The organism is Bifidobacterium reuteri DSM 23975 (assembly GCF_000741695.1).
GTDB classification, from domain to species: Bacteria; Actinomycetota; Actinomycetes; order Actinomycetales; family Bifidobacteriaceae; genus Bifidobacterium; species Bifidobacterium reuteri.
Map to the genome: position 1 here is coordinate 230687 of NZ_JGZK01000001.1, position 115343 is coordinate 346029.

Annotated in this window: 85 protein-coding genes, 7 tRNA genes and 4 pseudogenes; 70 read left to right on the plus strand and 26 right to left on the minus strand. The window is 60.7% G+C overall.

Features of this window, described 5'->3' with window-relative positions:
• Positions 1–26 precede the first annotated feature (26 nt).
• The 4 genes from BREU_RS00860 to BREU_RS00875 all read left to right on the plus strand — a co-directional run bounded on the left by BREU_RS00860 (position 27) and on the right by BREU_RS00875 (position 4486).
• A complete protein-coding gene (locus BREU_RS00860; RefSeq protein ID WP_044089402.1) occupies positions 27–959 on the plus strand; it encodes an ABC transporter permease in 933 nt (310 codons plus the stop codon).
• Positions 960–1003: 44 nt separating this feature from the next.
• Positions 1004–1858, plus strand: coding sequence for an ABC transporter permease (locus tag BREU_RS00865; RefSeq protein ID WP_044089427.1), 855 nt, complete (start codon positions 1004–1006; stop codon positions 1856–1858).
• Between the two features lie 6 nt (positions 1859–1864).
• Positions 1865–3106, plus strand: coding sequence for an ABC transporter ATP-binding protein (locus tag BREU_RS00870; protein WP_044089403.1), 1242 nt, complete (start codon positions 1865–1867; stop codon positions 3104–3106).
• A gap of 306 nt (positions 3107–3412) precedes the next feature.
• Positions 3413–4486: a CPBP family intramembrane glutamic endopeptidase gene (locus tag BREU_RS00875; RefSeq protein WP_081886478.1), complete on the plus strand. Its 1074-nt coding sequence runs from the start codon at positions 3413–3415 to the stop codon at positions 4484–4486.
• Between the two features lie 91 nt (positions 4487–4577).
• On the opposite strand, the gene BREU_RS00880 is transcribed toward BREU_RS00875, so the two are convergent.
• The 7 genes from BREU_RS00880 to BREU_RS00910 form a co-directional block, all read right to left on the minus strand.
• Positions 4578–5369, minus strand: a complete 792-nt coding sequence (locus BREU_RS00880; protein WP_044089430.1) for a mechanosensitive ion channel family protein — start codon at positions 5367–5369, stop codon at positions 4578–4580.
• Positions 5370–5604: 235 nt separating this feature from the next.
• Positions 5605–7059 carry an aspartate ammonia-lyase gene (locus BREU_RS00885; RefSeq protein WP_044095748.1) on the minus strand — a complete coding sequence of 485 codons (1455 nt, stop codon included), beginning with the start codon at positions 7057–7059 and terminating at the stop codon, positions 5605–5607.
• Between the two features lie 196 nt (positions 7060–7255).
• Positions 7256–7885 carry a TetR/AcrR family transcriptional regulator gene (locus BREU_RS00890; protein WP_044089405.1) on the minus strand — a complete coding sequence of 210 codons (630 nt, stop codon included), beginning with the start codon at positions 7883–7885 and terminating at the stop codon, positions 7256–7258.
• Between the two features lie 164 nt (positions 7886–8049).
• Positions 8050–9417 carry a DUF2974 domain-containing protein gene (locus BREU_RS00895; protein WP_044089406.1) on the minus strand — a complete coding sequence of 456 codons (1368 nt, stop codon included), beginning with the start codon at positions 9415–9417 and terminating at the stop codon, positions 8050–8052.
• Between the two features lie 170 nt (positions 9418–9587).
• Entirely contained in the window at positions 9588–11258 is a 1671-nt protein-coding gene (locus BREU_RS00900; protein ID WP_044095746.1) for an ABC transporter substrate-binding protein, read from the minus strand.
• Positions 11259–11390: 132 nt separating this feature from the next.
• Entirely contained in the window at positions 11391–12005 is a 615-nt protein-coding gene (locus BREU_RS00905) for a methylated-DNA--[protein]-cysteine S-methyltransferase (protein WP_375137534.1), read from the minus strand.
• A 195-nt stretch (positions 12006–12200) separates the two neighbouring features.
• Positions 12201–12761, minus strand: coding sequence for an NADPH-dependent FMN reductase (locus BREU_RS00910; protein ID WP_044090691.1), 561 nt, complete (start codon positions 12759–12761; stop codon positions 12201–12203).
• A 313-nt stretch (positions 12762–13074) separates the two neighbouring features.
• Here BREU_RS00910 and BREU_RS00915 point away from each other — a divergent pair.
• From BREU_RS00915 to BREU_RS00925, 3 genes are all read left to right on the plus strand, one after another.
• Positions 13075–13147: transfer RNA gene (locus BREU_RS00915), tRNA-Gly, on the plus strand.
• Between the two features lie 34 nt (positions 13148–13181).
• A tRNA-Val gene (locus BREU_RS00920) sits at positions 13182–13253 on the plus strand.
• Between the two features lie 45 nt (positions 13254–13298).
• Positions 13299–13371 (plus strand) — tRNA-Val (locus BREU_RS00925).
• A gap of 46 nt (positions 13372–13417) precedes the next feature.
• Here the strand turns inward: BREU_RS00925 and BREU_RS00930 are convergent.
• Positions 13418–14737: an esterase/lipase family protein gene (locus BREU_RS00930; RefSeq protein WP_044089197.1), complete on the minus strand. Its 1320-nt coding sequence runs from the start codon at positions 14735–14737 to the stop codon at positions 13418–13420.
• Positions 14738–14886: 149 nt separating this feature from the next.
• Between BREU_RS00930 and BREU_RS00935 the strand changes: the two genes are divergently transcribed.
• Positions 14887–15591, plus strand: a complete 705-nt coding sequence (locus BREU_RS00935; RefSeq protein WP_044089196.1) for an HAD-IA family hydrolase — start codon at positions 14887–14889, stop codon at positions 15589–15591.
• A 139-nt stretch (positions 15592–15730) separates the two neighbouring features.
• On the opposite strand, the gene BREU_RS00940 is transcribed toward BREU_RS00935, so the two are convergent.
• The 5 genes from BREU_RS00940 to BREU_RS00960 form a co-directional block, all read right to left on the minus strand.
• The gene (locus BREU_RS00940; protein ID WP_081886461.1) at positions 15731–17257 is read right to left on the minus strand and encodes an amino acid permease; all 1527 of its coding nucleotides are present in this window, start codon (positions 17255–17257) and stop codon (positions 15731–15733) included.
• Between the two features lie 134 nt (positions 17258–17391).
• Positions 17392–18699 (minus strand): glycosyltransferase family 4 protein, encoded by a 1308-nt coding sequence (locus BREU_RS00945; protein WP_052381967.1) that lies wholly within the window; start codon positions 18697–18699, stop codon positions 17392–17394.
• 56 nt (positions 18700–18755) lie between these two features.
• The gene (locus tag BREU_RS00950; RefSeq protein WP_044089194.1) at positions 18756–20051 is read right to left on the minus strand and encodes an MFS transporter; all 1296 of its coding nucleotides are present in this window, start codon (positions 20049–20051) and stop codon (positions 18756–18758) included.
• Between the two features lie 194 nt (positions 20052–20245).
• Positions 20246–21262 (minus strand): PfkB family carbohydrate kinase, encoded by a 1017-nt coding sequence (locus BREU_RS00955; RefSeq protein WP_044089193.1) that lies wholly within the window; start codon positions 21260–21262, stop codon positions 20246–20248.
• Positions 21263–21459: 197 nt separating this feature from the next.
• Entirely contained in the window at positions 21460–22155 is a 696-nt protein-coding gene (locus BREU_RS00960) for a LysE/ArgO family amino acid transporter (RefSeq protein WP_044089192.1), read from the minus strand.
• 371 nt (positions 22156–22526) lie between these two features.
• Between BREU_RS00960 and BREU_RS00965 the strand changes: the two genes are divergently transcribed.
• The 15 genes from BREU_RS00965 to BREU_RS01035 all read left to right on the plus strand — a co-directional run bounded on the left by BREU_RS00965 (position 22527) and on the right by BREU_RS01035 (position 41164).
• Positions 22527–24020, plus strand: coding sequence for an aminotransferase-like domain-containing protein (locus tag BREU_RS00965; RefSeq protein ID WP_044089190.1), 1494 nt, complete (start codon positions 22527–22529; stop codon positions 24018–24020).
• 161 nt (positions 24021–24181) lie between these two features.
• The gene (gene rpmB / locus BREU_RS00970) at positions 24182–24376 is read left to right on the plus strand and encodes a 50S ribosomal protein L28 (protein ID WP_044089189.1); all 195 of its coding nucleotides are present in this window, start codon (positions 24182–24184) and stop codon (positions 24374–24376) included.
• Positions 24377–24449: 73 nt separating this feature from the next.
• A complete protein-coding gene (locus BREU_RS00975; RefSeq protein WP_044089188.1) occupies positions 24450–27185 on the plus strand; it encodes an ATP-dependent DNA helicase RecG in 2736 nt (911 codons plus the stop codon).
• 80 nt (positions 27186–27265) lie between these two features.
• Positions 27266–27988 (plus strand): sulfite exporter TauE/SafE family protein, encoded by a 723-nt coding sequence (locus BREU_RS00980; RefSeq protein WP_081886462.1) that lies wholly within the window; start codon positions 27266–27268, stop codon positions 27986–27988.
• 37 nt (positions 27989–28025) lie between these two features.
• Entirely contained in the window at positions 28026–29300 is a 1275-nt protein-coding gene (locus BREU_RS00985) for a PucR family transcriptional regulator (RefSeq protein WP_044089186.1), read from the plus strand.
• 253 nt (positions 29301–29553) lie between these two features.
• A complete protein-coding gene (locus BREU_RS00990) occupies positions 29554–30915 on the plus strand; it encodes an aminotransferase class III-fold pyridoxal phosphate-dependent enzyme (protein ID WP_044089185.1) in 1362 nt (453 codons plus the stop codon).
• 86 nt (positions 30916–31001) lie between these two features.
• On the plus strand, positions 31002–32132 hold the full coding sequence (locus tag BREU_RS00995) for an iron-containing alcohol dehydrogenase family protein (protein ID WP_044089184.1): 1131 nt from the start codon (positions 31002–31004) through the stop codon (positions 32130–32132).
• A gap of 225 nt (positions 32133–32357) precedes the next feature.
• Positions 32358–33296 (plus strand): ABC transporter permease, encoded by a 939-nt coding sequence (locus tag BREU_RS01000; RefSeq protein WP_081886463.1) that lies wholly within the window; start codon positions 32358–32360, stop codon positions 33294–33296.
• A 45-nt stretch (positions 33297–33341) separates the two neighbouring features.
• Complete coding sequence (locus BREU_RS01005; RefSeq protein ID WP_052381968.1) at positions 33342–34502, plus strand: taurine ABC transporter substrate-binding protein; 1161 nt, start codon at positions 33342–33344, stop codon at positions 34500–34502.
• 56 nt (positions 34503–34558) lie between these two features.
• The gene (locus tag BREU_RS01010) at positions 34559–35407 is read left to right on the plus strand and encodes an ABC transporter ATP-binding protein (RefSeq protein ID WP_202962209.1); all 849 of its coding nucleotides are present in this window, start codon (positions 34559–34561) and stop codon (positions 35405–35407) included.
• Positions 35408–35769: 362 nt separating this feature from the next.
• Positions 35770–36420, plus strand: coding sequence for a 16S rRNA (guanine(966)-N(2))-methyltransferase RsmD (gene rsmD, locus BREU_RS01015; protein WP_044089201.1), 651 nt, complete (start codon positions 35770–35772; stop codon positions 36418–36420).
• A gap of 3 nt (positions 36421–36423) precedes the next feature.
• On the plus strand, positions 36424–37395 hold the full coding sequence (locus BREU_RS01020; RefSeq protein WP_238566965.1) for an AraC family transcriptional regulator: 972 nt from the start codon (positions 36424–36426) through the stop codon (positions 37393–37395).
• Between the two features lie 109 nt (positions 37396–37504).
• A complete protein-coding gene (locus BREU_RS01025) occupies positions 37505–38779 on the plus strand; it encodes an MFS transporter (RefSeq protein ID WP_052381969.1) in 1275 nt (424 codons plus the stop codon).
• A gap of 234 nt (positions 38780–39013) precedes the next feature.
• A complete protein-coding gene (locus BREU_RS01030; RefSeq protein WP_052381970.1) occupies positions 39014–40039 on the plus strand; it encodes an alpha/beta hydrolase in 1026 nt (341 codons plus the stop codon).
• A 117-nt stretch (positions 40040–40156) separates the two neighbouring features.
• On the plus strand, positions 40157–41164 hold the full coding sequence (locus BREU_RS01035; protein WP_044089183.1) for an alpha/beta hydrolase: 1008 nt from the start codon (positions 40157–40159) through the stop codon (positions 41162–41164).
• A 20-nt stretch (positions 41165–41184) separates the two neighbouring features.
• Here BREU_RS01035 and BREU_RS01040 read toward each other — a convergent pair whose 3' ends face one another.
• Positions 41185–42189 carry a tRNA (guanine(37)-N(1))-methyltransferase gene (locus BREU_RS01040; protein ID WP_044089182.1) on the minus strand — a complete coding sequence of 335 codons (1005 nt, stop codon included), beginning with the start codon at positions 42187–42189 and terminating at the stop codon, positions 41185–41187.
• Between the two features lie 84 nt (positions 42190–42273).
• Between BREU_RS01040 and BREU_RS01045 the strand changes: the two genes are divergently transcribed.
• The 16 genes and pseudogenes from BREU_RS01045 (at position 42274) to pstB (ending at position 63048) form a co-directional block, all read left to right on the plus strand.
• On the plus strand, positions 42274–43905 hold the full coding sequence (locus BREU_RS01045; RefSeq protein WP_238566966.1) for a peptidase U32 family protein: 1632 nt from the start codon (positions 42274–42276) through the stop codon (positions 43903–43905).
• Positions 43906–43907: 2 nt separating this feature from the next.
• Complete coding sequence (locus BREU_RS01050; protein ID WP_081886480.1) at positions 43908–44945, plus strand: purine nucleoside phosphorylase YfiH/LACC1 family protein; 1038 nt, start codon at positions 43908–43910, stop codon at positions 44943–44945.
• Positions 44946–45070: 125 nt separating this feature from the next.
• Entirely contained in the window at positions 45071–45976 is a 906-nt protein-coding gene (locus BREU_RS01055) for an IspD/TarI family cytidylyltransferase (RefSeq protein WP_414133007.1), read from the plus strand.
• A gap of 24 nt (positions 45977–46000) precedes the next feature.
• Positions 46001–46678 (plus strand): pyroglutamyl-peptidase I, encoded by a 678-nt coding sequence (locus BREU_RS01060; protein WP_044089177.1) that lies wholly within the window; start codon positions 46001–46003, stop codon positions 46676–46678.
• 179 nt (positions 46679–46857) lie between these two features.
• Positions 46858–48330 carry an SPFH domain-containing protein gene (locus BREU_RS01065; RefSeq protein ID WP_044089176.1) on the plus strand — a complete coding sequence of 491 codons (1473 nt, stop codon included), beginning with the start codon at positions 46858–46860 and terminating at the stop codon, positions 48328–48330.
• Between the two features lie 546 nt (positions 48331–48876).
• Positions 48877–50226 carry a C1 family peptidase gene (locus BREU_RS01070; protein WP_044089175.1) on the plus strand — a complete coding sequence of 450 codons (1350 nt, stop codon included), beginning with the start codon at positions 48877–48879 and terminating at the stop codon, positions 50224–50226.
• 721 nt (positions 50227–50947) lie between these two features.
• Entirely contained in the window at positions 50948–52084 is a 1137-nt protein-coding gene (locus tag BREU_RS01075; protein ID WP_330935783.1) for a 3-deoxy-7-phosphoheptulonate synthase, read from the plus strand.
• Between the two features lie 162 nt (positions 52085–52246).
• On the plus strand, positions 52247–53479 hold the full coding sequence (locus tag BREU_RS01080; RefSeq protein WP_044089155.1) for a 3-deoxy-7-phosphoheptulonate synthase: 1233 nt from the start codon (positions 52247–52249) through the stop codon (positions 53477–53479).
• A 101-nt stretch (positions 53480–53580) separates the two neighbouring features.
• Entirely contained in the window at positions 53581–54294 is a 714-nt protein-coding gene (mtnN, locus tag BREU_RS01085; RefSeq protein WP_081886464.1) for a 5'-methylthioadenosine/S-adenosylhomocysteine nucleosidase, read from the plus strand.
• Positions 54295–54667: 373 nt separating this feature from the next.
• Complete coding sequence (locus BREU_RS01090) at positions 54668–55981, plus strand: MFS transporter (protein WP_044089154.1); 1314 nt, start codon at positions 54668–54670, stop codon at positions 55979–55981.
• A 317-nt stretch (positions 55982–56298) separates the two neighbouring features.
• Positions 56299–57594: pseudogene (locus tag BREU_RS01095) on the plus strand (sensor histidine kinase); the annotation flags it as partial.
• Positions 57595–58087: 493 nt separating this feature from the next.
• Positions 58088–58792 carry a response regulator transcription factor gene (locus tag BREU_RS01100; RefSeq protein WP_044089153.1) on the plus strand — a complete coding sequence of 235 codons (705 nt, stop codon included), beginning with the start codon at positions 58088–58090 and terminating at the stop codon, positions 58790–58792.
• Between the two features lie 178 nt (positions 58793–58970).
• The gene (gene pstS / locus BREU_RS01105; RefSeq protein WP_044089152.1) at positions 58971–60104 is read left to right on the plus strand and encodes a phosphate ABC transporter substrate-binding protein PstS; all 1134 of its coding nucleotides are present in this window, start codon (positions 58971–58973) and stop codon (positions 60102–60104) included.
• 187 nt (positions 60105–60291) lie between these two features.
• Positions 60292–61245, plus strand: a complete 954-nt coding sequence (gene pstC, locus BREU_RS01110) for a phosphate ABC transporter permease subunit PstC (protein ID WP_044089151.1) — start codon at positions 60292–60294, stop codon at positions 61243–61245.
• Positions 61245–62237 carry a phosphate ABC transporter permease PstA gene (gene pstA / locus BREU_RS01115; RefSeq protein WP_044089149.1) on the plus strand — a complete coding sequence of 331 codons (993 nt, stop codon included), beginning with the start codon at positions 61245–61247 and terminating at the stop codon, positions 62235–62237. Before pstC ends, pstA begins: the two co-directional genes overlap by 1 nt.
• Positions 62238–62268: 31 nt before the next feature.
• Positions 62269–63048, plus strand: a complete 780-nt coding sequence (gene pstB, locus BREU_RS01120; protein WP_044089148.1) for a phosphate ABC transporter ATP-binding protein PstB — start codon at positions 62269–62271, stop codon at positions 63046–63048.
• Between the two features lie 307 nt (positions 63049–63355).
• Here pstB and BREU_RS01125 read toward each other — a convergent pair whose 3' ends face one another.
• Complete coding sequence (locus BREU_RS01125) at positions 63356–64111, minus strand: hypothetical protein (protein WP_044089147.1); 756 nt, start codon at positions 64109–64111, stop codon at positions 63356–63358.
• Between the two features lie 339 nt (positions 64112–64450).
• On the opposite strand from BREU_RS01125, the gene BREU_RS01130 reads away from it, so the two are divergent.
• From BREU_RS01130 to BREU_RS12560, 6 genes and pseudogenes are all read left to right on the plus strand, one after another.
• Entirely contained in the window at positions 64451–65845 is a 1395-nt protein-coding gene (locus BREU_RS01130; RefSeq protein WP_044089146.1) for an NCS2 family permease, read from the plus strand.
• Positions 65846–66365: 520 nt separating this feature from the next.
• Complete coding sequence (rplJ, locus tag BREU_RS01135; RefSeq protein WP_044089145.1) at positions 66366–66887, plus strand: 50S ribosomal protein L10; 522 nt, start codon at positions 66366–66368, stop codon at positions 66885–66887.
• 105 nt (positions 66888–66992) lie between these two features.
• Positions 66993–67376 (plus strand): 50S ribosomal protein L7/L12, encoded by a 384-nt coding sequence (gene rplL / locus BREU_RS01140; protein ID WP_044089143.1) that lies wholly within the window; start codon positions 66993–66995, stop codon positions 67374–67376.
• A 433-nt stretch (positions 67377–67809) separates the two neighbouring features.
• On the plus strand, positions 67810–69426 hold the full coding sequence (locus BREU_RS01145; RefSeq protein ID WP_044089170.1) for a variant leucine-rich repeat-containing protein: 1617 nt from the start codon (positions 67810–67812) through the stop codon (positions 69424–69426).
• A gap of 107 nt (positions 69427–69533) precedes the next feature.
• A pseudogene (locus tag BREU_RS01150) lies at positions 69534–73125 on the plus strand (helicase).
• Positions 73126–73127: 2 nt separating this feature from the next.
• Positions 73128–73328, plus strand: coding sequence for a hypothetical protein (locus BREU_RS12560; protein ID WP_044089142.1), 201 nt, complete (start codon positions 73128–73130; stop codon positions 73326–73328).
• Between the two features lie 52 nt (positions 73329–73380).
• On the opposite strand, the gene BREU_RS01155 is transcribed toward BREU_RS12560, so the two are convergent.
• The 3 genes from BREU_RS01155 to BREU_RS01165 form a co-directional block, all read right to left on the minus strand.
• The gene (locus BREU_RS01155; protein WP_462138064.1) at positions 73381–73986 is read right to left on the minus strand and encodes an SAF domain-containing protein; all 606 of its coding nucleotides are present in this window, start codon (positions 73984–73986) and stop codon (positions 73381–73383) included.
• A 209-nt stretch (positions 73987–74195) separates the two neighbouring features.
• Positions 74196–74381 (minus strand): FmdB family zinc ribbon protein, encoded by a 186-nt coding sequence (locus tag BREU_RS01160; protein WP_044089141.1) that lies wholly within the window; start codon positions 74379–74381, stop codon positions 74196–74198.
• Positions 74382–74571: 190 nt separating this feature from the next.
• Positions 74572–75213: a 5-formyltetrahydrofolate cyclo-ligase gene (locus BREU_RS01165; RefSeq protein WP_044089167.1), complete on the minus strand. Its 642-nt coding sequence runs from the start codon at positions 75211–75213 to the stop codon at positions 74572–74574.
• Between the two features lie 69 nt (positions 75214–75282).
• On the opposite strand from BREU_RS01165, the gene BREU_RS01170 reads away from it, so the two are divergent.
• The 5 genes and pseudogenes from BREU_RS01170 to BREU_RS01190 all read left to right on the plus strand — a co-directional run bounded on the left by BREU_RS01170 (position 75283) and on the right by BREU_RS01190 (position 83471).
• Positions 75283–75960 (plus strand): GNAT family N-acetyltransferase, encoded by a 678-nt coding sequence (locus tag BREU_RS01170; RefSeq protein ID WP_238566967.1) that lies wholly within the window; start codon positions 75283–75285, stop codon positions 75958–75960.
• A 691-nt stretch (positions 75961–76651) separates the two neighbouring features.
• Positions 76652–77416 (plus strand): annotated as a pseudogene (locus BREU_RS12630) (hypothetical protein); the annotation flags it as partial.
• Positions 77417–77584: 168 nt separating this feature from the next.
• Positions 77585–77878, plus strand: coding sequence for a co-chaperone GroES (gene groES, locus BREU_RS01180; protein ID WP_044089138.1), 294 nt, complete (start codon positions 77585–77587; stop codon positions 77876–77878).
• Between the two features lie 284 nt (positions 77879–78162).
• A complete protein-coding gene (locus BREU_RS01185; RefSeq protein ID WP_044089166.1) occupies positions 78163–79119 on the plus strand; it encodes an AAA family ATPase in 957 nt (318 codons plus the stop codon).
• Positions 79120–79139: 20 nt separating this feature from the next.
• Positions 79140–83471 (plus strand): transglutaminase domain-containing protein, encoded by a 4332-nt coding sequence (locus BREU_RS01190; protein ID WP_044089136.1) that lies wholly within the window; start codon positions 79140–79142, stop codon positions 83469–83471.
• A gap of 136 nt (positions 83472–83607) precedes the next feature.
• On the opposite strand, the gene BREU_RS01195 is transcribed toward BREU_RS01190, so the two are convergent.
• On the minus strand, positions 83608–84855 hold the full coding sequence (locus BREU_RS01195; RefSeq protein ID WP_044089135.1) for a trans-sulfuration enzyme family protein: 1248 nt from the start codon (positions 84853–84855) through the stop codon (positions 83608–83610).
• A 112-nt stretch (positions 84856–84967) separates the two neighbouring features.
• Between BREU_RS01195 and BREU_RS01200 the strand changes: the two genes are divergently transcribed.
• The 9 genes from BREU_RS01200 to dapC all read left to right on the plus strand — a co-directional run bounded on the left by BREU_RS01200 (position 84968) and on the right by dapC (position 91616).
• Positions 84968–86047 (plus strand): histidinol-phosphate transaminase, encoded by a 1080-nt coding sequence (locus tag BREU_RS01200; RefSeq protein ID WP_044089134.1) that lies wholly within the window; start codon positions 84968–84970, stop codon positions 86045–86047.
• A gap of 275 nt (positions 86048–86322) precedes the next feature.
• Positions 86323–86404: transfer RNA gene (locus tag BREU_RS01205), tRNA-Tyr, on the plus strand.
• Between the two features lies 1 nt (position 86405).
• A tRNA-Thr gene (locus BREU_RS01210) sits at positions 86406–86477 on the plus strand.
• Positions 86478–86481: 4 nt separating this feature from the next.
• Positions 86482–86555: transfer RNA gene (locus tag BREU_RS01215), tRNA-Met, on the plus strand.
• Between the two features lie 61 nt (positions 86556–86616).
• Positions 86617–86784 (plus strand): 50S ribosomal protein L33, encoded by a 168-nt coding sequence (gene rpmG / locus BREU_RS01220; RefSeq protein ID WP_007053013.1) that lies wholly within the window; start codon positions 86617–86619, stop codon positions 86782–86784.
• A gap of 142 nt (positions 86785–86926) precedes the next feature.
• On the plus strand, positions 86927–88153 hold the full coding sequence (locus BREU_RS01225; RefSeq protein ID WP_044089133.1) for a UDP-N-acetylmuramate dehydrogenase: 1227 nt from the start codon (positions 86927–86929) through the stop codon (positions 88151–88153).
• Positions 88154–88331: 178 nt separating this feature from the next.
• The gene (locus tag BREU_RS01230) at positions 88332–89858 is read left to right on the plus strand and encodes an amino acid permease (RefSeq protein WP_044089132.1); all 1527 of its coding nucleotides are present in this window, start codon (positions 88332–88334) and stop codon (positions 89856–89858) included.
• A 93-nt stretch (positions 89859–89951) separates the two neighbouring features.
• On the plus strand, positions 89952–90272 hold the full coding sequence (gene fdxA / locus BREU_RS01235; RefSeq protein WP_044089131.1) for a ferredoxin: 321 nt from the start codon (positions 89952–89954) through the stop codon (positions 90270–90272).
• Positions 90273–90413: 141 nt separating this feature from the next.
• Positions 90414–91616: a succinyldiaminopimelate transaminase gene (dapC, locus tag BREU_RS01240; RefSeq protein WP_044089130.1), complete on the plus strand. Its 1203-nt coding sequence runs from the start codon at positions 90414–90416 to the stop codon at positions 91614–91616.
• Positions 91617–91859: 243 nt separating this feature from the next.
• On the opposite strand, the gene dinB is transcribed toward dapC, so the two are convergent.
• Entirely contained in the window at positions 91860–93134 is a 1275-nt protein-coding gene (gene dinB, locus BREU_RS01245; protein WP_044089129.1) for a DNA polymerase IV, read from the minus strand.
• A gap of 143 nt (positions 93135–93277) precedes the next feature.
• Here dinB and BREU_RS01250 point away from each other — a divergent pair, with 143 nt between their 5' ends.
• The 9 genes and pseudogenes from BREU_RS01250 to rpsI all read left to right on the plus strand — a co-directional run bounded on the left by BREU_RS01250 (position 93278) and on the right by rpsI (position 102431).
• On the plus strand, positions 93278–94225 hold the full coding sequence (locus tag BREU_RS01250; protein ID WP_044089128.1) for an EamA family transporter: 948 nt from the start codon (positions 93278–93280) through the stop codon (positions 94223–94225).
• 84 nt (positions 94226–94309) lie between these two features.
• Positions 94310–94399 (plus strand) — tRNA-Ser (locus tag BREU_RS01255).
• Positions 94400–94997: 598 nt separating this feature from the next.
• Positions 94998–96193, plus strand: a pseudogene (locus tag BREU_RS01260) (CapA family protein); the annotation flags it as partial.
• 54 nt (positions 96194–96247) lie between these two features.
• The gene (locus BREU_RS01265; RefSeq protein ID WP_044089126.1) at positions 96248–97264 is read left to right on the plus strand and encodes an NAD(P)-dependent oxidoreductase; all 1017 of its coding nucleotides are present in this window, start codon (positions 96248–96250) and stop codon (positions 97262–97264) included.
• 134 nt (positions 97265–97398) lie between these two features.
• The gene (locus tag BREU_RS01270) at positions 97399–98043 is read left to right on the plus strand and encodes an IMPACT family protein (protein WP_044089125.1); all 645 of its coding nucleotides are present in this window, start codon (positions 97399–97401) and stop codon (positions 98041–98043) included.
• 34 nt (positions 98044–98077) lie between these two features.
• A complete protein-coding gene (locus BREU_RS01275; protein WP_044089165.1) occupies positions 98078–98719 on the plus strand; it encodes an AbrB family transcriptional regulator in 642 nt (213 codons plus the stop codon).
• A gap of 307 nt (positions 98720–99026) precedes the next feature.
• Positions 99027–101192: a 4-alpha-glucanotransferase gene (gene malQ / locus BREU_RS01280; protein WP_044089124.1), complete on the plus strand. Its 2166-nt coding sequence runs from the start codon at positions 99027–99029 to the stop codon at positions 101190–101192.
• A gap of 275 nt (positions 101193–101467) precedes the next feature.
• Positions 101468–101917: a 50S ribosomal protein L13 gene (rplM, locus tag BREU_RS01285; RefSeq protein ID WP_044089123.1), complete on the plus strand. Its 450-nt coding sequence runs from the start codon at positions 101468–101470 to the stop codon at positions 101915–101917.
• Positions 101918–101939: 22 nt separating this feature from the next.
• A complete protein-coding gene (gene rpsI / locus BREU_RS01290) occupies positions 101940–102431 on the plus strand; it encodes a 30S ribosomal protein S9 (RefSeq protein WP_044089122.1) in 492 nt (163 codons plus the stop codon).
• A 300-nt stretch (positions 102432–102731) separates the two neighbouring features.
• Here the strand turns inward: rpsI and glgX are convergent, their stop codons facing one another.
• From glgX to BREU_RS01310, 4 genes are all read right to left on the minus strand, one after another.
• Positions 102732–105344 carry a glycogen debranching protein GlgX gene (gene glgX / locus BREU_RS01295; RefSeq protein ID WP_044089121.1) on the minus strand — a complete coding sequence of 871 codons (2613 nt, stop codon included), beginning with the start codon at positions 105342–105344 and terminating at the stop codon, positions 102732–102734.
• 206 nt (positions 105345–105550) lie between these two features.
• Positions 105551–105865, minus strand: a complete 315-nt coding sequence (locus tag BREU_RS01300; RefSeq protein WP_044089164.1) for a hypothetical protein — start codon at positions 105863–105865, stop codon at positions 105551–105553.
• On the minus strand, positions 105855–106160 hold the full coding sequence (locus BREU_RS01305; protein WP_181161723.1) for a hypothetical protein: 306 nt from the start codon (positions 106158–106160) through the stop codon (positions 105855–105857). Before BREU_RS01305 ends, BREU_RS01300 begins: the two co-directional genes overlap by 11 nt.
• 314 nt (positions 106161–106474) lie before the next feature.
• Entirely contained in the window at positions 106475–107605 is a 1131-nt protein-coding gene (locus tag BREU_RS01310; RefSeq protein ID WP_152598582.1) for an ROK family transcriptional regulator, read from the minus strand.
• Positions 107606–108131: 526 nt separating this feature from the next.
• On the opposite strand from BREU_RS01310, the gene adhE reads away from it, so the two are divergent.
• On the plus strand, positions 108132–110861 hold the full coding sequence (gene adhE, locus BREU_RS01315; protein WP_044089118.1) for a bifunctional acetaldehyde-CoA/alcohol dehydrogenase: 2730 nt from the start codon (positions 108132–108134) through the stop codon (positions 110859–110861).
• Between the two features lie 253 nt (positions 110862–111114).
• Here the strand turns inward: adhE and BREU_RS01320 are convergent, their stop codons facing one another.
• Together BREU_RS01320 and budA are read right to left on the minus strand one after the other, a co-directional pair.
• Positions 111115–112089: a YwiC-like family protein gene (locus BREU_RS01320; protein ID WP_330935784.1), complete on the minus strand. Its 975-nt coding sequence runs from the start codon at positions 112087–112089 to the stop codon at positions 111115–111117.
• A gap of 275 nt (positions 112090–112364) precedes the next feature.
• Complete coding sequence (budA, locus tag BREU_RS01325; protein WP_140462802.1) at positions 112365–113141, minus strand: acetolactate decarboxylase; 777 nt, start codon at positions 113139–113141, stop codon at positions 112365–112367.
• Positions 113142–113751: 610 nt separating this feature from the next.
• On the opposite strand from budA, the gene BREU_RS01330 reads away from it, so the two are divergent.
• Positions 113752–114459, plus strand: coding sequence for a hypothetical protein (locus BREU_RS01330; protein ID WP_044089117.1), 708 nt, complete (start codon positions 113752–113754; stop codon positions 114457–114459).
• Positions 114460–115343: the final 884 nt, after the last annotated feature.

Genomic DNA, 115343 nt, shown 5'->3' on the forward strand with positions numbered 1-115343 from the left:
TCAAAGGTAATTCAAGGTAATCACCTATGACTGCTGCAATCGCACAGAACGGACCTGCCGCCGCCAAGGTGGCGGGTCCGTCCGCTAACTCCAGCTCTTCCACGCTGGCGCGCCATCGTCAGGAACTCGGCACTTTCGCCGTCACCCTGCCGTTCTTCGCCTACACCGCGTGCTTCCTGCTCGCGCCGACCGTGATCGTGGTGATCGGTGCGTTCCAGACCCGTGACGGTGGATTCACGCTCGCCAACTTCAACAAGCTGTTCGAGCCCAACACGCTGTCCGCGTTCGTCACCTCCATCCTCGTGTCCATCGCGTCCTCGGTGATTGGCACCGTGGTCGGTGGCCTCGCCTCATACGCGCTGGTCATCGGAGCCAAGCCGAACGGTTTGATGCGTCGACTGGTTTCCGCCATCTCCTCCGTGCTCGCCCAGTTCGGTGGCGTGATGCTCGCCTTCGCGTTCATCGCCACCATCGGCATCAACGGTATCGGCACCATGCTCATCAAGACCCTGACCGGTTTCACCGTGAACCCGAACTGGCTGAGCTCGCTGCCCGGCCTCGTGACCGTGTACTGCTACTTCCAGATCCCGCTGATGATCATCATCTTCCTGCCGGCAGTCGATTCGATCCGCCCGCAGTGGCGTGAGGCGTGCGAATCCCTGGGCGGCAACACATTCCAGTACTGGACGCGTGTGGCGCTGCCGATTCTGGCGCCTCGCTTCATCTCCGCGTTCCTGCTGCTGTTCGCGTCCGCGTTCTCCGCATACGCTACCGCAGCCGCACTGTTCTCCCAGCGTTCGATTCTGGTTCCGCTGATGATCCAGGGCGCCATGCGCAATGAGATGGATCCGAATCAGCAGGGCTTCGCCCAGGTGCTGGCGTTTGCAATGATCATCGTCGTGGCCATCGTCATGCTGTTGAGCCACGCTGTGGAAAAGAGGGCCGGACGTTGGCAGTGAATGAAACCTCCGCTACCGTGGCTACCGTGGCAGCCAAGTCCGCCATGGCCGGCGAAACCGGTACCAAGCCGCCGCAGCTGCGCGCAGCTCGCATCCGCAAGCAGAGCATCATCAAATTCGTGATTCTGTTCATCACGCTGGCGTTCCTGTTCGTGCCGCTGATAGCCATGCTGGTCTTCACGTTGCGCCACCCGTTGTCCGGTCGCTGGTCCGCCGCCCCGTGGATTGCGATTTTCACCGGCAACGGCGAATCGCTTGGAGCCGATCTGACGGTTCTGTGGCAAGGCATCGGCACCTCGCTCGCCCTGTGCGCGGTCACCGTGGTGATTATGCTGCTGCTGATGGTGCCGACCATGGTCATTGTGCATATTCGCTCCAAGGCTCTGGAACGCGCGATTGAATGGGTGGCGACGCTGCCGCTGACCATTCCGGCCATTGTGCTCGTGGTGGGCCTGGGCCCGATTTATCGTTGGCTGTCCGCCGACGTGTTGAGCACCAACCCTATCTGGCTGTGCTTCGCCTACGTGATTCTGGTCATGCCGTTCGCCTTCCGCGCCATCGCCGTGGGACTCAACTCCATCGACGTCAAGACGCTGGTTGAGGCTTCGCGTTCGCTGGGCGCATCCTGGCCGAAGGTGTTCTTCCGCGTGATCATCCCGAACCTGTGGCAGTCGATTCTGTCCGCATCGTTCATCTCCATCGCTGTGGTTCTGGGCGAATACACCGTCGCCTCGCTGCTCGGCCGCATGAACCTGCAGGTCGCGCTGTACCAGCTCGGCCAGTCCAATTCTCAGATCTCCACCGCCATGTCGCTGCTTGCTTTGCTGTTCGGCGTGGTGCTGCTTGTTGCGCTCGACCTGATCTCCGATGCGATGCGCAAGACAAGGGAAGGTAAGTAATCCATCATGACTCTCGACAGCACAACCGCCACTTCCGCGCCGGTCTCCCCGGCAGCCGAGGAGGAGGCGTTCAAGAACGATCCCACCGCCACCCTCGAAGGCGTGCGCGGCAAGGATGTGACCAAGGCCGCCAAGGCCCTGCTCAAGGATTCCGCCAAGCGAGGCGGTGGCTCCATCCAGATGCAGGATGTCGTCAAGATCTATCCGGGCTCCACCAAGCGTGCCCTCGACGATTTCAACCTGGACATCAAGCCCGGCGAAATGGTCGTACTGCTCGGCGGCTCCGGCTGCGGCAAGTCCACGGCACTGCGTTCCCTGGCTGGCCTCGAAGACATTCAGGGCGGCCGCATCATGGTCGGCGGTCAGGACGTGACCGGTGTGCCGGTCAACAAGCGTGAGATGGCCATGGTGTTCCAGGCCTACTCCCTCTTCCCGCATATGACCGCGCTCGAGAACGTGGAATTCGGTCTTGAAGTGCGTGGCGTCAGCAAGGAAGAACGTCGCAAGATCGCGATGGAGCAGCTTGACCTGGTGGGTCTTGCCGATCAGGCCAAGAAGTACACCCAGCAGATGTCCGGTGGCCAGCAGCAGCGTGTGGCCTTGGCGCGTGCGTTGGCCGTCAAGCCACGTGTGCTTCTGCTCGACGAGCCGCTTTCCGCGTTGGACGCCAAGGTCCGTGTGCAGCTTCGCGACCAGATTCGCCGCATCCAGCTGAGCACCGGCACCACCACCGTGTTCGTGACCCACGATCAGGAGGAGGCGCTCGCCGTTGCCGACCGCATCGGTGTGATGAACAATGGCAAGATCGAGCAGATCGCCGCCCCGCAGGACCTGTACCAGCGTCCGGCCACCGAATATGTGGCCACCTTCATCGGTCTGACGAACCGTCTGCCCGGTGCCTCCAATGGCGAGGAGGCCGTGGTGTTCGGCCAGCGTATGCCGCTGCTGGCCGGTTCCGCCGCCGGTGATGCGGTCGCCGTGCTGGTGCGCCCGGAAAACCTTGCGTTGAGCCTGCCCGGGCAGCATGATTCCAACATCGGCGAGCATGCCCGTGTCGAAGTGATCCACTTCCTCGGCTCGCTGGTGCGTGTGGACACGGTGATCACCTCCGGTGAATTCCAGCGCTGGAACAAGGGCGAACAGCTCAAGGTCACCGTGCAGTTGCCCGCCAACGAGTTGCCCGCTGGTCTGGCCGCCGGCGACGAAGTCATCGTGACGCCTCGCCCTGTGGCGGCACTGGCCTGCTGAGCGTTCGTCTGACGTCTGTATTGTCTATCGGGGGATCGTGCGATTATGCGCGATCCCCCGTTTGCTTCTGTTCCGACTCGTTGCAGAATCACCCTCAGGGATGAGTATGCATCTGGCATCGGTACCGTATTCTGGAACATGACAGGCATACACAATCGGTGCTGTCAGACCAATGATGATGGGGGAATGCACATGAACGAGACAACGCCGTCCGCTCCGGAAGCTCCGCAGCAGCAGGACAACGCTCAGCCATCGCAACCTGTGATACAGCCCGATATGGCACAGCCCAATATGACACAGTCCAATATGACACAGTCCAATCCGTCGCCGTCCAATGATGCGCCGCAGCCTGATGCGTCATCGAGCGCACAGCAACCTCAGCCGATGCCCGCACTCCAGCAGCCCTCGAGGGATTGGTGGTTCGTCGCCTATCGACGATTCACGCTGATCGGCGCCGCGCTTGCCGTCATGATCGCGTTGTGGATCGGAGGCAATATTCTGGCGAGCGGGGCTGCGCATCAATTCTTCGGAGGCAATCAGCCGACATGGATGTCATTGCTGACCTCTTCCGGCCCCATGTATCTGATCGCCATACCGTTGAGCATGCTGATCTTCACGTTGGTGCCCGCCGTCAAGACGCGTCAATACACGTTGAAGGGCGGCGAGTTCGCTCAGCTGCTGATCATGTGCGTGCCGGTGATGGTAGCCGGCAATCTCATCGGACAGCTGATGGCTGCGGTCGTTTCCCAAGGGCAGGCAAGCGACCGTGTCCAGCAACTGCTGGTTGGAGGCGATGTATGGGCTGTCGCGTTGTTCGCTGGTGTGTTCGCACCGATATTCGAGGAGTGGATCTTCCGCAAGGAGATCATCTCCCGTCTGCGCCGATACGGTGAGAAAACCGCCATCGTGTTCTCCGCCTTGGCATTCGCCCTGTTCCACCTGAACATATACCAATTCTTCTATGCCTTCGGTCTGGGACTCATCCTCGGATATGTCTACACGCGCACCTCACGCCTGTGGTATGTCATCGTCATGCACATGTCCATCAATCTCCTCGGTGGAGTAGTCGGGCCTGCGGTGATACGCCTGATTGATCCGAGGATCCTGAACGGTACGTTGAGTGAAAGCGAAATAGCGCGCATGGCAGCCAGCGGGCAGCTCAATGGCCTCGCTGTTGTGTCTCTGTATTACTTGGCGATGCTCGCCTTGTGCGTCGCGGGAATCGTGCTGCTGGTGCGCTGGCGCAACCGTTGGGAGTTCTATACCGCGCCCGAGGAATTGCCGGCCGGTCTCAAGATTCGTACTGCCTACGCGAACCCCGGCGTCATCGTCTATGTGCTGCTGACGCTGGCGCTGACCTTCTGGATGCTATTGCAATGACTGAGATCGCGGTGATGCCGTAATGACGATTGTGGGCGATGCCGGACTTCGGCATCGCCCACAATCGTTTTCGGATCTCTGCTGAACGCTGTCATTCCTGCGCGTTGTAGGATGAACCGCCGTTCTCCACCAAATAGTGAGGGTCTCCCTCCGCAATAGCGCGCGCAGCCTTGTCGCGGATGGTGGACAACAGCACGCCCGGGCGTGCGAACAGCAGTACCTGACCTGTTCTGCCGTATGGCGAGAATCCGGTAAACTTCACGAGCGGCGATTGTGATTCCAACTCAAGGTCGGCGGTTGCGGCGGTGACGCGGGCGAGGATGTCGCGGCTCACCTCATCCGGGTCGCAGGATGCCTTGGCGGTGAACTCCAGCGTGATCATGCTTTCGCTCACAGGGCTGAGCTTGGTCAGAGCCGCTGTATTCAATACCGAATTAGGGATGATCATGAAGTCGCCGCCACGTGTGCGCACCGTAGTGTGACGCCATGTGATGTCATGCACGGTGCCGGTCACGCCTTGCACGGTGACCAGGTCGCCCGGTTGGATGACGCGGCCGAGCATCAGCCCGAATCCACCGATCACATTGGCAATCGTATCCTTCAGACCAAGAGAGAGGGCGACGCCGCCGACGCCAAGAGCGGTGACCAGCGTGGTCGGATTGATGCCGAACACCGGTTGCAGCACCATGGCGATGGCGGCCACCCATATCAGCACACGTGCGAGATTGATGAAGATCGATGCGCTGGGAATCTGGGATTTGTCAAGAGCTTTCCTCAGAAGCCGGCTCAATATACGGTCGGCGACCAACGCCAGCACCGTCATCAATACCAGCCAGATCAGTCGGCCCATATTCATCTGGAACCATTGTTCAATGCCGCTCATAGTCACGTTGTTTGTCATACTGCCACTGTATCGGGCTTATTGGGGGAAGCTGTGGAGACTGCGGGAAACGCGCTGGAAGTTGCCGGTGCGTTGGTCAGATGCGGTGGTCCGGTTCGTTGGCCCGGTAATGGAGCGGCTCAGGTGAACGCACCGGAAACCCGATGATCGGCGGTGTGACGCCGTCTGCATGATTGTCGACACAACCGCCGGCGCGACTGTCGTGTCGACAATCATGTCATTGCTGATGCTCGCGGCAGGTCTGTCCCAGACCTCGGGACAGGCGGATCGGATCGAGGATCTCGTCGAGCTGCTCCGCAGGCAGATCGGTGCGCTCGCCGGCCACCTCGCGGACCGTGCGGCCGGTGCGTACGGCTTCGGCCGCTATGTCCGCGGCCTTCTCGTATCCGATGTAATGGTTGAGCGCGGCGGCGATGGATGGCGAGGATTGCGCATAGTCGCGGCCGATTTCCGTATGGATTTCGATGCCCTCCACGCAGTTGGTGCGGAAGATGGTCATGGCGTTGGTGAGCAGCTTCATACCGGTGAGCAGCTCATGCACCATCAGCGGGTCGAAGGCGTTGAGCTGCAGCTGGCCTTCAGCCACGGCCCAGTTCACGGTCACATCCATGCCGAAGATGGAGAAGCAGCACTGGTTCACGCATTCGGGAATCACCGGGTTCACCTTGGCCGGCATGATTGACGAGCCGGCCTGACGGGCCGGTACGTTGAGGTCGTTGAATCCGCAGCGGGGGCCGGAGTTCAGCAGTCGCAGGTCGTCGGCGGCCTTCTTCAGGTGCACGGCAAGGCTCTTCACGGGCGCTGATGTGGCCACATAGGCGCCCATATCGGTCATGGCGGCCACCGGATCGGGTGCCGCGGTAATGGGAAGGCCGGTGATGTTGGCCAGATGCGTGGTGGCGGATTGACGGAACCGCAGGTCGGCGCAGATACCGGTGCCGATGGCGGTGGCGCCGAGGTTCAACTGCGCGAGCAGGGGCACTACGCGGTCGAAGGCCGCCAGATCGGACTTCAGCAGGGTGGCGAAGGCATGGAATTCCTGGCCGTAGGTCATCGGCACGGCATCCTGAAGCTGCGTACGGCCGATGGTCACGTCGTTGATGTGCTTGTCCGCCAGATCATGGAAGGCCTTGGCCAGTTTCTTCGTGGCTTCGGCCAGCGGCCCTATCGCGTCGATGAGCGCGAGCTTGCATGCCGCCGGATAGGTGTCGTTGGTGGATTGGGATTCGTTGACGTCGTCATTGGGGTGGATATAGGCGTAATCGCCGCGTTGGTGGCCGGCGATCTCCAGCGCCCGGTTGGCGATGACCTCGTTCATGTTCATGTTGGCGGACGTGCCGGCACCGCCCTGCATCACATCCACCGGGAACTGGTCGGCCAGTTTGCCGAGTTCGATCTCATGGCATGCCTGGCGGATGGCTTCGGCCTTATCGTGGTCGATGAGGCCGAGCTCCTCGTTCGCGATGGCGCATGCGCGCTTGACGGTAGCATAGGCGCGAATCAGCTCCGGGTGCTGGCCATCCGTGATGCCGGAGACCGGAAAATTGCTGATGGCGCGCTGGGTGTGGATGCCCCAGTAGACATCGCTGGGGACCTCCAATGTGCCGATGCAGTCATGCTCCACACGTGTGGTCGTTTGGGTGCCATGCGGGAATGCGGTCTGTTCGCTCATAATCACCATCTTTCCGTGTCGGACGTTGAAACGCCAGCATTGTCGGCGATTGCGCCTTGTGAGAAACCTCTCATGCCCATGCCGGCTGCGGCCTGTTTGTTGTGCGGCGCGCACTGTGGCGGTATTCCGTGGGCGGGTTCTGCGGGGCTGTTCGCACGTCTGTCTCCTCGTGCTGATCGAGGAGACAACGGACAAGTCACATGTGGGATGTAAAGATGCGTCGCCAGTATGTGAGCATGTCCTCGCGGCTCATAGCCAGATAGATGCCCATGGCCAGGACTGCCACATCTTCCTTGAGCAGGTCCTTGAGCTCGATGGTGTCGCTGAGCTCAGGCCAGCGATGCAGCACGGACAGCAGCCCTCCCACCGAGAAGTCGACCATGAGGTCGGTTTTCAGATCAAGGTCGGTGGGGTCCTTCTGCAGCATGTTGACAATCTGCAGACGGGTGAAATCACGCAGGGATTCGGCGAGCTCGACTGTGCTATGCGGGCCTGCGATCAGCGCCAGCCGGTCGAGGCGACGGCGCTGCTCGGGGTGGGAGAGGATCCAGGTGATGCGTTCCCTCCATTGGTCTGTGGGATCGCCGTCCGGGTCGGGGCGCTGATTGATTGGTATGGATTCCACCTGATGCATGATGGCGGCATCGGCCAGCTCATGCAGGCTGGCGAAATGGTAGTAGAAGGAATTGCGGTTCACGCCGGCCTCGCGCACGATGTCGGTGACGGTGATCTTGCGGTAGTCGCGATTGGCGAGCAGCTCCCAGAACGCGTTTTCAAGACGGTCGCGGGCGGGAAGCACTTCGGAACTCAGGCGTGGACGTGGCATGATGCCCCTCTTTCGCGTACGTGATCGGCGGAACCGGTCCGGTCATGCTGATCACCCTGTTCGTACTATCTTATTGGTGAGTTTATTATACAGAGTAACCAATTTGAACTGGCGATTTGATGCCGAGCGGATAGTGGTTTTTGGCGTTTGCCGTTCCTGACCGGTTACTGGCTGCTGGACGACGCCGATGGCGGCTCGTCAGCGGCCGTTCCTCCGTCGGCATGGGCCTCCGATACGGATTCTGGGGCCGTGCCACTTTCGTCGGCGGTACGGGAGGTCGCCGCCTTCCCCTTGGCTTTCGTGGTGGACGCTCTGAGCAGAATGGCCACGGCTTCCGTCAGATGCCGCCGGTCCTCGGGAGTGAGTCCCACATATGCGCCCAGCATGGAGGGGATGGACGCAGGAAGGTGGCTCATCAGGTCCCCTAGCCGTGTGGCGCCATTGGCATGCAGGACTCGGAACAAGGCGTCCACGGCACGTTCGCGCTGTTCGGGCGTCAGGTCGGTCACCCATTGATTGAGCTGCTCGTTGAACCACTGCGAACCGGTGCTGATATCGGGCTCGGTGACGAACCGGTCGCCGTCGACCCGCCAGGTATACGCGGAATGTTGCATGATGCCGTCCGAATCCGAAGACACCACACGGCATGGTTCCGGAGTCTCGAAGATCATGCCCACAATAGAGGAGCTGGGCACGATCTTCGTCACCTTTGGCTGCACGGCGAGATACGCGGGACTGCTCACAATCTCGCGGGGGAACCCCGGGCCGTCCAGGGAATAGATGTGCCGTATGCGGCGCTGTACCTTCTGTGTGGCGTTCATCGCCGCATAGATCGCCAGATTGCCGCCCTTGGAGTGTCCGGTCAGCACGATGGGCCCCTGCCAGAGTCGGGCCACCGTGTCCAGATAGGCGCTCGCCGCGCGTTGCGCAGGCACGGGGTATTGGAAGGACATGTTGAAATCCTCCTTCCATCCGATGAATGAATCATCGGTGCCTCGGAAGGAGATGACCAGCGTGCCTTTATGTGTGCGGTGCCGTCTGCTTGGGCCATCCGGCAATTGGAATGTCGCGGCCGCGAACTGCGTCTGTTCGCCGCGGTTGACGTGTTCGGCCACAGCGCCCAGACGAATGTTGCGGAATCGCGGAGAGCCTGCGCACACCTGGAATAGCGTATGCGTCAGGCTGGGGTCGATGACCGCCACCACCTGCGGTTCGTGGGGCTTGTCGTCATCGCCGGATGATAGCGAATGATGCAGTTCCTTGTTCGCTTCCGCGAGGCTTACCGATTCCAGCGGTGGGTGCCAAAGATTGCGGAACCAAATCAGCGGATGCTCAGGCTCGAATGCCCGCAGTCGGCCGGCGAACGAACTGCCTGAGGCGTGTGGCTGGTTTTCGTCCAGCATCAGGGCGGGGCCGATGTTGGCCACGTCCTCATAGACCAGCGTGGCCAGGATGAGCGCGTCCACCTCGTTGAACGGCAGCTCGTCGAACGGGCGCACTTCATCGCGCGCATAGTCAATGATGTTCGCCATAGCCGCGTCCCTCCCTGCGCACAGCCGGGCTCGGAAGGCCCGGCTCTTGGCATGATTGTACGAGACTATGGCGGACGGCTTTCCGGCGGTGCTCCCACGGCGAACACATGGGCGCCGTTGTTCATCACTTCGGCCGGAAATGATGGATTACGACCTGTGCGACGGGGCGGTCAATCAATCCAAGTGCCATAGAGCGAGATGAATGATTCCGCAGTGAAGCGCACATCGTGCACGTTCGCGCCGAGCGCCAGATCGCCCACGCGTTCATAGATGGGGATCTGGAGGTATTCGTCGGCGAGATACTGCTGGAGTTCCTTGTAGATGCTTTCGCGCTTGGCGGAGTCGAGCTCATTGATGCCCGCGCTGAACAGTGCATCCAGTTTGGCGCGCTGTTCGGCGTTGGCGATGTTCCAGCGGGCGTATTTGTTGCCGGTCCCGTCCTTCACGTTGAGCAGGTTGTCGATTGCGGACGGGTCGCTGCGCGTATAGCTCCAGAGCATTGACAGGTCGTATTCGCCGGTCTTTTCCTTGTTCACCGAATCCGACCATGTGCTGATCTCGATCTGCAGGTCGGCTCCCACCTGACGCAGCTGATCGACCAGAAGATCCTGTCCGGGGTTCTTGACGAAATCCAGCATGATAAGCGTCAGTTTCCTGCCGTCCTTGTACCGATATCCGTCCTCGCCCAGCTTCCAGCCTGCCTTGTCAAGCAGGTCGTTCGCCCTGTCCACGTCATACTTGATCGCATCGGGCGTGGCTTGGAACATCGGGGTGGACGAGCCCAGGATGCCTTTGACCACCGGATAATCCTGACGGTACACCGTGTGTGCATAGGCGGCGCGGTCGAGTGCCAGGGAGACGGCTTCGCGGACGTCCTTGTCGGACAATGGACGGCTTTCGTCTCGCACATTCGGATAGATGTCGTACGAGGTGCCGGGGATTGCTCGAGATTGGATAGTGCCTCCGGCGGCCTTGATCTGTGCGGCCTCGTTTTCGTAGATCTCCCCTTCCGCCGCCTGCCAGATGGCGTCGATCTGGCCGCCGGCAAGGCTGCCGGTGCGCACGGACTGCTCGGGGATGTAGGAGACCTCGATGCCCTCCAGATAGGCGTCGCCCTTACTGCGCGTCTCGAACGGCGAAGGCGAGTTATATCCCTCACGGCGGGCCAGGGTGGTCTTGCTGCTGATATCCCATTGGGTGAGCGTGAACGGTCCGGTGCCATACAGGTTCTTGCCGTGGCAGCGTTCCTGAGGGGTCTGCTTGAGCGATTCCGGAGCCAGCAGACCGAGCGTGGTGGTGGATGTGGCTTGCAGGAAGGCGGCGTTGGGCTGGCTGAAGGTGAACGTCACCGTGTCATCATCCACCTTGGTGACTGATTCCAGGCCGGTGATGTAGGTGATGGGGCCTATGCCGCTGTTCGCCTCATCGAGGAACGCGTTGAAGTTCGCGACCACCGCATCGGCGTTGAACGGCTCGCCATTGGAGAACGTGATGCCATGCTTGAGATTGAACGTGTAGGTCTTGCCGTCGTTGCCCACCGTCCAGTCGGATGCGAGCCACGGCTTGATTTCGCCGGTCTCGGGATCCTGGTCGGTCAACGACTCGGCGAATTGGCGCACCAGCGATCGGGTGGGCGTCCATGCCGCTTGGGACGGGTCGATGCAGTTGAGGATTTCGGTCGGCTCTGCGATGCGCAATATGCCGCCCGAGTGCGGCGCGCCGTTGCTGCTCGTCGTGCCGTTGTCTCCTGCGCTGCCGGCCGCGCCGCAACCCGAAAGCGCCAAAGTGCCTGCGAGCGCCAGCGCGGCCAACCTGCGTGTCGATGAGATGCGTGATCCCATGATTTCCCCTTCTCTATTTCCCCTGTGTTATGCAACGGTTGACATTCCCCCAAACGTGAACCGTTGTGTGCCACAGTACAGGACGGAAGGGTGGTACACACGCCTTTGCCTATAGGTGTTGGTTATGGGTGATTATCCGGCGGTGTCCAGGTCGAATCGGCTGAGATCCACGCCTTCGTGTTCCAGCAGTTCCGCCTTGATATCGAGTCTGCCGCCATAGCCGCCGAAGTGCCGCCTGGCTCCCACTACACGGTGGCATGGCACGATGATGGTGATGGGATTGCGTTTCACTGCACCGCCCACGGCCTGCGCGGCCATCCGGCCGCCGCCTCTCCGCTCCGCAAGTTCCGCGGCGAGCTCGCCGTAGCTCACGGTTTCCCCATAGGGGATTTCCGCCACCAGATCCCATACTTCATGCTGGAATGGCGTGCCATGAGGGTTGAGCAGGGGTGCGGCGCCGATTTTCGGGTGTTCGCCTGCGAAATAGGCTTCGAGCCATTCCCGAGTTTGGCGGAACACTTCAGCGGTGCCGGAATCGGCGTCGCTGGTGTCGGCATTACCGACGTCGGTGTCGTCGTCATTGTCGGTGTCGTCGGCATCGAGTCCTTGGGACGCTCCGGAAGCGGCCCACCACCAATCTTCGAGGCATAGCTCGGTCAGGGTCTCGCCGTCCGAGGCCATCCTCATGCGGCCAATCGGTGTTTCGACCGTGGCTCGCACTATCGGGCGTCGTGCGTGTTCATTCATGGACATCATTATCCGTCCGCTCGCCGAATGCTGCCATTAGCTTGAAGATTTGGGACTATCTGCCTTCAATGTAGTAGCTTTCCGCAGGCGGCTTAATGTACCTCATTGAAGACAGATGCCCGTACCGAATGCGTGAATGATTCGGCACGGGCATCCAAAAGGAAGAAAGACGCATTGCTGAATGCGCCGATCGGCTTACTCTTCGACGAACTTCAGGAAGGCGTCGGCTTCGGCGGCGAGCTTGGCCTTGTCTTCGTCGGTCAGACCCAGCTTGCCGGTGCCCCAGGCCTCGGGAGCCAGAGCGAATCCGGCCTGCTCGTCCACAGGCAGCAGCTCGGCCTTGTTGAAGCCCAGCACCTCATTGAGCTTGGCGCGGGTGCCGGCGCCGGCGGACTGGCCTGCTACAGAGGAGATGGCGACCTTCTTGCCGGCCAGCACGGAAGCGGATTCCGCCGGGAACGGCTCCAGCGGGCGGGACAGCCAGTCGAGCAGGTTCTTCAGCACGCCCGGGTAGCTGTAGTTGTACTCGGGGGAGAAGATCCACACGCCATCGGCTTCGACGACGGCCTTGCGGGCGGCGTCGACGGCGGCCGGCGGGTTCGGGAACTCGACGTCCTGGTCGAAGAACGGGACGTCGGTGTAATCGAGGAACTCGACTTCGGCGCGGTCGCCGATCAGGGTCTTGGCCTCATCGGCGAGCTGGTGGTTGAAGCCGTTCTTGTGCAGGCTGCCGACCACGAACAGAAGCTTGGTCATGATGTACTCCTTGGCTGTAGGGCTGCATGGATGCTCGCGGCTGGGCGGTCGGAGCCATGCAGTTTCGATACTTTTTATTGCCATGCCCCATTGTGCGCCCGCGTGCCTGACAATCCCTTCGCGCTGGGCGAAGGCGCGGGAAGGGCATGTGCGGGATGCGTGTGCGAGCGTGGTGTGCGGGAGGCGCAGAAGTGGACTGATGCCATATGTGAGCAACGGCGAAAAGCGCGGAATCATGCGGAGACACGCGGGAATGTGCATTTTTCCGATAAATGGCGTATCTTATTCACCTGTTGCTTCATACAGCAGCATTGCGGACATAGCTTAGTTGGTAAAGCGCAACCTTGCCAAGGTTGAGACCGCGGGTTCGAGTCCCGTTGTCCGCTCTCTGAAGGCTGGTTCAGCCTGATGAACTGACCCGGGCGGTTGGCGCAGAGGTAGCGCACTTCCCTGACACGGAAGGGGTCACAAGTTCGAATCTTGTATCGCCCACTCGCATGAGACCGGCAGACGGCTGCCGGTTTTCTTATGCCAATCGGGCGATTGGCGCAGCGGCTAGCGCACTTCGTTCACACCGAAGGGGTCGTAGGTTCGATTCCTACATCGCCCACCCGATGCATCCCGCCAGTTTGGCGGGATTTTTTTGTTTTCCGGTTTTACAGGCCGCGCTGCTTGAGCCCTGCCACGATCTGTACATAGAATTCGCGCACATCGAACCCGGGGATGTTCTCCCTGTCGAGGTCGATCATGTCGGCGTGCGAGATGCCGCGCGTGCCGTTCGGCTCCAGCCATATGAACCGTTCGCCCCATGGGAATGAGGGCTGGGACACCAGGCCGTCATTCGGGCCGTCGAACCACTTGACCAGTGGATAGGTGAAGTTCAGCGGGAACTTGCCGGTGGTGGCGTGGGCCAGTTTGGAGCCGACGCTCTGGCATACGATGCCCGCGAACGGGTCAGCGGCGGCGACCCCAGCAGTGTTGCCTGATGTGCCATTCGATGTGCCGTTGGCTGTGCCGGTTGCCATGCCTCCCACAGCAACGCCCACAGCGCCGTTCGCAGCGCAGTTGAGTTCGTTCCAATCGCCGATTTCGGCATTGAGACTGGTGCAGCCGGCCTGGGTGAGATCATGCACAGCGGCCATGAAATCCGGCTGGGAATCGCCGAGCCGGGCCGCCGCGGCGTTGTAGGCCGACTCGACCTGTTTCTGGGCGGCGAGAGGAATCTTCTCCAACAGGTAATCCGCGAACCCGCATCCGCGGTGCGGGGTGTTGATGGTGGTCAGCGATGCCACGTATGGCGCGGCACCGCACCGGGCGATGGCGTAACGCATGTCCAATCCGCCCTTGGAATGGGCGATGACGTTCACCTTGCCGCATCCGGTGGTCTCGACGATGCTGCGGATGCGTTCGGTCAGCTCACGTGCCGAATCCGGCACCGAAGCGGCCGACTGGTGCTCTCCGTAATAGATGACGACCCCGTTGCGCTGCAGTTCGGCGGGCACGCGGCCCCAATAATTCAGCACTTTGGTGTCGCGGAAGAACACGCCATGCACCAGCAGTACGGGGTATCGCGTGGCGCAGATGCGCTGGGCGGCGCGTGAACGGTCGAGTCGGTCCTTGGCGGATTCGAACCGCACTTCGTCGCCGACCGTGCGGATGATCAGATGCAGCGCGATGAGATTCGCCACGGGAATCCATCCGCAGAGGATGCCGATCACACGGATTTTGAGCCCCAATTGTACGGATGTGACGTACACGGTGATGATGCCGATCCAGAACACCAGAGATTCGATGATGACCGTCACGGCCACCGAGGCTGCCCACGTGGGCCATGCGTCGGCCCAGGGCGCCGGCCAGCCTGCGGCGAGTATCGTGAACAGTGATGCGCCCAGCAGAAGGGTTGCGGCCAGGCACGTCCACCAGAATATCGTAAGCATGATCACGCCGAATCGGCATGCGGCAATGCGAGGATTCATATGCCCTATCATATGTCCGCGTCGCCGCCGGATAGGGTGGTTGCTAGCTACAAATCTGGGCGACGGTTGTTGTGATTCCGATGCTTGATATGGGCGTTGATATGGGCGATGGATGTCGCTCTGGGCTGTGTCAGGCTAAGGTGATGGCTATGGCTGCGTTTTCCGATGTGATTTTCGACTTCTGCGACGTATTGGTTGACTGGAAGCCGCGCGTGACGCTGACCGGACGGGTGCCAGAAGCGGTGATCGATCGATTGTTCGACCGTGGTGACCCTTATGGATTCTGGCATTACGATGAGCTGTCCGATTTGGGGTGGAGCGAGGAGCGGGTACTCGCGGATTATGCCGCCCACCATGAGGTGGCCGGGTTCGTCGACACTTCGATGGCTGATATGGCTGATACTGCCGATACTGCCGATGCGGTGGCTACTGGGGAAGCTGCGCCCTTTGTGGCGAATCAGACTGCATATGAGGCATTCCGGCTGTATTTCGCCCGGCAGCGACTGGCATTGGTCGGCATGCTGCCCGGCATGCCCGAACTGTTGCGCGACCTGCACGCCGCAGGAGTGCGTTGCTGGGGACTGACCAACTTCACGGTGAAATACGTGGACGCGGCGCGCGAGCTGTTCCCTGAACTCACCCTGCTGAAGGATGTGGTGGTCTCCAGTGCGGAACGCATCCACAAACCCGACCCGGAGATCTTCCGGCGTGCCATCGCCCGTTTTGGCGTGGATCCCGCACATACGGCATTCGTGGACGACAAGCCGTGGAACGCCGAGGCTGGCACCGCAGCCGGACTGCACGGCATCCGTTTCACCGATGCCGTCTCCTTGCGCGCCAGACTGCTTCCTTGACGCGGAGCGCTCACTTGGCGGAGAGAGGCAGATGGATATTAGCCGGTTGCTTCCTGGCAATCGCGACCACCCTGCGGATGATGCGTGATGTGGCCGCGTAATGTTGCGGCCTGGGCCGGTGCCGGGCCGCAACGTCAGCTTATGGCAGTTGCGCCGGCGTATCCTCCTCACGAGGATGGGTCTTCCTCCACCAACGCTGCACGAAGTAGGCGCCATAGCACAGCACGATGAACACCAGTTCCGCGCCCAGCGCGAACCGCTGCTCCTTGTCGAAGAACACCAGCAGGAACGAAGCGGTGCACAGGATGAACGCGCCCCACGAGGTATAGGGGTAGCCGGGCGTGCGGTATTTCAGCTCATCGACCTGATGTCCGGATGCGACCCAACGCTTGCGGAACACGATCTGGCAGTAGGCGATGGCGATCCAGACCACTACGGCGGACAGGCCGGAGAGCGCCACCAGCACCAGATACACGGTGGACGCTGCCACCACCGAAGACAGCAACGCCAACAACCCGCCGGCCATGGCCGCGCACAGGGCCAGCAACGGCACGCCATGACGGGTGGTCTTGGCGAACCAGCGCGGGATCATGCCTTCATGCCCCATCGACCACACCATGCGCGTGGAGGCGTACAGTCCGGAATTCGAGGCGGACAGCACGGCCGTGAGCACCACGAAGTTCATGATATCGGCCGCATATGGGATGCCGATAGAGCTGAATACGAGCACGAATGGGCTTTCGCCCACGCCGGCCTGACGCCATGGAATCAGCGCGCACATCACCACGATAGAGCCGATGAAGAACAGCACCAGACGCCACAGGGTGGTGTGGATGGCCTTCGGCACGGCGGTTTCCGGGTCACGTGTTTCGCCGGCCGTCACGCCGATGAGCTCGGTGCCGGAGAAGGCGAAGTTGACGGTCAGGATCGTGGCGAACACCGGCATGAAGCCGTTCGGGAAGATGCCGTCCTTGATGAGGTTGCCGAACAGCGGGGCGTGCGTGTATCCCTTCATCGGGATTACGCCGAAAATCGCCAGCAGACCGATTACGATGAACGCGCAGATGGCGAATACCTTGATGGACGCGAACCAGAACTCGGCCTCGGCGAAGAACCGCACCGACAACGCATTCAAGGTGAAGATGAGCACGATGCATGCTGCCGACCACATCCATGTGGGCGTATCGGGGAACCAACGCTGCATCAGCAGACCGGCGGCCGTGAATTCGGAACCCAGCGCCACCGTCCACGTCATCCAATACTGGATGGCGATGACGAATCCGGTGCCTGGTCCGATGAACCGCTCCGCATACACATGGAAGGAACCGGTCACCGGCATCGCCACCGAAAGCTCGCCGAGCGTGAGCATGACCAGATACACGATGACCGCGCCGATGGCATACGCCAGGATGGTGCCGATGGGACCCGCCTGCTGGATGGTGTAGCCGGAACTCAGGAACAGACCGGTTCCGATGACGCCGCCGAGCGAGATCATCTGCAGATGGCGTGATTCCATGCCCCGCTTGAGATTCGTGTGCAACGCATGCTTGGTATGGTCTGTGCCGCCGCTGGTCTCGTCCGATGATGCATGTGCCGTCGCCTCGGCTGACGTATCGGAAACGGGCGGCTGCGACTGTACGGCTGTATCGGATTCGGTCTGACTCATACTGCTCTCTTTGACGTGTGTTCCTGCCATGGCTGGCGCGCAGGGATGAATCGGCAAAGAAGACGCCCCGCCGCGCCCAGAACAGTATACGCGTGCGCAGGGCAGCCACAGGCTGTGAGTCGGTATGTGGCGCACTAGGCGCGGTGGGCGAGATTCAGTTCGATGGCCAGACGATAGTAGTCGATAAGCCGGTCGACCATGTTCGGCCAGGTGCGCCCCTGCACAGCGGCGAGTCCGTTGGTGCCCATGAGCCGACGCAACGGCTCGTCCTCGACGAGTCGCGTTACGCATTCGCGCAGATCGTCCTCATCATTGGGACGGTACAGCAATCCGGTCACATTGGTGTCGACCAGGTCAATCGGTCCGCCGCTGGCCGGGGCGATGACCGGCAGCCCGGACGCCATGGCCTCCTGAATGGTCTGCCCGAACGTCTCCTCATTGCCGGTGTGCACGAAGATGTCCAATGCGGCATAGGCGTCGGCGAGGTCGTCGCCATGAAGCATGCCGGTGAATACCGCATGAGGCAGTTGCTCATGCAGTATTTCCTCCATCGGGCCGCCGCCGACCACGACCAGTTGGATATTGAGGTCGGCCAGTGCCGCGAGCTGTTCCACCTGCTTTTCAGGGGCGAGACGCCCCACGTAGCCAACCACCGGCATGGTGCCGTCATGGCTCCATGCGCTGTGCAGTTCAGCGGCATGACCACCCGCAGCGCGCGTGGGGGTGAACAAATCGGAATCCACGCCACGGCCCCATAGGCGGATCAGTGAGGGGTCCACGCCGAACGATTCCAGCCTCTGCCGCGCTTGGTCGGTGGGCGCGAGGGTGAGCGTAGCCATGTTGTGCATCTGCGCGATGCGCTTGGCCACGATATCCTCTGCCTTCTCGCCGGCGGCCTTGCTCACTTTGCGCAGCCATCCGGTGTGGTGCGGCGCTATGCCGTCCGTCACACCGTCCACCGCCTGACGGGCGAATCGGCGCGCGTACTGCGCCACATCGGTCTGGTAGATGGCCACGGTGGGCACGCCGAGCTCCTCGCCGGCGATGAGCGCCGCATGGCCCAGCTTGGAGATCGGTGCCGCCACGTGGATGATGTCCGGCTTGGGGGCGTCCTCGATGGATTGGATGATCGGGGTTTTCGGCGAAATGGCCACATTGAACTTCTGAATCGGCACGGTCGGCACCGCGTCCACAGGGTAGCCGGCGTATTCTCCGCTTTCTGGTGCGGGCTGAGGCGCGATCACGCGGGCGGAGAACCCGTGTTCGGCAAACCGGTCGAGAATATGCTTGACGCTGCCGGAAACGCCGTTGGTCTGCTCCAATGACGATTCGCTGACGATCAGCACATTGAGCTTGCGCCGTTGGAAGCCCGATGTGCTGCCGTCGCTCTGATTGTCCGGGATGGATGAGTCATCCGATTGTTGCTTCGTTGCATCGTTCACGATGATATTCGCCTGTCGATTCTGAAGTATGTGCTGTGGATGGTTGATGATGACGGTCAGGCCGTCGCTGCCGACGATGCCGTGACCTTGGTCGGATCCTTCTGCAGGGTCAGGAACACGAGGGCCACGACCAGCAGGATGGCGATGGACAGCACGCCGATCGAGGCGTTGCCGGTCAGCGACGTGGTGGTGGCCACGAGGAAGGTGCCCAGGATCGAGGCGGTCTTGCCGAAGATATCGTAGAAGCCGTAGTACTCGTTGGCGTGGTCCTTCGGAATGATCTTGCCGTAGTACGAACGGGACAGCGCCTGGATGCCGCCTTGGAACATGCCCACCAGAATCGCGAGAATCCAGAATTCAAGCGCGGCTTTCAGGAAGAACGTGGCGAAGAACACGATGCCCATATAGGCGATGACGGCCACGGTGATCATCGGCTTGCAGCCGAAACGGCCGGCCAGACGGCCATACAGGATCGCGCAGGGGAAGGCCACGAACTGCGTGACCAGCAGGGCCACCACCAGCTGGGTCGAGTCGATGCCCAGCTGCGTGCCGTACGAGGTGCTCATCGAAATCACCGTGTTCACGGCATCGATGTAGAAGAAGAAGGCGACCATGAACATCCAGAGCGGCTTGTTCTTCACGATTTTGCCGAACGTCGATCCCAGTTCGGTGAAGGTGCCGCGGATCGCTTCGGCGGTGTGTTCGCGGGTGGCGCGGAAGTGCTCCTGACGGTAGCTCGTGATCAGCGGGATCGTGAACGCCACCCACCATATGGCCGTGATGATAAACGAGGCGCGCGTGCAGGCCACGGTCGACCAATCGAACACGGCGGGTCCGCCGAAGATCAGCGCGATGCACACGATGAACGGGATGGTGGAGCCGACATACCCCCAGCCATAGCCGTGCGAGGACACTTTGTCCATGCGGTCGTTGGTGGTGGTGTCGATGAGCATCGAATCATAGAAGGTCAACGAGCCGTTCAGACCTATGGTGGCCAGTACATAGACGATGAGGAACGGCAGCCATGTCAGCGGCAGTGCCATCGCGCAGCACATCACCACGCCGGTGCCGAAGAATCCGAGGAAGAACTTGATCTTCATGCCCTGCACGTCGGCGATGGAGCCGAGCAGTGGCATCAGGAGCGCTATGACCAGCGAGGCGATGGTCTGCGCGTATCCCCAGGCGGACACGATGTTGCCGTCCGCAGGCATCAGCGATTTCGCGTAGATCGGAATCACGGCGGTGGACAGCAGCACGAATGCGGAATTGCCGACATCGTAGACGATCCACTTCTTCTCACGGGCGGACAGTTTGCCGGTTGCCGGCGATGACGTGGTGCTGGCTGCGCTCATGCTTACGCTCCTTGGGATTTACACAACTGAATCAATCGTAGAAGCGATGCATATACGCCGAGTGCCGTTTAAGTTGAACGGAATGTGAACAAACATGCCGGAGTCCGCGTCAGACTTCACCGCTGGGGTGTGTCCGACGCGGACTCCATGTCCGGCATTCGCTGAAGGGCGTTGGGGAGGTGAGGCGGGCGTTGCTACTTCTTGAGCAGCGTCATGGCCTCATCGTATTCGGGGCACTGCGGGATGCCGTTTACGCTGCGGGAGATGGCGATGGACGTTGCGGCGTTGGCGATGTTCACCGCTTCGGGGAGACCGTGCCCTCTGGCCAGCATCGCGCACATCACGCCCGTGTGGCATCCGCCTGCCGAACGGGTATGTACTGCTTTGGTCGGGAATCCGGGAATATGCGTGGTGTCGCCGCCGGGCATGCGCACCCATGCCCCCAGCGAACCGACGCGTACCACCAGCGGCGCACGCAGTGTCGCGCCGAGTCCATCGCAGAGCTGATGCATGAAGTCGTCCAGTCCGCCGCCGATGGTGACTTTGCTGTCGTCGATCGGGGCGCCCAGGCGTTCGGCCAATGTCATGGCCTCCTGGCGGTTGCAGGACCAGATGGGTCGCGCGAGCACCAGATCCTCGAGCATATGGTCGTTGACCAGACGCAACGTGTTGGTCGGGTTGATGACCAGCGCATAGTCACGTGTGGACGGGTCGGTGCCCGCCTTGAGCAGGAAACCGTCCACTCCGGTCGCCGTGTGGTCCATCAGCGTATTGCCGCTGATGTGGACGACGTCATGCTCCTGGGGCTCAAGCATCGAGAAGGTGTCGGTGCCGCCGTGGGCCTCGGCGCCATAGGAGGCGATGAAGGTCTTCTGGGGCGCTCCCGAGTTGAGCACCACGCGGAATCCGGAATCTTCGTCCAGCCGATCCTGGCCGATGTGGGTGATGCCGTTGTCCTGGAACGACTGCCGGATGAAGTTGGCCCACAGACCGTTGCCAAGGATGCCGGCATGCTCGGCCTGCACTCCCATGCGGCTGACTGCTTCGAGCACACGGTAGCTGCCGCCAATAGACGGCTTGGGGTGGTCGGCCACGGCGAAGCCGCCCTGTGCCGGCACTTCGTCCACATTCATCATGATGTCCACCCAGATCTGCCCCAGGGAGATCACACTCGGCCGGTGCGTGCCGATTCCTCGTCTCAAATCCAACATGACAGCCTCCTTTGTCGCGCATGGAAACACTCAGAGCTTCTTCGCTCCCGACGTCTCCTAAGGAAATTATATGGGAGCACATCGGAATCGGAATGGACAAACCGCCGTTCGTTATTGGATAAGACGTGTGAAACAGCGGTGCATCAGGGGGATTTCAGTGGCACATCGGGGTCATGGGTCGAGGTGACAGACAAGGTTCACAGCACGGCGAGCGTGAAATCGATGAGCAGTTTGACCCCGTACAGCGTGATGACCCAGCCGCATGCACGGTTGAGCAGGGTGAGGATCTTTGGGCTGAACTTGTGCGCGAACGTATTGACGAGGAGCGTCACGCCGAAGAACCACAGCACGGAGGCGGTTTCGACGCCGGTGATGAATGGTGTGGTCTGCTGCGCGTTGAGGGTGGCCGCGAACGCTCCGAGCATCAAGGTGCCGTCGATGATGGCCTGCGGATTGAACCAGGTGACGGCGCATGCGGTGCCGATGGTGCGGAGCAGTCTGCGGACACCGAGATGCCGATTGGGAATCCGTGCGGTGGCGGCGCTGGATTGAGTTTCGCTGCCGCCGGCTGCAGTATGCGGCGCCGGCTCGGATTGATTGGCGGGGGACTGTCCCTTGCGGGGTAGTGCCAATCCCAGTCCTATCCGGATTACCGCCAGTCCGCCCAGCCCGAGCACGGTATGTTCCAGCCAAGGGTGCGATTGCATCAGCGCACCGATGCCGAAGAAACAGGACAACGACAGTGCCACATCGAAGAAGACCACGATGAGCGCGGTGATGAGGGCGTTGCGTCGGGTGCGGGTCAGTGCTGAGTTGATGACGAACAGATTCTGCATGCCGATCGGTGCGATGTAGGCGAATCCCATCGTCAATCCCTGAAGGTACAGACCCATTGTGGGCTTCCTTTCTGCTGTCGCTTGTGTTGTGCGCGCGTTGCGCATTCCCCTGTGTGCGTTTCGGTCCCTGTGCTCCCTGTGTATTGCCAACAATTTGGCTGGGTGGTATATGATTATCTGTACCAGCCAAACTGCGTTGGATTCACCGTAGGTACCAAAGGTGACGCACTATCGTTTCCCAGAATTGCAGTGCTATCGTCCTATGCTAGATAATCGTGTACTGTTGGCAACCAGCCAAGAACGGATGCTATTGCCCAACCAAATGTGCGCTGTTGGCCAGAGTATTGCATCGGCCGGCGCGATGGCGGGATAAATGTGTGGGCGGGAGCCATTGCCGCCGAGATGGACTGAGATAGAGGAGGTGCCGTATGGCGCGCATCGCACCACTGCACATCGATTGGAAGCCGGATCGGTCTGCCGATCGCCCGGTCACCGGGCAGATCGTCGATTTCATGTGCGGTCGCATCGCCTCTGGTGCTTGGCCCATCGGCGCCCGTTTGCCCAGCCAGCGTGCACTGTCGGAGGCCTTCGGCGTGAACCGGTCCACCGTCATCGCGGCTATCGAGGAGCTCGCCGACTATGGCGTCGTCGAGGGACGGCATGGCGCAGGCACGCGCATCGTCAGCAACACCTGGTCGCTGATGCTCTCCGGCGCGCCTGACTGGGCGGATTATGTCTCTTCCGGCTTCTTCAAGGCGAACAACGATACGATTCAGGCCATCAATCGCTTTGAATTCGATCCCACGAAGACGAGATTGGGCACGGGTGAACTCGACCCGCGACTGTTCCCGCGGGATATGTGGCGGCGTGTGGCGCATGAGGCCGCCGAGGAGATCGATGCGCTCGGCTATCCGCCGCCCGAGGGGCTGGACGTATTGCGCGAAGCTATAGCCGGGCGCATGCACGAGTGGGGCATCGACTGCCGCCCTGAACAGGTGCTCATCTCGTCCGGGGCGTTGCAGGGGTTGCAGATGATTTCGGTGAGCCTGTTGTCGTCCGGCTCAACGGTGCTGGCCGAGGCGCCGAGCTACATCAAATCCCTGCAGGTGTTCCAGTCGGCGGGCATGAGGCTCGCCGGGGTGCCGATGGACGAACAGGGGCTGGACGTGTCGTCGCTGCCCGAGGTGCTGCGTTCGGTGGGCGCGTCCGGCCTTGCGGCACCTGCCAGGTCTTCCGCCTCCGGTGGCGGCGCGGTGCTGTACACCATCCCCACCAATCACAATCCCACGGGCGTCACCATGCCGCTGGAGAGGCGGCGGGCGCTGGTGGACGCATGTGTGGCGGACCGGCTGCCGGTCATCGAGGACTGCGCGTATCAGGATCTGGTGTTCGACGGCAATGTGCCCCCATCGCTGAAGGCATGCGATGAGACGGGCATGGTGATCACCGTGGGCAGCGCCTCGAAGGCGCTGGCGCCGGGACTGCGCATCGGGTGGATCGTGGCTGACGAGCGCATCGTGCACCGGCTCGCCGACGTCAAGATGCAGATGGATTACGGTGCCGGCACCCTGAACCAGTGGGTGTTCGCGCGATTCCTCACATCGGGGATGTACGCCGAGTATCTGGAGACGCTGCGCGTGGCGCTGCGCCGGCGTCGCGATGCAGCCCTGGAAACGCTGGACCGGCTCTTCGCCGGCCGCGCCCATTGGAATGTGCCGGTCGGGGGCTTCTACATCTGGCTGTCCTTCGACGAGCCGGTTCGCATGGCGAGGCTGTTCCAACGGGCGCTCGATCATGGCGTGCTGCTCAATCCCGGAGACATCTATGATTTTGCGGGCAACAACGCGCTGCGCCTGAGCTATGCATACACCACGCCCGAGGAGTTCTCCCATGCCGCCGGTGTGGTGGCATCATTGCTGTGACGGCGTCTGGGGGAGTGCCAAGCGCGGCATGATACGCGCATAAGTTGCGATTGTCGGTATTGAGCTGTATATTTGTGAAGTTGTGTGTTCGGCATGTCGGGTAACACCGCCGGTTGGACACGGAAAAGACTTGAAACATCAAGGTTTAAAGGGAGTCCATCATGGCAGCTCGTTGCGCAGTGTGCGGTAAGGGTCCGCAGACCGGTTACACCGTATCTCATTCGCATCGTCGTACCAAGCGTACCTTCCGTCCGAACCTCCAGTCTGTGCGCACCACCATCGACGGCGAGAACACTCGCCTGCGCGTGTGCGGCAAGTGCCTCAAGGCCGGCAAGGTTCAGCGCGTGGTCGCGTGAATCAGGTATTGACGTCTGCAAAACCCGCTTGAGCTTCGGCTCGGCGGGTTTTGTTTTTATAGAATAAGCAGCTATGGGCATTACTTTGGACACTGCATTGGCATCGCTGGTCGCCAACAAGCGCCGTGTGTCCGCGCTCAAGTCACTGGGCGTCGTCACTGTGGGCGACGCGCTCACCTATTACCCCTTCCGCGTCACCGATCCGGTACGCCTGAGCACCATCCGCGAAGCGCAGATCGGCCAGCAGATGGCGTTCGTCGCCTCGGTACGCGATGTCCGCGTGGTGCCGGGCCGCACGTTCCGCGTCATCGCCACGGTTGATGACGCGGATTTCGCCAGAGCCCGCAACATGCCTGGCGGCACCGCGCAGCTCACGTTCTTCGGCGGGAGGAAGAACTACATCGATTGGGTGAGCATGCGGTTGAAATCCAGCCCGACACTGGTGGTTTCCGGCGTGCCCAGCGAGTACATGGGCCAGCTCCAGTTCACGCATCCGGATGTCATGACGGTCGCCCCGTCTTCGCCGGCCGCCAATGGGACCGGCGTATCGGGAGGCGCGGCTGCAGGGTCGCCGGTGCCATCGTCGCTGAAGTACGATGCCGATTCCCTGGACGACGCCATACTGCGCGTCACCCGTCCGCGCCCGGTCTACCATGCCAATTCGCGTATCTCGTCCGAACGCATCCATGAGACGATACTGAACCTCCTGTGGATGATGGGTGCGCGCACTTCCACCCAACCCGGTGGGGCGGCTGGCGCCTCTGTTGCGGAGGCGACTGCATTGGTGCCGCCCAGTACGGAAAGCATCGCCGTCCAGTCAGGTGAGGGGGAAGTCTCCCCGGTCGATTCGTCTGCCGGGAATCCGTCTGCCGGGAATCTACCAGTGGATGACAGATTGTCTTGCGCCATTCCCGACATCCTGCCCGAGCAGGTGCGCGCGGCTCGGGGGCTGTTGCACCGGGCCGAGGCGTTTCTTGCCATTCATGATCCCGATTCCCGCTCGCGGTTCAACAGCGCCATTGAGACCCTGCGTTACGAAGAGGCCTTCGTCTCGCAGATCTCGTTGCTCAAGGCGCGCCAGCATGCGCACAGGTCGAGCGCGCATGCCTGCAAGCTTGATGCCGGTTCGACTGATGCCGCACCGGCCGATGCCAGTTCGACCGGTGCCACCGTACAAAAAGAACAGAAAGACATGTCCCGGAACTCGTCGCATGACGGGTCTCACGGCAATCTGCGCGACCGGTTCATCGCATCATTGCCGTTCTCGCTCACGGCCGGTCAGCGCCAGGTCATCGATGACATCGCCAACGATCTCTCCCGCGACTGTCCGATGCAGCGACTGCTGCAGGGCGAGGTGGGGTCCGGCAAAACCGTGGTGGCGCTCGCGGCCATGCTGCAAGCAGTCGGCGCCGGCTATCAGACGGTGCTTGTGGCTCCCACCCAGGTGCTAGCCGAACAGCATTATGAGACGATCGTCACGATGCTGGCGCGATTGGACGAAACCAATGTGCGCAGTGATTCGAGCGGCGAGTCGGATACTACGGCGCTCACGGCGTCCGTTTCCTCCGCGAGCCCAGCAATCCCTGTCACACTGCTGACCGGAGGCATGAAACTGGCCGCCCGCCGTAAGGCGCTGGCCGCGTCGGCGAGCGGTGTGCCCGGTATCATCGTGGCCACGCATGCAGCCTTTTCCAAGACGTTCCAGGCCCCGCGTCTGGCGTTGGTGGTGATCGACGAGCAGCATCGCTTCGGCGTGGAGCAGCGCGAAAGCCTCAATGCCAAAACCGATGACGGCACCACGCCGCATCTGCTGGTCATGACCGCGACGCCGATTCCGCGCACCGCCGCCATGACATGGTTTGGTGATTTGGACATCTCATGGCTTACCGAGCTGCCGGGCGGTCGCAAGCCGATTCGCACGGTGGTGGTCAACGAAGCGGACGTCCCCACGATGGTCCGTATGTTCCAGCACATCCGCCAGCGCATCGACGCGGGGGAGCGCGCGTATATCGTCTGTCCCCGCATCGACGCGGACGACGAGTCCGGTGAAGCGTCCGCCGAACGCAACAGGGCGGCCGAAGACAACGGTCGCCGCTCAGCCTCCCACGTACGCGGCGGGTCCCGGAAGGCCGAATCGGTCGGCATCGACGACCCGTACGAGACCTACGACGAGAACGGGGAGACCGTCGCCCGCCCGCCGTTGCATTCGGTGGAGGAGATATCAGGACGGCTGCAGAAGCTGCCGCAATTCGACGGCGTCAGGTTCGCCACGCTGACCGGACGGGACAAGGATGACGTCAAGACCCAGGTCATGGCTGATTTCGCGGCCGGGGAAACGCCGGTGCTGGTGTCCACCACGGTGATCGAAGTCGGAGTGGATGTGAAGCAGGCCAGCTGCATCGTGATCTTCGACGCCGACCGATATGGCCTGTCCCAGCTGCATCAGTTGCGCGGACGCGTGGGCCGAGGCGGCACGAATTCGTGGGCGTTCCTGATTTCGCGAGCCGAACCGGGGTCGATTGCCGAGCAACGGCTGGAAGTCATCCATCATTCTCTGGATGGCGCCGAAATCGCGCAGGCCGATCTCGAGTTCCGCGGTGCCGGCGATGTGCTGGGCGACGCGCAGTCCGGCGGCAAGTCGAGCCTCAAACTGCTGCGCGTGGTCAAGGACGCCGACATGATCGCCGACGCCCGCTCGCGCGCGGAACAGATCCTCGCCGACGACCCGGAGCTGACGGACGACGTGCAGCTCGCCGGTGCCGTACTCGACTTCACCCGCGGCAACGAAACCTTCCTGACCTCCAGCTGAGACCGTAACGCGCCAGTTTACGCAGGCTCGCTACGGTGTGTCCATTGTCGGTCCGGCAAGGCTTACTGCTGCAAGGAGAGATGATGGGCGAGAACATGCGCGATGTGCTGTTTCTGGTCGTGCTGTTCGCGGCGAACGTGATTCAGGCGATCACTGGATTCGCGGGCACTGTGCTCGCGATGCCGTTCTCGATGCTGCTGCTTGGAACCGATACCGCCAAAGTGGTGTTGAATCTGACCACGCTGCTGGCATGCCTGTGGCTGGGCGTGCAGCATCGTGCGCATATTCGGTGGCGCATTCTTGGCGAGATGGTGGGACTGATGGCCATCGGCATGGCTGCTGGCGTGGGGTTGTATGCGGTGCTGCCTCTGACGCCCCTGCAGAAGGCCTACGGCGTGTTCATCATCGTAATCGCGTTGAAGAATCTGATATGGCCGTCGCATGGCGAGCCGCCGCACTGGCTGCTCGTCATCATCGTACTGCTGGCAGGTGTAATCCATGGCATGTTCATCTCCGGTGGTGCGTTGCTGGTCATCTACGCTGCGGTGAGGCTCAAGGACAAAGACGAATTCCGTGCCACCATGGCTTGCGTCTGGGTGGCGCTCAATTCGGTGCTGGCCGTGCAGCAGGGGGTTGCCGGCGTACTGACTCCGCATGCACTGGTGCTTACGGCGGTGTCGATTCCGCCGTTGGTCGTGGCGATCGTCTTCGGCAACCGCCTCCAGAAGCATGTGAGCCAACAGGCGTTCCTGAAACTCACTTATGTGCTGCTGGTGGTTTCCGGCGCATCGATCGTGCTGTAGGTCGATTGCACCATAGGCAAGGACAAGGAGCAGGCGAATGACCGTTCGTTTGAAGGAATTGGTGGAGCAGACCGCCGACCAGAACATGGTGCTGGTGGCGGGCCGAGGTGGGCTTGACCGGCCGGTGCGATGGGTGCATATGGTCGAAAACGAGGAGATCGCCGGCTTCCTCGAAGGTCAGGAGATTGCGTTTACCACCGGTATCGGTCTGGAGACACAGGAGGACCTGTATCCGTTGGTCAAAAGCGCCTACGCCTCTGGAGCCACAGGTGTGGTGGTGAACATCGGCCCGTTCATCCATCAGATCAGCCCGGAAACCATACGGTTCTGCGACGAGCATGACTTTCCGCTATTCAAAGTGCCATGGAGCGTGCACATGGCACAGATCATGCACAGCTTCAGTTTAGCCATCACGATGAGCGAGAAGCACAGCATGGAGTTGGCCGCGGCGCTGGAGAACGCCATCTTCCATCCCGATCGCGAGGAGATGTATCTCGAATATCTGGAACAATCCGGTTTTGCCAAGGACTGGAACTATTGCGTGACCGTGTTCAGCGCGTGCGCCGATACTGCAATGATGATGCCGGCTGAGCCGATGGATGACGGCACCTCGGCGGTGGGGGCGGCGACTGCATCCGTCGCCGGGAATGAACCGGGAATCCACCTCGTCCACGGACATCACGACGCCGAGCGTGTAGCCTTGTACAGTCGTGACATTGAATCGTTGATTACGCGCAATCAATGGCGTGTGGCTGTGGTGCACATCGAAGGACGGCTGGTGTTGGTGTTCGCCAGATATACTGCCGAACAGGTCGAGATGATGGTGCGCGAGATGATTGCCGCGATTCGTAGTCAGGGCACGACACTCGAACGTACATACATCGGCGTGGGCAAGGTGACCAAGTCAGCCCGATGCATCGGCAAAAGCTACAATCAGGCATTGAAACTCGAGCGGTTGCAGCATCTGCGTGGTCGTGCGGGCGAGGTTGCCCTCTACGATAATTCCGGCATCGACAAGCTGCTGCTTGCCGTCTCGGACCATGCGATCCTGGAGGACTATTATCACGACAGCATCGGCCCGCTCGTGGAATACGACCGTGTGAACGGCACTGATCTGACCGAGACGCTGCGTGTGTATTTCCAGTTCTCCGGTTCGGTCAAGGAGACCGCCGCCAGCATGTTCGTGCATCGCAACACCGTAAGCTACAAACTCAACAAAATCGAAGACATTCTGGGCGTGAGCCTGTCCGACTTCCGCACGCGCGAATTCCTCTCGGTGGGGCTGCAGGTACGCGAGGTCCTCGACTGCTAGTCAACTGTGCAGGATGCAATCGCAGATGATTGTGCTGGAGCACAATCATCTTTAGGTTCTGCGATATGGAACCATGAATCATTCGCTCGTAGACTGCAAAGCAATCAAGGAATCCACAAGGATTCCAAGCAGTCGTCAAGCAGCAAATAGCAATCATGTGATGCGGCACATCGCGAAACCGTTGTTTCGATTGTGTATCGTGCACATCTCTGTTTCGTCTGTTTGGCGTAAGCCCGCATGAAAGGACGAGACGATGAGCGAATCACTGGCAACCAAGGAACTGACCGGCGAAGAAGTGGCCGAGCTGCACCGCGAATACGTGATGCAGTCCTGGCACAAGCAGGGCGAGCCGGTGATACCGGTCAAGTCCGCCAAGGGCATCTACGTCTACGACTACGACGGCAACAAGTACGCCGACATGTCGTCGCTGCTGGTGTGTTCCAACCTCGGCCATGAACTGCCCGAGATCGTGGATGCCATCAAGGCCCAGGCCGACAAGATGTGTTTCATGGCCCCTGCCTACGCCTCCGAGCCGAAGTCCAAGCTCGCCAAGATGATTGTCGACCTTGCCGGCAGCGACTTCTACCAGCGTGTGTTCTTCACCAACGGCGGCGCCGACTCCAACGAGAACGCCATCAAGATGGCCCGCATGGTCACCGGCCGCCAGAAGATCTTCAGCTGCTACCGCTCCTACCATGGTTCGACGTTGGGCGCGTCCTTCGCCTCCGGCGATTGGCGTCGCTTCGCCACCGAGGCCGGCGGCGCGGCCCCGAGCTTCGTGCACTTCATGAACCCGAACATGTACGAGGACGGCTTCGAACGCGGCAAGGATGACGCCAAGGTCACCGCTGTGTACCTCAAGCGCCTCGAAGACCAGATCATCTACGAGAACCCGGACGATATCGCCGCCATCATCATGGAATCCATCGTCGGCGCCAACGGTGTGATCCTGCCGCCGGACGGCTACATGGAGGGTGTGCGCGCCCTGTGCGACAAGTACGGCATCCTGATGATCTGCGACGAGGTCATGGCCGGATGGTGCCGCACCGGCAAGATGTTCGCCTGGCAGAACTTCGACATCAAGCCCGACATCTTCACCTTCGCCAAGGGCGTCACCTGTGGTTATGTGCCGCTGGGCGGCGTGGTGGTCTCCAAGACCATCTCCGACTACTTCACCGACCATGTGCTGCAGTGCGGTCTGACCTATTCCGGCCACACGCTGGCTTGCGCCGCCGGCGTGGCCGCCGTCAACTACTACGTCGAGCATGACGTAGCCGGTCACGTCAAGGAGATGGAAGGCATCCTGAAGCCGTTCCTCGAGGAAATGGCAGCCAAGCACAAGTGCGTGGGCGAATCGCGCACCATCGGCCTGTTCTCCGCGATGACCATCGTCAAGAACAAGGAGACTCGCGAACTGATGAGCCCGTACCACACCGCCAATCCGGTGATGGGCAAGATCATGGGCGCCTTGAAGGACAAGGGCTTCCTGACCTTCGGCCGTGAGACCAACGTGAACATCTGCCCGCCGCTGACCATCACCGCCGAAGAGCTCAAGGCCGAACTGCCCAAGGTGGATGAGGTCCTGACCTGGGTCGACGAGAACTTCTGCGACTGAGTCCTTGCTGCGGCTCCCCTCGTTGAGGAGAGCCGTCGGCATAAGCCGACGGCGGGGAGCCGTACGGACAGAAAGGAACGACAACAATGCTTTGGGATTATCAACAGCCGGTCGCCATACGCTTCGGCAACGGCCGCGTCCGTGAGATCAAGGACGTGGCGGCGGAAATGGGTCTAACGGAAGGGGGCCTGCTCGTTTCCGAGCGTCTCTTCGCCAAGAACGGCACCGCTGAGAGGATTGTCAAGGACTCCGAAGGCGCGATCAGCGAGATCTTCTCCGAATTCTCGCCCAACCCGGACGTTACCGAAGTGGATAAGGCCGCGGCCCTGATCCGCGAGAAGAACCTCAAATTCGTGGTGGCGATGGGCGGCGGCAGCGCGATGGACCTCGCCAAATCGGCGGCCAGCATCGCCCTGACGAACGATTCCATTGCTGACTACCACGGCACTGGCAAGGCCATGCCTCAGGAGCATTTGCCGATCATCGCAGTGCCCACCACAGCCGGCACCGGCTCCGAAGTCACCTGCGTATCCGTTCTCACCAACCGCGCGCTGGGCAAGAAGGCGCCGATTGTCTCGGACGGCTTCTTCCCCTCAGTGGCCATCATCGACCCAGAACTGACCTATTCGGTGCCGCCGCACGTCACCGCCTCCACCGGCATGGACGTGCTGAGCCAAGCAATCGAAGGCTATTGGAGCAAGGGGCATCAGCCGATCTGCGACGCCTGCGCCATTCACGCTGCGCCGCTCGTGTTCAAGTACCTGCCCATCGCCGTGGCCGAACCGGACAACGCGGAGGCCCGTCAGAAGATGTGCGAGGCGTCAGTGATCGCCGGGCTGGCGTTCACGCTGCCGAAGACCACGTCCTCGCACGCCTGCTCCTTCCCGCTGACCAATATCCATGGCATTGCGCACGGCGAGGCCTGCGGTCTGACGCTCGACTGGTTTGCCAGAATCAACGCGGACGCCCAGCACGGCCGTGTGCAGGAGTTCGCCCGGGCCATCGGCTTCGAGGATGTGGGTGCGATGGCCGACGCCATTCACGAGCTCAAGGCCAAGGTGGGGCTGCGCACCGGGCTCAAGGACCTCGGCCTGAGCGCCGAGCAGATCGACGATCTGGTGCGCATCAGCCGCCATCCGAACCTGTACAACAATCCGGTCGAGATCACCGACGAGATGCTCCGGGACATGTACGAGCATCTGGCCGCCACCGACTGACCGGAGCGAGCCGAGACAGGGAATGGTTATGCCGGGCGCTTGGCATCATACCGGGCGCCTTCCTCGGTCTCGCTATCGTATTCCATATTCAAGTCCACTATTCGAGCAATCGGTAATAATGTGGAAACAGAACGTTTGCAAGTCGTAAGAACTACGTAATCGATCACGCGATTGCCGCCGGTACAACAAGGGAAACATCGGGAAAGACCAGCAGAGGAGACGATTATGAGCGATGCAACAACACCGACTCCGAGCCGAAACCAGAATGAGCCGGGCACGTCGGTAGTGGCGGGAACCGCCATCAGCGGAGTGTCCATTGTAGAGGGTGCCGCCACCGCCAAGCGCAAGCCCCTGCCTACATGGATGAAGTCGAAGAAGATTCAGCCGCTGATTTCGCTGGTGCTGCTGATCGCCGTATGGTGGGCGGTCACTTCCGCCGGCCTCATCAACTCGCTGTACCTGCCGGGGCCGAAAGCCGTATGGGACGCCTTCATCGAGGCGAACAGCTGCCGACCGGCCTCCGCCGGATCCTCGCGCATCGTCTGCGGTGAACAGCAGTACTTCCTGTGGCAGCATCTTGTGGTCTCGCTGGAGCGCATCGGCATCGGCATGGCCCTGGGTATCGTGGTCGGCGTACTGGTCGGTTTCGTCTTGGCGGAAATCGGCTGGCTCAACCGCATCATCCTGCCATACATCAACTTCATTCGTGCGCTGCCGCCGCTGGGCTACATCGGTCTGCTCATCGTCTGGTTCGGCATCGGCGACACCACCAAGATCTGGCTGTTGTTCCTCGCTGCATTCCCGCCAATCGTGCTCGCCACCGTCGACGGTATCAACGGGGTGAACCGTGACCGCGTGAACTCCGCGCTCTCCCTCGGCGCATCGCGACCCAAAGCATTCCTGTTCGTGGTCTTCCCGAGCGCGTTGCCGTCCATCATGAACGGCATCCGGCTGGCGGTCGGCTTCGCGTGGACCACCGTGGTGGCCGCTGAGCTGAACAACGGTATCCCCGGCATCGGCGCGCTCGCCTATCTCTCCGGCACCGAGCTCAACACGCCATTGACCATCGCCTGCATCTTCGTGATCGGCATCGCGGCGCTGCTGCTCGATTGGCTGATTCTCGGCATCACCCATCTGGTGACACCGTGGGTGGGCAAGGAATAACGGCGAAGAGACAGTATGGCAAATCAATCGAGGAGAGGAATCACGATGCTGAAGAACAATGTCGCCAAGTTGATGGCGTCGGACGGTGGCGAGCGGCAGAACGGTTGTGAAACATATCGTGAAACAAAACGCCGCAGGATGGTTCGCCGAGTCGGAGCGCTGGCGGTGAGCGCTTCAATGCTCGCCGGTCTCGCCGGCTGCGGTAAGATGCCGACCGCCGACGAACTGGTCGGCAACACCTCGGGTGCGGCGGTAAGCGAATGTCCGGTGCCCTCGGCCAAGAACGAGGACTTCACCGGCACCATCCGCATCGCATGGCAGGCCATTCCGAACGCGGATCTGATTGTCAAAGACAAGGGGCTGCTTGAAGCCTGCCTGCCGAACGCCACCATCCAGTGGAGCCAGTTCAACTCCGGTGGAGATGTAATCCAGGCGTTCGGCTCGAACTCGCTGGACATCGGGCTGGCCGGTTCTTCCCCGGCAGTGCGCGCGGCATCCGCCCCGCTGAACCTTCCGGTGAAGGTGGTTTGGATCCATGACATCATCGGCGACGCGGAATCGTTGGTGGCACGCGGCGGCGACTACAAGTCCATCAAGGACCTCGCCGGCAAGAACATCGCCGTGCCGTTCGGCTCCACATCGCACTTCTCGCTGCTCTCCGCACTGCACAACGCGGGTATGAATGAGACCAGCGTGAACCTCATCAACCTTGACCCGGATAAGATGTCCGCCGCATGGACCCGCGGCGAGATTGACGCGGCTTGGGTGTGGGATCCGGTCCTGAGCACCTTGAAGGCGGATGGTGGCACCATCGTGACCTCCAGCGCCGCCACCGCCGTAACCGGTTCTGCAACCTACGATATGGAGCTCGCCACGGACGCGTTCATCAAATCCAACCCGGAGGTCATGGAGACCTGGACCGCAGTGGAGAACTACGCGGTCGGACTCATCTCCAGCAAAGAGGCGGATTCTGCGGAATCCATCTCCACAATTCTCGGCAACTCGGTGGCCGACGTGAAGAAGCAGTTCAAGGGCTACACCTACCCGCAGGCCAAGGACCAAAGCGACATCTTCCACGGACAGCTGCCGGGCATCTTCAAGGACACCGCGGAATTCCTGAAAACCCAAGGCAGTCTGGACAAGGTGAGCGACGACTATTCCAACGTGCTCTACACCGACGCCATCGATCAGGTGGCCAAGCAGTAATCAGCCGCACCCGTGCAGTATTCAGCCGAGGTTCGCGCAGCGAGAAAGGACTTATCATGGCGAAGGACGACGCGCTCACTTGGGGTGAGCTTACCGAAAAGAAGACGATGGACGATCAGGGCGTGGCGGTGGACATCCGTGGCGTCAACAAACGGTTCATCACCCAGCAGGGCGATCAGGTGACCGCTTTGCATGACATCAACCTGACAATCAACAAGCATGACTTCATCTGCGTGGTCGGTCGTTCGGGCTGCGGCAAAACCACGCTGCTCAATATGTTGGCCGGCTTCGAGAAGCCGTCGGACGGTGAACTGGTCTCCGGCGGCGTGGCGATTGACGGACCGAGTCCAAAACGCGGCGTGGTGTTCCAGAAGCCTCCGCTCTATCCGTGGCTCACCGTGCGCAAGAACGTGGAGTTCGGCATGAAGATGCAGGGCGTACCGGTGGGGGAGCGTAAGGAACGCGCCGACCATTTCCTCGATTTGGTGGGACTGTCCTCCGCCGCCGACCGTCGTCCATACGAGCTCTCCGGCGGCATGCAGCAGCGTGCGCAGATCGCGCGCGTGCTCGCCACCGAGCCAGACGTGATCCTGATGGACGAGCCTTATGGTGCGTTGGACGCCCTGACCCGTGAGAAGCTGCAGAACGAACTACTTCGCATATGGCGCGAGCGCCACAGCACGGTGTTCTTCATCACTCACAGCGTGGACGAGGCCATTTTCCTCGCTACTCGTGTGATCGTGATGAGCGCGCACCCCGGCACGGTGAAGATGGACATTCCAATCACGCTGCCGCGCGACCCCGATGATCCGGACAATATGGAGAAGGTGCGTGCCATGCCCGAATTCGTCAAGCTGCGCGAGGAGATCACCCAAGCTATCTATGTGCAGGACGATCAGGAGTAGCCGGTAGTTCAGGAGATAGTCCGAGAGTAGTCAGTGGCAAATGGAGAGGAAGTCAAAAGCCGAGGAAGCCGCGGAATCTGAGGAAGCCGGGGAAGCCGGGGAAGCCGGGTGCAGGTAAAACAACACTAATTATTTGGGCGTGCAGGTAAAAAGTGTACATGTAGAGGCCTTTTTGATGCTGGTCGCGTACCTGTTTTACCTGCAGCTGTGCTTCACGACACTGTTTCACCTGCAACTATGACTTATATCTGTACCTGTTTTGCCTGCAGATGACGGCTGGCCTTGTCGTTACGCCGGTATTGCCAGTCTTCATGGCATTGTTTCACCTGCAGCTTGTTGTTGACTGGGCTAAGCTGGTGAACATGCGCGTAATTTCAGGACGATTCAAAGGCGTGGCGCTGGCCACCCCGAAAACCGGCACCCGCCCCACCACCGATCGGACCAAGGAGGCCATCTTCTCCCATCTCGACTCGTGGGGAGTTCTGGATGACGCCCGCGTGCTCGACCTGTTCGCCGGCACGGGCGCGCTCGGCATCGAGGCGCTGAGCCGCGGCGCTCGCGAACTGGTGGCGGTGGAAAGCTCGCGCCCGGCTGCCGCGCTGATTACCAAAACCCTCGCCGACCTGAAGCGCAACCGTTCGTGGAACGCCAATCTGAGCGCCCGTGTGCTGGCGAAGAAAGCCGAAACGGTGGCAGGCGGCTTCGGCGAGTCGTTCGACGTGATTTTTATCGACCCGCCCTACGCTTATGGGACCGACGATTGCAACCAGCTGCTCGCCGATCTGGCAGCCGGAGATGCCACCAACGAGCGTACGGTCATCATGCTGGAACGTTCGATCCGCTCCGACGACCCCGCAGCGCCTGAAGGCTGGGCGATCACCGAGCGCCGCAACTACGGCGAAACCGCCGTATTCTACATCGAGACGATTGCAGAATCCGCCGAAACCGCCGACGCCGCCGAGTCCGCCGGGCCCGACGCCGACACCGCGGTGTTCACTGAGCAAAACGAGTGATCCATGTTCACGGCTGAAGCCTCGCAACGGATGTTCCACGTCGACCGGAATCTCGACTATGAATCGGTCATCGACGGTGATCACCACGAATCATGGGGCTGCTCGCCGGTCTGCCCTGCTATTGTGCGTGTCCACACGGAAATGCCGGCGCAGGATGTGCCGTTGCATTGGCATCTGGGTAGTGAACTGATTTATCCCCGGCATGGAAGGGTGATGCTGTTCATCGATGGCCAAGAGGTCACCCTCAATGACGGGCAACTCTGTCTGATCAGTCCGAAGAGCCTACATTCCATCCATCCTGAGCCGTATGAAGACGGTCAGTGCTGCCTCTCCATCACCTTTGATGGGGAATATCTCTCACGCCTGGATCCCGGTCTGTCCAATCGGCATCTGCTTCAAGGGGTGCCTCTGGGGAGCGGTTGCGAATATACCGCTGACGAGCTGGTGGAACTGTGCGAGCGCATCGTCGAATGCACATATGACGAATCGGAGATGCAACTCATCCGCATGAACGCGCTGCTGTTCGCGCTCCTGTGCCATATCGATGAACGGTGGGTAGTGGACGATGAAACGACTTCGGGGGGTATCGCGTTCGGTGATATTCAGAACATCACCGAATACATGAGCACCCATTTCGCAAGCGGAATATCGATTGCGCAGATTGCACAGCGTTTCGGATATTCACGCGAGTATTTCTCCCGCATGTTCAAACGGTGTGCTGGCGTGACCCCCGACCAATACTTGACTGAGATTCGGCTGCAATCATCGGTGGATGATTTGCTGAACGGCGACTTCACCATCGCGCAGATCGCACAGCGCAACGGATTCTCCCATCCGCGCTCACTGGCCCGTGCATTCTCCGCTCGATTCGGTATGACGCCAGTCGCTTTCCGCCGCTTGTACCGAGGTGACCGGGTGGTTTCGGTGAATGGGTCACGCGCTGAGGAGCCAATATCCGAACATGTCACAAAGTGACGGATAAGGGTCAATTTTTAGCTCAGTCGCCTCGTGACGCGCTCCGTATGCTGAAAACACGTTTGCAAGGACAAGCAAATGAGTCAGGTAAAGCAAAGGAGCCTTCCCAATGAGCAACGAACCTGTAACTTCCGGCACCCATGATGCCGTTGCCGCATTGCCGCAAAGTGGCGGTGCACGCGCCATGCTGAAAAGCGCGATCCTGTCGCTGTCGCTGCTGCTGTGCAGTGTTTCGGTGACGATGGCCGTGGTCTCCAGCCTGAAGCAGGACTTCCCGAATGCCTCCACCATGGAACTGCAGTCGTTCGTGAACGTGCCGGTGATTGGCGGCATCATCGCCACGCTGATCGGCGGTGCGTTCGCCAGCAAGATCGGCAAAAAGAACCTGTGCCTGCTCGGCACTCTGCTGTGCTTCGCCGGCGGCTTCCTGCCGATGTTCGTACCGTCTCTTGCCTTCAAGATCGTACTGCGCGTGATCTGCGGTTTCGGCGTCGGCCTGATCCAGCCGCTTTCCGCATCCCTGATCGTCGACTGCTTCAAGGGGCGCGAAGCTGACACGATGATGGGCATCCAGTCCGCCATGGTAGGTTTGGGCGCCACCATCTTCTCCTCCGCCATCGCCGGCATCATGACCATCGACTGGCACTACTTCTACTTCGTCTACTTCTTCGCCCTGCTGGTGTTCTTCTTCGTGTTGGCTTTCGTGCCGAACAGCGTGAACGAGATCGGCAGGGTGCACAAGAGCGCGCAGGCCGACTCCGCAACCAAGGCGAAGCGCACCAAGATGCCGCTCGGTGCATACTTCGGCATGGTCCTGCAGATCGTGTTCGCCACCGGCTACGGTTTCTACACCGTGAACCTGTCCCTTGCAGCTGAGGAGACCGGTGTGATCACCGCGGTCCAAGCCGCGACAGTGATGACTGTCGTATCCATCTCCTCCTTCATCGGCGGCTTCCTGTTCGGCTTCGCCAAGCGCTTCGTCGGCATGTTCATCGGCATCATCGCCATCGCCATGGAGGCGGCCGGCCTGTTCCTGTGGGCCAACACCGCCTCGCTGGGCGCTTGGTATGCGGCGGCCGTGCTCTTCGGCGTCGGCTTCTGCTGGTTCATGCCGTACGTGAATTTCCTGGTCAATGAGCACACTGATCCGACGATCTCCGCACAGGCCACCTCCTACGCCTTCTTCGGCAACTCGGTCGGCTCCTTCCTGCCCACCTACGCATTCGCTGCGCTGGGCGCGCTCACCGGTCTGACCAGCACGTGGAAATCCCTGAACGAAGCCGGCATCATGATGCTCATCTGCATCGTGATGGTGCTCGTCTTCAACGCCTTCGACAAGAAGAAGCCCGCCGCAGTAGAGGCTTCCGCCGAGGCTGCCGAGTAAGGCTATCTACCGGAGCCGAAAACCAACAAGATTTGTGGCAGTGATGCCTCAAAACCAGTGAATTCTTTTCCAGTGGCGGTCAACAGTGGCCGCCACTGCCGTAACAAATCACAATCATCCATTCATATCCTTCATCCGCGCACCGCAAGCGTACTGGTCAACGAATCGGTAAGCGCATTGCTCAGCTCATCAATCAGCGCGTGCGCGGACAATCCAAGCCCAAGGAAGTACACCATGACCAATCCAACCAATGATTCCGCCGTTCCTGATGTCTCCTCGATGATCGCGCCGCCCTCACCGCAGCCGCTCGAACCCATCGAAACCCCGATCCCGGAAACCAAGAACTTCCCTCATACCGACGAAGTACCGGAAGGCTGCATCGTGCTTTCCGAACCTTCCGAAGACACCTTCGGATACCCGGTTGATATGGAGCAGATCACCTATGTGACCCGTCAGCTGGCCGACGGCACTTCCGTCGACATGCCGCTGTGGGTGTTCACGCCGGGCGTAGACAACATGCCGGAAGGCAGAATCCCGGAAGACGGATGGCCTGTGATCGTGTTCGTTCGCGGCTCCGCCTTCCATGAGCAGAACGTGCTCGACTACCTCAACTATTATGTGCGTATCGCCGAACGCGGCTATGTGGTGGCGGCGGTCAAATACCGGCCCAGCGACGACGCTCCGTTCCCCGCTCAGATGCAGGATTGCAAGACCGCGGTGCGTTTCATGCGCGCCAATGCCGAACGATTCCACGCCAACAAGGACCGTGTGGCGCTCTGGGGCGACTCCTCCGGTGGCCACACGGTGCTGATGGCTGGTTTCACCGGTGATACAGCTCCGGATACGCCCGATTATCAGCCGGTGAGTGCGGAAGTGAAGTGCATCGTGGACTGGTATGGTCCGACCGACTTCGCCATGATGAACTACTATCCGAGCTCGCAGAACCATCACGTGCCCGAGTGCCCGGAAGGCGTGGAGCTCGGTGGCGTGGACGTGTTGGAGCATCCCGAACTGAACCGTGCCGCTTCGCCGATGACGTACCTTGACTCCGATCGACCGACTCCGCCGACGCTGATCATGCACGGTGGCCGCGATCAGTTGGTGCCGTTCAATCAGAGCTGCCGTCTGTACGCCACGATGAGGGCGCTCGGCAAGGACGTGACCTTCTACAAGCTTGATAATTCCTGCCATGCCTGCTATGGATTCCGCAGCGATGCGGCGTTTGATGTCGTCTTCGACTGGCTCAAGGATCGACTGTGACTCCGCTGTGACGCGGCAGCCGATTATGTGATCGAATAATCTGTGTGACCTCTGAGTTTGCGCAGACCTTATAGTTTGCGCAAACCTCGAACTTGAATAGAAAGAACTCTCACTGCCATGACAGCAATTGACATTGAATCCTTGGTGGAGCCGCCGGCCGCCATGCCTTTGCCGCCCATCCCCACACCGCCGAGCCAGGTGGCGCAGTTTCCCCGCACCGAGGAGACGCCGGAAGGCTGCATCGTCATCGACGACCTTGATACCGACGACTTCCTCTACTCCACCTACATCACCCATGAAACATATGTGACCCGCGCGCTCGCAGACGGCACTGAACTGCCACTCGGTGTGGATATCTACACGCCGTTCCACGACGATGGCAATATGCCGAACGGCGAGCCCGAAGCTGGCTGGCCGGTGATTGTCTACATGCGTGGCGCCGCATTCCACAAGCCGAATCCTTCCACCTTCAACAGCCTCTACATCCGCCTCGCCGAAAAGGGATATGTGGTAGTGGTCCCCGAATACCGTCCGAGCGATGTCGCGCCATTCCCGGCTCAGATGCAGGATTGCAAAACCGCAGTACGCTATATCCGCGCCAATGCCGAACGGCTAGGTATCGACTCGGAGCGCATCGGACTTTTCGGGGATTCCGCCGGCGGCCACACAGTGTTGATGGCCGGTTTCACCGGTGATACCGCTCCGGATACACCGGACTATCAGCCGGTGAGTGCGGAAGTGAAGTGCATCGTGGACTGGTATGGTCCGACCGACTTCGCCATGATGAACTACTATCCAAGCTCGCAGAACCACGCGCCGGCCGAGTGCCCGGAAGGCATGGAAATCGGTGGCGTAAATGTGCTGGAGCATCCGGAACTAAGCCGCAACGCTTCGCCGATGACGTACCTTGACGCAGACCGTGTGACGCCGCCGACGCTGATCATGCATGGCGGGCGTGATCTGCTGGTGCCGTTCAATCAGAGCTGTCGTCTGTACGCCACGATGAGGGCGCTCGGCAAGGACGTGACCTTCTACAAGCTGGGCAACGCCAGTCATGCCGCCTACGGTTTCCGCAGTAATCGCGCGGTCGGATTGGTGCTGGACTGGCTTGCCGAGCGCCTCTGAGCGGCGGACTCGCCAGACAATCAGCCCAGACGCCGCGGGTGGGCGGCGGAAACCTCCCAGCCCAGCGACATCAGTGTTTTACGGTCGGCCTTGTCCAGCGCCTTGCAATCCAGGGCTTCGATAAGGTCCGGCCGTATGTCGTTGGTGCGGGCCAGCGCCTCATCGCGACGGAACCGGTCGACTTTGCCGTGGTCGCCGGACAGTAGGATCTCCGGTACGGATATGCCTCGCCACACCGCGGGCTTCGTGTACTGATGGTGCTCCAGCAGTGCGCCTTCGCCGGTATAGGATTCCTCCACAATCGATTCGGGGTTGCCCATGAACCCCGGCATCAGGCGGGTGATCGCCTCCAGCATCACGGAGACGGCCACCTCGCCGCCGTTCAGCACATAGTCGCCGATCGAATACTCGCGCACATCGATGCCCTGCGCGCGGTAGTACTCGGGGATGCGGGCATCATAGCCTTCATAGCGTCCGCAGCCGAACAGCAGATGGCCGGCATGGCTGAGCTCGGTGGCATCACGCTGGGTAAACAGCGGAGCGGACGGATTCGGGAAGATCAGCACTGGGGCGGATTCCTGAGTCGGTGCCATGTCGGTGCCGTTCGTTGCGCCATTGTCACTGCCTCCGTCGGGCTCGACGGTGGCATCACGATCCATCACATCCGCAGCGTCCTCATCCAGAAGCGCATCGTCGCGAATTTCCGAGAAGTCAAGTATCGCTTCATCAGGTGAATCCTCGGCTTCCGAGGAGGGGAATGCGAGTTCCTCCGCCGGGCCGTTTTCCGAGGGAGGCTCCAGTTCCAGCAGGTCGTCCAGGCATTCCGCCCATACCTCGGGCTTCATCACCATGCCGGCACCGCCGCCCACCGGGGTGTCGTCCACCGAATGATGCACGTCATGCGTCCAGTCGCGCAGGTTATGGGCGGTGATCTCCAGAAGGCCCTTGCTTTGCGCCTTGCCCATCAGGCTCAAGTTCAGTACCTCGAAGTACTCGGGGAATACGCTCACGATATCAATCTTCATGTCACACAGCCTATCGGTACCCGTCCATAAGAAGCTCGCGCATTACAGACCCGTCGTTACACTATTGCGATGATGAACACGACGATGACCATTCCCACACGCAAGAAGCCCGAAGTGCTGGCGCCAGCCGGCAATCTGAGGGGGCTCAAGACCGCGGTCGATTACGGTGCCGACGCCGTCTACTGCGGCGGCAAGGCGTTCGGCATGCGCTCCGCCCCCAAGAACCTGAGCCTCGAGGACTTTGAGGAGGGCTCGCGCTACGCCCATGCGCGCGGCGCCCGCGTGTACGTGACCTGCAACGTACTGCCGCGCAACAACGAGATCGAGGCGATGCGCGAGTACGTGGGCCAGCTCAAGGACACCGGTGTGGACGCGTTGATCGTCTCCGACATCGGCGTGATGATGATGGCCCGTCAGGTGGCGCCGAACCTGGAGCTGCACGTCTCCACGCAGGCTGGCGTGACCAATTATCAGGCTGCGAACGCCTTCTATGAGCTGGGTGCCCGCCGTGTGGTGCTGGCCCGCGAGATGGATCTGCAGGCCGTGCGCGACATCCGCGCCAACATCCCCGACGACCTCGACATCGAGTGCTTCGTCCATGGCGCGATGTGCATGGCCTTCTCCGGCCGCTGCCTGTTCTCCAACTATCTGACCGGGCGCGACGGCAATCATGCGAATGCGCGCAGCCATGCCGTTGGAAGTATTCGATCGTGGAGGAGAAGCGCCCCCGGCAAGTACTATCCGATCGAGCAGACCAAGGACGGCGCCTACCTGTTCAATTCGCAGGACATGAACATGCTCGATCACCTGGATGACCTGATCGACTCCGGCGCCACCAGCCTCAAGATCGAAGGCCGCGCCAAAAGCGCGTATTACATCGCCGCGATGACCAACGCCTATAAGACCGCGGTCAACGAATACATGGTGCAGCGCGGGTTCGAATCGGCGGACGGCACGGTTTTGCAGCCGTTCCACGACCGCGTGGTCCGCCCGTCCGATCCCGATTATGCCGAGGTGATGGCCGCGTTCGGCTCGGATGATGCCGGCGATCAGGTGATGCGCAACGCCGACAAGGCGTTCGCCGGTGTGGCGGACGACGGCTACGAGCGTCCGGGCATCACCGTGATAGGACAGTCCGGTGCCGGTGCCGGTGCCGGTGCCGGTGCCGGTGCAGATGTCGTCGCCGTCGCCGAGCCCGACGGCATGAGCGCGCACGCCCGCTCCACCCGGCGCAAATCCAACACGGCGGTGGAAGTCATCGAGAGCGATTGGAAGCATGCCGCGGTCCGTCCCGCCCCGCACGTGACGTTGCCCGGATGGCTGCTTGAGGAGACCGACAAAGTCGCCCATCGCGACTACTCCACTGGGTTCTACTATCCCGAACACAAGGTGACGCAGAACATCGACCGCTCCGCCTACTTCCGCTCGTGGATGGTGGTGGGGGAGGTGCTGAGCTGGAGCGCCGATGAAGGCGGCCGCGTGACGCTGATGAGCCGCAACAAGATCGAGCCGGGCCAGGAAGTCGAATTCCTGCTGCCCGGTGAACAGCCGCTGGTGTTCACCGTGCCGGACGCAGGTCTGCGGGATGCCGATGGCCAGCCCGTCCCCGCCATCAACAATCCCGCGCATGTGTTCTCGATGCCCTGCCCGCACCAGGTGCCGATCAACGCCGCCATCCGCTCCCGCACCAAGAAACCCACGTTGAAAGCCGAATGACCATGACCGAATACAGCGACGAAATCCTTGACTCCAACGCCATCAGCTCCACCGACCGTGAAGGTCGCCCGATTCCGGTGACCATCCCGATCGCATTGGCTCCCGGTGTCAAGGTGGTCTACACCACCAGACTCGGCGGCCTCAGCGCAGGCGACTGGGGCAACCTCAACCTCGGCGGCAAATCCGGCGACGAGCCAGAGGCCGTGCTGTCCAACCGCATCGCGCTCGCCGAAGCGATCGGCGCGCCGCTGTCCCTGGTGTCCCAGATGCATTCCGGCGTCGCAGTGGACGTCGATACCGACGAATACGCCGTGAACACCGATTTCGGTTTCGACGGTTCCGGTACGCATCATGCGCTGTCTGCCGCGGGACTCGTTGCCGATGAGGCGACCGGAAACACCGATGCCGAACACGGCGGTGCCGTGGTCATTGACGCCGACGGCCAGGTCTCCGCCCGGCGAGGCATCGCGTTGGGCATGTTCGCCGCTGACTGCCTGCCGGTATTGATGGCCGACCCGGTGGCCGGCATCATCGGCGCCGCGCATTGCGGACGCCGCGGTCTGGAACGCGGCATCATCGGCGCCACGGTGGAATTGATGAAGCTCAAAGGTGCCGAGCCGAGCCGCATCGTGGCCACATTGGGCCCGCGCATCTGCGGCGACTGCTATGAGGTGGGCGATGACATCGCCGATCAGTTCGTCAAGAGATTCCCCCTGACCAAGACCCAAACCCGCTTCGGTGGAGCGGGCATCGACATAGCCGAGGCCGCGATGATCGATCTGGCGTTCGCGGGCGTTCATCAGGTCGTCGATTCGATGCCGCGCGTGCACGCCGCCACCGAATATCTGGAAGAAGACACCGAACTGGCCGAACTGTGCCGTACTGATGGCGAGGGACCGGCGGCGCTCGCCGAACGCATCGCCCATATCAACCGCAGCATGTGCACGCTCGAAAACCCGCTCTGGTATTCGCATCGCCGCGCCTCGCTGGCGGGCAAGTCCCACGAAGGCCGCATGCTTGCTCTCGTCGTGCGCGAATAGTGCACGGACGATGCACGAATAGCACATGCGCAATGTGTGGATAGTGCACGAATCACGAGCACATTCGGTAAAGAATGTAAAGAATAGAGTGACGCAGGTCACGAACGGGTATCCCTCACCCTACGGTGGTGCCTATGACTGAGAGAGAAATCGATACTTCCACCATGCGCGCGTCTGCGCACGCGACTGTGCAGACGTCTGCGCAATCGTCGTCTGCCGGCCAAGCTGCGACCACGCAATCCACACCGGTGGTGGCCGTGGTGCTCGCCGCGGGATTCGGCACGCGATTCGACCCCGACAACCCCAAGCAACTGGTGTCTGTGGGCGGCAAGCCTATCGTGTGCTGGAGCATCGAGGCGTTCGAGCGATGCGCACGCGTGAGCGATATCGTCGTGGTGGTCAACAGCAGAGTGCGCTCCCAGGTCGAATCGCTGATCGACCAGCGGGGATACGCCAAGGTGCGTGTGGTGATCGACGGCGGTGCCGAACGTGTGGATTCCACTGCCGCGGCCCTGGACATGTTGGCTCAGGCCGGAATCCCGGATGACGCCAAGATTCTCATCCATGACGCCGTGCGTCCGTTCGTCCAGCAGTCGGCGATCGATGGATCCATCGACGCGCTCGACCAGTTCAAAGCCGCCACCGTGGCCTATGCGTCAACGGACACCGTGCTGCTCACCGAGGATCTGGGCGACCTCAAAGTGGTCAGGTCTGTGCCGGACCGTCCGAACACGTTCCGCGCGCAGACGCCGCAGTCCTTCCGGTTCTCCACAATCCGCAAGGCCTATGAGCTCGCCGCCGCCGACCCGGACTTCCATCCCACCGACGATACGCGCGTGGTGGTGGACTACCTGCCGAACGAACCGGTGGCCATCGTCTCCGGCGCGGAGACCAACCTCAAGATCACCACGCTGGAGGACATCCCCACCGCCGAGCGCATCGCCGAGGAGATCGAGGGCCGCGACCCGAAGGAGGAGGCCCGCGCGCGCATGCATGCGCTGCTTGCCCAGGCCGCGGGCCAGATGCGGTAGTCGCAGGCGGCTACACTGTGTGATATGCGTGAACTCAATGTGGTGATATCCGGATTCGACCATTATGCTGACGTGGACATCAACCCTGCATACGAGGTGCCCAAGGCGATCGCCGAACGAGGCCTTGGAGAGCCGTCCGGACCGGACGACGTGCTCAACGAAGTTCAAGTCAAGGTTCACGCGGTCAGCCTTCCGGTGAGTTTCGCCAAGGCCTGGCCCATGCTGAAGGAAGGCATCGAAGCCGTACAGCCGGATATCGTCATCGCCACAGGGCTCAAGCATTCCGCCCGCAGCGTGATGCTTGAGCGTTGCGCCACAAATCTGATGGATACAGAGCGCCCGGATGCCGACAATGTGATTCCGCGCCGCAAGCCCATTGACCCGAACGGTCCTGCGGCCTATTGGACCCGACTGCCGTTGCGCTCGATTCTGCAGGATTTCACCGATGACTCCATCGCTGCATCTCTGAGCTCCGATGCCGGCACATTCGTATGCAATTCGCTGTTCTACAACCTGCTCAATTGGATGGATACGCAAGACCGCGTGCTTGGCGGATTCGTCAGCTTCCCGCCGGTACGTCCCGAGCAGTCGTCGCAGCATGGTCTGCCGCTTGAGCAGCAGATCGAGGCCGGGCGTGACGTGGTGCGCGAAACCGTGCGCTACTATCTCAACCCCTCCAGTTCGGACATTCTCATCGCCTGAACGCGCAGGACCCGCCGCGGTGTAGCCATGGTCACCATGACCTTGTTGCCGCGGCAAACTAGAACATCGTTCGCACGCATTGTAACGATTGCATATCGATGGCTGTATCCATCATCCGTATGCGGTACAGTGCATCAAGGACAAGCCAAAGGCTATTGGATGTGAAAGGATAATCAGCCATGGTGGATCGTTTCCCGGTGGTGCTGCGAGGATATGACAAAGAGAAGGTCGACTTGGCGTTCGACGCCGCCCAGAACAGCCTGAACCAGGCTCAGAAGACGTTGGCCAGCATGCGTGAGCAGATTGCCGCGGACGATGATCGCATCTTGCAGTTGCAGGCGCAGTTGCAGGAGGAGCGCAACAAGAAGCCACAGAAGAACAGCTTCGCATCGCTCGGCGCCAACGCGCAGCAGATGCTCGCCTCCGCCGAACAGACCAGCACCGAGCTGCTGAACCGCGCCAAGCAGGACGCCTCCGCCACTCGTATGGCCGCCCAGGCCCAGGCGGAAACGCTGCTCAACAATGCCAAACTGGATGCACAGCACATCCTCGACGACGCCAACGCCAAGGCATCCTCCATCCTGCAGAACGCCACCACCCAGGCCGGCTCCCTGACCTCTTCGGCCAAGCAGGAGACCAATCAGCTGCGTTCCGAGACCACCAAGAACATCACCGAGCAGCGTCAGGCCGTGGAACTTGAGCTGAGCAACGCACGCGAGGAGCACAACAAGAAGCTGTCCTCCGAGCGCGCCTCCCAGGAACGCGAGCTGGCGGACATGAAGGCCGAGGCCACCGCCAAGATCGCCGCGCAGCGCAAGGCCGCGAACGAGGAGATCTCCAAGCTCAAGTCCGATTCCAACGATCAGATCGAGGCCGCGCTTGCGGAGGCGAACAAGAAGCTCGCCGATGTGCGTGAACAGGTCTCCAAGATGATGACCGAGGCGCAGCGCAAGGCCGGTGAGATCATTGATGCCGCCAAGTCCAAGGCCCAGGAGATCACCGACGAGGCCGAGGTCAGCCGTACGAATACCATCAGCCAAGTCAGCGCCGAAGTCGAGCAGATCCGCAACGATATCGCCGCCCAGCAGGACGAGGCCACCAAGAAGGTCAATGAACTGTTGCAGCACTTGGAGGAGCGTCGCGAGGCAGCCAAGAAGGAGGCCGACGAGCTGGTGGGGCAGGCCAAGACCACCCGCGAAGAAGCCGATTCCTATGCAGCGAACAAGCGTCAGGAAGCGGATGCCCAGGCTGCCGCCATCGTGCATAAGGCCGGTGCGGACGCTGACGCCCAGGTGGCGGAGCGTCGCGCTGCCGCCCAGAGCGAGCTGGACAGCCTGACCAAGCACATCGCCGATCTTCAGGAGCGTGAGGCCACGATCACCCAGCGCGTTTCCGAACTGCGCTCTATGTTCGCCCAGGCCTTCTCCGGATTCGCGTTCGAGGCCACCAAGAACGCGGCCGAAACGTCGCTGCCGGTGGTCAATCCGGTGCCGGCACCGGTGGAAGGCGAAACCGTGACCGAGCCGGCCAAGGCCGTCGCCGAGGAGTCAGATGCTGCGCCTGCCGAGCAGTCGAACGAGGCCGAGGCTGCGAACGAGGCCGCTGTGTCCGCCGACGAACAGCCCACCGTGGCCATCGCGGAACAGCAGTGAGCGTGGTTACGGTCCTCGAAGAGTGCCTCACCGAGGCTCTTACCGAGTGCTGCATAGCCGTTGACAGCCATTGATGACTACTGATATGGTTCGTTGACCATTGCCAAGCCCGGCCAGGTGCCGGGCTTTCGCATATCTGTACACAAAATACCTGCAAACCTCCATCGTGGATCGTGTTGCAGGTCGTGCTGCAGGTCTTTTGTGTCTATTTATGGCCTATTACGGGGACATGATATGCGCTGTTCCGCTGAATGCAGGTAAAACAGAGACATTTCAGCAGAACGCTGCAGGTAATACAGGTACATGAAAAGGGGGTGCAGGTAATTTGTGTCTCAATAGAGCCGGTTGTTGAGCGTACGGAAGCACAAAATACCTGCAGCCGGTTACACAGGTATACAAAATACCTGCAGCTGATGTGCGGAAGCCTTTTACGGTCGGCCGGCTACACTGCTAGAGACAAGAACTTGCGGCACCTGTGCGTTGAGCCGGGTGCCGCAATCGTTGTAACACGCGCCACAAGCGCACCAATCCGAAGAAGGAGTAGACATGAGTGAACTCTCGCCTCTGACCGGCGAAGCGTTGCACGCCCTGCGTGACGAATTCGACGCCGACGGCACCAACCGTCTGGCCATGAACGCGGTGACCGCCGCCGGTATCGAGAAGGTGGCGCGCAACTACGACCGCGCACGTCTGCTGCAGCGTCGTTTCTCCACCGTGGTCGACAACGGCGAAGCCACCCATCAGGACCGTTCCGGCCGTTGCTGGCTGTTCAGCTCGTTGAACGTGGCCCGTTTCATCGCCAAGAAGAACATGAACCTCAAGGAGTTCGAGTTCTCCCAGAACTATGCGATGTACTACGACAAGCTCGAGCGCGTCAACTACTTCCTCAAGGATGTGGCCGCACTGGTGGCAGCCGGCGAACCTGCCGACTCCCGTCTGATGCAGCATCTGCTCGCCGACGTGATGGGCGACGGTGGCCAGTGGACGATGGCCATGAATGTGTACAAGAAGTATGGCGCCGTGCCGAAGGACCTGTTCCCGGAGACCGAATCCTCCAAGAACACCGGTGCGATGAACACCCAGCTGCGCCACCTGCTGCACACCGCCGTGGCGCACCTGTATGCGGCGGCCGGCGATCAGGCCAAGACCGACGAGATCGTGGCCGAGACCACCGCTGCCGGACACCGCATCCTGACCATTCACCTCGGTGAGCCGCCGGTCTCCTTCGACTGGGAGTGGACCGACGCCGACGGCGAGTTCCATCGCGACGGCGAGATCACGCCGGTCGAATTCTGGCAGAAGTACGTGGGCCCGGCCGGCCTTGAAGACTACGTGTGCCTCGTGGACGACCCGCGCGCCGAACACGCCAAGGGCAAGAAGATCGGCATCGAACACCTGGGCAACGTTGCCGGTGGAGACGCGACCGAATACCTCAACGTGCCGAACCAGTTCATGAAGGACTGCGTGCGCAAGATCCTGGTCGAACAGGGCATCCCGGTCTGGTTCGGTGCTGATTGCCACCCGTTCATGGACCGCGAGAACGGCTCCTGGGCCACCGACCTGTTCGAGTACGGCAAGGTGTACGACGTGGACTTCGACCTCGACAAGGAGGCCCGCGTGCGCTTCGCCGATTCCGCGATGAACCACGCCATGGCCTTCGCCGGTGTGGACGTCGCCGATGACGGCACCACGACCCGCCGCTGGCGCGTGGAGAATTCCTGGGGTGCAAAGATCGCCGACAAGGGCTACTTCACCATGTCCGACGACTGGTTCACCGAGTACGTCTACGAGGTGGCGGTTCCGAAGGCCATGCTCCCCGAGGAGTATCAGAAGGCCCTAGAAGAGCCTGCCACCATGCTCCCCGCATGGGATCCGATGGGCGCATTGGCTAAGTAGCGCGCGAAGCGCGCATCAGCCAATGCGAAAAGCCGGGAATAGAAAACAACCCAGTGGGTTGTTTTCCCGGCTTCCGGCCGACAGGCCGGCGGTGGGCGCGGAGCGCGCTTGCGTGAAACGCAAGCGCGCCTGAGCCGACGCGCCGTTGAGTGGAAAGCCCGGTGGGCTTTCCACAGGCGCGGCTCGGGGCCGATAGGCCACGAGGAACGGCGAAGGTAATGCTGAGTGCCGCCGTAGGCGGCTCCGTTCTTGCAGGGCGCGGAGCGCATTGGCTAACAAGTGGTCCGTCTCGTAATTGTCTGAGTGGTGTTGGCCCCTCTGACGACTACCCCTCAGTCGGCTACGCCGACAGCTCGTCCTGCAAATTCGGACGCGCTACGCGCGCATTCAACTGGCTCGCCTGTCGGCTCGCACAGCACCTACAAACAGCTTCGCTGTTTGCTTCACGGTGCTGTCCTGACAAGGGGAGCCATACAAGCCGTATCGGCCCCCTCTGACGGAGGGGGCTGTCAGCGAAGCTGACTGGGGGAGAGACACGAGAAGAGTGCTCAATTATTAGTGAGACAGACCGCTAGTATGCCTAAGCCGCCGGCCCGCCACCCAACCCGCAAACGTCCGGCCGTCCACAAAACGGCCGGACGTTTCCATATCGGCAGACGCACAGGTAGACTTACGTTTTCGCATGCTTGAATCATTCGGAGAGCAAGAGAGGAGAGTCGGCATGGCAGCACTTCGTGGTCCGGACAGTTCCGAAGACGAGCGTCGTTTGGGGGAGCAGGCCGTCTTTCCGGAGACCGTGGACATCAACATCCGCCAGCTTGACCCGATTCCCGCGCCTCGCGCGTTCCTCAAGGAGCAGCCGCTTACCGACGCGATGAGCGAGCTGGTGCTTCACTCCCGTCAGGAGATCCGAGACGTGCTGAACGGCCGTGACGACCGCTTGCTGGTTATCGTGGGCCCGTGCTCCATCCATGATCCGAAGGCCGCCCATGAATACGCCGAAAAACTGGCCGCCGTCAAGCGCGAGCTTGAAGACCGCTTGGTCATCGTGATGCGCGTCTACTTCGAGAAGCCGCGTACCACCATCGGCTGGAAGGGCCTGATCAACGACCCTGACCTGGACGGCCGTTTCAACATCCGCAAGGGCATGTGGCTCGCCCGCAAGGTGCTGACCGACGTGCTGAGCCTCGGCCTTCCCGCCGCCACCGAATGGCTTGACCCCATCACTCCGCAGTACATTTGCGATGCGATCAGCTGGGGTGCCATCGGTGCGCGCAACACGGAAAGCCAGGTTCACCGCGAGCTGGCCAGCGGCCTGTCGATGCCGGTCGCTTCAAGAACGCCACCGACGGTTCGATCAAGCCTGCCGCCGATTCCTGCTACACGGCCGGGTTCGAACATCATTTCCTGTCCATCAACCTCGATGGGCGCGTCATCTCCGCTGAGACCAAGGGCAATCCGGATTGCCATCTCATTCTGCGCGGCTCCAATACCGGTCCGAATTATGATGCCGAATCGGTGCGTCAGGCTATTGGCCGCGCTGAAGGCTTCCAAGGCGTCCGGTCCGAGCGAACATGGTCTGGTCATCGACGCCGCACACGGCAATTGCGGCAAGGATGAGAACCGCGAAGCCGAAGTGGTCGAGGAGCTGGCCGAGCGCATCGCCGCCGGCGAGCCTGGCATCACCGGCATCATGATGGAAAGCTTCCTCGTAGGCGGCCATCAGAAGCCCGCGCCGCTCGACCAGCTCGTCTACGGACAGTCCGTCACCGATGCCTGCGTGCCGTGGGACCGCACCAACGAGCTGCTGCATACGCTGGCCGACGCGGTCACCGCCCGTCGCAACCTTCAGCGATAAGGTACTTTGTTGCAAGAAACGCTCACTGAACAGTGCTCAGTGAGCGTTTTGCAGCAGAAGGGCGCACTGCAGGCGCGCTGAGGCGCTGAAGTGTGTTTGAGGGTTTGTTTGTTCCTGTGACACTTTATTCTTGGGGAAGATAGTGCACAAGGAGAAGAGAACATGCAGCAGCAGCAAGGCCAGAACCTGGCTGAGCAGACATCACCGGTCCATCCCCAGCCGTTGAACACGCCGGAGGAGCTTCGGGCCATCCGGCAGGCGATGGATGAGGGGAAGAATCCGCTTGTCGCCACCGATGTGCCGCGTTGGGAGGATCAGGTCGGCGTCAGCCGTATCGTCAACCGACGGGTGCTGGAGCTTGAGCCGCTTCCTACGCCGGCCCAAGTGCTAGCGGAACTGCCGCTCAGCGCGCATGCTCAGGAGATCGTCGCCTACTCGCGTGACGAGATCCGCGCCTGCCTCTATGGGCAGGATGATCGTCTATTGGTGATTGTGGGTCCGTGCTCGGTGCATGACCCGGCAGCTGCGCTTGATTACGCCCACAGACTGGCGAAAGTCATGAACGAGCTCGACGGCGAGCTGCTCATCGTCATGCGGGTGTACTTCGAGAAGCCGCGTACCACGGTCGGCTGGAAGGGGCTCATCAACGACCCGGACATCGACGGCACCCACAACATCCGCAAAGGCCTGTTGCTGGCACGCAAGACGTTGCTCGGTGTGCTTGATGAAGGTCTGGCTGCCGCAACGGAATTCCTTGAGCCGACGAGCCCGCAGTTCATCGCCGATGCGGTGAGCTGGGGTGCCATCGGTGCGCGCAACACGGAAAGCCAGGTGCATCGTCAGCTCGCCAGTGGCATGTCGATGCCGATCGGTTTCAAGAACGCCACTGATGGCTCGGTCAAGGCGGCGGTGAACGGCTGTTTCGCGGCGTCCCAGCAGCATACCTTCTTCGGCATCGACCATATGGGCCGTGCCTGTGCCGTGGAGACACTCGGCAATCCGGACTGCCATGTGGTGCTGCGTGGCTCCATTCACGGCCCCAATTACGATGCCACGTCCGTGGCCAAGGCCATGGAGACGATCCGCGACGAAATGCCGGCGGATTCCGCCGCGTCACATGGATTGATCGTGGATTGCTCGCATGGCAACTCCGGCAAAGACGAGCATCGTCAGGCTGAAGTGGTGCGGGACATCGCGCGGCGCATCGCGGCAGGTGAGCGCGGCATCACCGGAATCATGATGGAAAGCTTCCTCGTAGGCGGCAATCAGCCGGCCGCTCCTCTCGACCAGCTGGTCTACGGCAAATCCATCACCGACCGTTGCATCAGCTGGCCGGATACCGAGGCACTGCTGCGCGAGCTGGCCGACGCCGTCGCCACCCGTCGCTGGCACTGACCTTCCTTCTGGCTCCCTTTGTCAAGGGAGCTGTCGAACGTAGTGAGACTGAGGGGTAGTTCTTCTAGTCTGAGATGTAATAACGTGAAAGGAACTTATATATGGGTATGAAAACGGTAGCCATCATTGGCGCATTGGATGAGGAAGTGGCGCTGATCGCCAAGTCGCTCACCCACGTCACCCACATCGCCAAGGGCAGTCTGGACATCGCGGTGGGTACCGTGGACTCGTTCGGTTCGGACGTCATCAAGGTCGCCGCCACGGTGGGTGGCATGGGCTTGGTGAATGCCGCGGCCACCACCCAGCTGCTCATCGATGAATTTGCGCCGGATGCCGTGATTTTCTCCGGAATCGCCGGCAATCTCAACACCCATCTGCATATCAACGATGTGGTGCTCGGTGGTACGTTGCGTTACCTCGATACCGATATGCGTCTGGTGGGACAGTGGAAGCCCGGCACCGAAGACAAGCCGGTCGAGGAATTCTTCTCCGACCCGCACCTGCTGCAGGTCGCCGATCAGGCGCTCGCCAATGCCGGCATCACCCACATCACCGGTATCATCGCCTCCGGCAATTACTTCGTGGACACCCCCGAAAAGGTCGAGGAGGTCATTCGCCGAACCGGTGCCGACGCTGTGGAGATGGAAGGTGCCGCCGTGGCGCAGGTCGCCGCCCGCAACGATGTGCCTGCTCTGGTGATTCGTGCGCTCTCCGACAATGCCGATACCGATTACGAGGTGTTCAAGGAGTTCGATATCTCCGAATACGCCGACACTGCTGCCCGCCTTGCCGTGGACATCGTCAAGCGACTGTGATTCTCTTGGCTTCGGCTGCCCTGATGATGGACTGATGACGCTCTGATGACGCCCCTCTTCATGAGGGGCGTCATCATATGGCGACGGATTGTGTGCTCACAGGTCTTTCCCATAGGCCTATAGGCCCGTAGGTTCACAATGTGAACGATTCAGGCTCTCGTCCGCAGCCAAGGTCCATACTCGAACATCAGGCACAGCGATGTGTGGGGACGTCGTTGTGGCCACAAGCCGATTCACGCCTCTCCGCATGCCTGTCGTTGTGCTTTGAATTGTGAGCCATGGCATGCCAACCGCAGCCATGGCACATGCTGCATAAGTATGTACGGACAGCGTATGCAAACGCTGATTCGCAGCATGAGGAGAGAGAACCATAATGTCTGCAACTGCAACCGCAGCCGTTCAGGAACCCGTGAAGAAGGATTCGGTTCCTGAGATCATCGCTGCTTCCATGGTCGGTACGGCCATCGAATTCTACGACAATTACTGTTATTCCATCGCCGCGGCAAGCTACTTCGGCATGATCTTCTTCACGAGCGTCGCCAAGTCCAACCCGGCGCTCGCCACCCTGATGGCGTTCGTCACGTTCGCCGTGTCCTTCCTTGCTCGCCCGTTCGGCTCCATGCTGTTCGGCCACTTCGGCGACAAGATGGGCCGCAAGAAGACGCTGGTCATCGCGCTGATGACGATGGGCATCGCCACCTTCCTGGTCGGCTGCCTGCCTGGCTATGACCAGATCGGCCCGTGGTCCGTGGTCATCCTGTGCATCTGCCGCGCATGCCAGGGTGTCGGCCTCGCCGGTGAATGGTCCGGTGCCGCCCTCGTGGCCACCGAAAACGCCCCGGCCGACAAGCGTGCGCTCTACGGCTCCTTCCCGAACCTTGGCGCCCCGATCGGCTTCTTCTGCGCCTATGGCCTGAACCTGCTGCTCGAGTCCAACCTGAGCCAGGAGCAGATGATCGCCTTCGGTTGGCGTATCCCGTTCCTGTGCTCCGCGGTGCTGGTCATCATCGGCCTGTATGTGCGCGCCCGCATGTCCGAGACCCCGGTGTTCCGCAAGGCGCACACTGAGAAGCGCACCTCCAAGCACCCGCTGCGTGACCTCCTGCCGTACTGGAAGGAAGTCCTGCTGGGTACGGTCGCCATGGGCATCACCTACACCCTGTTCTATGTGCTCGGCACCTGGTCCCTTTCCTACGGCGTCAAGGGCCTGAAGTTCAGCCAGAGCGATTACCTGCTCATGCAGATGTGCTCGGTGGTGTTCTTCGCCATCTTCATCGTGGTCTCCTGCGTCTACGCCGACAAGGTGGGCCGCAAGAAGGTCCTGTTCGTGGTGACTGCTGGCACGCTGGTCTTCAGCTTCTTCACCCCGCTGCTGCTCGTGCACTCCGCCGCCCACATCATGATTTTCCTGTGCGTCGGCTTCGTGCTCATGGGCGGCCTGTTCGGGCCGTGCGGCGCCTACCTGCCTGAGCTCTTCCCGGTGCACGTTCGTTACTCCGGCGCAGGCCTGAGCTACAACCTCGCCGCCATCTTCGGTGGCGCGTTCGCCCCGACCATCGCCCAGGCTCTGGTTTCCTCCAAGTTCGGCGTGGCCGGTGTGGGCTGGTACATGGCCATCATGGCCGCGCTCGCCCTGCTCGCCCTGTTCCTCATCAAGGAAAGCAAGGATAAGGATTACGAGCTGTGATCGTATGGTTGAGGTCGTTCTGACCTTGACCGTCGAATGAACGGCGTCGCCATTCGTGGTGGCGCCGTTTTTTCGTACCTGTGTCGATGTGGTTTGTGTCGATGTGGTTTGTGTCGATGTGGTTTGTGCTGGCCCGGTATTGCTGATGCGAGTGCGATGCATCGAGCTGTCGGATGGGTTGCACGGCATATGGCGTCGCCTGCCGCCAGTGCCTGGCGTCCGTGGTCCTGGCGCTGCACGTCTCCTCAAATGAACAGTAGGCGAACTTACGTAGTCGGCTTCGTGTGCTACATGAGAGACGTTTTACTCTAGGAATCATGAGTTTCTGGCAGATTATCGTGATTCTGGTGCTGGTCGCATTGTGCATGGCGTGGGCCATCGTCATCTCGTACGGCAAAGGGCGAGCCTCCGGGCGGGCCGCAGCCGAGGAGGCCTTCGCCTCCGATAAGGACGCCAAATCACTGTTCGGCGAGGACGTACCCGTTCGCCCCACCGAGCGTCGTCTCATAGAGGTCATGCCGGAAGCCTTGATCATTACCGACCGCAACGGACAGGTGCAGTACGCCAGCCCCGGATCGGCGCCGTTCGGACTCGTCTCGGGCAAGCGCATCAATTCGCGTGAAGTCGAAGACATTCTTACCCAGGCCGCCTCGGACGGGGGAGTGCGCGAGCGTGAAGTCCAGCTGCCAGTGGACCGTAGCCCGTTCCCTTCGACCATCACCGGTAAAGGTATTGAAGCCGGACAGCTCAGGCCATCGAACACCCTGTATCTGCGTGTGCGCATCGGCGATATCGGCGACGATCTGTATGCGATTTTCATCAGCGACATGTCCGAACAGCGTCGTTTCGAGGCTGTGAGGCGTGATTTTGTGACCAACGTCTCCCATGAATTGAAGACTCCGGCAGGAGCGATCGCGCTGCTTGCCGAGACTATCACCGATGCCGCCGATGATCCGGACGCCGTACGGTACTTCTCCGGCCGCATATCCAAGGAGTCGGCGCGACTGACCGAGCTGGTGCATCACCTGATCGATCTGCAGCGGGCGCAAAGCTCTCAGGGCGTGGTCAATGCGAAGCGCATCTCCGCGTTGGACATAGCCCGTGCTGCGATCGCCGACAACCAGGTGCAGGCGGAGGCCCACCATGTGGATATCCGTCTCAACGCCAACGGGCATTCGGCGCCGCTCGATGCCACCGACGCTTCCGCGGCTGATGCCGAGTCGGCGCGGAATCTGTACATCAAGGCGGATGCCGATGCCATGCAGACGGCGGTCAAGAATCTGGTGGAGAACGCCATTCACTATTCGCCCGAGCGCACCACGGTGGCCGTGGATGTTGCGGAGCGTAACGGCAAGGTCGCTATTCGCGTGGTCGATCAGGGCATCGGCATTCCCGAGGAGTCCTTGGACCGTATCTTCGAACGTTTCTACCGCGTCGACCCCGCGCGTTCGCGCCAGACCGGCGGCTCGGGGCTGGGGCTCGCCATCACCAAGCACTGCGTGCAGGAAAATGGCGGACGCATCTCCGTGTGGTCCCGTGAAGGCGAGGGGTCGACGTTCACCATCGAATTGCCCGCTGCCAAGCCCGACCCTGAGCCCGCTGCCGAGTCTGAGTCCGACCCCGTCGTTGAGCAGGAGCCTGCTGCCGAGCAGGAGCCGGTGCAGCAGGGGAGTCCTTCAAGTGTCTCCGCTGTGGATTCCACCACTGCGGATTCTTCCGCTTCCGGGCCCGCATCGCCGGTGTCCGATGATGATGCCGGTGGGAAGATGACGGAATCGGCGTCCTGAAAGGCTGGCGTCGATTCTCTGGCAGATCTCAGCCGGAAGGCCGGCTCACAGGCTGAATCTTCCAAGCGTTGAAGAAGCGTCGATTTGTCGGGAACCCCTCTCATGGCGAGGCCCGGCGAACACGACAGCCCGATGCGCGCGGGTGGCAATCGCGGAGATCGTGACGTGGCAGGGTGTTTTCGCGTATTCACTCCACGTAGCGCATACTAATAAATTACGTACTTTAGGCAAACGGCAGGAGAACGAAGAGGGGATGGCTACGATGGTATCTGAGAATTTTGCGCTTACCCGACCGGGGACATACCCGAGAAAGGCCACTATGACACGTATTCTTATCGTCGAAGACGAGGAATCCTATCGCGAACCATTGGTCTATCAACTTACACGCGAGGGGTATGACGTGTCTGCTGCGGCCACCGGTGAGGAGGGCTTGGAACTGTTCACCAAGGGTGGCATCGACATGGTGTTGCTTGATCTGATGCTGCCGGGCATTGACGGCACTGCGCTGTGCCGTCGGATACGCGAACAAAGCCGCGTGCCGATTATCATGCTCACGGCCAAGAGCGCGGAGATCGACAAGGTGGTCGGACTGGAGATCGGTGCCGACGATTATGTGACCAAGCCGTACTCGTTCCGCGAGCTGTTGGCGCGCATCCGTGCCGTGTTGCGCCGCAATCAGTCCACCGCCCAGTCCACCGGTGCCGTGGATGATGATATTCCGCTGGTATGCGGGGACATTTCCATGCAGGTCGGCCAGCATCAGGTCACCGTGCGCGGCGAGACCGTGTTCTTCCCGCTCAAGGAGTTCGAGCTGCTCGAGTACCTGATGCAGAACAAGGGACGTGTGATGACCCGCCATCAGCTCATCGATCGCATCTGGGGCTCCGATTACGTCGGCGATACGAAGACGCTTGACGTGCACGTCAAGCGTGTGCGCTCCAAGATCGAAGAGGACCCGGCTCATCCCAAGTATCTGACGACCGTGCGCGGACTCGGCTACAAAATCGACAAGCCCACGGAGTGAAACAAAGTACGGAAACTACACATGCTTCGTGTAGTTTCAAATATGCTCGAGTGTTCATCTTCTGTTTACTGATTTCGGTTTTGGCCCCTCTCAATGGCTAATACTCTAGTAAATGTCATGAGTTGACCGGGTGGGTTTTCCTGCCCGAGATTTACTGATAGAGGGAATAAGAAACATCATGCAGAAGAACATTCTCGTTCGCTCCCTTGCCGCTCTGTCCGGCATCGCGATGCTCGCTACTGTCGCTGCCTGCGGCGACAACACTGCCTCCACTGGCAACAACTCTTCTTCCACCGATTCCGCTACCAAGGCCGAGCCGGTCTCCGGCGACTTCCAGGGCGCTGGCGCTAGCTCCCAGCAGGCTGCCGTCGAAGCTTGGATCGCCGGCTTCCAGGGCACCAACCCTGACGCCAAGATCGCCTACAACCCGACCGGTTCCGGCGCTGGCGTGACCACCTTCCTGACCGGTGCCACCGCTTGGGCCGGCTCCGACAAGGCCCTGTCCGATGACGACATCGAGAAGTCCAAGGCTGTCTGCGCCTCCGGCCAGGCCTTCGACGTCCCGGTCTACATCTCCCCGATTGCCATCGTCTTCAACCTGAAGGGCATCTCCGACGCCGGCAAGCACATCAACCTCGATGCTGCTACCGCCGCCAAGATTTTCGACGGCAAGATCACCACTTGGAACGACCCGGCCATCCAGGACCAGAACGAGGACCTCAAGCTGCCGAGCACCCCGATCACCGTTGTGCACCGCTCCGACAAGTCCGGCACCACTCAGAACTTCGTCTCCTACTTCAAGGATCAGGCTCCTGACGCTTGGACCTACGACCTCTCCGAGAACTGGCCGAACGAGGTTGGCCAGGGCGCCAAGGGCACTTCCGGTGTGATTTCCACCGTCAAGCAGGCCGACGGCACCATCGGTTACGCTGACTTCTCCCAGGTTGGCGACCTCGGCACCGCCGCCATCAAGGTCGGCGACTCCTACAACGAGATCTCCGCTGAGGCTGGCTCCAAGGTCATCGGCGACTCCAAGCTCGACGACACCGCCAAGGGCGACAACCGTGTGGTTGTGAAGATCAACCACGCCACCGAAGCCAAGGGTGCCTACCCGATCGTGCTGGTCTCCTACGACATCGTCTGCCCGGCCTACAAGGACGCCAAGCAGGGCGAGTTCGCCAAGGCTTGGCTGACCTACGTCACCTCCGAGGAAGGCCAGAAGGCCGCTCAGGATGCCGCCGGCTCCGCTCCGCTGCCGTCCAGCCTGACCTCCCAGATCAGCAAGTCCATCGAGGCCATCAAGACCAAGTGACTCACGGCGGTTACACAACCGCATGATTCATTGATTCAGGATAACTGAAAACCGACCAAATCAATGGTCTGAAACTTTGAGCCGCAGTCGTAGTAAACGGCTGCGGCTCAAAGCGGGTAAAGGACATGTTTCCCACATGGCTCTACTCGCAATCGTTTTTGTCAATTCCTTCATATAAGGAGAATCCGTGAGTTCGCAAGACAAAACGGCTCTCGCACCCACAGGCGGGAAAACCGCCGATAAGGTGTTCCGCGGTGTGGCGTATGGCTGCGGCATCCTGATTCTTGTGGTGCTTGCCGCCGTATTCCTCTTCCTCTTCTTCCGCGCATGGCCGCTCATCGGTGGCGATCAGGCTGCGAACAACGAGACTGTTTCCAACTTCACCGGTGGTAAGGCGAACAATTTCTGGGGTTATGTGCTCCCGCTGTTGTTCGGCACCGTGCTGGTCTCCATCCTCGCCCTGATTATCGCCTTCTTCGTTTCCATCGGCATCGCACTGTTCATTTCGCACTATGCGCCTAAGAACATCGCCACTGGTCTGAGCTATGTGGTGGATTTGCTCGCCGCAATTCCTTCCGTAATCTACGGTCTGTGGGGTGGTCTGATTCTGGTTCCTGCCATTTACCCGTTCTGGGATTGGGTGGCCAACCACCTTGGCTGGATTCCGATCTTCGCAGGTCCTGCAGCAAACCCGCAGCGTACCGTGGGTACGGTCGCCGTGGTGCTCGCCGTTATGGTGCTGCCGATCATCACCTCCATGTCGCGTGATATCTTCCTCCAGACGCCGTCCCTGCAGCAGGAAGCTGCGTATGGCCTCGGCGCCACCAAGTGGGAGATGATCAAGCTCGCCGTGATTCCGTTCGGCAAGTCCGGTATCGTGTCCGCCTCCATGCTGGCTCTTGGTCGTGCACTCGGTGAGACCATGGCCGTCTTGATGATCCTGTCTCCTGGCCTCAGCTACTCCATCAAGCTACTGCAGGCTTCCCAGAGCCAGACCATCGCAGCCAACATCGCCGCACAGTACCCTGAAGCCAACGACCTCGGCGTGTCCGTCCTGATTGGAACCGGTTTGATCCTGTTCCTCATCACCTTCGTCGTGAACTTCGTGGCTCGTAAGATCACTGAGAAAGCGGGTGCCTGATGGCTGAAGCAACCAAGAAGAAGAACCTTGACGGCGCTCCCGTCATCGACTTCGACAAGTTCCGCCCGACCCGTTCCTCCGAGCAGGCCCGTAAGATCAAGGACTACGTGATGACCGGCGTCATCGCGCTGGCCTTCGTCATCGCCTGCATCCCGCTGGTCTCCGTGCTGTGGACCACCATTATCAATGGTGCGAAGCGTCTGAACCTGAACTTCCTCGGTTACAACATGACCGGTGTGGTCGGTGGTAACCCGACCCCGTCCGGTGGCTACGGTGGTGTTCTCCACGCCATCATCGGTACTCTTGAGATCACTGCCGGTGCAATGGTCATCTCCATCCCGATCGGCATCATGTGCGCCGTGTACCTGGTTGAATACGCGCACGGCGGCAAGCTGGCCATGACCATCTCGCTGCTCGTCGATGTGATGAGTGGTATTCCTTCCATCGTCGCCGGTCTGTTCGCATTCTCGATGTTCACCATCGTGTTCGGACCTGGTACCATCAACGGTTTCGAAGGTTCTGTGGCATTGTCCCTGCTGATGTTGCCGACCGTGGTCAAATCCTGTGAAGAGATGCTGAAGATCGTTCCGAACGATCTTCGTGAGGCTTCTCTTGCTCTGGGTGTTACCAAGCAGCGTACGATCACCAAGATCGTGCTCCGTACCGCTCTGCCGGGCATCGTCTCCGGCTGCATCCTCGCCATCGCACGTGTGATCGGTGAGACTGCACCGTTGCTGATGACCGCAGGTTACATCGCCAGCACCAACGTGAACCTCTTCTCCGGCCAGATGACCACCCTGCCTGTGTACGTCTATCAGGAATACTCCAAGCTCAACGCCAACTGCCCGGCTGGTGCCGACGCCTCCTGCGTCACCACCATTCCTATGGAACGTTCCTGGTCCGCCGCACTTGTGCTGATCATCATCGTGCTGCTCTTGAACTTGATCGGCCGTCTGGTCGCCAAGGTCTTCGCAGTCAAGACCGAGCGCTAAACCGTTCAACAATAAGGAATAAGGAAACATCATGGGACAACGTATTGACGTCAACCACGAGAACATCTACTACGGTGACTTCCTTGCTGTGGAAGATGTGAACATCAACATCGAGGCCAACAAGGTCACCGCGTTCATCGGCCCCTCTGGCTGCGGCAAGTCCACCGTGCTGCGCACCCTGGATCGTATGCACGAGCTTATCCCCGGCGCTCACGTCGAGGGCGAGGTCCTGCTCGAGGGCAAGAACCTGTACGACAAGGACGTGGATCCTGTGTCCGTTCGTCGTGACGTCGGCATGGTCTTCCAGCGCCCGAACCCGTTCCCGACCATGTCCATCCGCGAGAACGTGCTCGCCGGTGTTCGTCTGAACAACAAGCACCTGAGCAAGTCCGACGCCGACGACCTGGTTGAGTGGGCCCTGCGCGGCGCCAACCTGTGGAACGAAGTCAAGGATCGTCTGGACAACCCGGGCATCGGCCTTTCCGGTGGTCAGCAGCAGCGTCTGTGCATCGCCCGCGCTGTGGCTGTGCACCCGCAGGTCGTGCTGATGGATGAGCCTTGCTCCGCCCTTGACCCGATCTCCACCCTGGCCGTTGAGGATCTGATCAACGAGCTCAAGGACGATTACACCATCGTGATCGTGACCCACAACATGCAGCAGGCCGCCCGTATCGCCGACTACACCGCCTTCTTCAACCTGAAGGCCGTTGGCCAGCCCGGTCACCTCGAGTACTTCGCCGACACCACGACGATGTTCAACAACCCGCAGAACGAAGAGGCCGAGCGTTACATCTCCGGCCGCTTCGGCTGATCGATCCTGCGCGCGGCCCACGCGGCTGTACGCAGGTTGTGCCTGAGCGTGGCGTTGACCGCGTAAGGCTGATAAAGACCGCCCGTGAGGCGGTCTTTTTGTTTTGTTTTCTTCTTTCTCGCCTGCAACGATTCTGCCAATCCTCGACCTAGTCTGGCGCACTTATGCCGATTGGCAGAATTACTCGGCAGAATCGTCGCTGCTGATGCATTATGAAGTGCAACGATTCTGCCATGGTGGGTTGTGACTTACTCTGATTAAGCCAATCTGCCAGTTGCTTTGGCAGGATCGTTGCGGTGCGATTGCATCACAGTGTGGCGGCGTACTGAGCCACCGAAGCGGTAACTTCCTTGAGATAGTCGAGCGAACGACGCCAATGGCCGGGGACTTCGATTGAATGGTTGGCGTCCGGATACTCATGCACGTGCGGGGTCAGTGCATTCGCGCGCGTACGGTCGTAGAACGGGTCCGCAGTGCCGGCGCAAATCAGCGGCGCAGGGCCGTTGTACCGGCTGACTCGGGCATGCGAATCGCCGGCATGTTCTGAGCGAATCGCCTGTGCTGCCTCTTCCACGCTCGGCGCCTCGGGCTCGCCAACGATGTCATCGCCGACGGCGGGCACCGGGATCACGCGCGCCGACGGGTCAAAGTCGGCGTGATGCAGCACCGGAGTCAGCAATACAAACGGCAGACCATAGTGCGATGCCACATGCGGATAGGTCATCGTCGTCAACGATTTGCCGATCAGCAGCAGTCGCGGCGCGCGGGCAGGCGAGGCAGAGCCATCGGTCCCGGATGCGTTGCGCACTGATGCGACCCAATCGTCGATGGCATCATTGAGCACAGGAATCACGGTGGACAGGTCGTCCGAAGCGTTGCGCACATTCATACGATCGATGCGCCAGCCGTTTTCCGCCAATGCCTGGGCAGCCCAATACAGCAGCGGACGATCGCAGTTGTAGCCAGTGCCGGGCATCAACAGCACGCGCCCGTGCTCATGCCCCGGCTTGACCGTGTTCTTTCTCCATGAAGTGATACTGACTTCCACCGGTGTCTGTGCCATGTTCCCCTTCTTTCGGCCTCTTATCTGCGATTGCCAGTCTACGCTTTTCCGCTAACTGCATTCTCCGAATCCGACGGCAGTGTTTTCGCGATATATGCACCGGTTATAATCAACGATGGTTCTGATCGGGTGACTGCGTCGAACGCGCGCGGACAGGTCGATCAGGGCGAGTCGCAATTCTCGCCGGGGTGACCATGTCCAGCACGACAAGCAAATCAGACGAATGGCAGCATTGACGTCAGCATTGACGTTTATGCGTCTGTGTCGGTGCCACGCATCGACGTCTCTCGCTTGCCGGCGAACGGCGAAACCCCGCACAACCCAAGGAAGTAGAGAGTAATGGAGAAGTTCTTCCATTTGAAGGAGAACGGCACGACCGTCTCGACTGAGATCCTGGCCGGCCTCACCACCTTCTTCGCGATGGCGTACATCATCGTCGTCAATCCGCAAATCCTGTCCCAGACCGGTATGCCGTGGGGAGGCGTGTTCCTCGCCACCATCATCGCGGCCATCATCGGCACCTTGGTCATGGGCCTGTTCGCCAACGTGCCGTACGCGCAGGCGGCCGGCATGGGCCTCAACGCATTCTTCACCTATACGGTATGTTTCGGCCTGGGCTTCACCTGGCAGCAGACCATGTGCATGGTGTTCCTGTGCGGTCTGATTAACATCATCATCACGGTCACCAAGATCCGCAAGATGATCATCCTAGCCATCCCGGTGGTGCTGCAGCAGGCCATCGGCGGCGGCATCGGCCTGTTCGTGGCATACGTGGGCATGCTGAACGTCGGCCTGATCAAGTTCACGCCCGGCGACCCGAAGGCCGCCGCCGAGGGCGGTGCCGTGGCCGCCACTCCTGGTCTTGCCACCTTCAACGACAAGGTGCTGTGGGTGTTCCTTATCGGCCTGCTGCTGGCCGTCGTGTTCACGGTGATGAAGGTCAAGGGCGGCCTGCTGCTGGCCATCGCCATCACCACCGTGGTGGGCATCCCATTCGGCGTGACCAACTTCGGCTCCTCGATGTCCATCTCCGAGACCTTCTCCCAGCTGCCGCAGACCTTCGGCGCGATTTTCTCCGCCGACGGCTTCCCGGCGCTGTTCTCCGACCCGGCCAAGCTGCCGCTGGTGATCGTGACCATCTTCGCGTTCTCCATGTCCGACACGTTCGACACGCTCGGCACCTTCATCGGCACCGGTCGCCGCACCGGCATCTTCTCCCTGGAGGACGAGAAGGCGCTGGAGAACGGCCATGGCTTCTCCTCCAAGATGGACAAGGCCCTGTTCGCTGACTCCATCGCCACCTCGATCGGTGCCATCTGCGGTACCTCCAACACCACCACCTATGTGGAGTCCTCGGCCGGTATCGCGGCCGGTGGCCGTACCGGCCTGACTTCGGTGGTCGTGGCGGTCTGCTTCGCGCTGTCCGCGTTCCTGGCCCCGGTGGTCTCCGCTGTGCCGTCTGCCGCCACCGCCGGTGTGCTGGTGCTGGTGGGCTGCATGATGGCCGCTTCGCTCAAGGAGATCAACTGGGCGGACATCGACGAGGCCATCCCGGCGTTCTTCGCGGCCGTGTTCATGGCCTTCTCCTACTCCATCTCCTACGGCATCGCCGGCGGCTTCATCATGTACTGCATCGTGAAGACCTGCAAGGGCAAGGCCAAGGAGGTCCATCCGATGCTCTGGATCGTCTCCGCGCTGTTCATCCTGGACTTCGTGTGCATGGCGATTCTGTGACGGGCTTGGCAAGCCTATGATTCGGGCAGGTCGATCCGCTGGGTCGGCCTGCCCGTTTGTTTTGGCGGCACATCCGCAACGATTCCGCCATTGCCGAGCGGAGATTGGCGGTATTGCGTCAATCAATCGGCCTGCATGGCAGAATCGTTGCACTGTATGATGGGTCAGCCGCAACGATTGTGCCAAGCGTTCGGCTGGATTGGCTTGACTCCGTAGATTATTGGGATTCGATGGCAGAATCGTTGCTATTGCGACACGCCGATGTGATGGGCGACGGCTGCTTTGTCCGCGACCGACCGTAGTCTATCCACTCGTAAACCACAGACCGTTGGTTGAGGTGCGCGCAAACGCACTTCCGAAGTTTGGTTCGCCAAGCCAGCGCAGGTTGAGAGATATGCGTCCGATAAGGACCGAAGCGGATACGCTTCATGATGTATTGCTCTGCCTGTGCGCAGGGCTTTTTTATTGCCCAGCCGAGTGTTCCGATTTCAGATCAATGGCCGATTTAGGAAGGAACGCCATGAAGAGGCCCGAAAAGGAAGCGGTGGTCGCTCAGCTTACGGAACAGTTCCGTAACGCTGATGCTGTCTACCTGACCGAGTACCGCGGGCTTACCGTTCCGCAGGTTTCCGAACTGCGCGAAAAGCTAGGCCGCGATACTTCCTACACTGTGGCTAAGAACACGCTGGCGCGCATCGCCGCCAAGGAAGCGGGCATTGAGGGTCTCGACGACCTGCTCAAGGGCCCGACCGCCATCACCTTCGTGAAGGGCGACTTCATCGAGGCTGCGAAGACGCTGCGTGATTTTGCCAAGACCAACAAGGCTCTCGTGATCTCGGGCGGCTATGCCGATGGCACCGTCTACGACGCCGAGGGTGCCAAGAAGCTTGCCGACCTTATGTCTCGCCCGCAGCTGCTCTCCAAGTTCGCTGGAGACCTCAAGGCCACGACTGCCAAGGCCGCATACCTGTTCGTCGCTCTGCCTACCAAGGCCGTGCGTACGATCGATGCTCTGCGCGAGAAGCAGGAAAAGGCAGCTTGATTCCCATGCGGCTCGCCGCATGAACAATTCGGAAAACAAATACAACATTGAGACGGTAAGGCCGCCGAGTCGTGCAGGCCGCCGCCAGAATGAAAGGAAGCCATCATGGCTAAGTACACCAACGAAGAGCTCCTGGAAGCTTTTGGTGAAATGACCCTCGTCGAGCTCTCCGAGTTCGTCAAGGCCTTCGAAGAGAAGTTCGACGTCGAGGCCGCTGCCCCGGTCGCCGCTGTCGCTGCCGCTCCGGCTGCTGGCGCTGCTGCTGAGGAAGAGGAGAAGACCGAGTTCGACGTCGTCCTGACCGCTGTCGGCGACAAGAAGATCCAGGTCATCAAGGCTGTCAAGGCCATCACCAACGCTGGCCTGGCTGACGCCAAGGCTATGGTTGACGGCGCTCCGAAGGCCATCCTCGAGAAGGCCAAGAAGGAAGACGCCGAGAAGGCCAAGGCTCAGCTGGAAGAGGCTGGCGCCACCGTCGAGCTCAAGTGATTTGTGCGGCTTGAGCCGCGAATCAACAGCTTGTGAAACCCCGCATCTGAGCAATCAGGATGCGGGGTTTCTTGTATTTCTTGATTTGTGCGCGATGAAACTATCGGCCTATTGGCCTGGCGGTTTGGGCACTGTCGGTTTGGACACTGAGGGGAATACGCTGCGGGTCAGACGCTAGTCTGACTAGACGCTGTGGATTTCCCCGTTGACTGACGGAAATACAACGGAATTATGTGGTATCTCCATCAGCTAACGTCTTATTCCCCGTCAGCAACGTTATATCTCCGTCAGTCAGTCTCCGTCAGTTGACGAGGGGAATAGAGCCTTTCGACAAAACCGGGCGATTCTTCTCGTTATAATTCGCGGAAAATCAGCACAAGATGACACAATTGCACGTAATGTGGTCAGTAGTGTGTTTAGGAAGGCGGTCATGGTGAGCGAGTGGACGGTGCGGATCAATGGAGTTGATCAGGTCAGCGTCAAACCTGGCGAGAGCTTGGAGATTGGTCGTAAGCCATTGCGCCCGCTTGCCGCCAATGGCCGCACCCGTCTGGATGTGGTCGACCAGACCAAGTCGATGTCGAAACGTCACGCATTGTTCTCGGTGCAGGAGAATGGTTCGGCATGCGTGCGCGATCTTGGTTCCACCAACGGTTCATATGTGGTGCGTGACAACGGGGATTTGCTCCGTCTGCCGGCGAATGCCGATTTTCTCCTGCCTGTCTCACCGATGCGTATGCAGTTCGGTGATGTTCCTGCCGACTTCATCCGTATCGACGAGCCTGTTGACGCGGAATCCAGCCAGCCGGTGCCGGATCTCTTCGGCTATGCCACGTCCGATGCACCGCAGGAGCCGGATGCCGCGGACATGTCGGTGGACGATATTCTCGATTTGCGCGCAGGGGAGCCTACCGCCATATTCAGCGCGGATAGTGTGAAGCGCAAAGTCAACGAGTTGGAGCTGGGCAGTCTCAATATCGTGCAACTCAACCATCAGCCCGAAGAACCACTCTCGCCGCGTGATTTGTTTGCCGATGCCGAAGCGCAGCAGCAAGCCGCTGCACAGGAGCCCGTGGAGCCGGAGACGCCCGCTGAGAGCGAACAGCCCAAGTCCGCGTTGCGTCCGGGTATCCGCATCTCCGGGTTGGTTCCGGTGGATGCGATCGCCCATCCTGCGCATTTGGCGGAACAGTCCTCATCGGACCATACTGAATCGGTCCATGCCGAACCAAACAATGCCGAGCCAGTGGACCAGACGACGATCGTACCGGACCCGTCGCCCGAATCAACGGCAACGCAGTCTGCGGAACAGGGGAGCGGCCCCGCCCAGGATGCCACGTTGAGCGCATCCGCAAGCGAGAGTGACAGTGACACAGCAGTGCCGGAATCGACTCCCGCAGACGGGGAGTCTGCCGAACGGTCCGCGCAAACCAGTGCTGAGCAGACCAGTACTGCACAGGCCTACACTGAGCAGTCCAGTGCCGCGCAGTCCAGCGATGAGCAGACCAGCAATCCGCAGGCAGGCGATGGCCAGACCACGAATGCCACGGAGACCACGGATGGCGCGACGCACGCTACCAATCCGTCGCTGGTGTTCGAGCCTATTGTCATGCCGGGCGACGATACCGCTGGCGATGGCGCGACCCATGCGGATGGCTCTGGTACTGTGAGCGCCGCCGGGCAGACGGGTACGGATACCGCATTTGCCGGAGCCGCAGCAGGTGCCTCGGAATATGCCGCAGCCAACACGTACACCCCCGCATTCGAGCCGGGGTCGGTGTTCGACAAGGTGGCGAAGGGTGAGCTGAAGGCACAGGAGCCGGTGGTGGAAGTCGATGGGTACAATTCCAACGATGCCCAAACCACGCAGGACTTCTCGGTGCAATTCGAGATCGCACGCCGTCCCGAATTGCTGGCGTTTCTCGCGATGAACCCATATCTGTACGATGACATGTACGCTTGGCTTGCCGCCCGCGGCGAAGCTGATATCGATGAAGCTCTGGCCAACAACAAGGGCTATCAGGAATACCGCGAAGCGGTCGGAAAGTGAGCCGGGAGATGACTCAAACGCAGGATCAGCAGAATCCACAGAATCAGCAGAATCCACAGAATCAGCAGGAACATCAGGCACAGCAGAACGAGCGGACGGCCAGCACCATGATCGGACTGAACCGTATCCGCGGTTGGCGGGACAAGTACCGTGCCATGCTCGCACCGTCGCCGCTGGAGGACGTGAACCAGCTGGTGGCCAAACTGGACATGACCCATGCCCATCCGTCCGGAATCGCCCAGCTGTTCGCATCAGGCCACGTCCGCCTGGATTCCTTGTTCCGTGATACCGGCATGCTCAAGGCGGCGGAACGCCATCTCACCCGAGTGCTCGACGATCAGACGGCCAAGCGCCGAATCTCCGGCGTGGCGGAGCTGTCGATGGCGGTGGGCGTAGCCACATGGAACGGCAACGCGCTGCCGGTGCTGCTGTATCCAGTGACCGTCTTCCTACCCAAAGAAGGCTCCGCGCCCTCCATCCAGTTCGCCGGTCGCGTCACGCTGAACAGCACATTCGTCAATGTGCTGCGCGAGCAGCGCGTGTATCTGAACGAGGATGCGCTGTTCGACGGATCCAGCTATGACAGCGGTACGCCTGAGACCTCCGCGATGTTCTCCCGGATTGCCGCCGAGGCGCATGAGGCTATCGCCGATTTCGCCATCGAACGCCATATCGTGCTGGGCTGCTTCATGGATCCCAACTCATTGATCGTGTCAGAAAGCCAGCAGTTCATCGACCAGCTGGAGAACGGTGCAACCGGCAATGTGCTGCTGGATGCGCTCGCCGGCGACGAGCAGGCGCAGGCGTCGCTCAGAGATGCGAATCCGCCACAGTACAGCCCGTTCGATTCCGATCCGCATGCCGAATTCGCGGTCGGGGATGTGGACAACACCGTACGGTACGCGGCGGATCTGGCAGCTGCCGGTCACAGCATCGTGATCGATGGGAGCTTCCCCAAGGGGGCCGCCGAGCAGGCCGTGGCTATCGCGTCCCGCTGCCTGATGAGCGGACGCTCCGTGCTGTATGTGCCCGGAGTCACCGAGCAGAAGCGTCGCTTCATCCAGGCCGCATCGGCTCATGAGCTCAAGGCGCAGCTGCTTGACGTTTCGGATGAGCACGCCAATGCTGCCATCGACAAGCAGCTTATCGCAGCGGTCGGTTTCCAGCCGGGCGTGGCAACCCAGCGTTTCGACCAGTTGGCCGACGAGCTGGTGGGAGTGCGCTCCCGACTGACCCGATACCTTGGCGATCTTCACGGCGTCAGCGACAAGTGGAACGTCTCCGCATATGAGACCATCCAGAATCTGGCGCGTATCTCCGTGCTGCCCACGCATCCCGCCACCCATGTGCGCCTGCGCGAGCAAAGCGCGCTTACCGTCGGCTCCGACATGGAGGCGTGGATTAGCAAGCTTGAGCGTGCGGGAGAACTCGGCGAATTTGCCATCGGCCCCGAAGACACGGCTTGGTACAAGGCGAATCTGACCACTGAGGATCAGGCCATCGATGCGTATCGGCGTGTGGATGACCTGCTGCGCCGCTATCTGCCTGCCACGCGCGAGCAGGTGAAGCGCACGGTGCAGACGTGCGGTTTCCCTGTACCCGCCACCACACGTGAGTGGGAGCGTCAGGTGACGGTGCTCAAGAACCTCAGGCGTGTGCTTGATGTCTTCCAGCCGGAGATTTTCGAGCGGGACATCGATGCGATGATTCAGGCCACGATGTCCAAGGCGCAGCGCAAGTCCGAGGGGGCTGGCATGGGCTTCTGGGAGCGTCGCCGCCATATCAAGGAAGCCAAGTCCCTGTTGCGGGTCGGCGCCCAGGTGGAGGATCTGCATGAGGCGCTGAAGGTCGTGGCCAAGCAGGGGGAGCAGTGGCGCCAGTTCGTGCCTCACGGCGGCTGGCCGGTGCTGCCCACCAAGCTGGACGACATCATCACCACACTTGATGGGCTGCTGGGCAACATGACCTCCCTGGACACCGTGCTGGCCACCACGCCTACCGGCGGCAATCTGGAGACCGTCGATTTCAACACGGTCGAAGCGCGCCTGAAAGCGCTGCTCGACGACCGCAAGGCATTGGATACCCTGCCCGAACGTTGCCGTCTGGAACAGGACCTCGCAGCGGCTGGCCTGACTGAATTGGTCAATGACCTGACGATTCGGCATGTCGGCGTCGATCAGGTTCGCGGGGAACTGCAGCTGGCATGGTGGACCACGGTGTTCGACGACATCGTTCGCTCGTCCGCAATCATCTCGAATCAGGATGGGTCTGCGTTGCAGACCGCATCCGACCGGTTCGCGCAAGTCGATGTGGAGCACGTGCGCTCCATCGGGCCGATGGTGGCGCAGGAATCGATGCGCCGGCTGTGCGACATGCTGTTCTCCCGCACGCAGGAAGCCAATCAGCTGCACACCGTGCTCGCGGGACGCGGACATGTGACGCTCAGCCGAATCCGCCGCGACCATCCGGAGATCCTCGCTGCGGCCAAGCCGATCATGGTGGCGGCACCGGGTACCCTGGCCGCTCTCACGGAGCCGGGCATGCTCGCCGACGTGGCCATTCTCGATGCATGCGCGCATATCCCGTCAATCGAACTACTGTCCATCCTGGGACGTGTGCGCCAGGTGGTGGTGATCGCCCATTGTGCAACGGTCACCAGCGAATCGGTCAAGGAACTGATTGGCATGCTGCCACATGTCACAGTGGTGGCTCAGCCATGCTGCCGTGCGCCACGGTTGGCTGCATTTCTGGAATCCGAGGGATACGGGCCCGTCGATTACGACGTGGCTACGGAGCCGGCCACCGGTTCGGTCCGGTTCCACCGCATCGAGGCCAATGGCGTACCCGTGATGTCAACCGGTCTCGTGGAGTCCAGTCAGCAGGAGATCGACGAAGTCGTGCGTCTCATCACCGAGCGCGCCTCCAGCTTCACCGTGGTGCCTTCCCGCTACATCCTCGCCGTCGTGGTGATGACGGACGTGTTCCGTACGCGTCTGGGAGCCGAACTCAAGTCGCTCGCTTCCAAGAACAAGCCGATGGGGCGCTTCCTGCGCCATGTGCGGTTGGTGCCGTTGCGCGATGTATCGGGTACGCAGGCCACGGACGTGATCATTTCGATGTGCTACGCCAAGACCGTGCACGGCCGTCTGCTGCAGCAATTCGGAGTGTTGGAAAGCGACGGGGGTCGCGGCATGCTCCTGGACGCTCTGGCGCTCGCCGACCGCAATCTTGACATCGTTTCCGCCTTCGGCCCGGAGGACATGGATGACGAGCGCCTGCATCAGGCAGGCCCGAGATTCCTGAAAACGGTGCTGTCGTGGGCGGGCCAGATGGATGAGCGGCCGGTGCTGCCGGTGCGCTCTGTGGCTGGCGGCAATGTGCTGTTCAACGATCTTGCCGATCGCCTGCGTGCACGTGGCCTTGATGCTGCGGTGGATTACGGTTTTGACAAGGGCGTGAAGATCCCGCTCGTCGTCGGCTTGAAGGACAAGCCGTTCGCGTTGGCTGTGCAGACCGATGACGCCAATTTCATGTCGGTGCAATCCACTCGCCGCCGTCACCGTCTGAGCAGCCAGGACCTGATGTCGTTGGGTTGGAACGTCATGACGGTGTGGAGTGTGGCTGCCTTCGTCAATCCCGATAAGGAAGTCGAGCGTATCGTGACTCGTCTCGGCGGAGATCTACCGCGAGGTGGCATAGGCATGGCTGAGTATTCGGCGAGCCGCCGAACCCCGCGCCAGCATAGGCGTGTGGTCATGAAAGGCACTGAGCGGTTCGACGCCGATGGCGTCAAACTCGAGCCCGGTGACATGCAGACCGAGCAACAGCGCGACGCCGACGACGACAAGCGCATCCTGGGGGAGCTGCCGCCTCACTGGGCTGTGTTCAACGACAAGCGTTGAACTTCGCCCAGTGAGGCGGCCTTCGCGGGCGCTTGTGGTGCGCCCGCTCACTTCAGCGCATCACGGCTACGATCGCGCCGGCCTCCTGTGATTGCATGACGCGTACTGCTGCATCGGCCGGCATCGCGAATGATGCCTTGCGCTGCACTGTGCCATATCCGGATTCGGCATCCGGGTCCGCCTCGTTGACGCCCATCACCAGAGCGTCGTCGGCAAGCACGCATGTGGCGGCGGTGCCATACGACGGCGAAGTGTCCGTCTGAGTACCGTTCTCGTTGCTGCCCCCGTCGCTGGAATGGCCGCCGTCGGCGCATCCCAATGCTGACACCAGTTTCACACGATCGCCGGTTGCCAATTCGTCCAAGGCGCTGGCCAATCGCACTTCCACCACGGTGTTCCCCGGCGGCACCAGCGGAGCAGCCCTAGTCATCGATGTCAGCACCGGATCGCCGCCGCCGATATCGATATATGCGACATTTCCGATCAACTCGTCAATGGAGTCGGTCATGGATGCCGTCACTGCGACAACAGGGAACCGGATGACTTCCACATCGTCCGCTCCGATGATCTCGCCGCGCGCGATCGGCCGTGCGGCCACCGCCACCGGTGCCGTGCCGGTCTGTGACACCACCGCTTCAATCGCGAACAACAATGCCAAACCGGCGCACAGTGCGGCGGTGAGGCGCCGTGCTGCAAAAGAGGCCCGTCGGCGCCGCAATGAGCCGGTGGGCGGAATCCTGAATTTCGGCAATACAGAAAAGGTCACCATGCGAACATGGTGACCGTAGTGTCAGCGTCTTGGCAAGCCAAACCGACCTATGTGGTTCTAGCTTGCCGAGTTATCCACATAGTTTCACATCGTGGACATTACTTGGATGATTTGTCGGTACGGTAGAAACCGTGGCCTTTGAATTCGATCGGCACGGCCGAATACACCTTATGCACCTGCTCCTGAGAGCACTTCGGGCACACTGTGATCGGATCGTCGGAGAACGACTGCTGTTCGGTGAAATCGTAGCCGCAGTTCTTGCAGCGGTAATGATAAGTAGGCAACGGATTCCTCCACACACATACACAAGTTTTTTCCCGCATGACCCAGCGCCATGCCAAGCAACCGTTCATATCCTAGTCATTGCCCTGACACTTCGCCTTGGGAGCGCTGACGCTTCGTCTTGAGAGCACTGACACTTCGCTTCGGTGGGTCAGCCCCGGCAGCCGGTGGTCTCAAGGCCAATGCCGGGAATCAGTCGTCTGCGCGACGCCGAAGCCGCCGATATCCCGCCGGTGTGAGGACAGCGTCAGCCGGCACGTCATGCGGCTGGGTGGGCAGACGGCCGCCGGTCACCTCCCACGGCCAGCACACCGCGATCAGCAGGCAATCCTGCCGTCGTGCGGCCAGTGCACGGTCATACCATCCGGCTCCGCGGCCAAGGCGGACGCCCTGCGAGTCCACGCCGAGGGCGGGTGCGATGACGACATCCGCCTGCTTGAGGGCGTCGGGAGGCAGCACGTCCGAACTCGGTTCGTCGGGCCGCAGATGGCCGGTGCCGCTCACTTCCTGCAGATCGTCCAGCGAACGGACGACGCTCCAGCCGATGTCGAGACCGGATCCCAATCGCGGTACCAGAACCGTGCAGTCCTGCGTCAGCAGCCATGCAATCAGCGGCCGTGTCTCGATCTCCGTGCCCATGGACACGTATGCCGCCACCGTCATATGCGGCCGGACCGTCAGTTCGGGCAGCTCGCGCACCAGGGCGCGTCCGGCGATGAGGCGCTCATGGGAAGTGGTGCGCTTGCGCAGCGACAGCGCGCGATGGCGCAATTCGCTCTTGGACGGTTCGCCGGCCGCCTGCGGATCCTCATGTGCGGAATTGTTGTCGCTCATATCGCACAACATAGCGCAAATATATCGCACAACATATCGCACCCGGGCAATGATCCGTCATGTCGATACGTGGCTACAATAAGGGCCGTGTCAGTTTTCCGATCCATCAAAGAAGCGCTCCACCCCGACAACCAGATTCGCATGCCCCGCCTGACCCATGCCGGTTGTCCCATCGTGCTGCGCCCGCTGACCATGGATGACGAGGACGCCTGGGATGAGGTCCGCTGGCGCAACAACGCGTGGCTGGCACCTTGGGAGTCGGGCGATCCGATGCATGGCGGATCCATCACATTCAACCAATGGATCCAACGCCAGCGCCGCAACGAGCAGCATGGCATAGGCGCTTTGTTCGCCATCGAATACCAGATGCGCATCGTCGGGCAGATCTCCTTGGGCGCGATCTCCTATGGCTCGATGCGCACCGGTGTGGTCGGATACTGGGTCGACCAACGCTACGCGGGCCATGGTTTCGCTCCGATGGCGCTCGCCATGCTTGCCGACTGGGCGTTGACCGATCCGTTCGGTCCGGCTCTGCATCGTCTGGAAATTGCCATTCTGCCCGATAATGCGCGCTCGCTGGCGGTGGTGCGCAAAGTGGGTGCGCATCATGAGGGATTGCGCGAACGATACATTTATGTCAACGGTCAGTGGCGTGACCATGTGACCTTCGCGATGTTGGCCGAGGATGCCGGGCAGGGGTTCACTGAGCGATTGCTGCATGGGTCGTCTGGTTCGACACGCCCGTAGCTGAACCTGCCAGTTCGTCGGCGGGTCTCCTATTCTTGACTCTATGGGTTACGAGTCACTAAGCACAGTTATCGTGCTGGTGATAGCGGTGATCGTAGTCGCCGTATGGCTGCCTGCGCGTACGGCCAACGGTATGAAGCGTGCAGCCGAACACCGGCAGGATCGCTACTCTCCCTCGCTGCGCATAGTGGAGGCGGCGGATGGCAGACGATTCGGCGATGTCAAGCCGCGTGAGGCGAAAGGGGCAGCAATGCCAGTATCTACAACGTCAGGAAAACTGACACCGGCGCATATCGCGCATGTGCGTGAACTGCGCAGGCAGTCCATCAGACGCCGTCAGATTCTTGTCGGTGCATTGCTTGCCGTAACGGTACTGGTGGTGGTGCTGGGTCTGACGTTGCATTTCAGCCCGCTGTTCGCGTTGATTCCGTTCTCCCTGACGGTTGTGGTGCTGGCTTTGGGTGCCAACGCGGCGCGTCAGGCTCGTGAATGGGAACGTAAGGTGCGGCGTTACGAACGTACGCATGCACGTACCCGTACCCCTCAGGTGACGCAGAATGCCAGGCGCGATCAGGCGACTGCCGAAGTGGCTGGCTCTCGGTCGGAATCCGCTGACCGCAGTGATGCCGGTGATTCCAAGGCCGCAGTCGTCGTGGATAAGGGTGTTCAGCGTCAGATGCCCGATGAGACCTCTACCGAGGTGATGGAACAACGCCAGATTCGTCGTGCGCTGCGTGCGGCGGAGGTCGAGCAGGCCAAAGCCAAGGCGGAGCGCGAACGCCAGCGCCGCGAGAACCAGTCCGAAGCGGTGGCCGAGGGGGCTTCGCAGCAGTCCTCGCCGTCAGCGGATTCGATTTATGCCGAGACACCGGACCAAGCCGATGCACAGTCCAGCCGGCACACTCCAGCCGAAGAGGATACGAAGCGTGCTTCTGCCACCGAACCATCCCTCACCGTGCGCGACGAGCGTGACCAAGAGATGAGTGACGCCACATCCGAATTGGCGTCGGTCACGCCGGCCCGTGCACTGGACGTATTCGACATGGCCACCTCGCAGGATCTTATTTCGTTCTCGCTCGGCGAACCGCGCAACGAGGGCAATGCGCCGGAAAGCCTGGAGATCAAGTCCACTCGTCAGGTATCCAAGGCTGAGCCCGTGGCGCCGGAAGTGGCTGAGCGATTGATCGATGAGGCGCGCGCCGCCAAGGCCGCGGATGATGCGCAGGCGGCGGAGAAGGCTGAATCGTCTGCCAAGTCCAAGGTCGGTTCGGATGATGAGGCCGGTTCTGATGGAACCGGTGCGAACGAGGCCAGTGCGAACGTGGATGCAGTCCAAGCCGAGGAGGCCGAGTCCTTCCGGGAGCGCGAGGAGCACGCCGAAGTCGAGGCTCCGGCGGCGACTTCCGATTCGTTGAGCGTGGGGCTTGATTCCATCCTCGCCCGTCGAGGCAACTGATTGGCATCGTTTTTCTCTCACAGCGTTAGCACTCGAGTTGGCAGAGTGCTAATAATCGCGCTACCATAAGTCCTAGCGCAAAGGGACAACGCAAGTGATCGTCAGCCTCTTGAGACGTTCTGGCGCGGCATTATCGAACTGAACTATAGAGATACGAGGTGACCCACAGTGTCGATTAAGCTCACACCGTTGGAAGACAAGATCATCGTCAAGCAGGCGGAAGCCCAGACCCAGACCGCATCCGGCCTCTACATTCCGGACAACGCCAAGGAGAAGCCGCAGCAGGGCGAAGTGCTGGCTGTCGGCCCCGGCCGTCGCGATGACAAGGGCGAGCGCATCCCGATGGATGTCAAGGTCGGCGACAAGATTCTGTACTCCAAGTACGGCGGCACCGAGGTGCACTACGAGGGTGAGGATTACCTCATCGTCAGCTCTCGCGATGTGCTCGCCATCCTTGGCTGAGTAACGCTGGCTGAGTGACGCTCGCAGCTGGTCGTTATCGCTGCATGAGACCCCGGTTGTTCATCCGAACAGCCGGGGTCTTGTCATTCCGCCCTCTCCTGCGCATTCCGTCCCGTCATCCTCTCGCCTTACCGCACTAAACGTACGCTGAGGCCGGCGTAGTGTACGTTTGCTGAGGGTAGTTGGGTGAGGGAAACCTGTGCTCGCTCATAGCGTAGTTGAGGCTTCCGGCGCGCTGCACGTACACTGGGTAGCGGATTGAAGTCGCTATGAAAGAGGCTGTCATGAGCGCCAGTGCCACCGTTTCCGCAGACCAGCTTGTCCGCATCGCCGATACCTTGGAGTCTGCACTGTCCAGTTCGCGCGAGGTCATCGATCTGGTGGTCACCACGTTTGCTGCTGGCGGACATCTGCTGCTTGAGGATGTGCCGGGAGTCGGCAAGACCACATTGGCCCGCGCCATGGGGCAGGCTATAGGCGGTCAGGCCAGCCGCATCCAGTTCACGCCCGATCTTCTGCCCAGTGATCTGACCGGCGTCAGCATCTATGCGCGGGATGCGCATGACTTCGAATTCCATCCCGGCCCGCTGTTCGCCAACATCGTCATCGCCGACGAGATCAATCGCGCCAACCCCAAAACCCAATCCGCCATGCTGGAGGCCATGAACGAAGGGCAGGTCAGTGTGGACGGGGTCAGCCATCCGTTGCCAGACCCGTATCTGGTGATCGCCACACAGAATCCGATTGAATTGGAGGGCACATATCCGTTGCCGGAAGCCCAGCTCGACCGTTTCATGGCTTGCACGAGCTTTGGATATCCGTCAGCCGAGGCTGAGGCAGCCATGCTCATAGCGACCGACTGGTCGAATCCACTGGACCGGGTGAGTCAGGTATGCAGCGCCGAACAGGCGGCCGATATGCGTTCCGCGGTCCGCGACGTGCGGCTTGCCGGGCCTGTGGCCGATTATCTGGTGACGCTCACCAGGGCCACGCGCTCCCATGATGGTGTGCGCTATGGTGCCTCGCCGCGTGCCAGCCTGCATCTGGCGGCGATGGCTCGCGCGCGTGCGTTCATCGCCAGACGTGATTATGTGCTGCCCGATGATGTGCGGGAACTCGCCGTGCCGGTGCTCGCACATCGTCTGGTGCTGGATGATGCCGGAATCGATGCCGGGGCGATGTCTCGCGCCCGCTCTGTCGTCGAAGACATCGTAGCCTCCACCGCAGTGCCGCGCGTGTGAGGGGCATGGGAGGGCGTCTGATGGCCATGGGCACACGATTCCACCGTCACGGGCTCATCCGTCCGACGTTGGCCGGGCTGATGCTGACGGCAGCCGGTGCGGTCTGCTGCTTCGCCGGTCTGCTGCTCGATGACCGGACACTGATGGATGCCGTCGTCGCCATCGCCGTCGTCATGGTTTGTTCGCTGGGATTCATCATCGCGCAATGGTTCGGATGGCTTGCGCTGGGCTCGCCCGAAGCAGTCCGCCAGATCGAGCAACGTGACCAGAACGGCAAGGTGACGGCACGTCTGACGGGCAAGGTGCCCGAGCGCCGCGGACTGTATTTGACAGTCGGTGTGGAGGTGAGATGGCGCTCACCATTGGGCCTGTTCGCTGCGCGGAAGATACTGCCCGCGCAAGGGGAGACGCTGCGGTTGCCTGATGTGCAGGAGCGGACAGCGCACGGGGCCTCAGGTGTGGACAGACACCGGGCGGGAGCCAGTCAATCCGAGCTCTCGGGTGGTGTGCGAGCCTACGTGCCCGGCGACCCGCTCAAGCTCATTTCCTGGCGTCATACCGCGCATCGTGGCGAGCTGATGACACGGGAGTCCAGCCGTGATACTCGCGCCACCGCGGTGTTCGTGATCAATACCATTGACGCGACCCCCGAACAGCTGGATGCTGAAGTCAACGCCCTGATGCCATGGGTGCATGCCGTGCGACAGCACGGGACGCGGACGACATCCGAGCGGCTTATCATCTCGGATGGCGTGCACAGCCATGAAGGCATCGAAGCGGTCGAACGATTCCTTGCCGCAGTGCAGGTGATGCCGCCCGCGGTAAAGCCGCATGATCATGCGGCCGATGCGGCCGATGACCCGTCAGCCGATGCCCCGTCAGCCGCAGCCCGGGCTGCGACTATTGGCAGACTGGCCATGAACAGCCATGGGCTGGTCCGTATCATCGCATGTGATGCGTCCGATGATCAGGCTCTGGCAAGTGCGTTGCGCCGCTTGCCGACCGCCGACGACACGACCATGCTCGATGCTCCAGTGCTCCGGCAGGACGAGACCGCCACGTATCGAACCATCGACCTGACGCCGGTGAGGAGCGCATTCGACCTACATGCCGGTCGGACTGCATCTCGTGTGGAGACCCGCGCGCCGCGCGGAATACGCCATCGGCTGGCTGCCATCATGCCTGGAATCGCAGGGGCCGTGGCGTTGATGTTCTTCTTCGGCGCGGCGCTCAAGGGCGTCTCCGGCCTTATGTCTCCACCGCGCATGTGGATGTGGTTCGCGGCGGCGTTGTTCGCGCTGATCGCCGTGGATACGGCTGTCGGATATGCGCTGGGCGTGCTGTGGCCCAAACCGCGCGTCTCCTCTTCTTCTTCGCAGACGCAGCCGCGCAGCTCTGTGGTGCGTTTGCGCGACACTCGACCGGTCGCAAGGCTTGCCGGGTTCGCCGCCATCACGCTGATCGCTGCGGCGCTGCTTACAGTCATTCAGTTGCGAACCCAGCTTGGGGCCATCTGGCAATCGACCCAGTACGGTGATGCGCCCAGCACCGTGCCGGGTAAGCTGTCCGCGTCATTCAACGCCTTCACAGTCGACTTCGAGACCGGGTTCGACGAGCTCAACCTGCAGTTGCCGCCACTGAACGTGTCCGAGCGATCCGATCTGTTCCTGACCGTGCTGATCGCCGCCATCGCCATGGTGATCCGTGTGATTCTGGTCTGGCGTGCGTCCATTCCCGTTATGGCGGTACTGCCCGTCGTCGCGCTTGCCGCCGACTATGCGCTCGCAGGACATACGGCACCGTTATGGGCCATAGGGCTCGTCGTCGGGGCTTTCCCGTGTGCGTTGTGGGCGGCCTTTCCGCAGCAGATGCATGGCGGTGCAGGATTTGCCGTGCCGTCGGGGGCGCGAACGCAGATGGGCGGCGCGCATCAACCCGGCCGTGTCGCAGCGTCTCGCCGATTCGCGATGCCGGCTGTCGCGCTCGACGCCTCGCCGCTTCTCGCCGCTGCGCTTGCGGTCGCCGTCACCCTGCCTCTGACCGGTCCGGCGTACGAACTCGCCTACCGGGTGCCGCTATCCATTGGGGAGGGCGGTGGCATGTTCACATCGAACACCGTCAGCCCGATGATCGACCTCAAACGCAACATCACAGCCGGTTCAAGCGCCACCGTGCTCACCTACCAGGCCTACAAACGCCTGTACCTGCGTCTGACCTCGCTCGACGATTTCAACGGTGACACCTGGGGCTATGACCAGGATTTCGCATTGGATGCGGGTCTGTACGGCTCTGGCATTCAGCTTGGACGGGACAGCGACAACGAGCTCACCCGCCGGCAACGTTTCAGCTTCAGCCCGCTTGCCGCCTACATGGACGTATATGGCTATAGAGGCTATAACGTGGCGACCACAAGCTCCGATACGATGGAACGGTTCATGGTCAATGCCAATATCCGCATCGGCGCGTTCAAATCCCGATTCCTTCCGGTGCCAAGCGGCGTCACCTATGTCGAGGGCGCGGGAGGGGATTGGCTGCAGTATCAGGACGGCACCATCTACAATCGTGAGAACGGCACTTCGACGGATACGCGATATATGGCGTATGGCACGGTAATAGACCCCATCACCAACGCTCAGGGCTTCAGCCAGCTGTCGACCATTGTCGATGCGCGCGACGGCATCATGGGCGATGACGCGCAGGTCTCCGATGCCCAGCGTGAGGCATGGAGCCGGGCGCGACGCAATCTGCCGAACACAGGATTGGGGGAGATCGATGGCGATTTCCTGCTGGTACGGGTCCGTATAGGTACTGATGGCGCGGTCACCGGTCCTTCGGGGTGGGACCTTGGCTCGGTCAGCGGCAAGGACAGCGGCGAGGTGACCACCGCGCAGGGGCAACGGTATACCATGCCCGGCAGTATCGCGTTCAACAAAACGGTCATCAGCCAGCTCGGATTGGGCAAGGATGATTATTACCTTGGCGACGGCTCGGGGGGTGACTCCTCGGTGCTGGCATTCCCGCTGGATGTAGAGGACACCGATACCGATTTCGAGGATGGCATCTCCACATTCCATACACACGATATGCAGTGGGACCGGCAGGCGTTCGGTGTGCTGCAGCGGGCCATCCCCAACCTGAGCTCCATGACGACGATTCCGGGCAGCACCACCTCGTACAACCCTGAATATCGCGAACGCGTGCAACGGCTTGTGGAGTACAGCGACAGCCGTGCCCACGAGGACCGGTATACGTCGCTGCCCAAGGAGCTGCCGGACAACATCCGATCAGTCATCGCGCAGGCGCAGGCCGCAGGCATACCCATCACCGGCAGCACCTATGACGACCAGTTGCGCGCCATGCGGTGGCTTGTGGACTACTTCACCAAACCGGAGAACAAGTTCACCTATTCGCTGGACGCCCCGGACGGCGACGGTCGGGACAATCTTCACATCATCGACGATTTCCTCAATCCAGACGGTGGCCATTCCGGATACTGCCAGCATTATGCCTCCGCACTCGCCGTGCTCGGCCGTGCGCTCGGCGTGCCGACGCGCATCGCCATCGGCTACAACGCAGGCGTCGAACCGCGCGATGATGACGGCTACTTCGCCGTGCAGTCCAAGCAACTGCACGCTTGGGTGGAAGCCTATCTGGATGGTGTGGGCTGGGTGCCGTTCGATGTGACGCCCGCCACCACCGAAAACGGTTCGGCATCATCCGATGAGGCTTCAGCTGACTCCTCGGACACCGGTGATTCCAGTGATACCACCACGGCGCCCGAGACGACGGTGACACCCGATTCGTCTCAGGATGACGCCTCGGCGGGCGAGGATGCCGAAAGCCAGGACCAGTCCTCCGATGCCGCCGATTCGACCGAGGACCAGCAGGCCGCCGCTACCGGCTCCGGTACATCTGGCAGCCTTTGGACCCTGGCAGTCGATCGGTTCATGGCCTGGCCGATATGGCTGCGCATTCTGGCTGCGGTTCTTCTGGCTCTGGTGCTGGCTGGCGCCGGTGTCGGCTCGCCGAAACTCTGGCGGTATCTGCGGCGCAGACGTGTGCTGGGCGTCATCTCCCGCGCTGCGGCCGACGATGGCGATCGGAAGCTTGCGGCCGAGGCATGGCGTGCGGCATGGCGAGAGATGCGGAGGGTGGTCCGCCACGCCAAGCCGACCGACACGGATATGGACATAGCCAATGAGATGGCCAGCCGATACCCTGATTGCGCCGACATCGCGACAACCGTCGCGCGCAATGTCACGGCCCTCGCCTTCGGAGGCACGCCTGAACCGGTGAAAGACCTAGCCGAAAGGCTTCAATCCTTCTGGATGCTGACGAAGCGCAAGGACTAATGCCAGCGTGCCATTTGCTGCGCTGGAAACGACGGTGTTATTTTGGCCCCCTCTGACGAGGGGGCTGTCAGCGTAGCTGACTGGGGGAGAGACAGAATATGAGCGAGACAGACCACTAGATATTGTCCGTGGACCTTCACTGAACCGCGAAGCCGGATTCGGACAGCGCGTGGTCGATGTCGCGGATCAGATCATCCGTATCCTCAAGGCCCACGGCCAGACGGAAGAAGCCGCGGTGGAATTCCGGCGGATACAGGTACTGGCGCTCGTCATCCTCGCCGAGGAACACGATTAGAGACTCATCATGGCCCAACGACACGGCTGAGGTGATCACGTTGAGCTTCGAGACGAACCGGTTATGTCCGTCATGGTCAGTATCCAGCCCGAACGCCAGCACGCCGCCGAACCCGGAGTCGGGTCGGGCCAGTTCGCTGACCGCCACGTCGTGATGCGGGTGCGATTCCAATCCCGGATACGCTACGAAGCGCACTGACGGAATGGATTCGAGATGCTTGGCAATGGCCAGTGCCGAAGCATTGTGCTGGCGGATGCGCAACGGCAGCGTCACCGAGCCGCGGTTGATGAGCCAGGCGTTGAACGGGGAGATGATGCCGCCGAAATTCACCTGCGCGGTGAAGCGGATTGCATTGGTGCGCTCCTTGGTGGTGGCGATTACGCCGCCGAGGGCATCGCCGTGGCCATTGATGTATTTGGTCAGCGATTCGATGACGATGTCCGCGCCCAAGTCGATGGGACGAACGTTGTATGGCGTGTTGAACGTGTTGTCCACGCTCACCAGCGTTTCGGTGCCGGTGTGCTCGCCATGCTCATGCACCAGCGCGGCGATGGCCTTGATGTCGGACACCTTGAGTGTCGGGTTGGCCGGTGTCTCTATATGCACCAGTTTGGTGTTCGGGCGGAGAGCATCGGCCACGTTCTGTGGGTCCGAGGTGTCCACGATGGTGGTTTCGATGCCATACTTCTCCGGCAGGATCTGGTTGAGCAGGCGGTAGGCGGCGATATACGTGGTGTCGGAGAAGATCGCGTGGTCGCCACGATTGAGGAATGTGGTGAATGTGGCGGCGAGGACGGCGACTCCGGAGGCCAGCACCACTGCGTCTTCGGTGCCTTCGAGCCTGGCGAGCTTTTCTTCGAGATAGCGCTGGTTCGGATGCCCGTTGCGGGTGTAGAGGTTCACGTCCGAGCTGGACCAGTTGATGTCGGATGGGTCATAGGGCAACGCATAGGCGTTGGCCAGCGTGATGGGTCGACGAATCGCGCCGGTTTCGGCGTCGACACCGTTGCCGAGATGGATGGACAGCGTGCCGAACCCCAATGGCTTGCCGTCGAACGATGTGCCGTGATGTACAAGATCTGAAGTCATGTGCCCAGCATGCCAGCGGACATCATTGCGCGCAAGGGATGCCCAATGCCCGCAAACCGCTATAATTCGGGCCTTTTGAGCGGCATATAGGAAAACGGTATAGGATGGTGTCATGAGTTTCAAACATCGCAGTATCATCGATACCATTCCCTCGTACAAACAGGGGAAGCCGGCTCCCAAGGTGGAGGGCCAGCGCTCCTTCAAGGTTTCCAGCAACGAAAACGCTTTCGACCCGCTGCCCAGCGTGGTCAAGGCCATCGAAAGCCACGCGTTGCCGCATCTCAACCGCTATCCGGACATGCGCGGTTGGGCCGTGGTGGAGCGCCTCGGTGAGGAGATCGGCGTCAAGCCGGAGAACATCGTGCTCGGTTGCGGCTCCACCGAAGTCATTACGCAGCTGGTGCAGCTTGTAGCCGGTCCGGGTGATGAAGTCGTTTACCCGTGGCGCAGCTTCGAGGCGTATCCGATCATCGTGGCCGGTGCCGGCGCCACCAGCGTGCAGGTGCCCAACCTGCCGGACGGCTCGCATGACATCGACGGGCTCATCGATGCCGTGAATGAGAAGACTCGCCTGGTCATCGTCAACAATCCGAACAATCCGACCTCCACGTCGGTGGCCGCGGAAGACGCCCGCCGCCTGATGGAAGCGGTACCCTCAGATGTGCTGGTGCTGTTCGACGAGGCCTACTTCCAATTCAACACAGATCCCAACACGTCGGTGGCAATGGACCTGTTCCGCGAATTCCCGAATGTGGTGGTCGCCCACACCTTCTCCAAGGCCTACGGTCTGGCCGGCCTGCGCATCGGTTACGGCATCGCGCCCGAGGATGTGATCGACGGCATGCGCAAGGTGGCGCTTCCGTTCGGCGTGACCGACGTGGCGCAGACCGCCGCGCTTGCCAGCCTGGATGCATACGACGAGTTGACCGACAGGGTCAAGTCGATTATTTCCGAGCGCAACCGTGTGGTGGCCGCACTGAAGAAGCAGGGATGGGATTTCCCGGAGCCGTATGCCAACTTCTTCTGGCTGCCTCTGGGTGAGAAGACCGATGCCGCCGCCGCCCAGTTCCTGGCTGCTGGCCTGTCCACACGCGTCTTTTCCGGTGAGGGCATCCGTATCTCCATCGGCGAGGCGGAGGCCAACGACTTGGTCATCGACGTGTGCTCCAAGCTCAAGGCGGCCGGCTTTTAGTATCCCGCATAAATTGGAGGCTCCCCTTGTCAGGGGAGCTGGCCCGCGAAGCGGGACTGAGGGGTAGTGAATTCGTCAACGAATTCCTGACTCAGGATATAGTATCCCGCGCCGTTAGTTCGAAAGGCCGGTTTCCCTTGGAATTGCAAGGGGAGCCGGCCTTCTGGCAAGGTGGCGACACGCCGAGGCGCGCCCTAAAGTTGCGTCCGTCCGCCAGATGTGTTTATATATCCGAGTTGCCTGTTGAGGTCAAACACCGCGGCGGGAAACAGACTGGCGGATTTCCCAAGCGGTCAAAGGGAGCTGACTGTAAATCAGCCGCTTCGTGCTTCAGTGGTTCGAATCCACTATCCGCCACGCCCCGATAGCTCAGTGGTAGAGCACTTCCTTGGTAAGGAAGAGGTCGTGAGTCCAATTCTCACTCGGGGCTCTCTGGCGGGGTAGCTCAGCTGGCTAGAGCGTACGACTCATAATCGTAAGGTCAAGAGTTCGAGCCTCTTCCTCGCTACAAACTGCGCCCGCTAACCGGTGGGCGCTTACTATACCTAGTAACACAGAGGTGAATGAGAATGGCTAAGAGCGCCGACATCCGTCCGGGCATCACGCTGGCCTGCACCGAGTGCAAGGAGCGCAACTACATCACGACCAAGAACCGTCGTAACACCCCGGATCGTCTTGAACTCAAGAAGTTCTGCCCGCGTTGCGGCAAGCAGACCGTGCACCGCGAGACTCGTTGATTCGAGACTCTGCCTGCAAAGCATCACGCTTCAAACCCGACCCCAACCGGTCGGGTTTTTTCGTATGCCCTTTCGTGCGGCACCCCCATTGTGATGCGTCAGACGGACAGACGAGCATCGGCACGCACTAGGATAAGGAACCATGACCAGTTTTGCAGACATCACCACTATGGGCGTGGGCGGCGAAATCGCTCACTTTGTTGAACCGACCACACGCGTCGGACTGATCGAAGCCGTCGAAGATGCCGACTCCAAAGGACTGCCTCTGGTGGTCATCGGTGGAGGCTCGAACATGCTTATCGCCGATGAACCGTTCAATGGCGTAGTGGTTCGTGACGCCCGTCGTCAGATCACCGTGCCTGACGAGGCGGCTCCTGTGGAGGGACAAGACCGCACCGTGCATGTCAATGCCGAGGCCGGTGCCAACTGGGATGACTTCGTGGCGTTCACCGTGGAGCTTGGCCTTGAGGGCGTGGAAGGGCTTTCCGGCATCCCCGGCACTGTGGGTGCCTCGGTGGTGCAGAACATCGGCGCATACGGGCAGGAGGTCGCCACATCGGTCGAATCGGTGGAAGTGTGGGACCGCAAGACCAAGACGACGCGCGACCTCACCCCATCCGATCTTCATTTCGGCTACCGTTATTCCGCACTCAAGGCGAGCATGTACGAGAGCCCGGGCCATCCGGCGGCCGAATTCTTCCCTACGCCACGGTTTGTGGTGCTGTCCGTGACCTTTGCGTTGACCCACTCGTCGCAAGGCACTGTGGGCTATGGGCAGTTGGCCAAGGCGCTCGGCGTCGAAGTGGGCGACCGCATGGCCACGCGCGATATTCGCGAAGCCGTGATCAAGGTGCGTGCTACCAAAGGCATGCTCGAGGACCCCAACCGCTATGCGTCGCCTCAGATGGCGGGCACCAAGCGGGAATCCAATGTATTGCTTGACCTCAAGCGATTGGCTGATACGAATGCCGCCGCCGGCATCGCTCAGGATGACGAAGGTCTGCCGGCTCCCGATTACAACCGGCACAGCTGCGGATCGTTCTTCATGAATCCGATCCTCACCGCAGACCAGGCCGCCGCTCTTCCCGAAGACGCCCCGAGGTTCAGCGCCACATTCCCCAATGGCGACCCTGGTGTAAAGACTTCCGCCGCATGGCTCATCGACCATGCCGGATGTCATAAGGGCTTCGCCGTCGAACCGGATGCTCCCGCCAGCCTGTCGACTCTGCATACATTGGCGCTGACCAATCGCGGACATGCCACGGCCAAGGACATCGAGCGTCTGGCCCGTGCCGTGCAGCAGGCCGTGAAGCATGCGTTCGGCATCGATCTGGTGCCCGAGCCCGTATGTGTGGGCGTGCTTGATTGAGCGACCTGTCTGAGTTGACCTGTCTTGCCTAATCCTGTCGCATGCGGTCTTGCTCGTCGGCGAAAACGGATAACAGGCAGCAAACGGTAATAGACAAGTCACACAGCCTCTTCTATACTCAGATTTCGTTATTTTTGCGTGCACCTGCCGTGTACTCGAGAGAAAAGAGAAGGCTGTTATGCAACTGTTCCGAACGAAATCCGTCGAACAGACCATTGCCGAAACAGGTGAAGAGGGCCGCAAGCTCAAGCGCAACCTGACGTGGTGGGATCTGTCCATTATGGGTGTGGCCGTGGCCGTTGGTGCCGGCATCTTCTCCGTGGGCGCACAGGCCGCCGCGTTCCATGCCGGTCCGGCGGTGATCATCAGCTTCCTGATCGCTGGCATTGTCTGCGGTGCCGCTGTGATGTGCTATGCGGAATTCGCCTCGATGATTCCGGTGGCAGGTTCCGCCTACACCTTCACCTATACCACGGTCGGTGAGATCATGGCATGGATCATCGGCTGGGATCTGATCCTGGAGATGCTGATGGCCGGTTCGGTGATCTCCAAATACTGGGGTGTGTATCTCAATGATTTCATGCGCCTGATGGGTTGGGGCCTCAACACCAACATCACAATCGGCGGTTTTGCCGTCGACGTCGCGCCCATCATCATCGTGGCGTTCTTCACCGTCCTGCTCGTGTTCGGCACCAAGATCGGCGCTCGTGTGGACGGCGCGATGACCGTGCTCAAGATCGCCATCGTGTTCTTCGTGGTGATTGTCGGCTTCTTCTACGTCAAGGCCTCGAACTTCACGCCGTTCGTTCCGCCGAGCCAGCCTGCGGACAGCGTGCAGAGCTCCGCCGCCGTCGCTGGTGCCATGGGACAGCCGTTGTGGCAGTGGGCCACAGGCATGACGCCATCCATCTACGGTGTGCCCGGCATCCTGTCCGGTGCCGCCCTTGTGTTCTTCGCGTTCATCGGCTTCGATGTGGTGGCCACCGCCTCCGAGGAAACCAAGGACCCGCATAGGAACGTGCCGCTGGGCATCGGTGTGGGCATGGCCCTGATCATCGTGATGTACATGCTTGTGGCCATTGTGACCACCGGTATGGTTTCCTACACGGACCTCGCCAAGCAGGACAGCCCCTCGCTCGCCACCGCATTTGAGCTGGTGGGGGCCAACTGGGCTGCCAAGATCATCAGCTTCGGCATCGTGCTGGGGCTCGCCACCGTGGTCATGGTGCTGCTGCTGGGCTTGACCCGCATCGTGTTCGCCATGAGCCGTGACGGCCTGCTGCCGCGAGGCCTGTCCAAGACCGGCAAGCATGGCACTCCTGCCGGTTTGCAGATCGGTGTGGGCGTAGTGGTGGCGCTTGTCGCCGCGTTCTTCGACATCGGCGTGCTCTCCGACATGGTGAACATCGGCACGCTCTCCGCGTTCACGCTGGTGGCCATCTCCATCCCGATCATGCGCGCCAAGCGCCCCGATCTGCCGCGAGCCTTCAAGATGCCGGGCAATCCTTGGATTCCTATCCTGATCGCGTTGGCCAACTTCTGGCTGATGCTGAACCTTACCGTGCTCACGTGGATTCGTTTCGTGGTGTGGCTGGCGGTCGGTTTCGCCATCTACTTCGGCTATGGCTATTGGCATGCGCGCCTGGGCAAGGGCGATCTGACTGAGCAGCTCTCCGCCGAGACCGATAAGGCAGTCAACGGCTGACGCTCTGCCGAGGTACCCGGGATGCCGAGGATCGCCGGGCGCGTCCGGTCGCGAGCCTAGAATTGACACAGCGTTATTTCCAAGGAGGATTCCATGCCATATGTTGTTGCCCAGCCTTGCGTGGATGTCAAGGACAAGGCATGTGTGGACGAGTGCCCGGTCGACTGCATCTATGAGGGTTCCCGCTCGCTGTACATCAATCCCAACGAGTGCGTCGATTGCGGCGCGTGTGAACCCGTGTGTCCCACCGAGGCCATCTTCTACGAGGACGACCTGCCGGATGAGTGGGCTTGGTACAAGGATGCCGCAGTGAGCTTCTTCAACGAGGTCGGTGACATGGGCGGTGCTTCCGCCGCTGGCCCGATCGGCAAGGATCCCGAGCAGGTGGCTGCCCTGCCTCCGCAGAATCAATGAGATTCTGTGGCTCCCCTCAGTGAGGGAGCGTTGCCAGCGAAGCTGACTGAGGAGAAGTAGGCCGACACATCTCGAACCCCCGACCATTGAGGCCGGGGGTTCGTCATATCGTGAATACAGTACGCTGAAGAAAGGGTTCCGATGGGTTTCCATGCATATTCCTCCCCCTACGATTGGTCCCGTATCGCCGGGTACAAAGCCACTGCCAAAGCCGCCCCGGGAGGCATGGTCGACCTTTCCGTCGGCTCGCCCGTCGATCCGGTGCCGGCCAGCGTGCAGCAGGCACTGGTTGCGTCCGCCGATGCGGCCAATGCGCATGGCTATCCGGTGACTGCCGGTTCCACAGATCTCAAAGAAGCCATGGATGCATGGTTCAGGCGGATACGAGGCGTGGATCTCAAGTCCATTAACGCGGCCGTGGTGCCCACGGTCGGGTCCAAGGAGGCAGTGGCCTTGATGGCCAGTCTGCTGCATTTGGGGCCTGGAGATGTGGTGGTGCAGCCCAAGGTCTCGTATCCGACGTATGAAATCGGCACTCAACTTGCCGGGGCCACGGTGCTCAAGGTCGATGATGTGGCCGATGTGGAGTCATGGGTCGATGAGCCGAACATCAAGGCCATATGGGTGAACTCGCCGTGCAATCCCACCGGCGAGGTCATCGGTGCCGATTGGCTGGCGGAAATCGTCGCTGCGGCTCGTCGTATCGGTGCAGTGGTGCTTTCCGACGAATGCTATGCCCTGATGGATTGGCGTTCCGGGCGCGCCAAGATGCCCGGTGCCGGAGCGCAGTCGGACGACGGCGGGTCCAACGAGCCTGCCGCAGCCGAGTCGTTCAGCCTGTCCGCCACACCATGCGCGCTGAACCCGCAGGTGTGCGAGGGGTCCGCCGACGGCATTCTGGTGCTGTATTCGCTGTCCAAACAGTCGAACATGGCTGGATATCGCACGGCATTGATCGCAGGCGACTACCGTCTGGTCCGTGAGATGAGCGAATACCGCAAGCAGATCGGTGAGATCATTCCCGGGCCGGTCCAGGCGGCCATGGCCGCAGGGTTGCGCGATACAGCCGCCGTGCATGAGCAGTGGGGACGTTATCATCGTCGTCTGACCTGGTTGGTCGACGCCTTGGGAGCATACGGCTATCAGGTGCGGATGCCTGCCGGAGCGCTATACGTCTGGGTCAAGGCCAAGTCCGGCGATTGCTGGACGGACATGGCCGAGCTCGCCAAGATCGGTATCATTCCCAGCCCGGGTGAATTCTACGGGGCTCCCGCATACCTGCGGTTTTCCGCCACCGCCACTGACGAAGCCATCCAATCCGCCTGCAGGCGTCTAGTCGCGTAGCGTCAGAAATAAGTTGTATTCTCGGCTCCCCTTGTCAGGGGAGCTGGCCCCGTGAAGTGTCGGACTGTTCTTCTGTGTACATCGGCTCCCCTTGTCAGGGGAGCTGTCCCGCGAAGCGGGACTGAGGGGTAGTCATTGTCAACGAACTGTTGAGGCAGTACACCAGTCGCGTAGCGTCAGTGCCATCGCGCTTTGTGGTTCGAGTCGCATTCGCATCGATATGTGAACCGTCAAAGTGGGAAGTCATACGCCGAGTCTTGCGGCTTGGTTTCCGAATCTGCGGCGCACGGCGTCCAAAGCCGCTTCAGCGTCATGACGGCGGGTTTGGGCAGTTCGGTTGCGCGAGTCATCGGCCTCTTCGAGCATGTCGTCCAAGGAGGGTTGCACAGCGGTGGACGCTGTCTCGCTGAGCGAAGAGACGCTCATGCCCGCTAGGCGTATGGTTTTGGGCAGCGGCACATCGGTAGGAGCATCAGCCGGGATGCCCAGCATGATGCGCAGCTGCCGCACGCACACGGGATACAGCACGCCGGCGGTGTCGGTCGGGCGTTCCATGGTGAATGAACGGGTCTGATAGCTCAGATCGGCAAACCGCAGCTTCACCGTGACCGTGCGCGCCAGCAAGCGCTTGCGTCGAAGCGTGCCGGCAACCTCGTCGCACGCCGAGCGCAACAGTCCGCACACCATGGCCATATCCTTGGTGTCCTGCATCAGCGTGCGTTCCGATCCGATGGATTTCTCCTCACGCACCGGCGTGACCTGTCTGGCATCCAGCCCGTGGGAAGCCGCCCACAGGCCACGTGCCGCAGCGGTAGACCCGGTGGCGCGCACCAATGCCGTTTCATCCATATCCGCCAGCTGCGCCACTGAGGTCACGCCCCACGCGTTAAGACGTTTCTCCAAGGATGGACCGATGCCCGGAATGCCACGCAACGGCATCATCTGCACGAATTCGGCGGATCTGGCCGCCGGAATAAGCAGCATGCCATCCGGCTTGGCGTTGGTCGAGGCCATTTTGGCCACGAGCTTGTTGGCTGCGATGCCCACCGAACAGGTCACAAGGAAGCGTTTCTGTACCTGCTGCCGTATCCACGAGCCGATGGCGCTGGGTCTTTCCCATGCGAGTAGCGCCGCAGAGACGTCCATGTACCCCTCATCCACCGACACCTGCTCGAAACGGTCCGTGACCGTGAGGAACACCTCGTGCATGATGCGATGCGACATCATGCGGTAATACCGCATATCCACCGGCAGGAAAACACCGTTCGGGCACAGTTGCCGGGCCCGTGCCGAAGGCATCGCCGAATTGATGCCGTAGCGTCGCGCCTCGTAGCTTGCGGCGGACACCACCGATCGCGGGCCGGTGCCGATGATCACCGGCTTGCCGGCAAGCTCGGGGTGGCGCGCCACCTCAAGCGAGGCATAGAACGCGTCCATATCGATATGCAGCACCGTGCAACCGGTCTCATCATGACCCCAATCGCGTTTGGCTGCGGCCAGCCTCGGTGCATTGCTCATAGACACCATTGTAGGAACCGGATGCGTGATGAATCCTTCCATAAACGAAAGGTGTCTCATGGCGAGGTCCGCATGATGTCGCCGTCCGCGCCTGAGATGCGCCCGGTTGGTGGTGTCCCGGCAAACCGAGTAGCGTGAACCGCATGAAGAAGATAGTGGTCGAAATCCTCAATCGTGTTCCTGTGGCGCTGATCGTGATCGGTGAGGCGCTCATCATCTACACGGCGACGGCCATCGCCAAACTCGCCTTCACCCAGCTGGACCCGCTCTACTCGGTGTGGTATCGCGTGGGATTCATGGTGCTGATGCTGTTGCTGTGGCGCAGGCCGTGGCAACGCGCCAAGCGCGGGCGATTGTTCCGCCGTAGCGCCCGCAGCTGGGGATTGCTGGTCTTGCTGGGTGTTTCCTTGGTCCTGATGAACACGATGTTCTATGTGGCCATCAGCAATATGGACATGGGCATCGCCGTGGCCATCGAGTTCATCGGGCCGTTGTCGGTGGCGGTGATCACCGGACGCAGCTGGCGTGAAAGGCTGGGCATCGGCATCGCGGCGGTCGGCGTGGTGCTGCTCGCCGGCATATCGTTGTCCGATCCTTCGGGCGGCGGACATTTTCTCATCGGCCTGATTGCCATTCTGATCGGCGGATCGATGTGGGGCGTCTATATCGTCACCGGACGGAAGGTCGCCGCAGGCGGCAACTCGTTGGACAACCTCTGCATCGCCGTGACCATAGGATGGGCGGCGCAATCGATGGTTCTCGGCGTGCCGGCGGTACAGCATGTGATTCATCCCAAAGCCGATGCCACATGGGCTCTTGAGCCATTCGGCCCGCTGAAACTGCTGCTGTTGCTGTTCGTGATCTCGTTGCTGGCGTCGTTCATCCCGTATGTGGTGGAGCAGATCACGCTGCGTCGCACATCCTCCGGTACGTTCTCCGTCATGCAGTCCATCAATCCGGCTGTGGCAGTGGGAGTCGGTCTGGTGTTCGGCGAGGTTCCGGGAATCGGCGAACTGATCGGTGTTGCACTGGTGATTCTCGCCGTAATCGTCACCTTCTCCGGCGACGCTTCGCCGGCTAAGGGTGACTGATGTGACTTTATATGTCCGCCACGCGGCACGCCGCATCCACGACTCGTGGTACAGTAGTTTGCTGTTGCGCTCGATGCGTAACATGGAGTCATGCCTGAGTGGCCGATAGGGGCACCCTGCTAAGGTGTTAGTCGCGTAAGCGGCTCGAGGGTTCGAATCCCTCTGACTCCGCCACCAAGGGTTTCGGGCAATCGCCCGGAACCCTTTTTTCATGCCGAAAACGGCGGTATTCCAACGGTTTCAAGCCGTTTCCGCGCTTGCCGGCCATTCGCGCGAAGGTGCGTAGTGGCGCGTTCTTATGGGCGTGATAGACGGTAAACAGAGTGGTAACAGATAACGGATACGGCGCCAGCGAATTGTCCACTACATATGCGGTATGTAGCGGAGCCGGAGGTACGCCATTGTCCGCCGTCTCCGGGTTTTATTCTACAGAAGTGCAATTCGCGGCACAACGATGCAAAATCATTATTTGGCCCGATAATGTCACGTTCTGGTCGCGCCGTATGCCGGGGACGCACGCGTATGAATCCGGGGAAGCTCGGGGAGTGGTGCCCGGGGAGTAGTCTGGAAGAGTAGTGGAGAGAAGTCGATTGGGTGAATGCAAATGACGCATATCGCAGGTAGAGGCCAGCATCGGGCCTCATCGGGGCGGAATCATCGCTTGGCAATCGTGCTGGCGTGCATCATTGTCGTGTTGGGCGCCGGGGTGTTGGGTCTTTGGCTGGGTGTGAACCATCGTGTGGCTGGTTCGCAGCAACTGCCCGGCGCGACCGCATCCGCCGGCCCGTCCGGGGCCACGCTTAACAAAACGCGGCAGGCTCCCTCTCCTGTAGCCGAGCATCACGGCAATTCGCCCGATTGCCCGGATACGGATTGCATCGCGATGCTGGTGAATGGCGACCTGCTGTTCCATGAGGGGCTATGGAATCAGTTCCGTGGCCCCAATATCAATGCCACTGATGGCACGGCATTCAACTTTGACCCGCTGTTCGAGCCGATGAAGCAATATATCCAAGCCTCGGATATCGCAGTGTGCGAATTCGAGACGCCCATCGCCAAGCGCGGCGGCCCATATTCCGCCTACCCGATTTTCAACGTTCCTCCGGAAGTGGCGGATGCGGCACGCAACGTGGGATATAACGCCTGCACCCATGCCACCAACCATTCCTGGGACCAGGGTGCGGAGGGCATTCAACGGCTTTGGGACACGCTTGAGGCGGACGGCATCGCCCAGACCGGATCGTACAAGACCGAAGAGGATTCCATGAAGCCTCTGATCATTGACTCGCCGACCGGCGGCGGAAAGCTCGGGCTGGTGACGGGAACGGTCTCCCTCAACGGCATGACCCCGGATCAGGATTGGCAGGTCGACCGTCTTCGTGATGCCGGCGATCCCCATCACGACAGCGATATCCAGCGTGCGGTGGACAAGGCCAACAAGGCGCGCGAACAGGGTGCCGATGTGGTGGCCATCGCCATGCATTCCGTACAGGAATACCTTGACCATGCGGATTCCTGGCAGGTATCCGAAGCCCACGAACTTGCCGATACCGGTGCCTTCGACGTGATCTATGGCGCCGGATGCCATTGCGCGCAACCCATCGAGAACTACAACGGCACATGGATCATCTACGGTCTGGGCAATGCGGTGACCGAATCCGCGCCAGCGGAGACCATCGTCAACAACCAAGCGTCACGGCTCGCGTGCAGTTCGCCGGCAAGAAAGGCGTCAAGGGGTCCTGGCGCGTCAGCCGCATTGACTGGGTGCCGACCGCCAACCAGCAGCAGGGCACATACAAATGGTGCCCAATCTCCAGTGACCATCCGATAGGCACCTGCTGGTCGGAGGATCAGGATGCCCAGGTTCGCCAACGCATCTGGAATGTCATCTATGCCATGGGTGCCGACCAGAACGTCGTGCGCGAGTGGAACATTACGCAGGAACGGCAGCAACAGTCGCAGCAATAGCCACGCACCGATTGTCATGCGCCATTCTCCCGCCGGCCGCCTAATGTGGGGGACATGACCGAGATTTACGAAACCCAGCCGGAGCGCACTGACCTTCCGCTTGTGGTGATGCCTTCGCTGCTGCAGTCCATGATCGAACCCATCAAGGCGCAGTTTCCGGCGCTCAAGGATGTGGCTCGCGTGCGTATGTATGAGGAGTTCACATCTGATGAAGCCGTGTTGGCGGAGCGCATCACCGATGCCGACGCCCTGCTGGTCGGTGGATACCATATCTCGGATGATTTGCTGAATGCCATCGCCGAACGCAGCCATATCAGATGCATCGTCTTCTGCGGCACCGGTGTGGCCAGCTATATCAATCTGCCGCTTGCCCGTGAGCATCGGATTCGCGTGTGCAATGCCGAACACTATGGCGATCATGCCGTGGCCGAACACGCCTTCGCGCTGATGCTGGAACTGGTCCGTCGCGTCGGTGCGCTGGACGCCGATGTCAAGTCCGGCAACTGGGCGTGGTCCGGCGGCGATGGCCTGCAACTTGCCGGCCGCAGACTCGGCATCATCGGACTCGGCGGCATCGGATCGACGGTCGCCGGCATCGCCCGCGGATTCGGCATGCAGGTCAGTGCCTGGAACGCGCATGTTCCCGCTGAACGTTTCGCCGGTCTGGATGTCACTCCGGTTGACGATCTGGGCGATCTCATCGCCGGCAGTGATGTGGTCTCTGTGCATCTGCCGCTGAATGACGCCACGCGTGGCATCGTCACCGCGGAGCATCTTGCCCGTCTGCGCCCGGGCACATTGTTCATCAATACCGCACGTTCCGAAGTCATCGAACCCGGTGCACTGCTCGCTCGGCTCCGGAAAGGGGATATCCCTGCAGGCCTCGACGTATTCGACCATGAGCCGCTGTCCGCCGACGATGCCATCTGCGCAATTCCCGGCGTCGTGCTCACCCCGCATGTAGGCTGGCGCACGGATGGCGCATTCAAGGAGCTCACCCGTCAGATGATCGCCTGTCTCACCGCATATTTCGCCGGTGAAGACTACAACGTGGTCGTTTCCGAGCGCTAAGTGCCGCCGCTGGACGATGCGGCTCAGTGTCTGTCTGTATAGAACGTCTATAGAGCGTCTGTACTGTCGGTATAGAGCCGAATTCAGCGGAGCCAATTACCAAATCCCAATCGCCGATACCCACACCGATGCCCATGCAAACGATTCTCAACACCCCTCAAGCCCCCGCACATGATGCGCTGGTCGAAAAGAAGTCCGAATTCATCGGCGACGCCGCCCATGTGGCGACGCTGGATGAGGCGCTCGCATTCGTCGAAACGATACGCGAGCGGCACCCCAAGGCCCGGCACGTGGCGTATGCAGCTGTATGCGGGGGTGCCGATGGTCGTCTTTCCGAACGTATGAGTGACGACGGTGAGCCTTCCGGCACCGCCGGCAAACCAATCCTCGATGTGCTCAAACAGTCCGGCACCACCGACTGCGTGGTGGCGGTCACGCGCTACTTCGGCGGTATCCTGCTCGGTTCGGGAGGCTTGGTCCGCGCATATTCCTCAGCCGCATCCCTGGCGATGAAGGCGGCGCAGGTGGCGCGCATCATGGTCGCGCGTCGGTACAGGGTCCGTCTCGAATACCCTCAGCTGGCCAGGTTCCAACAAGTGCTGGCGCAGGTGGGCGGCAGGCAGACCGATGAAACCTATGAGGCGAACGTGGTGTTGACGGCCGTGGTTCCGCTTGATGCCGCCGTACGTTTCGAGGAACGGGTGCGGGAAACCTTCAATGCCGCAGTGACGCCTGATCCCATGGACTTGATCAGTGTTCCCGTCCCCGTCGCCGAGTGATCTGCTGGCGGAGCCACCCACTAAGCTGTATCCCATGACTGACCAGAAGACTGATGAACAGCAGCCTGCAGCCGAGGCCGAAGAAGCAGAGAACTTCGAGCCACTGACCGCGTCGTATGAACGTCTCAGGCATTCCACCGACTCCGCCGAGCTTTCGGAATTTGCGCGGCGTCCACTGCCGGACCGGTCCGATCAGGCGGCGTTCTCGCGGGCCACCGCATTATTGGAAGCCGTTGCGGGCAACCGGCACACGCCGGTGGAGGACCGCGTGTTCCTGGCCACGACGATGCCGTTCCCGAATGTTCTGGTCAAGCTGTCGGAAGACCCTGAGCCATCAGTGCGTCAGGCCGTGGCCGCCAATGAGGACGACAAGAACTGGCTGGTCGGCCGCCTCACCAAGGATCCCGTGCCCGCGGTGCGCGACCACGCGTTGCGCAACAAGCGCACCAGCTGGAAGATGCGGCTTGAAGGCGCGCAGGACCCGAATGCCGACGCAGAGACCTTGGACTATCTGGGTGTTCTCGGCACCGAGCTCGAAGAGGGGGCTCCGGCGGTGCTTGCATCGATGGTGCGGCGGGCTGTGGCGCTGAATCCGCATACCTCCGCGCAGATGCTGCAGAAGCTTGCCGACGATCCATCCCCGGAAGTCCGCCATGCCGTAGCCCAGCGTCAGTAGCCCGCAGATTCCCTCTGTTGCTGTTGTGCCGCTACCGCCTCGTTGTGTCGTTGCAGCGTGCACCAAACGTTGCCTTATACCTCACCAAACGTACGCTTACTCGCACTCAGTGTACGTTTGGTGAGATAAGTAGGTGCGAAGCCACAGTAAACGTACGCTGAGCGTCTGTGAGGCCGGCGCCGTACCCGCCGCTGTGTCCATCTCCTACCCAATTTGTTGAAAAAATACTGAATAATCAGGGAATTTCGCGTGATTGCGGCGTTGTTGCTCCTGTGTGGAGGGTATTGGGGGCGCTAAACTGTGCAGTATGAGTGAGAACACCGAGAATGAAGAGCGACTGGCTCGCCCTCTTATTCGTCTTGCCAAGTTGGTCGGCATCGGAACCAGCTATGTGGGCATGAGCCACGACTACCACGAGATTGACGATGATGTCCTGATCGAGGTGCTGTCCGCTCTGGGCATTGACGCCCGGGATGAGGATAGTCAGGAAGCGGAGATTCATCGAATCCTCAAGGAACGTCACTCCAGGTTGGTGGCACCTACGGTGCTCCACACGGCGGGCGCGGAGGATCAGGTGCTGGTCAACACCGGTATCCTCGAGACGCCGAGCGCCACCATCACACTGGAAAACGGCGAGCCCTATGAAGGCACCATTGGGGTAGGCCCGGGCGATGGTTCGCAGGCTTTTGACCTTGGCGACCGTTTCGTCTCCACTGCGGCACTCGTCATTCCTGCCAATCTGCCAGTCGGATACCATACCTTGCACGTCACTGTGGGAGACCGTACGCAGGATGCCACGCTGATCAGTGCACCCAGCAAGGTCGATCTCCTTGATTCGATGAACAACGGCAGCCTCTGGGGCTGGATGGCCCAGCTGTATTCGATTCGCTCCTCCGGTTCCTGGGGTGTGGGCGATTACGAGGATCTCAGGCAGCTGCTGATCGACGCCAAGCGAAAGACCGGAGCCGACTTCATCCTGATCAACCCGGTGCACGCGGCCGAACCGGTATCGCCGCTCACCCCTTCTCCGTACCTGCCGGTCAGCCGTCGCTTGGTGAACTTCACCTACATCCGACCGGAGGCATTGCCGGAGTATGCGTTGCTCACAGCGGACCTCAAGGCGCAGGTGGATGCCCTGCACGCCGACGTCGACCCGCTCAACGGCGACGCGCAGGTCATCGACCGCGATGCCATGTGGCGCAGCAAGATGCACGCGCTCTGGATCATCTTCAAGGCCGGGCGCACGGAAGCCCGCCAGACGGCGTTCGACGAGTTCAAAGCCGCCAGCGGCAACGATCTTGAAGCATATGCCACATGGTGCCTGTGCTATGACAAGTGGGGTGCGCCCTCATCCGATCCGAGCAGCTGGGAGCAGCTGCTGAACCGCGAATCCCCGGAGATCGCCAAGCTCAAGAGCCAGTTCCCCGACACGCTGGACTTCTATCGTTGGCTGGAATGGGTGGCCGTGGAGCAGCTTGCCGCAGCGCAGCAGGCGGCCAAGGATGCCGGCATGCAGATCGGCATCATGTCCGACATGGCGGTTGGCGTGCATCCCAACGGCGCCGATGTATGGTGGAATCCCGAACGCTTCGCCAAGGGTGCCACTGTCGGTGCTCCGCCGGACATGTTCAACCAGCAAGGTCAGGACTGGAGCCAGCCTCCGCTGAGCCCGCTCGATCTTGAGGCCACGGGATACCGGACGTACCGCAACATGGTGCATGATATGTTCGCCCGCGCCGGTGCCGTTCGCATCGACCATATCCTCGGTCTGTTCCGCCTGTGGTGGATTCCGTCGGGACATCCGGCCATGGATGGCGCATACGTGTATTACGACTCGAACATCATGCTGGGTATTCTCGCCATTGAGGCTTCGAGAGCGCATGGCGTGGTGGTCGGTGAGGATCTGGGCGTGGTGCCGGAATATGTGGCCGATTCACTGGCGAGCCACGGTATCCTCGGTTGCGCTGTCGAATGGTTCGAGCAGCGTGACGGCGTATTCCGCAAGCCTGCCGATTACCGTCCGTATGCGTTGGCTTCCGTGAACACGCACGATCTGCCGCCGGCAGCGGGATATCTGGAATTCGAACACGTGAAGATCCGCGAACGCCTTGGACTGCTGTCCGGTCCGGCGGAGGAGTTCGAGGCTTCCGCGAAGGCCGAGCAGGACGCCATGATCGCCATGCTGGTGGAGCAGGGATACCTCGATGCCGCAGCCGCCGAGGACCGTGTGGCGCACGAGTCGCAGATCGTCGATGCGCTGTATCGTGCCTTGAAGGATGCGCCCTGCAAGCTGCTTGCCGCATCCATCACCGATGCGGTAGGCGAGAAGCGTGCACAGAACCAGCCTGGCACGAACAACGAGTATCCGAACTGGCGCATTCCTCTGGCCGATGCCAAGGGCAACGTGGTGCCGCTCGAAACGGTGTTCGACACCGCTGGCGCGCAGCGTATCGCGCAGATTTTCAACTCCTGACGCCATCGGGTTCCCGGACGGGGAACAGAAGGTTCAGGCAAACGGCGTGGCCGGACGAAAGAGTCCGCCACGCCGTTTTATTATGTCAAGACCCGCGATATACTAGTGGATTGTTGTGTTTCCCTAAGGGGTCCTTCAAAGCGCTATCCCACTCGCCATCGAGGACTTTCAGGGAGCCCACGGATAATGAGGTTCAAAGCTTTGTGGATGCGGCTCTGACCAAGCCACGCCAGGCAGCCGAGACCCGGAACACAATATATAGAAAAGGTACTCCAGTGAAAACTTTCACTCCGAAACCAGCTGATCTGACCCACGACTGGTACATCGTCGACGCCACCGATGTGGTGCTTGGCCGTCTTGCCTCCCAGGTTGCAAACCTGCTGCGCGGCAAGAACAAGCCGACCTACGCTCCGCATGCGGATCTCGGCGATTTCGTCATCGTCATCAATGCTGACAAGATCGCTCTTACCGGCAACAAGATGGGCAAGGAACTCTACGTCCACTCTGGCCGTCCTGGTGGTCTGCGCCGCGACTCTTACGCTGAGCTGCTCGAGAAGAACCCCGAGCGTATCATCAAGGCCGCTGTCAAGGGCATGCTGCCGAAGAACCGTCTGGCTAAGGTGCAGCTTGATCGTCTCCGCGTCTTCCGCGGTGCCGAGCATCCGCACGCAGGCCAGCAGCCGAAGACCTTCGAGATCGCTCAGATCTCTCAGCAGGCCAAGTGAAACCTGAGAGGAGATAGATATCATGGCTGAAAACACCAACGACTCCCAGGTTGTCGAGACCGAAGAGGAGCTCACCAACTACACCACCGAGACCAACGCTGGCGCTGGCACCGGTACCTCCGCGATTGAGCCGGGCTATGGCACTGGCCGTCGCAAGGAGGCCGTCGCCCGTGTCCGTCTGATTCCGGGCTCCGGCAAGTGGACCATCAACGGCCGCACCCTGGAGGAGTATTTCCCCTCCAAGCTGCTGCAGCGTGAGGTCAACTCTCCGATCGTTCTGCTCAAGCTCGAAGGCAAGTTCGACGCTATCGTCCTCGTTGACGGCGGCGGCACCACCGGTCAGGCCGGTGCCATCCGTCTCGGCGTGGCCCGTGCGCTGAACGCCATCGACCGTGATGCCAACCGCGCCACCCTGAAGAAGGCTGGCTTCCTGACCCGCGACTCTCGCGTCGTGGAGCGCAAGAAGGCCGGTCTGCACAAGGCACGTCGCGCCCCGCAGTTCTCCAAGCGTTAATCCGCTGGCGTTCTGTGTCTTTACCGAGCACAAAGAGCCCTTCGTGGTCATCCACGAAGGGCTCTTTGGTATATCCCGGTATATGTGCTAGTGGTCTGTCTCGTAATTGGTTGAGTGGTGCTGGCCCCCTCTGACGAGGGGGCTGTCAGCGAAGCTGACTGGGGGAGAGAAAAACTGAATCCCTCAATTATTTACCAGATAGACCACTAGTACTGAGGCAGTGCGCCGACAGACTGAACCGTCCTGTCGGCGCACTGCCTTATGTGTGGCCTGTGCTGTGGCCAATCCCGTTGCTGCTTCTCACACCTGTTTCATCAGCGTGATGGACATCGCCGGCATCGTCCATACATTGTGAGGATCAATCGCGCTGTTCTCACCGGGGACCTTCTCGGCCGCAGTGCTGTCGATGCCCCCGCTGTCGCTGGCATTGTCCGCCCTATACAAGGTGATATTGGGGGATATACGTGGGCTTCCGTTTGCCGCCGCAGCGTTGACTGCTGCCGCATCACCGGCGATTGTGGTGCCACCGTGCGCCGCGCTGTTGTCGACGATGTCGAATCCGGCGATGCCTGCGGCATCGGCCTTGTGGGTTTGCGCCTCCTCAGCCAGACGTCTGACGATTTCATTGGCGTTCTGCACATGCTGCATCCAGACGCTGATTTCCTCGTTATCCTTTTCGGTGCCGATATGACCGCCCTGACCCGGCCACAATCCATTGACTTCGGCGGAACACCACTTGGGAATCCATGTGCTGTCGTCAGGAAGCCGGAAGTCACGGTTCTCGGCCACGCCGTTGACCACGATGCAGACGTCGACCTCGGTGTTGGACAGCAGTCGCATGGTGAAACCGCGGGTGCTCAGATCGAACCAATCGCGTTCCTTCGGGGAGGATCCGTCGGGAAGGAACCATTTGACGCGGTCGGATGGCTTGAACAGTCCGATCTGCGTCAATCGCGTGAAGAAGTCCTCATGATGGTACAGGTCAAGCGATTTGCGCAGCGAGATAAGCCTCGAGACCGTTTCCAAGCGCCGCATCTCGCGGGTCTTGTACGGGGAATACAGCCAATCCCAGTTCATCCAGGTCAGTTCGTTGTCCTGGCAGTAGGCGTTGTTGTTGCCGTTCTGCGTATTGCGGAATTCGTCGCCGGCGAGCATCATCGGCGTGCCGAGCGAAAGCAGCATGGTGCCCGTCATGTTCATGGCGGCCTGCTCCCGTGCGGCGATGATCTCCGGTTCGTCGGTCACGCCTTCCACGCCGAAGTTGGCTGAATGGTTCACTGAGGAACCGTCGTTGTTGTTTTCGCCGTTTGCTTCGTTGTGCTTGGTGCGGTACCGTGTCAGGTCTGTAAGCGTGAAGCCGTCATGGCAGGCCACGAAGTTGATGGATGCCGTGGCGCCTCGTCCCGGGTCGGTGGCGAACATATCCGCCGAGCCGCACATGCGCGTGGCCATCTCTTGCAGACTGGTCCGTCCGTATTCCATGCTGCCGTCCACATCCTCCAGCCAGAATGTGCGCGTGGTATCGCGGAACCGGTCGTTCCATTCGGCGAACGGGATGCCGAACTGCCCGGTGCGCCAGCCAAGATTGCCCAGATCCCACGGCTCCATGATGAGCTTGAGGTTGCCGAGCAGCTGATCGGACCGCAACGCGTACAGGAACGGGTGATGCGGGGTGAACTCGCCGTTGAGGCGTGCCAACGAGACGCCCAGGTCGAAACGGAAGCCGTCGATGCCTATGCGCTTGGCCCAGTACCGCAGCGAATCCACCGCAAACGTGACCACATGGGTATTGGTGAAATCGAAGGTGTTTCCGCAGCCGGTGGTGTCCTCCAGACGCCCGACATTGGACTTCTGGTGGCGGTAATACGCCAGATCATCCAATCCGCGCCAGCAGACGGTCGGACCTTCGACCCCGCCCTCGCAGGTGTGGTTGTACACCACATCCATGATGACTTCGAAGCCGGCTTCGTGCAGGGCCCGGACCATGTCGATGACTTCCTGGCGCACGGCTCCCGCACCGTGCTCTTGGGCTGCCTTGGTGGCGTACGAGGGTTCGGGGGAGAAGTAGCTCAGGGTTGAGTATCCCCAGTAGTTCTTGCGACCGTGTTCCTGGAGGAAGAGTTCGTCCTGTTTGGCTTGGATAGGCAATAGTTCTATGGTGGTGACGCCGAGGTTCTGCAGATACGCCAAGGTGATCGGATGAGCGAGCCCGGCATAGGTGCCCCGCAGTTCCTCGGGCAGCCACGGAGCGTTGGCCGTAAAGCCCTTGACGTGCATCTCGTAAATCACGGTTTTCCGCCACGGTACATGCGGGTGCCCCGGATCGTCCTCATGCTTGTGGATGTCGCGGTCGTCGATGGCCACGGACACCGGTACATGGCCCAGTGAATCGATGGTGCTCATCGCTCCGTATGCCGATCCGACGACCTTGCGGTCATGCACTTCGCATTGGTAGGAGAACGCCGCCGGATCGAGCTCCATGCTGCCTTCGATGCCCTTGCCATAAGGGTCGAGCAGGAATTTGTATGGGTTGAAGCGTACGCCATGCTTGGGGTCCCATGCGCCATCCACGCGATACCCGTATTGCATGCCGTCCCAGGCTTTGGGCAGGTGCACGTACCATAGTCCGTAATTGGGGCCGTTCATGCGGAACAGCGTCTCCCGGAGATACAGGTGCTCGATGATGCGGGTGCACACCGGGAACTCATGGATCTGCTGGATGAAGGAGACGCCCGGGTCTGAGAACAGACGAATCGCATCTTGGAAGAATGCGCTGGGTTTGTCGACCGGCTCAAGCACGCATAGCCATACCTGTCCCGCGGTCTCGGAGCGGACTATGACGTCAGCGCCTCCATCATCGGTGAAGTACAGGCCGGGACGAGTGGCATAACGATGCAACGGTGGATTTCTCATACCCCCATTGTAGATGCCGTGCCTGTGAGCGCTGCTCCACTTCCTTCTCACCCGTGAGATGAAGCTTGAAGAGGCCCAGGACTTTCTCGGTGACAGAATTCAGGAGGCTTTACAGCTGTTGTCAAAGTCGCCCAATGACGGTGTCTTCTGGGATTTCAAGCTTTCGGTTCATTATACGACTCATTACACGGGTATTTGACTGTCGGCTATTGACGTTCCAGTTTGGCGTATCGCAATCGCGTAGCCTCCCCGGTGATGCCAAGCTTTCGGCCTATGGTCTCCCATGATTGTCCTCTGCGGTGCATGAGCAGAACCATGCGCGTGATGCTGTCATCGATTGCTTTCAGCTCCGTTCGACGACGATTCAGAAGCCTGCTGAGCTCAAGCTCCGGGGAGAAGTTCGGATCGTTTTCAGGATCTCCCAGTGAAGGGGAATCCTGTGCTTCGACCGCATCGGCGGCGGCGTTGCCTATTGCCCGTAATTTCGCCTGCATTTCGGGCGTATAGTCTTCAAATCTCATGTCCATCACCTTCGTGGTACTGCAGCAGCAGCCATTTCATTTCATAGGACAGCCGTGCGCGCATGGCGTGCACGATGACGTGTTCGTCCATGCCTGGAATCCATTGGCGTTCGATTACGCCAATTTCATAGAGAACCGCGCCTGAAGCTCCGGTGCCCACAAGGACATGGGTGGGAGGAATACGCCGATCGTTCACAGCGACCTCGATGCCATGTCGATAGACATGGAGAATGTCGCTGTCGGCGATCGGCGGTTCCCCGTGTTTGCTCTCACGATGTGCCGATGGAAGAATCACTGGATCTTCCCCGTCGATATACACAAATCTACTTGGCAACCCCACTTGCGTCAACTCCTTTGTTGATAACCTGCTCGGTGGTTTGAGCGTAGTGGGACCAATCAAGGCATGTCCAGCTGAACCGGCCCATGTGGTTCCAGCTTCCAGAGTTATCCACATCGATGCTTGATGGTGAGTTTTATCGAGTGCAGTGCTGTTTGGATGCAGTTCGGATGCGTATGCTTTTCAACGGGACGCAGCCAGACTGCGGCTATACCTTATGCTTTGTGCCGCTCTGTGATTAGGCCATGGCCCAGTAGCTCACAAATAACCGCTCATTTGACCTGGATGTCAGTGAGATATGCCTCCACGAATCGCAGCGCGGCGCCGATGATGTTCTGGTCTTCGGCACAATAGCTGGTGCGCAGCGTGAAATGGTCGGTGCCGAACGGGCTGCGCCCGACGATACGGCTGCGCAGGATCTCGATGTCCTCGTCGGTAAGATGTTGTGCGGCTTCGCCTCCGATGATCACGTCGCCGGCGATGATCGAACGCGCGTTCACGATGGCCTGCGCCACATAGTTGAGCCATGCGTTCATGCGTTCGCGGTGGTGGCGCTCGCCCTGTTCAAGCACGCTGAAGAAGCCGGGGATGCTTTCGTAATCCTCGGGCAGGGTCTCCAGTGAGCAGTAGGCGTCCATGCACCCGCGCTGCCCGCAATAGCATGGCAGTCCATCCGGCACCAGCGTCATATGCTCGATAGTGCCGTTGCATTGGTTGGGCCCCTGATAGAGCTTGCCATCCACAATGACCGCTCCGCCGGGGCGTCGCTCCAGATATACGCATACCGCGTCTGTGAGCGTGGGGTCGAACCAGAGTTCGGCCATGGCGGAGGCGTCCGAGTCGTGGATCATCATGCACGTGCAGTGGATGGATTGGCTGAGGGTCTCCAAAGTGAGACCGGTGTTGCCCATGATGGTGCCGAAGGTGATGGTCGTGCCGTCGGGCGAGAGAATGCCTTGGATGGCGAATGAGACACCCAACACCGCGCCGTAACGGCGCTCCAAGTCGGCGGCGAAGGCGTTGATGATGTCGCCGATGCGCTGATAGTAGACGTTGGTGTTTCGGTACGGCGCCGATTCGATACGACGGTCGATGACCTTACCGTACAGGTTGATGGCGCACAGGCGCAGTTCGTTGGCGCGCATCACTGCACCGATGGCGGTGCGATGGTTCGGGTCGAACTCGTACATCTGCGCTTTTCGTCCGCCGGTGGAGTCCTGCAGATCGCCTTTGCGGATCAGGCTGTCGTCCTCCAACGCGCGCAGGTTCTGGGTGATGGTGGGCAGACTCAGTCCCAGGTCGCGCTCCAAGTCCTGCTTGGTGGCGTTTCGATGCTCATAGAGGTATTGAGCCATGGCATTACGATTGTGCGTCTTCAACGCGGTCGCCGGCATTGCCCTCATGATTACCCCTTTGTGAGATGAGACATATAACAGTGTACTTGATAAAAGTCCGCGATGGCCGCAATCTAAGATTGATGGCACGGGAGTTCCTTGTATTTCCAACTCGTCAGCGAACTTTTGGAAAATTTATTTCATAAAATCTGCTCCAAGTGGCAACTTATGGAAAAGAATCTTCTATAAGTTGGCGAGATGATGTGTGAGTAGGGTTGTGATTTTGCTAAAAAAACAAACAAAATACATCAAAAAAGCAAGAAAAGTGCGAAATTGTTAAGTAAATATCACAATATTGCACATAAATATATCATTAATAATCATGAAACGCCGTTGATTATGTGCGTATGCAGACCATAAATGCCTTCGGTATATTGTGACTCAGGTCACAGTGACTGTGACGGTGCGCGTCAGGGTGCGTAGATGCCAATCTATGCGGGCCACTTCGGATGTATCGGCGTGGCGGTCCTGGTGGCGCATGACAGAACAGAATACTTTGCCAACCAACCCCAAGAAAGATCGAGGAGGACCCAAATTGGCAGAAGCAAAAAAGGTCGAAGCCACCAAGCCGACCCCGGAAGAGAAGCAGGCCGCAGCTGAGGCCGAGGTCAATGCGCTGGTCGAGAAGGCGCAGAAGGCGTTGATCGCATTCGAGGATCTGGATCAGAAGCAGGTTGACCGCATCGTTGCCAAGGCATCCATCGCCGCCCTGAACAAGCATCTGGTGCTCGCCAAGATGGCCGTTGACGAGACCGGACGTGGCCTCGTGGAAGACAAGGCCACGAAGAACATCTTCGCGTGCGAGCACGTGACGAACTACCTGGCCGGTCAGAAGACCGTGGGCATCATCCGCGAGGACGATGTGATGGGTATCGACGAAGTGGCTGAGCCGGTGGGCGTGGTCGCTGGTGTGACCCCGGTCACCAACCCGACGTCCACCGCCATCTTCAAGTCCCTGATCGCTCTGAAGACCCGTTGCCCGATCGTCTTCGGCTTCCACCCGGGCGCGCAGAAGTGCTCCGTCGAGGCCGCGCGCATCGTGCGTGACGCCGCGATCGAGGCCGGCGCTCCGGCCAACTGCATCCAGTGGATCGAACACCCGTCCATCGAGGCCACCGGCGCTTTGATGAAGCACCCCGGCGTTGCCACGATCCTGGCGACCGGCGGTCCGGGTATGGTCAAGGCCGCGTACTCCTCCGGCAAGCCCGCCCTCGGCGTGGGCGCCGGCAACGCCCCGGCCTATGTGGATTCCGATGTGGACATCGTGCGCGCCGCCAACGACCTGGTGCTGTCCAAGCACTTCGACTACGGCATGATCTGCGCCACCGAGCAGGCGATCATCGCCCACAAGGACGTGTATGATGCGCTGGTCAAGGAGCTCAAGACCCGCAAGGCCTACTTCGTGAACGCAGACGAGAAGGCCAAGCTCGAGCAGTACATGTTCGGCTGTACCGCCGGTTCCGGCCAGACCCCGAAGCTCAACTCCGTGGTTCCGGGCAAGTCCCCGCAGTTCATCGCCAAGGCCGCCGGCTTCGAGATTCCGGCCGACGCCACCATCCTCGCTGCCGAATGCAAGGAGGTTTCCGACAACGAGCCGCTGACCCACGAGAAGCTCGCCCCGGTGCAGGCCGTCCTCAAGGCCGACAACAAGGAGCAGGCTTTCGAGATGTGCGAGCAGATGCTCAAGCTGGGCGCAGGCCACACTGCCGCCATCCACACCAACAACCAGGAGCTTGTGCGTGAGTACGGCGTCCGCATGCACGCCTGCCGCATCATCTGGAACCAGCCGAGCTCCCTCGGCGGCATCGGCGATATCTACAACGCCATCGCCCCGTCGCTGACCTTGGGCTGTGGCTCCTACGGCGGCAACAGCGTTTCGGGCAACGTGCAGGCCGTGAACCTCGTCAACATCAAGCGCATCGCCCGGAGGAACAACAACATGCAGTGGTTCAAGATCCCGCCGAAGACCTACTTCGAGCCGAACGCCATCAAGTACCTGCGCGACATGTACGGCATCGAAAAGGCCGTCATCGTATGCGACAAGGTCATGGAGCAGCTCGGTGTGGTCGACAAGATCATCGACCAGCTGCGCGCCCGTGCCAACAACGTGACCTTCCGCATCATCGATTACGTGGAGCCGGAGCCTTCCGTCGAGACCGTCGAGAAGGGCGCCGAGATGATGCGCGAGGAGTTCGAGCCCGACACCATCATCGCGGTCGGCGGCGGCTCGCCGATGGATGCCTCCAAGATCATGTGGCTGCTGTACGAGCACCCGGAGATCGCGTTCTCCGACGTGCGCGAGAAGTTCTTCGATATCCGCAAGCGCGCGTTCAAGATCCCGCCGCTGGGCAAGAAGGCCAAGCTGGTGTGCATCCCGACCTCCTCCGGCACCGGTTCCGAGGTCACGCCGTTCGCCGTGATCACCGACCACAAGACCGGTTACAAGTACCCGATCACCGACTACGCACTGACCCCGTCCGTGGCCATCGTGGACCCGGTGCTGGCCCGCACCCAGCCGCGCAAGCTCGCCTCCGACGCCGGCTTCGATGCGCTGACTCACAGCTTCGAGGCATACGTGTCCGTGTACGCGAACGACTTCACCGACGGCATGGCACTGCACGCGGCCAAGCTCATCTGGGACAACCTGGCCGAGTCCGTCAACGGCGAGCCGGGTCTGGCCAAGACCGAGGCACAGGAGAAGATGCACAACGCGGCCACGATGGCCGGCATGGCGTTCGGCTCCGCGTTCCTCGGCATGTGCCACGGCATGGCCCACACCATCGGCGCGCTGTGCCACATCGCCCACGGCCGCACGAACTCCATCCTGCTGCCGTACGTGATCCGCTACAACGGCCAGATTCCGGAGGAACCAACCTCCTGGCCGAAGTACAGCAAGTACGTGGCTCCGGAGCGCTACCGCGACATCGCCCGTAACCTCGGCATCGACACCGGCAAGACGCCGGCCGAGGCCGTCGAGAACCTGGCCAAGGCCGTTGAGGATTACCGCGACAACAAGCTCGGCATGAACAAGAGCTTCAAGGATTGCGGTGTGGACGAGGACTACTTCTGGAGCGTCCTCGACCAGATCGGCATGCGCGCCTACGAGGACCAGTGCACCCCGGCCAACCCGCGCATCCCGCTGATCAACGACATGAAGGACATCGCCATCGCGGCCTACTACGGCGTCAGCCAGGCCGAAGGCCACCAGATTCGTGTCGACCGCGAGGGTGAGGCGGCCACCGAGGAAGCCTCTGAGCGCGTCTGAGGACGGCGGCTCTGAGAGTCCGACTGAAAGTCTGATAAGCAAACACGATAACGGCTGAGGGGAGCCGCGGCGATTGTTCCGCGGCTCCCCTCAGCCGTTGTCGTTATGGGTCATCCCATGTTGCATCCCATGGTAGGGGTTATCCCATGGTATAGGGATTTCCCCATGGTGTTGTAACGCAAAATGGCTTCATTCCGCCAATCCGCATTGTTGCATCCCTACATCGTGGGATAGTCCCTACATCGTGGGGCCATCAGATATGCGGGATATACATCAGCGTATTGCCGAGGATGCAGCCGAAAGCGATAATGCTGGCGAAGCACTCCGTGATGCCGACGATCATGGGTTTTATGGTTCGTGTGCGGGCGACCAATGGCAGCGCGATGGCGCGCGCGAGCAGAACCACCCCCATAATCACCAGATAGGGACTGCGATTCGCGGGGATAAGCCACCAAGCCAGCAGCGCGGCATGCCACAGCCAGGAGGCGACGACATACGAGTGTTTGCCGCGTTCCCGAATCATCGTCTTCACGAAGAGCACCGAGCCGAACTGGGTTGCGGCGAAACAGAGCGCGAGCACCAGCCCCGGCAGCGAGACCTGCGGAATACTGGGCGAATGCGCGGCATAGTGGAATGTGATCATCGACATCAGGCTGGCGGCAACCACCGCTGCCGCATTGGCCCAAAGCGACCGTTCGCGGCGAAACCATGCGCCGGCGAATGCCACAACCGCCAATACCACATACACGGGAGCCCATACGAGCACATCGACGTGCGCGATCAGGAATGGTAACCCTACGGCGGCAAGCGCAATGCCGTAACCGAGTGCCGGAGGCAGATAGCGCGATGCGCAATGGGATTTCAGCCAGCGTGCGGTCGTGAACTCCAAGCAGTAGCACAGAGCCCAACACGCCAGAACCCACCAGCCGGCTGCGGTCGCCGGGAAACCCGACTGGGCGGATGATCGTGCCACTGCCGCGGCTGTGCCGCATATCGCTCCGGCGAGCGCGGGAGCCAAGGCCATGACCCATGCGCCGGGCTGGTCGGGAATCCAATCGCGCAGTGTGGTGCGGCGTCGCCGTGAAGTGCGCTCGGCCTGCATGGCGGCACTGGAATGGGATTGGGAAGCACTGTCCGAACGCTGCAGGGGGGTATTGCGAACGGAAGCCACCGATGATTGCCTGACGACGTCGTTGGACTGCGGCTGTGGGGAGGAGTGCTCGCTCATATATATAAAGGTATCAATTCAACCCCGGGCGCAACAGATTCGCCGGGTGCAACAGATTCGGTTTGCTGGAATTGCTAAATTGCTGGATTGCTGGATTGAGCGGGTTGATTGCCGGGTTACTGGGTAATCGGCGGGTTCATAGGGGTGGTCGACGGATACATACCATCATCGACTGTGCCTTGCGGATGTTGCAGCTCGCGGATGCTGTGGCTGTGCCGACCCTCATTAGGCGGAATGGCTGGCGTGCCCGTTAGGCGGAATGGCTGGCGTGCCCGTTAGGCGGAATGATCCGCGTGCGTGTCACCTTCGGCGCTGGTGATCGCCTCGCCGATATTATCTTGGCTGAAGTCGTGATTGCGGTAATTGGGGTCGTCCACAGGAAGATGCGTCACCAGCGTGTCGAACACCTGACTGTATATCTTCCCCCTGCCGAGTACCGCGTCAAGCACATGGCCGCCGAAGGTGTGGTCATCGGAGAGGAAATGCTCATGGAATCCGGCCACGGCGGCCCCGTGGAACATCATGGGGGAGAAGTAGCCCAGCATGGTGCCGGTCACATCATGTCTGAGGAAGATGGCCTGCCGGTCCGCCACCTCGAGCAGCGTAGGATACGGTGCCTGCTGTTTGATCACGGCACGAGTCTTGACGAAGCTGAACGTCCCGTGCACAATCACAGAAAAGAACGTATTGGCTCGGCCGTTGGCCTCGACGATGCGGTCATTGAGCTCTTTGAGGCCGATGTCCTCGCGCTCGCACTGGTACTGGAATGCGGCACGATGAGAATTGGCGAACGGCATGGTGAAATCGTCCGGGACCCGTTCGGCCACGCCGGTCTGGCCTATCTTGTATGCGACACCATCGAGGATGATGAGTTCGCCGTCCAGTCCTTCGCCGGTGCCGATGCCGGTGTCGCCGTGCTCGAGCAGTTCGCCAATGGTGGTGGTGCCCTCCAGCAGGCCGGGTACGAGCAACGCGAGTGTGCCGTGCTGATACAGCACGTTTGCGCCGTGATCGGTGATAGGGCGGATGTTCTTGGCCAGTGATTGTGTCACAGCACCCACGATAATTGGCCGTGTCCTGACCCACAATCCTTGTCCCGAGATCCCTGCTGTGACATCCGCCACGTCGCTTCGTTCCCGCTCGCCCTGTTTCCGTTGTGTTTTCGTATTGTCTCCGTCCACGTGGCCTCACCTGCGTAGATTGCACCTGCGTAACCTTCGCCTGTACAGTCGCTGTGTTGCCTCACCTGCGTAGGCGAGGCAACACAAGCCTTGTCTACATAGACCCGCGTCACCCTCGCCGTGTTCCAGTCATACTGCGTCGCTTTCGCACACGAATGTGGATAACTCGGCAAGCTGGAACCACATAGGTCGGTTCGGCTGGACAGCCATATCCGTCATTGCTTAGCGTCGGTGTATGAGACGGAACAAGGATCTGGATCGGCGCCTGGATGAAGCGCAACGGCAGCGACTATGCGTATGGGGTGAATCGGATACATCGCGACGAGTGCTTCTTCGCCGCGCCAAACTCGGCGATCTGCTATGCGCCTATCCGGGTTTGTATGCGCGACCAGATTATTGGGCCCAATTGGACGCTCGAAACAGGTATCTTCATGTGGTGCGCTCGTTGGCGAGATTGCATCCGCAATGGATTTTCTGTGGGATGACCGCCGCTGCCGTGTACGGCATCAATACGGCGACACGGCATATGGATTTGATTCATATTCGCACCATTGATAATCGTCATGTTCATGATTACGGCAAAGTGCGTCATCATCACATACGTGATGACCGGTTTGAGATGGTCGACGGCGTTCGTGTCACCCCTCTGCCTCGGACAGTGTTCGATTGCGCGCGAAAGCAGTCGTTCCCCGATGCGCTCGCAGTTATTGAAGCCGTGCTGCGTGAACGGGTCATGAGCAAGGATGAACTCGAGCGGTGCTTCGAGTCCTTGCCGGGGTGGAACAAGGACGTGGCACTACGTGCGTTGGCACCGGCAACGGGCGATACAGAGAATGGTGGCGAGGCCTATGCGCTGGGTGTCATGTTGGAGGAACGATTCGCGATGCCGTTGCTGCAGGAACCAATCGTCGATCCATATAATGCGTGCACTGTCTATCGTGTCGATTTTGCTTGGCGCGACGAGCATGGCGGACTCATTGTGGCTGAGCTCGATGGACGTGTGAAATATAAGGACCGGTCGATGTTCCGCAACGGGAATCTATCGGAAACGATTATTGCGGAGAAGGAACGTGAGGAACGTATCCGACTTGTGGTGAAAGGAATGGTGCGCTTTTCGTTCCGGGAAGCTCTGGAAAGGGCGCAACTGGTGCGAAAGTTGGAGTCGATTGGCGTGCCACGCAGTATGTGAGCGGGTTTGTGTAGGTGTGCCGTGCCGTGAGAGAGATTGATGAGCGGTCGGCAATTGTGCGGTGGAGGACGGGCGGATGGACTGCACGGCTGTCGGATTGCAGTTGGGACGTAGGACTGATGCAGCTGTGGGGAGGGGCTTGCCGGGCCCATCATGGCTTTTGGGTTACTGTACTGGACATGGCTGTCGCATTGTCGGATTGTTGGCTTGGCGGACATGTGGCAATTGGTCGGTTCAGCCCGGCTTCAGGTCTTGCCATGTAGATGGTCATAGGGCTTTGTTGAGCTGAGGACAGGCTGTTGGCATGGAGGAACGGCCTGGTCGTCGGGCTGATCAGAGAGTTCTGGACATATTGCGACATTTGTAATCGGCACCAACCGGCTTCGTCGGTGCTCCAATCCCATTCTGGGCATATACCCACTAGATATTCTGGGCATGACCGTGTCATTAAGCAGATTCTGGGCATATAACTACCATCTGGCGGCAAAATCAAGGTCTACAAGATACGTATATGCCCAGAACATGGTATGGGACCTTTCTTGTAGTACGTATATGCCCAGAACGTCGGTGTGTGGGCGGGATTGATAATTCGTTTGATGGGCGTTGCAGAAGCACGGTGGGGTGAAGAGGTTGATGGGTGGTGTGGCTGAAGAACGGTGAGGTGCAAGGGGATTCGAGGCCAGATGATGGTCAGGAATCCAAGGGCGACACGCCGGAATACATGAGTTCGCAATTAGTCCTACCTCGGTGCTTAGATAAACAAGTTGCCTGATTTGGGCTCGCAAATTGGAATTAAAAAAGCGAGCGCGGACTGGAGAGCACTTTCGGGTGAAACCCAGAAGCCGCGCACTGATGTCGGATGACCGCCAGAGGACGTATGTCCA

Excerpts from the sequence above, each read along its gene's own strand:
- BREU_RS01040 (WP_044089182.1), bottom strand. The coding sequence starts at position 42,189 with ATGAAGATTGATATCGTGAGCGTATTCCCCGAGTACTTCGAGGTACTG.
- BREU_RS01185 (WP_044089166.1), top strand. The coding sequence starts at position 78,163 with ATGAGCGCCAGTGCCACCGTTTCCGCAGACCAGCTTGTCCGCATCGCC.
- rpsI (WP_044089122.1), top strand. The coding sequence starts at position 101,940 with ATGGCTGAAAACACCAACGACTCCCAGGTTGTCGAGACCGAAGAGGAG.
- BREU_RS00900 (WP_044095746.1), bottom strand. The coding sequence starts at position 11,258 with ATGGGATCACGCATCTCATCGACACGCAGGTTGGCCGCGCTGGCGCTC.
- rsmD (WP_044089201.1), top strand. The coding sequence starts at position 35,770 with ATGCGCGTAATTTCAGGACGATTCAAAGGCGTGGCGCTGGCCACCCCG.
- BREU_RS00875 (WP_081886478.1), top strand. The coding sequence starts at position 3,413 with ATGACACAGTCCAATCCGTCGCCGTCCAATGATGCGCCGCAGCCTGAT.
- BREU_RS00975 (WP_044089188.1), top strand. The coding sequence starts at position 24,450 with ATGGGCATTACTTTGGACACTGCATTGGCATCGCTGGTCGCCAACAAG.
- dinB (WP_044089129.1), bottom strand. The coding sequence starts at position 93,134 with ATGAGCAATGCACCGAGGCTGGCCGCAGCCAAACGCGATTGGGGTCAT.
- BREU_RS01070 (WP_044089175.1), top strand. The coding sequence starts at position 48,877 with ATGAGTGAACTCTCGCCTCTGACCGGCGAAGCGTTGCACGCCCTGCGT.
- BREU_RS00985 (WP_044089186.1), top strand. The coding sequence starts at position 28,026 with ATGACCGTTCGTTTGAAGGAATTGGTGGAGCAGACCGCCGACCAGAAC.
- BREU_RS00935 (WP_044089196.1), top strand. The coding sequence starts at position 14,887 with ATGGCTGCGTTTTCCGATGTGATTTTCGACTTCTGCGACGTATTGGTT.
- BREU_RS01025 (WP_052381969.1), top strand. The coding sequence starts at position 37,505 with ATGAGCAACGAACCTGTAACTTCCGGCACCCATGATGCCGTTGCCGCA.
- BREU_RS01270 (WP_044089125.1), top strand. The coding sequence starts at position 97,399 with ATGCAAACGATTCTCAACACCCCTCAAGCCCCCGCACATGATGCGCTG.
- BREU_RS00860 (WP_044089402.1), top strand. The coding sequence starts at position 27 with ATGACTGCTGCAATCGCACAGAACGGACCTGCCGCCGCCAAGGTGGCG.
- BREU_RS00885 (WP_044095748.1), bottom strand. The coding sequence starts at position 7,059 with ATGAGCGAACAGACCGCATTCCCGCATGGCACCCAAACGACCACACGT.
- BREU_RS01065 (WP_044089176.1), top strand. The coding sequence starts at position 46,858 with ATGGTGGATCGTTTCCCGGTGGTGCTGCGAGGATATGACAAAGAGAAG.
- BREU_RS00950 (WP_044089194.1), bottom strand. The coding sequence starts at position 20,051 with ATGAGCGCAGCCAGCACCACGTCATCGCCGGCAACCGGCAAACTGTCC.
- BREU_RS00930 (WP_044089197.1), bottom strand. The coding sequence starts at position 14,737 with ATGAATCCTCGCATTGCCGCATGCCGATTCGGCGTGATCATGCTTACG.
- BREU_RS01200 (WP_044089134.1), top strand. The coding sequence starts at position 84,968 with ATGAGTTTCAAACATCGCAGTATCATCGATACCATTCCCTCGTACAAA.
- BREU_RS01320 (WP_330935784.1), bottom strand. The coding sequence starts at position 112,089 with ATGAGCGAGCACTCCTCCCCACAGCCGCAGTCCAACGACGTCGTCAGG.
- rplL (WP_044089143.1), top strand. The coding sequence starts at position 66,993 with ATGGCTAAGTACACCAACGAAGAGCTCCTGGAAGCTTTTGGTGAAATG.
- BREU_RS01330 (WP_044089117.1), top strand. The coding sequence starts at position 113,752 with ATGACCGCCGCTGCCGTGTACGGCATCAATACGGCGACACGGCATATG.
- BREU_RS01250 (WP_044089128.1), top strand. The coding sequence starts at position 93,278 with ATGAAGAAGATAGTGGTCGAAATCCTCAATCGTGTTCCTGTGGCGCTG.
- BREU_RS00870 (WP_044089403.1), top strand. The coding sequence starts at position 1,865 with ATGACTCTCGACAGCACAACCGCCACTTCCGCGCCGGTCTCCCCGGCA.
- BREU_RS00965 (WP_044089190.1), top strand. The coding sequence starts at position 22,527 with ATGGCGCGCATCGCACCACTGCACATCGATTGGAAGCCGGATCGGTCT.
- BREU_RS01020 (WP_238566965.1), top strand. The coding sequence starts at position 36,424 with ATGTTCACGGCTGAAGCCTCGCAACGGATGTTCCACGTCGACCGGAAT.
- malQ (WP_044089124.1), top strand. The coding sequence starts at position 99,027 with ATGAGTGAGAACACCGAGAATGAAGAGCGACTGGCTCGCCCTCTTATT.
- BREU_RS01190 (WP_044089136.1), top strand. The coding sequence starts at position 79,140 with ATGGCCATGGGCACACGATTCCACCGTCACGGGCTCATCCGTCCGACG.
- BREU_RS01195 (WP_044089135.1), bottom strand. The coding sequence starts at position 84,855 with ATGACTTCAGATCTTGTACATCACGGCACATCGTTCGACGGCAAGCCA.
- BREU_RS01230 (WP_044089132.1), top strand. The coding sequence starts at position 88,332 with ATGCAACTGTTCCGAACGAAATCCGTCGAACAGACCATTGCCGAAACA.
- BREU_RS01050 (WP_081886480.1), top strand. The coding sequence starts at position 43,908 with ATGACCGAATACAGCGACGAAATCCTTGACTCCAACGCCATCAGCTCC.
- BREU_RS01035 (WP_044089183.1), top strand. The coding sequence starts at position 40,157 with ATGACAGCAATTGACATTGAATCCTTGGTGGAGCCGCCGGCCGCCATG.
- BREU_RS01030 (WP_052381970.1), top strand. The coding sequence starts at position 39,014 with ATGACCAATCCAACCAATGATTCCGCCGTTCCTGATGTCTCCTCGATG.
- BREU_RS01100 (WP_044089153.1), top strand. The coding sequence starts at position 58,088 with ATGACACGTATTCTTATCGTCGAAGACGAGGAATCCTATCGCGAACCA.
- BREU_RS01075 (WP_330935783.1), top strand. The coding sequence starts at position 50,948 with ATGGCAGCACTTCGTGGTCCGGACAGTTCCGAAGACGAGCGTCGTTTG.
- BREU_RS01090 (WP_044089154.1), top strand. The coding sequence starts at position 54,668 with ATGTCTGCAACTGCAACCGCAGCCGTTCAGGAACCCGTGAAGAAGGAT.
- pstS (WP_044089152.1), top strand. The coding sequence starts at position 58,971 with ATGCAGAAGAACATTCTCGTTCGCTCCCTTGCCGCTCTGTCCGGCATC.
- BREU_RS00990 (WP_044089185.1), top strand. The coding sequence starts at position 29,554 with ATGAGCGAATCACTGGCAACCAAGGAACTGACCGGCGAAGAAGTGGCC.
- mtnN (WP_081886464.1), top strand. The coding sequence starts at position 53,581 with ATGGGTATGAAAACGGTAGCCATCATTGGCGCATTGGATGAGGAAGTG.
- BREU_RS00940 (WP_081886461.1), bottom strand. The coding sequence starts at position 17,257 with ATGAGTCAGACCGAATCCGATACAGCCGTACAGTCGCAGCCGCCCGTT.
- BREU_RS12560 (WP_044089142.1), top strand. The coding sequence starts at position 73,128 with ATGGCTGAGTATTCGGCGAGCCGCCGAACCCCGCGCCAGCATAGGCGT.
- BREU_RS00905 (WP_375137534.1), bottom strand. The coding sequence starts at position 12,005 with ATGAATGAACACGCACGACGCCCGATAGTGCGAGCCACGGTCGAAACA.
- BREU_RS01010 (WP_202962209.1), top strand. The coding sequence starts at position 34,559 with ATGGCGAAGGACGACGCGCTCACTTGGGGTGAGCTTACCGAAAAGAAG.
- BREU_RS01045 (WP_238566966.1), top strand. The coding sequence starts at position 42,274 with ATGACCATTCCCACACGCAAGAAGCCCGAAGTGCTGGCGCCAGCCGGC.
- rplJ (WP_044089145.1), top strand. The coding sequence starts at position 66,366 with ATGAAGAGGCCCGAAAAGGAAGCGGTGGTCGCTCAGCTTACGGAACAG.
- BREU_RS00880 (WP_044089430.1), bottom strand. The coding sequence starts at position 5,369 with ATGAGCGGCATTGAACAATGGTTCCAGATGAATATGGGCCGACTGATC.
- BREU_RS00910 (WP_044090691.1), bottom strand. The coding sequence starts at position 12,761 with ATGACCAAGCTTCTGTTCGTGGTCGGCAGCCTGCACAAGAACGGCTTC.
- BREU_RS00890 (WP_044089405.1), bottom strand. The coding sequence starts at position 7,885 with ATGCCACGTCCACGCCTGAGTTCCGAAGTGCTTCCCGCCCGCGACCGT.
- BREU_RS01225 (WP_044089133.1), top strand. The coding sequence starts at position 86,927 with ATGACCAGTTTTGCAGACATCACCACTATGGGCGTGGGCGGCGAAATC.
- BREU_RS01275 (WP_044089165.1), top strand. The coding sequence starts at position 98,078 with ATGACTGACCAGAAGACTGATGAACAGCAGCCTGCAGCCGAGGCCGAA.
- BREU_RS01125 (WP_044089147.1), bottom strand. The coding sequence starts at position 64,111 with ATGGCACAGACACCGGTGGAAGTCAGTATCACTTCATGGAGAAAGAAC.
- BREU_RS00960 (WP_044089192.1), bottom strand. The coding sequence starts at position 22,155 with ATGGGTCTGTACCTTCAGGGATTGACGATGGGATTCGCCTACATCGCA.
- pstA (WP_044089149.1), top strand. The coding sequence starts at position 61,245 with ATGGCTGAAGCAACCAAGAAGAAGAACCTTGACGGCGCTCCCGTCATC.
- BREU_RS01310 (WP_152598582.1), bottom strand. The coding sequence starts at position 107,605 with ATGAGGGCAATGCCGGCGACCGCGTTGAAGACGCACAATCGTAATGCC.
- rpmB (WP_044089189.1), top strand. The coding sequence starts at position 24,182 with ATGGCAGCTCGTTGCGCAGTGTGCGGTAAGGGTCCGCAGACCGGTTAC.
- BREU_RS00955 (WP_044089193.1), bottom strand. The coding sequence starts at position 21,262 with ATGTTGGATTTGAGACGAGGAATCGGCACGCACCGGCCGAGTGTGATC.
- BREU_RS01265 (WP_044089126.1), top strand. The coding sequence starts at position 96,248 with ATGACCGAGATTTACGAAACCCAGCCGGAGCGCACTGACCTTCCGCTT.
- rpmG (WP_007053013.1), top strand. The coding sequence starts at position 86,617 with ATGGCTAAGAGCGCCGACATCCGTCCGGGCATCACGCTGGCCTGCACC.
- glgX (WP_044089121.1), bottom strand. The coding sequence starts at position 105,344 with ATGAGAAATCCACCGTTGCATCGTTATGCCACTCGTCCCGGCCTGTAC.
- fdxA (WP_044089131.1), top strand. The coding sequence starts at position 89,952 with ATGCCATATGTTGTTGCCCAGCCTTGCGTGGATGTCAAGGACAAGGCA.
- BREU_RS01000 (WP_081886463.1), top strand. The coding sequence starts at position 32,358 with ATGAGCGATGCAACAACACCGACTCCGAGCCGAAACCAGAATGAGCCG.
- dapC (WP_044089130.1), top strand. The coding sequence starts at position 90,414 with ATGGGTTTCCATGCATATTCCTCCCCCTACGATTGGTCCCGTATCGCC.
- BREU_RS01005 (WP_052381968.1), top strand. The coding sequence starts at position 33,342 with ATGCTGAAGAACAATGTCGCCAAGTTGATGGCGTCGGACGGTGGCGAG.
- BREU_RS01300 (WP_044089164.1), bottom strand. The coding sequence starts at position 105,865 with ATGAGATTTGAAGACTATACGCCCGAAATGCAGGCGAAATTACGGGCA.
- BREU_RS01080 (WP_044089155.1), top strand. The coding sequence starts at position 52,247 with ATGCAGCAGCAGCAAGGCCAGAACCTGGCTGAGCAGACATCACCGGTC.
- pstB (WP_044089148.1), top strand. The coding sequence starts at position 62,269 with ATGGGACAACGTATTGACGTCAACCACGAGAACATCTACTACGGTGAC.
- BREU_RS00895 (WP_044089406.1), bottom strand. The coding sequence starts at position 9,417 with ATGGCGAACATCATTGACTATGCGCGCGATGAAGTGCGCCCGTTCGAC.
- BREU_RS00995 (WP_044089184.1), top strand. The coding sequence starts at position 31,002 with ATGCTTTGGGATTATCAACAGCCGGTCGCCATACGCTTCGGCAACGGC.
- BREU_RS01165 (WP_044089167.1), bottom strand. The coding sequence starts at position 75,213 with ATGAGCGACAACAATTCCGCACATGAGGATCCGCAGGCGGCCGGCGAA.
- BREU_RS01060 (WP_044089177.1), top strand. The coding sequence starts at position 46,001 with ATGCGTGAACTCAATGTGGTGATATCCGGATTCGACCATTATGCTGAC.
- BREU_RS01130 (WP_044089146.1), top strand. The coding sequence starts at position 64,451 with ATGGAGAAGTTCTTCCATTTGAAGGAGAACGGCACGACCGTCTCGACT.
- BREU_RS00865 (WP_044089427.1), top strand. The coding sequence starts at position 1,004 with ATGGCCGGCGAAACCGGTACCAAGCCGCCGCAGCTGCGCGCAGCTCGC.
- BREU_RS00980 (WP_081886462.1), top strand. The coding sequence starts at position 27,266 with ATGATGGGCGAGAACATGCGCGATGTGCTGTTTCTGGTCGTGCTGTTC.